The following is a 111835-nucleotide window of genomic DNA, read 5'->3' on the forward strand; positions in this document are numbered from 1 at the left end:
CACCTGCGCCGGCCCCGGTGCAGGCGGCGACGGCCGAGACCCAGCCCGCGCCGCCGCCCGAGCCCGCTCCGGTGGCGGCGCCACCCCCGCCGGCCCCGGCGCCGGCCGCGCCGGCGGCCTCGATCGCGGTGTCGGCCGAGCCGCCCAAGCCGCTCGGCCCCGAGGCCAGTTGCAGCGAGAAGAAGCTGCTCGCCTACTTCGTGTGCATGGAGCGCGCCTGCCTCAAGCGCGATCTGCAATCCCATCCCGACTGCCTCAAGTGGCGCAAGGAAGCCAAGCGCGACTGATGCCGGCCGGTCCACCGCTGTCAAGCCGGGCTTGGGCTAGCTGACGGCACCGGCGAATGCCGCTACACCCGGGGCTGGCTCCAGGAGCACCCCATGAGCAGCGAAGCGGCAAGCACGCCCACCCCGCCGTCCACCCCGGCACCCACCGCCTACTGGCCCGCGCGCCTGCCGCGCCAGCTGGTGGTGCCCGAGACCACGCTGTGGTTCAACCTCGAGGCCAGCGCGCGGCGCTACCCGCGCAAGGCGGCCTACCGCTTCTTCGGCCGCGCGCTGAGCTACGCCGAACTGCATCGCCAGGCCGAGGCCCTGGCCGGCTGGCTGCAGGCGCGCGGCCTGCAGCGCGGCGACCGCGTGCTGCTCTTCATGCAGAACAGCCCGCAGTTCGTGGTTGCCTTCTACGGCGTGCTGCGCGCCGACGCGGTGGTGGTGCCGGTGAACGCGATGAACCGCGCCGACGAGTTCGGCCACTGCATCGCCGACTCAGGTGCCCGCGTCGCCATCACCAGCGCCGACCTTGCCGCCATCGTGGCCGAGGCCGATGCCCGCCTGCCGGCCGGCAAACGCCTGCAGCACCTGCTTGTCACCCGCCTGGCCGAGGCCTTGCCCGACGAAATCGCGCCCGAGGAGATGCCCGCGCCGGCGCTGCTGGACTGGCTGCGCGCCGATCCGCCGCTGCCTTCGGCATCGGCCTTGGCAGGCGCGGTGACGCTGACGCGCTGGCGCGATGCCCTGGACAGCGGCCATGCGCCCGGCCCGGCGCGGGCCGAACCCGATGACCTGGCCCTGCTGCCCTACACCTCGGGCACCACCGGAGCGCCAAAGGGCTGCATGCACAGCCACCGCACGCTGATGAGCAATGCCGTGGGCGGCGGCCTCTGGGGCCAGGCCAGCGCCGAATCGGTGAGCCTGGGCGTCGTGCCCATGTTTCACATCACCGGCCTGATGTACGGCGTGCTGGGCTCGGTCTACCTGGGCAGCACCGTGGTGGTGCTGCCGCGCTGGGACCGCGAACTCGCCGGGCGCCTGATCTCGCGCCACCGTGTGACGCACTGGACCTGCATCCCGACCATGATCATCGACCTCTTCGCCAGCCCCAACTACAAGCGCTTCGACCTGTCCAGCCTGCGCTACCTCTCGGGCGGCGGTGCGGCCATGCCGCAAGCGGTGGCCGAGCGCCTGCGCGCCGAGTTCGGCCTTTCCTTTGCCGAGGGCTATGGCCTCACCGAGACCGCCGCGCCCAGCCACGGCAACCCGCCCGAGCGCGCCAAGCTGCAATGCCTGGGCATCCCCATCTTCGGCGTCGACAGCCGCGTCATCGACCCCGACACGTTGGCCGAGCTGCCACCGGGCGAGACCGGCGAAATCGTCACCCACGGGCCCATGGTCTTCAAGGGCTACTGGGGCCATGAGGCCGCCACCGCGGCGGCCTTCATCGAGATGGACGGCAAGCGCTTCTTCCGCACCGGCGACCTTGGCCGCCGCGACGAGGAAGGCTACTTCTTCATCACCGACCGCCTGAAGCGCATGATCAACGCCAGCGGCTTCAAGGTCTGGCCCAGCGAGGTCGAGCTGCTGCTCTTCAAGTGCCCGCTGGTGCAGGAGGCCTGCGTCATCGCCACCCGCGACGCCTACCGAGGCGAGAGCGTGAAGGCGGTGGTCGTGCTGCGCCCCGAGGCGCGAGGCCACACCGGCGCCGAAGACATCATGGCCTGGGCGCGGGCTCACATGGCGGCCTACAAGGTGCCGCGCCAGGTGGTCTTCGTCGATGCGCTGCCCAAGAGCGGCGCCGGCAAGGTGATGTGGCGCGCGCTGCAGGACAGCCAGGGCAGCAGCTGAGCGCGCCGACAATGGCCGCATGTCCGAAGACAGCCAGATCGTCGTTCCGCCTTCCTTCATTGCGCTTTACGTCGACCCCGGCCGCAGCCGGCCGCGCCTGCCGCGCGAGGAGATAGCGGCCCGCCACGAGCATTGCGATGACCTCGCCAACCTGCTCACCGAACACGCGCGCACCAGGCAGTGGGAGCTGGGCGTGACCGAGGCCGATGTGCTGGAGCGCATTCACCGCGGTCTACTTTCCGGCGACGGCGCGCTGCCGGCGCCCGAGGCGTGCTGGGTGCTGTGCCGCCTGGCCGAGTTGCTGGACTGGCCCCAGCCGCAGTTCGAGGACGAGCCCGGCGGCCAAGATGGCCTGCGCTGAAGCGCGGGCCGCCAAGCCCGCTGCTTGACCCAGGTCAGCCCGGTGCTGGCCGCCTGCGCCTAGGATGAGTTTGCCGGGCTTTGCGCTTGCAGGCGAGCGCTGCCGGCGTCAAGCGAGCAGGCATTGAAAGGCGTCCCCAGGCCAATCGGCGAGGTGGCCACCCCCGAGGGGGCGGCAGCCGGGGGCTTCCGCCTGATGCGCTACTTCATGCTCACCACCCTGGTGGCCTTCATCGGTGCCTGGGTGGCGCTGCTGGTGCTGCAGCGCAATGAGTCCATCTTCTTCGCCCAGGTGCAGGCCGAGCAGCGCGCCTTCTTCGCGCGTGCCCAGGCCATCCTGGCACGCCAGAACGAGGCCGCGGCGCGCGACAGCCTGCTCGCCGTACACGAAGCCAGCCATGTCAACCTGACGCGGCTGGTGGCCAACACGCTGTGGGCCTCGGACATCGCGCCGTTGCTGGCCCAGGCCCAGAAGCTGCCGGCCGACGACTGCCGCGCCGTCGCCGGCGAGGCCCGGCGCGCCTGCCAGGCCGAGATCGGCGCCCGCATCCGTGCGCTGCCCGGCTTCAAGGCGCTGGACACCAAGGCCTATGCCGCCATGCAGTCGACCACGGTGTTCAAGATCAAGGTCTGGGACCGCCGCGGCATCACCGTCTACTCGTCGGAGCAACGCCAGATTGGCGACGACGGCTCGTCCAACCAGGGCTGGCGCCAGGCCATGGCTGGCCAGCCGGCCAGCGAGCTGACCCACCGCGACCGCTTCAGCGCCTTCGAGGGCATGGTCGAGAACCGCGACGTCATCTCCACCTATGTGCCGGTGCGCCTGAACGGCGGCGCCGAGGTGGCCGGGGTGGTGGAGCTGTATTCCGACGTGACGCCCTTCCTGGGCCAGATGCGCGAGGCCTCGAGCCGCTTTGCCCACATCACGGCAGCCAACGAGATCACGCTGGAACGTGCCGCAAGCGAGAACCAGGACAAGGTCGACAGCAGTTCCGACCGCCTGCTGTTCATCGTCGGCGGCCTGCTGGTGGCGCTCTATGGCGTCTCGCTGCTGGTGGTGCATGTCGGCCAGCGCATCATCGACCGCCAGACCCTGGCTCAGCAGGATGCGGCGCGGCGCGAGCGCCTATGGCATGGCGAGAAGATGGCCGCGCTGGCGGCGATGGCGGCCAATGTGGCGCACGAGGTCGGCAATCCGCTGGCCGTGATTGCCGGCCTGGCCCAGGAACTGCCGGGCCATGCGGCCACGCCCGAGGCCGGGGCCACGGCGGCGCGCGCCATCCTCGAGCAGACCCGGCGCGTCTCGGCCCTGGTGCGCCAGATCTCCGATTTCGCCGCCAGCCGGGGCGACGCCGCCGAGTGGGTGGATGTGAACACCATGGTCGAGGCCGTGTGCCAGTTCCACCGCTTCGACCGGCGCTTTCGCGGTGCCAGGATCGCCTTCGTCGGCGCCGCCGGCCTGCCGGCCTGCCGCCTGGTGCCCGACCGGCTCAATGAGCTGATGATGGGCTTGCTGCAGGCCTTCATCGAGGATGCCGGCGCGCGCCCGCATTGCCCCGGCCTGCACGTCGAGACACTGACCGAGGCAGGCCTGGTGCTGGTGCGCTGCCGCAGCGAAGCGGCTTCCGAGGCCCCGCTGCGCGGCCCTTCCGGTGCGCGCGCCGAGGCCTTGCAGCGCCTGGCCGAGGGCATGGGCGGCAGGCTGAGCTTTGCCGAGGGTCGCGTGCAGCTGGCGCTGCCGCCGGAGGTCGACATGGAGGCGGCCCGCAAAGAGGCCGAACCGGCCGCCGCCTGATCAACCGAAGAGCGTGCGCAGGGGAATGCTGGTCTGTCGGCCCACGTCCTGCAGATGCCGCTCCAGCCAGGCCCGGCCGCGCTCGCGACCCTGGTCGCGCAGGCGCTCCAGAAACGGCCCGTAGGCCAGCAACTGGGTGTCGGTGCGTTCCAGGCTGGGCAGCTGGGTGTTGTCGATCATGTGCAGGCGCAGGCCGCGCAGCCGGCGCTCCAGCGGGCTGCCGCCCAGCAGGCCCGGGCCGGCCTTGTCCAGGGTCTGCACCAGCAGGCGCATCTCGCGCATGAAGTGGGCGCTGAAGGCCAGCTCGACAAGGCGGGTCTCGATCTCGGCCACCGTGCGCGGCGTGCCTTCGCGCTTCAGCGGGCTCAGCAGCACCAGCAGCACGTCGGCCGCGGCGCAGTCGAAGACGAGTGGAAACACGGCCGGGTTGGCCGAGTAGCCGCCGTCCCAATAGGGCTCGCCTTCGATCTGCACCGCGTGGTGGATCCTGGGTAGGCAGGCCGAGGCCAGCACCATCTCGGCCGTCAGCTCGCGCTCACGGAAGACGCGCAGGCGGCCGCTCGCGGCCTGGGTGGCGCCGATGAAGAGCTTGAAGGGCGCGGCGCGGCGCAGGGCCTCGAAATCGACCTGGGTGCGGATGAGGTCGCGCAGCGGGTTGTGGTCCAGTGGGTTGAGCTGTGAAGGCGAGAAGCAGGCCGCCCATTGCGCCAGCAGGCGCGTCACCGGGGCCAGGGCGATGTCGTCGCCCTCACGCTGGCTCACCATGCTGGCCGGCAACTGGCGGCCCACGGCGGCCCAGAAATCGGCCAGCCCTTGGCGTGCGCCGTCGCGCCCACCCTTGGCCCAGCCGTCGGCCATCACGACCGCGTTCATGGCGCCGGCGCTGCTGCCGCTCAGTCCCTCGAACTGCAGGCGGCCGTCCTCGAGCAGTGCATCGAGCACGCCCCAGGTGAAGGCACCGTGGGCGCCGCCGCCCTGCAAGGCCAGGTTGATGCGCCGCGCCGGATCGCGCAGGCCTCGCCACCAGCGCGCAACGGTGGTCAGCGGCGCCATGGCTTCGGAGGCAGGGCGGGGCGCCGCGGGCGGGGCAGGGCGGGGTGCGATGTCGGGGGTGGGGTTCAACCGGCTCCTGAACGCGGAAGAGGTCCGCTGGGTGGCGATAGTCTAGGGATAACCCGCACCTTTGCTTGTGACGGGACGTCCAGCCCTCGGGCGGCCCCTGGGGGAGGCAGGCCCTGGTGCCACTGATAATGGCCGCATGGAAGTCGCGGCCACACCTTTGGAGCAACGCCTGGCCCGCCTGGTGGTCAAGAACGAGGTCGGCCTCGGCGGGCTGGCGTCCGCTGACCAGGCCCTGGCCTTCGCACTGGTCTGGCGTGTGCTGCCCGCGGGCACCACGCACAGCGAGCCCGGCATCAATGCCCAGCTCAAGGCGGCACTGTCCGGCGCCGCGGCCTGGCTGGACGTCGACCATGTGGAACTGCGCCGCTGGCTGGTCGACAGCGGCTGGCTGTGGCGTGACGGCTGGGGGCGCGAATACCGCCGCGTCGAGCCCGAAGGACTGACGGCGGAGCAGGGCGAACTGGCCGCGGCGCTGCAGGCGCTGGATGCCGAGGCCTGGGTGGCCGGCCAGCGCCGCCGGCATCAGGCAGCGCGCGAGCAGCGCCGCCGCCTTCATGCCCATGGCGGCCAGGCCGCATGAGCATCGCGCCGCTTGATGAATGGGGCATGCGCCTGGCGCTGGACCAGGCGCAGAACGCGCTGCTGGTGGGCGAGGTGCCGGTGGGCGCGGTCATCGTGCGGCCCTCGGCCGACGGGCCCAAGATCATCGCCACCGGCTACAACCGCCCCATCACCACCCATGACCCCACGGCCCACGCCGAGATCGTGGCGCTGCGCCACGCCGCCACGCTGCTGGAAAACTACCGCCTGCCCGAGTGCGAGCTGTACGTGACGCTGGAGCCTTGCGCGATGTGCGCGATGGCGCTGATGCATGCCCGCTTCAGGCGCGTCGTCTTCGGCGCCCCCGACCCCAAGACAGGCGCCGCCGGCTCGGTGATCAACCTCTTTGGCGAGAGCCGTCTCAACCACCACACCGAGGTGCTGGGCGGCGTGCTGGCCGAGCCCTGCGGTGCGCTGCTGCGCGAGTTCTTCGCCGAGCGCCGCCGTGCGCGGCGGCCGGTGGCCGATGCACAGGCCGCCGCCATCCCCACCGGCGAGGCGCTGGAAATCGGGCTCACCGAATTTGGAAAGCTGAAATGAGCGCGCTGACCCTCTTCTCGCCCTCGGGCGTGGTGGCCCGGCCGGCCGATCTGCGCCGCGCCGCCAAACGCCTGCAGGGCCTGGGCTTCGCGGCTGCCATCGACGAGGCGGCGCTGGCGCGCGCCCAGCGCTTTGCCGGCACTGACGAGCAGCGGCTGGAGGCCCTTCACCGCGTTGCCCGCGCGGCGCCCGCGGTGGCCATGGCCACGCGCGGCGGCTACGGCCTCACGCCGCTGCTGCCGCGCATCGATTGGAAGCTGCTGGCGCGCGCCGTCGAAAAGGGCACGCGCTGGGTTGGCCACAGCGACTTCACGGCGTTGCAGCTGGGCCTGCTGGCCTGCCACGGCGCCCAGAGCTGGGCCGGGCCGATGGCGCTGGACGACTTCGGCCGCACCGACGACAACGGCGGGGTCGACGAGGTCACCCGCGACTGCTTCACCGAGGCCATGGGCGGCGAACTCGAGGCCGTGGGCTTTCGCACCGAGGCCGGCTTCGACGGCCTGGGCCTGCGCGGCACGCTGTGGGGCGGCAATCTCAGCATGCTGTGCGCGCTGCTCGGCACGCCCTGGATGCCTGCGCCCAAGGCCGGCATCCTGTTCTTCGAGGATGTGAACGAGCACCCCTACCGCGTCGAGCGCATGCTGCTGCAGTTGCTGCAGGCCGGCATTCTGGGGCGGCAGAAGGCGGTGCTGGTGGGCGCGGTAAGCGCCTGGAAGCCGTCGCCGCTGGACCGCGGCTACACGATGAAGACGGTGGTGGCGCGCCTGCGCGCGCTCACCAAGGTACCCATCCTCACCGGCCTGCCCTTCGGCCATGTGCAGCCCAAGCTCACGCTGCCGGTGGGGCGGCGGGTGCAGTTGCTGGTGGACGGGCGCAATGTGCTGCTGGGGTGGTGAGCGTGGAATTTCGATGGAGAGACCGCATGCGCGGATCAACTGAATCCTGGCGTAAGGCCTTGCGCTTGCTGACCCTGGCCGCGGCCGGCTGGCTGGCCGCCGGCTGCAACAACAACCCCTGGCCCGACCGCTCGGCTGCGTCCAACACGCTGCACAGCGCGGTGATCGAGAACTCGCCGCGCCACCTCGACCCGACGGCGTCCTACTGGAACAACGACACCGCCTACACCTACCAGATCTACGAGCCGCCCTACGGCTACCACTACCTCAAGCGGCCCTTCCAGCTCATCCCCAAGACCGCGGCCGCGGTGGCCAAGCCACGCTATGTCGACAAGAACGGCCAGAGCCTGCCCGACGACGCGCCCGGCGAGCAGGTGGCCGAGAGCATCTACGACGTGCCCATCAAGACCGGCGTGATGTTCCAGCCCCACCCGGCCTTCGCGAAAGATGCCCAGGGCCGCTACGCCTACCACGCCATGAAGCCGGGTGAGCTGGGCGAGCGCCGCACGCCGCTGGACTTTGAACTGCAGGGCACGCGCGAACTGGTGGCCGAGGACTTTGTCTACGCGCTCAAGCGCCATGCCACCACGCGCATCACCGCGCCCATCTTCAGTACCTTCGCCGAGTACGTGGTGGGCCTGAAGGAATACGGCGTGCTGATCCGGCAGGAAGACAAGCTGCTGCGCCAGGGCCTGGACCCGTCCAGCCAGGACAAGCCCTTCCTCGACTTCCGCCGCTGGCCGCTGGCCGGCGCCAGCGCGCCCGAGAAGCACCTGCTGCGCATCCGCATCAAGGGCAAGTACCCGCAGTGGAGCTACTGGATGCAGATGACCTTCATGGCCCCCATTCCCTGGGAGGCCGATGCCTTCTACGCCCAGCCCGGCCTGGCCGAGCGCGGCCTGACGCTGGACATGTGGCCGGTGGGCACGGGGCCCTACATGATGGTGGAGTACATCAAGGACCGCCGCCATGTGATGAAGCGCAACCCCAATTACCGCGTCGAAACCTACCCCTGCGAAGGCATGCCGGGCGACAAGGAGGCCGGCCTGCTCGACGACTGCGGCAAACCCATGCCCTTCATCGACACCCTGGTCTCCACCATCGAGCGCGAGGCCGTGCCGCAGAAGGGCAAGTTCCGCCAGGGCTTCTACGACGTCGAGGTGTTCGAGCGCACCGACACCGGCATGGACTACCTGGTGGCGATGCAGGACAGCGAGGACGTGCGCCGCGAATACCTGGACAAGGGCTTCCGCCTCAACCGCGGCTCCGACGTCAACAGCTACTTCATCGCCTTCAACATGCTCGACCCGGTGATCGGCGACGGCGACGCCGGCGTCAACACGCCCGAGCAGAAGGCGCGCAACCGCAAGCTGCGCCAGGCCATCAGCATCGCCATCGACTGGGAAGAGTATTCCAAGGTCTTTCCCAAGAAGGCCGGCGACACCGCGATGAGCCCGCTGCCGCCCGGCATCTTCGGCTCGCGCCAGGGCACGGCCGAGGGCGTGAACCCGGTCACCCACGTCTGGCAGGACGGCAAGGCGGTGCGCCGCCCCATCGCCGAAGCGAAGAAGCTGATGGCCGAGGCCGGCTACCCCAATGGCCGCGACGAGAAGACCGGCCGCCCGCTGGTGGTGAACTACGACTACTACGCGCCGGCCACGCCCGAGCGCAAGCCCGAGATCGACTGGGTGGTGCGCCAGTTTGCCAAGATCGACATCCAGCTCGAGGTGCGCGCCACCGACAACAACCAGTTCCAGGACAAGGTGCGCAAGGGCAAGTACCAGGTCTTCTGGCTGGGCTGGCTGGCCGATTACCCCGATGCCGAGAACTTCCTCTTCCTGCTCTATGGCCCCACCGGCAAGACCAAGTTCGACGGCGAGAACACCGCCAACTACGCCAGCGCCGAGTACGACCGCCTCTTCGCCACCATGAAGACCATGGATGACGGCCCCGAGAAGCAGAAGCTCATCGACGACATGATCAAGCTGGTGCGCGAGGACGCGCCCTGGACCATGGGCTTCTTCCCCTACACCTCGGGTGCCGCCCAGCAATGGGTGCGCAACTACAAGCCGGCCATCCTGATCCGCGACCATGGCCGCTACCTGCGCGTCGACGTACAAGATCGCCTGGCCCGCCTGGCAACCTGGAACCGCCCCATCTGGTGGCCGCTGGGCCTGGTGCTGGCGGCGGTGGCGGCCCTGGTGTGGATCGCGCGCCGCCACCTGCGCCGGCGCGAGCGCACCAATGCCCGCGGCGAAGTGCTGGCCTGACGGAGCCCCGGACACCATGATCAACTTCCTCTTCCGCCGCAGCCTCTATGCGGTGCTGGTGCTGCTGGGCGTCAACCTGGCCACCTTCATCCTCTTCTTCACCGTCAACACGCCCGACGACATGGCCCGCCTCAACCTGGGTGGCAAGCGCGTCACCCAGGAGGCGATAGAGAAGTGGAAATCCGAGCGCGGCTATGACAAGCCGCTGTACCTGAACGCGCAGAAGGCTGGCGGCGAGCAACTCACGGAGACCATCTTCTGGGAGCGCTCGGTGTCGCTGTTCGCGCTCAAGTTCGGCCGCGCCGACAGCGAGAGCGCGGGCGACATCTCGCACGAGGTCAGCTCGCGCATGTGGGTGAGCCTGCAGATGGCGCTGCCACTGTTCGTGTTGCAGGTCATCGCCAGCACGGCGTTTGCGCTGCTGCTGGTGATGTTCAGGCACTCGCCGCTCGACTTCTGGGGCGTGGTCAGCTGCGTCGTGATGCTGTCGATCAGCAGCCTCTTCTACATCATCGTCGGTCAGTACATGTTCTCGCGCGTGCTGATGCTGGCGCCGATCTCGGGCTATGCCAGCGGGCTCGACGCAGCCAAGTTCCTGGCCCTGCCCATAGGCCTGTCGCTGATCGCGCGGCTGGGCGGCGAGGCGCGGCTGTACCGGGCCATGTTCCTCGAGGAGATCGGCAAGGACTATGTGCGCACCGCGCGGGCCAAGGGCCTGGCCGAAAGCGTGGTGCTCTACCGCCATGTGCTGCGCAATGCGCTCATTCCCATCATCACCAGCGCCGGTGCCTACCTGCCCTATGTCTTCCTGGGCAGCCTGGTGTTCGAGAGCTTCTTCGGCCTGCCGGGCCTGGGTGCCTACGTCATCGAGGCCATCAGCAAGCAGGACTTCGCCATCGTGCGCACCATGGTCTTCCTGGGCTCGCTGCTCTACATCGCCACCTATGTGCTGATCGACATCGCCTACACCTGGGTCGACCCCCGGGTTCGCCTGAGCTGACGGGGCCCGACCACCATGCCGAAGTTCGTACTGCTCTGGACCGATGCCGCCATCTGGCTGCTGCTGCTGGCCCTGGTGGCCTATGCCGCGGCCGTGGTGCGCAAGCCCGACCTCGCCGCCAACTGGCGCAAGGTCTTCCGCGACGGGCCGGCGCTGGCCTCGTCGCTGATCCTGCTGCTTTGCCTGGGCGTGACCCTGCTCGACAGCGTGCATTACCGCGCCCGGCTCGCAGCGGCCGGTTCGGCCCCCAATGCCGCGGTGGCCTACGACACGCGCACGCGCTCGCTGCTCGACGCGCTGCTGGCCGACCTGGTGGCCTCGCGCGAGGCCACCTATTCACGGCCGCTGTCCTACCTGGGCTTCACCAAGGAGTCGATGCTCGTCAATGGCGAGGTGAAGCGCGTGGCGCCGCGCCTGGTGTTCGGCGGCAAGCACCTCAAGAACCCCGAGGCCGACTGGGCCGGCGACGTGCTGGTGCGCGCCGGGGGCGGCCTGGTGATGGGCGCCCTGCTGGCCCTGGCGGCCAGCGTGGCGCTGCTGGCGGCGCTGGCGCGGGCGCGGCGCGAAAGCCTGGCGGCGGCCTGGCAGCATGTGCGCGGGCGGCAGGGCCAGGTGCCCTGGCATGTGGCGCTGGCCACGCTGTGGGCGCTGGGCCTGTTGGTGGGGCCGGCGGCGGCGCTGTCCGGGCCCTACCATCTGCTGGGCACCGACCTCACGGGCAACGATGTGCTCTACCAGTCGCTCAAGAGCATACGCACGGCCTTCGTCATCGGCACCCTGGCCACGGTGGCGACGCTGCCGCTGGCGGTGAGCCTGGGCCTGCTGGCCGGCTACTTCAAGGGCTGGGTCGACGAGCTCATCCAGTACATCTACACCGTGCTGTCCTCGGTGCCCAATGTGCTGCTCATCGCCGCCTGCGTGCTGATGGTGCAGGTCTTCCTCGACAAGAACCCCGATCTCTTCGAGACCGGCGCCGAGCGCGCCGACCTCAAGCTCTTCCTGCTGTGTACCGTGCTGGGCCTCACCGGCTGGGCCGGCCTGTGCCGGCTACTGCGCGGCGAGACGATGAAGCTGCGCGAGCTCGAGTACGTGCAGGCCGCGGCGGCCTTCGGTGTCGGCCACGGCCGCATCCTGGCGCGGCATGTGTTCCCCAATGTCGCCCACCTGATGCTCATCGTCACCGTGCTTGAGTTCAGTTCGCTGATCCTGTACGAGGCCGTGCTGTCCTATGTCGGCGTCGGCGTCGATCCTTCGATGAACAGCTTCGGCGGCATGATCAACCTGGCCCGCAACGAGATGAGCCGCGACCCCCTGGTGTGGTGGAGCTTCGCCTCGGCCTTCGGCTTCATGGTCACGCTGGTGCTGGCGGCCAACCTCTTTGCCGACGGCGTGCGCGACGCCTTCGACCCGCGGGCGCGCAGCTTCCGCAGCAAGCGCGTCATCGCAACCCGCAAGGCGAGCTAAGAGCATGCTGAACATCCATGACCTGCGGGTCGAACTCGAATCTGAATCCGGCCTGGTGCGCGCCATCGACGGCATGCGGCTCTCCATTGAACGCGGCGAGACCTTCGCGCTGGTGGGCGAATCGGGCTGCGGCAAGAGCATGACGGCGCTGGCCCTGCTGCGCCTGCTGCCCGAGAACGGCTATGTGGCCGGCGGTGACATCCGCATCGGCGCCGGCCGCGACGAGGTTGACGTGCTCGGCCTGCCCGAGGCGCAGATGCGCTCGGTGCGCGGGGGCCGCATCGGCATGATCTTCCAGGAGCCGGGCACCAGCCTCAACCCGGTGATGAAGGTGGGCGCGCAGATCGTCGAGGCCATCGAGACCCACACCGCGCTGCGCGGCGAGGCGGCGCGCGCCAAGGCCATCGAATGGCTCACGCGCGTCGGCATCCCCGAGCCCGAGCGCCGCATCGACGACTACCCCTTCCGCATGAGCGGCGGCCAGAAGCAGCGCGTGATGATCGCCGTGGCGTTGGCGGCCGAGCCCGATTTCCTGGTGGCCGACGAGCCGACCACGGCGCTGGACGTCACCATCCAGGCCCAGATCCTCGACCTGCTGAAAGATCTGCAGCGCGAGCGCCGCATGGGCCTGCTGCTCATCACCCACGATCTGGCCGTGGTCTCGGGCATGGCCCATCGCGTGGCCCTGATGTATGCCGGCCAGATCATCGAGGTGGCGCCGGCGGCCGAGTTCTTTGCCGCGCCCAGGCACCCCTATGCCGCCGCGCTGCTGCGCGCGCTGCCCGGCGGCGACCGCCGCAGCGCGCCGCTCGAGGCCATCGCCGGCACCGTGCCGCCGCTGACGCTGCAGTTCAGCGGCTGCCGCTTCGCGCCGCGCTGCGAGCGCGCGATGCCGCATTGCGCCGGCACCCTGCCCGAACTGGCCGAGGTGGCGCCGCGCCACCAGGTGCGCTGCCTGCTCTACACGCCGGGCGCGGTGGTGGTGCCCGCCGCGCCGCGCGAGGCCGCGGCTGCGGCGGCACCCGCGCAAGCCAAGGCCGGCGCCGGCCTGCTCGAGGTGCAGGACCTGCGCGTGCGCTTTCCCATCCGCGGTGGCGTGCTGCAGCGCGTGAAGGGGCATTTCGACGCCGTCGGCGGCGTCTCCTTCAAGGTGGGCGCCGGCGAGACGCTGGCCCTGGTGGGCGAGTCGGGCTGCGGCAAGACCACCACCGGCAAGGCCATCGTGCAGCTGCTGCGCCATGTCTCGGTCACCGAGGGGCGCGTGCTGCTGGAAGGGCGCGACCTGCTCGCGATGCAGGGCGACGAACTGCACGCGGCGCGGCGCCAGATCCAGATCATCTTCCAGGATCCGTTTGCCAGCCTCAACCCGCGCATGCGCGTGTTCGACATCCTCGAAGAAGGCCTGGCCGCGCTGCAGCCCGACCTCACGGCCGCCGACCGCCGCGCCCGCATCGAGAAGCTCACCGACCAGGTGGGCCTGCGGCACGACGCCCTGGGCCGCTACCCGCACGAGTTCTCGGGCGGCCAGCGCCAGCGCATCGCCATCGCTCGCGCCCTGGCGGTGCAGCCACGCCTCATCGTCTGCGACGAGCCGACATCGGCCCTCGATGTCTCGGTGCAGGCGCAGATCCTCAACCTGCTGCGCGAGCTGCAGCGCGAGCTGGGCGTGAGCTATCTTTTCATCACCCACAACATCGGCGTCGTCGAGTACATCGCCGACCGCGTGGCCGTGATGCAGGCCGGCCGCATCGTCGAGCAGGGCCCCTGCGCCGAGGTGCTGGAGCGCCCGGCACAGGACTACACGCGCACCCTGCTGGCGGCGGTGCCGCGGCTGCAGACGGCGGCCTGAGCGTTCGGCCGGGGCGGGTGTTGCTCTGCCCCAACGAAGGCCTCGTCGTTGCGCTAGGGAGATGCCCTAGACAGGCCCCCTTGAACGCAGGGGGGTATTGCTCCTGGACCTCGCGCCAAGTGCTTGATTCGTAAGGTAACCGGCGTGTAACCACGGTGCTGTTGCCGATGCGGCGCCGCCTATGCCCATGAATGGCGCGCCGGCCTTGCTGCCGTGTGAACAAGTGTTGCTGTTAGAATTCCTGCGCACGCCGTTCGCACGCTGGCGGCGGCCAGGCAGACCTGGCCGCTGCGGCGGTGGCGGCGAGTGAGCTCATAAGGCAATCCACACTCAGGAGTCGGATCACATGTTGTTCAAGCGTACCCAGGTCTGTTCAGGCGTTCTCGTGGCGTTGGGCGCAATGCTCGCGTTGCCGGCGCTGGCCCAATCCGGCCAACTCGTTGAAATCACCGGCTCGCGCATCAAGCGCATTGCTGCCGAAGGTCCGTTGCCGGTGGAGGTCATCACCCGTCTCGACATCGAGAAGAAGGGCGTCACCTCGACCAACGATCTGCTGCGTTCGCTGTCGTACATGTCGAGCTTCAACGACGAGCTGATCTCCAACAGCCCCAACGCCACGGGCTCGGCCTCGGCCGGCTTCCGCGGCCTGGGCGGCGACCAGACGGTCGTGCTGCTCAACGGCCGGCGCCTGGCCAACTATGGCTTTGACGGCGCCTTCGTCAACCTCAACACCATCCCGCTGGGCGCCATCGAGCGCGTGGAGGTGCTCAAGGACGGCGCCTCGGCCATCTACGGCGCCGATGCCATCGGCGGCGTCATCAACTTCATCACGCGCAAGGACTACCGCGGCGCCGAGATCACCGGCGGCTACGGCGTCTCCAACCGCGGCGACGTGAAGCAGACCGATGTCGGCGGCACGCTGGGTTTCGGCAACATCGACACCGACCGCTTCAACGTGATGGTCAACCTGAGCTACATGAAGCGTGACCCGCTGATGAACCTCGACCGCGAGCGCACGCGCACGGCCGACTTCCGGCGCTTCAAGGGCGGCGGCAACCAGCTCTCCACCTTTGCACCCACCGGCAACTTCGTCAACCCGGTGACCGGCAAGCAGTCGCCCTTCCAGCCCTGCCCGGACCCCAGCCTGGTGGTCTCGCCCTCGCCGCTGACCCCGGGTGACGCCGCCAGCTCGAGCTGCCTGTTCGACTTCGCGCCCTATCGCAGCACGCTGTTCGGCACCGAGCGCCTGGGCGGCATCGTCACCGGCCGCATCCGCGCCAGCGACAACACCTCGATCTTCGGTGAAGTGCTGTTCGCGCGCAGCGAGAGCTTCGCCAGCGCCGCGCCGACGCCGGGCAACTTTGCGCTCGCGGGCACCGGCAGTGCCATACCGCACCCCGCCAATCCGTTTGTGCAAGACATCACGGTGCGAGGCCGTCCGCTGCAGGCCGGCCCGCGCACCACTGAGAACACCTCGGACGCGACGCGCTTCGTCGTCGGGGTCGACACCGTGATCGCCGGCCAGGACGTCAACATCGCCGTCGGCCAGGCCAAGAACAAGGCCGAGAACGTCGACGGCGGCTACTTCCTGTTCGACAAGATGACGGCGGCCATCAATGCCGGCACCTTCAACCCCTTCTCGCTGACCAACCCGCAGTCGGTGCTCGACTCGATCAAGTCCAGCGACACGCGCCAGGGCGAGACCACCAACACCTTCGTCGAAGGCCGTGTCTCGGGCGACCTGTTCAAGCTGGCCGGTGGCGCTGCCGGCTACTCGGTGGGCGTGACCTTCGGCAAGGAAGAGATCGCCGACATCCCCGGCCTCAATTCGCAGGCCGGCAACGTCTTCGGCAGCATCCAGCAGGGCCCGGTCACCGGCAGCCGCAACCTGACGGCGGCCTACGCCGAACTGGCGCTGCCCTTCACCAACTGGATCGAGATGCAGCTCGCGCTGCGCACCGACCGCTACGAGGGCGGCACCAGCTCGACCACGCCCAAGATCGCGATCCGCGTCCAGCCCATCAAGGAAGTGCTGCTGCGCGCCTCGTACTCCGAGGGCTTCAAGATGCCCTCGCTGCGCGACCTCTTCGGCGGCACCAACGAGAGCGCCGATTCGGTGCAGGACTTCCAGGGTTGTGCCAATGCGGTGCCCACGCCCGTGCCTGCCGCCAACTGCCCGCGCCTGCAGTACACGCGCCAGTCGGGCGGCAACGCGCTGCTCAAGCCCGAGAAGTCCAAGAGCATGAACTTCGGCGTGCTGCTCGAGCCGGTCAAGGACATCACGCTGGGCCTGGACTACTTCATCATCGAGAAGACCGACGAAGTGGGTGACGTGCCGACCCAGTACGCCATCGACAACGTGCCCTATGTGAAGAACGCCACCACGGCGCTGCCCGGCAACCCGGGCGTGACCGTCACGCGCGACACCAACGGCACCATCACCCTCATCAAGCGACCCTCGGGCAACCTGGGCAAGCGCGAGATCCAGGGCTTCGACCTGAGCGGCGGCATTCGCGTGGCCACGCCGCTGGGCCGGGCACGCTTCGACGCCAGCGGCACCTACTACGAGAAGTACAAGTACGCCGACCTGCCCGACGCGCCGCTGTTCAGCCGTACCAACCTGCTGAACCTGCCGCGCTGGCGCACCCAGGCCACCGTGGGCCTGGCCACGGACGGGTGGGACTTCAGCCTCACCGCCAACAGCCGCTCGAAGTTCTTCGACAAGCCGCAGGCCACGGCCTCGACCCCGGCCAACCGGACCACGCCGGTGGTGGGCAACTTCGACACCTTCGACGCGGCCGTCGTCTACTCCGGCTTCAAGGGCCTGCGCCTGTCGATGACGGTGCAGAACCTGGCCGACAAGCAGCCGCCGTTCTCCAACAACGACCCGCGCACGCTGGGCTTTGCCCAGACCGACGACCTGCGCGGCCGCTACATCCGGTTCGGAGCCGCCTACACCTTCTGATCCGGATCAGGCACCCCTGCGCCGCGGGCTTCCCAGCCCGTGGCGCACCAGCATGGCGGGCCCTGGCCCGCCATGGCCTTTTCCGGAGCCGGTGTGCAGGCAGGCCGGTAGGCCGTCTCAACCGATGTGCAACCCCGCCGCAACGGTCGTGGGTTTCTCCCGAGTGGCCTCGTAACGGCTCCGTGACAATCTCCGACCACCCGCTTTCCGTCGACGCGGTTGCCCGAAGCCCAGCCGGCTTGGTTGGTACGGAGCATGCTTCGTTACGGAGGTGACGTAATTACCTTCTACAGGAGTGAGGTTCATGTTCAAGAAAACCAAGGTTTGCACCGGCGTGCTGATGGCGCTGGGCAGCATGGCGGCGATGGTCTCGATGCCGGCTGCGGCACAGGCCGTCGACCGCGTCGAGATCACCGGCTCGGCCATCAAGCGCATCGATGCCGAGAGCGCCGTGCCGGTCACGATCATCAAGATGCAAGAGCTGAAGTCGCAGGGCGTGACCAGCGTCGAGCAGATCATGAACTCGCTCAGCGCGGTGCAACTGACCCAGGGCTCCAGCCAGCAGGTGGGTGCGGGCACCGGCGGCGCGGCGTTTGCCGACCTGCGCGGCATCGGCGCCAGCAAGACGCTGGTGCTGCTCAATGGCCGCCGCATCGCAAACAACGCCATCGATGGCTCCGCGGTCGACCTGAACATGATCCCGTTCGCCTCGCTTGATCGCGTGGAAGTGCTGCGTGACGGCGCCTCGTCGCTGTACGGTACCGACGCCATCGGCGGCGTGATCAACTTCATCACCCGCAACAACTACCAGGGCGGCAGCATCACGCTGGGCGCCGACGCGCCTTCGGGCAAGGGCGGCAAGTCCGAGTCTGCGAACGTCGGCTTCGGCTTCGGCGATCTGGACAAGCAGGGCTTCAACATATTCGGCTTCCTGGACCTCAACCGCCAGCACCGCATCGACGGCCTGCAGCGCCCGTTCAACGCCCGCTTCCCCGGCGGCCTGTCGCCCACGCCTTTCCCGGCCAATTATTTGCAGGACGGCGCAGTCACTGCCAACCCGTCGGCTCCCGATTGCACCTCCCCATCATTTCTGACGCCGGATGATGATGCCCTCACTTCCTGCCTCATCAAGACAGCGAGCTTCGTCGACTACACGCCCGAATCCGAGCGCACCTCGGCCATGCTGCGCGGCGCGCTGCGCCTGGGCGATCACACCCTGGCCCTCGAATACTTCAAGACCCGCAACGAGTCCACCACCGAGATCGCGCCCGTTCCCTACGGCACGCTGTGGATGAACAAGAACCGCCCTGACGGCTCGCTCAATCCCTACTTCCCCGGCAACCCGGGCGCCATCACCCCGGGCTTCGTGATCAACCCCGCCTTCACGCAGACCAACATGAGCCCGCGGCCCGGCGTCACGCTGCAGCCCGGCTTCATCATCGTGAAGTGGCGCGCCATGGACGGCGGCTCGCGCAGCAACACCTCCATCAATGACCAGCAGCGACTGCTGGCCAGCGCGGACGGCGTGCTGGCGGGCTGGGATTACCAGCTCGGCGTCAGCTACAACGAGAACAAGATCAAGGAAATTGTTGCCGGCTATTCCGACGGCAACAAGATCGCGGTGGCCATGGCCAACGGCCTGATCAATCCGTTCAGCCGCGCTCAGGACGCCGCCGGTGCCGCCGCCATTCAGGATGCGCTGCTGGGTGGCAACCTGCAGAACCACCGTGGCAAGGTCACCGCGGTCGACGGCAAGGTCAGCCGCGAGCTGGGTGACTGGTTCGGCAGCGGCCGCGCCGCCGCCCTGGCCGTCGGCGCCGAGTTGCGCAAGGAAGACTTCATCTCCCAGGCCAACAAGCCGGTGGCCGAACTGCTGGTGGCCAGCACCGGTGTCGACCCCGATTCCCTGTCCAAGGGCAATCGCAAGGTCTCGGCGCTCTACACCGAGCTGAGTGTGCCCATCACCAAGCAGTTCGAAGCCACGGCCGCGGTGCGCTACGACAAGTACAGCGACTTCGGCGACACCATCAACCCGAAGTTCACGCTGCGCTACCAGCCGTCCAAGGCAGTGCTGCTGCGCGGCAGCTACTCCACCGGCTTCCGTGCGCCGTCGCTGTATGAGCTGAACGCTGCGCCGGCCTTCACCAACACCGGCACGGTGAATGATCCGGTCAACTGCCCCGGCGACCCTGGTGCGCCGATTGCCGGCAAGTCCAAGGCCCTGGTCTGCAGCGTGCAGTTCCAGCGCCTGACCGGTGGCAACACCGACCTGCAGCCCGAGAAGGCCAAGAACCTGACCTTCGGCCTGGTGCTCGAGCCGACTGCCAACGTGTCGCTGGGGCTGGATTTCTGGTGGGTGCGGGTGAAGGGTTCCATCGCCGCGCTGTCCGAGAACACCGTGCTGGGTGATGCCGTCACCTTCGGCCGCTACATCAAGCGCAATGCCAGCGGCGACCTGTCCATCGACGGCTTCTCCTGCCCGGGCTCGGATTGCGGCTACCTCGATCTGCGCCAGCAAAACCTGGGCAACACCAACACCCACGGCATCGACCTCTCGGCCACCTTCCGCCAGAGCCTGGGCGACATGGGCCGCCTGACGCTGGGCCTGAACGGCACCTACGTCAGCAAGTACGAGTACCAGGACTTCATTGGCGGCCCTTACAACCAGAACGTCAGCGTCTACGTCGGCGCGGGCCCGATCTTCCGCTGGCAGCACGCCGCCACGGCGCAGTGGAACGTCGGCTCCTGGACCCTGGGTGGCGTCGGCCACTTCAAGAGCGCCTACCTCGACCAGGATCCGAGCAACACGGTCGGCGCCTACGAGACCTACGATGCCTACGTCACCTGGGCCGGCATCAAGAACCTCAGCCTGACGCTGGGCATCAACAACCTGACCGACCGCGATCCGCCTTATTCCAACCAGGGCGAGGTGTTCCAGGCCAACTACGATCCGCGCTTCGCTGATCCGACCGGCCGCAAGTACTACGTGCGCGCCTCCTACCAGTTCTGACCATCGGCCCCGGCTGCCGGCGCCCGCAAGGTGCGCCGGCAGATCAGGCAGGTTTGAACGTGACGCCCTCGGCTTGCCGAGGGCGTTCTTGCTTGAGGGCCACAGGATGACGCAACCGCACCACTGCGGCGCGGGCGACTAAGGAGGGTGTTCGGCTAGCGCCCGGTGCGCGCCAGCCAGCAGCCACCCCCCAGCGCCGGGGCCATGGCGCCACGCGCCAAGCCGCCGCTCAGGACGGGCGGGCCAGGCTCACTTCGGCGCCAGCCGAATCGCGCCGTCGAGGCGGATGACCTCGCCGTTGAGCATCTCGTTCTCGAGGATGTGCTTCACCAGCTTGGCGTAGTCCTGGGGCGTGCCCAGGCGGCTGGGAAAGGGCACGCCGGCGGCCAGGGCGTCCTGCACCGCCTGCGGCATGGTGAACAACATGGGCGTGCCGAAGATGCCCGGCGCGATGGTCATGTTGCGGATGCCGTTGCGCGCCAGATCACGCGCGATGGGCAGGGTCATGCCCACCACGCCGCCCTTGCTGGCCGCATAGGCGGCCTGGCCGATCTGGCCATCGTAGGCGGCCACGCTGGCGGTGCTGATCAGCACGCCGCGCTCGCCGGTGGCCTCGGGCTCGTTCTTGCACATGGCCTCGGCGGCGAGGCGGATCATGTTGAAGCTGCCGACCAGGTTGACCGTGATCACCTTGCCGAAGGCGGCCAGCGGGTGGGCACCGTCCTTGCCCACGGTCTTGACGGCCGGCGCGATGCCGGCGCAGTTGATCAGGCCCATCAGCTTGCCCAGGCCCGTGGCCGCAGCCACCGCGGCCTGGCCGTCGGCCTCCTGGCTGACATCGCACTTGACGAAGACGCCGCCAATCGACGCCGCCACGGCCTGGCCGGCCTCGACCTGCAGATCGGCGACGACCACCTTGCCGCCAGCCGCGGTCAGCATGCGCGCCGTGCCTTCACCCAGGCCCGAGGCGCCGCCGGTGACGATGAAGACCTTGCCTGCGATGTCCATGCGCGGCGCTCCCGGCCTCGAATCAGGCGCCGACGGCGACCATCACGCGGGCGGTGATGGCCTCGACCGTGCCGGTGCCGTCGATGCACACATGGCGCGGGGCCTGCGCGTCGCCGGCAGCCGCCCACTTCGAGTAGTACTCGACCAGCGGCCGGGTCTGGCTCTGGTAGACCTGCAGGCGCTTTTGAACGGTCTCTTCCTTGTCGTCGTCGCGCTGGATCAGCGGCTCGCCGGTGACGTCGTCCTTGCCCTCGACCTTGGGCGGATTGAACTTGACGTGGTAGGTGCGGCCCGAGGGCAGGTGGGCACGGCGTCCGCTCATGCGTTCGACGATGGCGCTGTCGGGCACGTCGATCTCGAGCACGAGGTCGATCTTGACGCCGGCCAGCTTCATGGCCTCGGCCTGCGGGATGGTGCGAGGGAAGCCGTCGAAGAGGAAGCCCTTGGCACAGTCGGGCTGGGTGATGCGTTCCTTGACGAGGCCGATGATGATGTCGTCGCCCACCAGGCCGCCAGCGTCCATCACCTTCTTGGCCTCCACGCCCAGCGGCGTGCCGGCCTTGACGGCGGCGCGCAGCATGTCGCCGGTGGAAATCTGCGGAATGCCGAAATGCCGGCAGATGAAGGTGGCTTGCGTGCCCTTGCCGGCGCCCGGTGCGCCCAGGAGGATGAGTCTCATCGGGTTCCTCGTGTTGTCGTGGTTCTTCGCGCAGCCGTGCGGGGGCGCGGCCGCCTGTCTCGAATCGAGAATATCACGCGCTTCCCGGCGTCAAGCTGACGCGAGGCGCCCTAGGCAAACAGGGCTCTCACACGCGCCAGATCGGCCGGCGTGTCGACGCCCGGGCCGGGCCCGACGGCGGCCACATGCACCGCGATGCGCTCGCCGTGCCACAGCACGCGCAGCTGCTCCAGCGCTTCGCAGGCCTCGAGCGGTGCGGCCGGCAGCGCCGGAAAGCGGCGCAGAAAGCCGGCGCGGTAGCCGTAGAGGCCGACGTGGCGCAGCGGCTGCGGGCTGACGGGAATGGTGGTGACGCCGCCGCCATCGGAGGCTGGGCCGTCGCGCCGCCAGGGGATGGGCGCGCGGCTGAAGTAGAGCGCGCGGCCGGCGGCGTCGAGCACGACCTTCACGACATTCGGGTTCAGGTATTCGGCGACATCGGCAAGTGCGTGGGCGGCCGTGCTCATCACGCAGTCGGGCCGCTCCACCAGCAGTTCGGCGCAGCGCCGCACCAGCGCGGGTTCGATCAGGGGTTCGTCGCCCTGCACATTGACGACGATGTCGTCGCCATCCAGTTGCAGCAGGCCGCAGGCCTCGGCCAGGCGGTCGCTGCCGCTGGCGTGGTCGGCGCGCGTCAGCACGGCCTGTACGCCGTGGGCGGCGCAGGCCGCGGCGATGCGCTCGTCATCGCAGGCCACGACGACGCGCTCGGCGCCGCTCAGCGCCGCGCGCTCGGCCACGCGCACCACCATGGGCTTGCCGGCGATGTCGGCCAGCGGCTTGTCGGGCAGGCGCGTCGACGCCAGCCGCGCCGGCACCAGCACGCTGAACTTCATCAAGCGCGGGCGGCCTCGGCCGCGCTGTCGAAGGGCAGGGCCTCGCTCTCGAGCATCACCGGAATGCCGTCGCGGATGGGGAAGGCCAGGCGGTCGGCGCGGCAGCTCAGGGCCACCGGGCGCTGCTCGGCGTCGCGCTGCATCTCGAGCGCGCCCTTGCACAGGGGGCATACCAGCAGGTCGATCAGGCGGTGGTCCAGGCTCATGATGGGCGGCGTTTCAGCAGGGTCAGCAACTCGGCGACAAGCGAGTCGGGCAGGCGCAAGTCTAGCGGCAGCACCCACAGCCGCGTCGTGCCCAGCAGTTCGGGATTGATCTTGACCGCGTCCTTCTCGGTGACGACGACCTCGGGGGTGTCGGTGCGCCAGGGCAGGGTGGCGAAGTCGTAGTGGTCGGGCAGGGGCAGGCGGCGTATCAGCAGGCCCACGTCCTCGAGCATGGCGAAGAACTTCTCCGGCGCCGCCAGCCCTGCCGCGGCGAGCAGGCGGCGGCCGCGCAGTGCGGCCAGCGGCTGGGCCTGGCTGATGTCGCCGGCGCGCCAGGCATCCAGCGGCCAGGCGGCGGCGATCTGCCGCGTGGCCAGTGCGCCGGGCAGGGTGGTGCTGGGCCAGCCGCCGGTGTAGAGCACGCGCATGCGCGGTCCCAGTGCGGTGGGCATGGGCTCGCGCAGCGGGCCCGCGGGCAGCAGCTGGCCATTGCCGATGCCGCGCTGGTCGAACACCAGCAGCTCGGCGTCGCGCGCCAGCGCGTGGTGCTGCAGGCCGTCGTCAGCGATCAGCACGTCGATCTCGGGATGGCGCGTACACAGAACCAGGGCCGCGAGGTGACGGGCACGGCCCACGCAGACCGGCACGCCGGTGCGGCGGTGGATGAGCAGGGGCTCGTCGCCGACCTCGCTGGGGGAGCTTTCGCCGCTGACCACCGTGACGGCGCGGCTCTTGCGGCCGAAGCCGCGCGAGATCACGCCCGGGCGCCGGCCTGCGTCCTGGAAGGCCTTGACCAGGGCGATCACGGCCGGCGTCTTGCCGGCACCGCCGGCCACCACATTGCCCACCACCAGCAGCGGCACCGGCGCGCGCTGGGCCACGGTGTGGCGCCGCCGGCTCGCCGCCAGCACGCCGTACAGCCGCGCCAGCGGGCCCAGCAGCAGGCGCATTGCCGTCGGTTGCGACTGCGACTGCCACCAGTGGCGGGTGAGATGCCTCTCGAAATGTCCCGCCAGGCTCATGTGGCGCGGCGAAAAGGCATCAGCGGCCGTTGCCGCCCTGGGCGGCGAAGGTCAACCGCGACAGGCCGGCCCGGCGCGCCGCGTCGAGCACGTTGATCACCGCCTGATGGGCCGCCAGCGCGTCGGCGGAGATGATGACCACGGTCTCGGGGCGGCCACCGGCGGCGGCTGAGAGCTCGGCCGTGAGGGCCTCGACGCTGCGGCCGTCGACCGCCTTGCGGTTGATCGAGTAGCGGCCGTCGCCGGCCACCGCGACGATGACCTCGGAAGGCCGGTCGCGCAGCTTCTCGGCATCGGCCGCCGGCAGGTTGATCTGCAGCTCGGTGAAGCGCGAATAGGTGGTCGACAGCATCAGGAAGATCAGCACCACCAGCAGCACGTCGATGAAGGGGATCAGGTTGATCTCCGGTTCCTCGATGCGGCGGCGGCTGAACTTCATCGTCAGCCCTTGACCGCGAAGCGCAGCAGATGCGGCACCATGCGCTCTGCAGCCAGTTCCATGGCGAGCTGGAATTCGTCGACGCAGCCGCGGAAGTAGCGGTAGAACATCAGCGAGGGGATGGCGATCATGAGGCCGAAGGCGGTGTTGTAGAGCGCCACCGAGATGCCGTGGGCCAGCTGCTGCGGGTTGCTGCCCCCCGCGGCGCCCGGCGCCTGCGAGCCGAAGATCTCGATCATGCCAACCACGGTGCCGAACAGGCCCAGCAGCGGCGCCGCCGCGGCGATGGTGCCCAGGGTGTTGAGGTAGCGCTCCAGGCCGTGTACGGCGCTGCGGCCGGCGTTCTCGAAGGCCTGGCGCAGCGCGGGCTCCTGGATGCGGGGCTCGGCGATGATGGCGCGCAGGCCGGAGGCGAGCACGCCGCCGAGCACCGAGTTGTCGTTGAGCTTGTTCACCACGTCGGCGGTGGGCAGGCTGGAGCGCGTGACACCTATGACCTCATCGACCAGCTTGAGCGGCGCCACCACGGTGCGGCGCAGGTGGTAGAGGCGCTCGATGACCAGGGCCATGGCGACCACCGAGCACAGCATCAGGGGCCAGATCGGCCAACCGGCCGCTTGTATGATCGAAAGCAAGGCTTGTCTCGTGCTGCTCGTAAGTGGCGGTGCGCGTGGCGCCGGATTATGGGGCAAGCCCGGCCGCCTTCAGCCCTCGCAAAGGCAACGTCTGGTGTAGCCGCTTTCGCGCCTGCTGCCGCAAGCCTCAATCTGTGGATAACGTTGTGGGCAAACGCGCGGCTTTTGCGCTTGTGCCGTCACTTTGGCAGGTCGCCGACGTGATGCACAGTCACAGTGCATTCATTTTTTTCATGCAAATCAATTACTTGCATCATCGTGTCGGGGCTGTGACCGCAAGCATGCGCGGGCGAGGACCTGATGGTGCGGCTGTGGAGTTCCAATGCCGCGCCAACCGGGGCTTATCGCGTGACTGAGCCCGCAATGCCTTTGGCGGCGCGCGTGCCCTGGGGTGTGGCCGCGCTGTTGCTGGCCACGGGCGATGCACTTGCTGCGCGCTTTGGCTCTGTGGCCGTGCGCGGCGAGATCTCAGGCTGGACGCGCGCTTCCAGCGGCCACTGCTACTTTTCGCTCAAGGATGCCGACGGCGCCCAGGCCCTCCTGCGCTGCGCGATGTTCCGCCGCGCCGCGGCCCTGCTCGACTTCGCGCCCGCCGATGGCCAGCAGGTCGAGCTGCGCGGGCGGCTGGGTGTCTATGAATCGCGCGGCGAACTGCAGCTCATCGTCGAGGCGCTGCAGCGCGTGGGCGTGGGCTCGCTCTACGAGGAGTTCCTGCGCCGGCGCAACCGCCTCGCCGCCGAGGGCCTGTTCGATGCCGCGCGCAAGCGGCCACTGCCGGCTTTTCCGCGTCTGCTGGGCGTGGTGACCTCGCCCGGCGCAGCGGCGCTGCGCGATGTGCTGACGGCGTTGCAAAGGCGGGCGCCCCAGGTGGGCGTGGTGATCTATCCGACCCTGGTGCAGGGTGCCGAGGCGCCAGCGCAGATCGAGGCCGCGCTGCGCCTGGCCGGCCAGCGGGGCGAGGTCGACGCGCTGCTGCTGGTGCGCGGCGGCGGCTCGCTCGAAGACCTGTGGTCCTTCAACGATGAGCGCGTCGTGCGCGCCATCGCCGCCTGCCCGCTGCCGGTGGTCTGCGGGGTGGGCCATGAGACCGACTTGACGCTGGCCGACCTGGCGGCCGATCTGCGAGCCGCCACGCCCACCGCGGCGGCCGAGCTGGCGGCGCCGGCCCTGGCCGAGCTGCTGGCCCAGCTGCAGGCGCGCCAGGCCGCGCTGCAGGTGGCGGCCGAACGCATGCTTCAAGCGCGCGCCCAGCGCCTGGACACGCTGGCGCTGCGCCTGGGCCAGCCGGCGCGGTCGCTGGCCGGCCAGGGCCAGCGCCTGATTGACACCGCGGCGCGGCTGTCGCGGGCGCTGCGCCAGCAGCAGCAGGCCGAGCTGGAGGCCTGCCGGGCTCTCGCCCAGCGTCTGGGGCGCGGCGCGGCGCGCCAGCTGGAAAGTCAGGCGCACGGTCTGGAAGCGGCGGCGCTGCGCCTGCAGGCCCACGATCCGCACCGCGTGCTGCAGCGCGGCTATGCCTGGATCGAGGCGGCCGACGGCCGGCCGGTGGTCTCGGCTCTAGCGCTGCGGCCGGGCCAGGCGGTGCGCGCGGTGTGGGCCGACGGCCATGCCCAGGCCCAGGTGCTGAGCGTCCAAGCCCTCACGCCCTCGCTCTGAGGCCTGCCTGCCTACAATGCCTGCCAGCCATTCCAACAGGAGGATCTGGACCATGGAACACACCCTGCCCGCACTGCCCTTTGCCATCGACGCCCTGGCGCCGCACTACAGCAAGGAGACGCTCGAGTTTCACCACGGCAAGCACCACAACGCCTATGTCGTGAACCTCAACAACCTGCAGAAGGGCACCGAGTTCGAAGCCCTGACGCTGGAAGAAATCATCAAGAAGGCCAGCGGCGGCATCTACAACAACGCCGCCCAGATCTGGAACCACAGCTTCTTCTGGAACTGCATGAAGCCGGCCGGCGGTGGCGAGCCCACCGGCGCGCTGGCGGCGGCCATCACGGCCAAGTGGGGCAGCTACGCAGCCTTCAAGGAAGCCTTCGTGAAGTCGGCCGTGGGCAATTTCGGCTCGGGCTGGACCTGGCTGGTGAAGAAGGCCGACGGCAGCGTCGACATCGTCAACACCGGCGCCGCCGGCACGCCCCTGACCACTGCCGACAAGGCGCTGCTCACCGTGGACGTGTGGGAACACGCCTACTACATCGACTACCGCAACCTGCGCCAGAAGTTCGTCGAGACCTTCCTCGACAAGCTGGTGAACTGGGGCTTCGCCGAGAGCAATTACGCCTGATGCGAGGCCGGCGCGGCCGCCTTCAGCCCTTGAAGGGCCGGCCGCGCAGCCTGAAGCCGGCTTTCAGCCCGCGCTTGGCAAACCAGCCCTGATGCATCTCGAGCGCGTAGCGCACGGGCTTGGCCGAACAGTGCGACTGCTCAGATTGCGGCTGCATGTCGGCCAGGTTGACGATGCTGCCGTCGTCGTCGATGAAGGCGATGGTGATGGGGACCAGCGTGTTCTTCATCCAGAAGCAACGCATGCCCGCCTCGTCGTTGACGAAGAGCATGCCCTCGTTGCCGGGCATCGCGCGCCGGAACATCATGCCCGTGGCCTGCTCCTGTGACGAGATCGCGAGCTCGGCCTGGATCACATGCATGCCGGCGGTGATGGCAATGGTCTGCAGCTTGGGTTGCGGCGCCGTTTGCGCCCGGGCCTGCGGTGGCATCAGGGCCAGCGCGGCCAGCATGCCGAGAAGCAGTGGCCCGAGGCGGGTGAGGGCAGGGCTTGCGTTGACGGTGGTCATGGGTCTCTTGCAGGGTCGGTCCTAGATTATCTCTTTCACTGAATCCGTCCCGATGACTGCCGCCAAGGCCGAAGAACTTGCTCAACCGGCCGCGGCAGTCTCAGCAGCCGCGGCTCTCGAGGTCGTCGACGACCCGCTCGAGCAGGGCCAGTTCACGCGCATGGTGGCCGGGGCCGGTGGTGTGCGCCTGGCGGAATCGTCGCTGCAGCTTTCGGGCATGCATTGCGCCGCCTGCAGCGGCATCATCGAGCGCGCCCTGATGGGCGTGCCCGGCGTGCGCGGCGCACGCGTCAGCGCCGCCGCCGAGCGCGCCACCGTGACCTGGGATCCGGCGGCCACCAAGCCCTCGCTCCTGATCGCCGCCGTGCGCGGCGCCGGCTACGACGCCGTGCCCGATGCCGCCGCGCCGGCGCGGGCTCTGCGCCAGGCCGAGCATCGCCAGGCCCTGTGGCGGCTCTTCGTGGCCTCGTTCTGCGCCATGCAGGTGATGATGTTCGCCACGCCCAGCTATGTGGCCGACGCCGGCACGCTGGCGCCCGATCTGCGCCAGCTGCTCAACTGGGGCAGTTGGCTGCTCTCGCTGCCGGTGCTGCTTTTTTCCGCCGGGCCTTTCTTCAGCGGTGCCTGGCGTTCACTGCGCCAACGCCGCATCGGCATGGACGTGCCAGTGGCGCTGGGCGTGGCCATCACCTTCGTCGCCAGCAGCGGTGCCGCATTCGACCCCGGCGGCGCCTTCGGCGACGAGGTCTGGTTCGATTCGCTGACCATGTTCGTGAGCTTCCTGCTTGCGGCGCGCTATCTTGAATTGCGTGCGCGCCAACGTGCCGCGGCGGCACTCGAGGGCGCTTTGGCCCGCCTGCCCGAGACCGCCTGGCGCGTGGCCGCCGACGGCAGCACCGAAGCCGTGAGCCCGCAGCGGCTGCAGCCCGGTGATCTGGTGCGCGTGCCGGTGGGCCAGGCCTTCGCGGCCGATGGCTTGCTGGAGCAGGGCGCCACGCGGGCCGATGAGGCCTTGCTCAGCGGCGAGTCCGCGCCGGTCGAGAAGGCCGTCGGCGACGAACTCGTGGCCGGCAGCCTGAACCTCGGGGCGCCGGTACTGCTGCGCGTCAAACGCGTCGGCGGCGACACGCGTGTGCAGGCCATCGTCGAGATGATGCGCGGCGCGCTCAGCCAGCGGCCGGCCGCGGCCCGCCTGGCCGACCGCTGGGCCGGGCCCTTCCTCTGGGGCGTGCTGCTGCTGGCGGGCCTGGCGGCGCTGTACTGGCACTTCGTCGATCCCTCGCGTGCGCTGCCGGTGGCGGTGGCGGTGCTCATCGTCACCTGTCCCTGCGCGCTTTCGCTGGCAGCACCGGCCGCCCTGGTGGCGGCGGCGCGCGGCCTGGCGCGGCGCGGCGTGCTGGTGCAGCGCCTTGACGCCATCGAGACCCTGGCCGGCGCGACGCAGTTCTTCTTCGACAAGACCGGCACGCTGACCGAGGACCGCCCGCAGTGGCGCCAGACGCGGCTGACCGAGGCCGGCAGCCCTGGCTGGGAGGCCGCTGGCGAGCGCGACGCGCTGGCGACGGCGGCGCTGCTGGCGGCATGGTCAACGCATCCGCTGTCGCGTGCGCTGGTCGCGGCGGCCGCGGTCAAGACCCCAGGCCAAGGCTGGTCGGCCCCGGCCGAGCGCTCGGGTCTCGGCTGGTCAGGCTTCGAGGAGGTTGCAGGGCAAGGCGTGCAGGCGCTCGACGGCGAGGGTTGCCGCTGGCGACTGGGTTCCGCGGCCTGGGTCGATGCCGCGGCCACGGGCGAGGGCCAGGTCTGGCTGGGCTGCAACGGCCGCGCCCGCGCCGCCTTCGTCTTCGACGAGACGCTGCGTCCCGGCACCATTGCGGCCTTGCAGGCCTTGCGCGCCGAAGGCCTGCGCGTGACGCTGCTGACCGGCGATGCCCTGCCGCGTGCCCAGGCCCTGGCTGCGCGCGTGGGCTTCGACGAGATCGTCGCCGCGGCCACGCCCGAGACCAAGCTGGCCGCGGTGGCCGCCGCGCAGGCTGCCGGCGAGCGCGTCGTGATGGTCGGCGACGGCATCAACGATGCCCCGGTGCTGGCGCGAGCCGATGCCTCGCTGGCAATGGGGCAGGGCGCCCTGGTGGCGCGCAGCCAGGCCGATGCGGTGGTCACCTCCAATGACCTTGCCGATGTTGTGCGTGCCCGGCGCAGCGCGCGCAAGGCCGTGGCCATCGTGCGCCAGAACATCGCCTGGGCCCTGGTCTACAACGCGCTGGCCATTCCCATGGCCGTGGCCGGCTGGCTGCCGCCCTGGGCCGCCGGCCTGGGCATGGCACTCAGCTCGCTGGCCGTGGTCTTCAACGCCCTGCGCGCGGCCCGCTAGGAAACGCCATGGAGAGTCTTTACCTGCTGATCCCGCTGTCCGCGGGCCTGGTGCTCGTCATCATCGCTGTCTTCGGCTGGGCCCTGCACCGGGGCCAGTTCGACGACCTCGAACAGGAAGGCGAGCGCATCCTGGAAGACGACCCACCGCCGCTTGATGGCGATCAAGGGTCTTGTAAGGGCGGCACAGAAGAATCGCGCGTGAGGCGAGATCCGCCGAATAGAGGAGATTTTTGATGGCAAACAATGCCGTGGCACCGGGAGGCGGTGTCTACAGCGATACGGTGGTCAGGTTTTTCTCCGTGGCCGCCGTGGTGTGGGGCGTGGTGGGCATGCTGGTGGGCGTGATCATTGCCGCACAGCTGACATGGCCCGAGCTGAACTTCGGTATCTCGTTTCTGAGCTACGGCCGCCTGCGCCCGCTGCACACCAATGCGGTGATCTTCGCCTTCGGCGGCTGCACGCTGTTTGCCACCTCCTACCATGTGGTGCAGCGCACCTGCCAGACGCGCTTGTTCGCGCCCGGCCTGGCGATGTTCACCTTCGTCGGCTGGCAGCTCGTGATCCTGGCCGCGGCCGTCACGCTGCCCCTGGGCATGACCAGCGGCAAGGAGTACGCCGAGCTCGAGTGGCCCATCGACATCCTGATCGCCGTGATCTGGGTGAGCTATGCCATCGTCTTCTTCGGCACCGTCGGCATCCGCAAGGTGCGCCACATCTACGTGGCCAACTGGTTCTTCGGCGCCTTCATCCTCGCCGTGGCGCTGCTGCACATTGTCAACAGCGCGGCCATTCCGGTGAGCCTGTTCAAGAGCTACTCGGCCTATGCCGGCGTGCAGGACGCGATGATCCAGTGGTGGTATGGCCACAATGCGGTGGGCTTCTTCCTCACCGCCGGCTTCCTGGGGATGATGTACTACTTCATCCCCAAGCAGGCCGGCCGTCCGGTCTACAGCTACCGCCTGTCCATCGTCCACTTCTGGGCGCTGATCTTCACCTACATGTGGGCGGGCCCCCACCACCTGCACTACACCGCGCTGCCCGACTGGGCGCAGAGCATCGGCATGATCTTCAGCCTGGTGCTGCTGGCCCCGAGCTGGGGCGGCATGATCAACGGCATCATGACGCTCAGCGGTGCCTGGCACAAGTTGCGTGACGACCCCATCCTGAAGTTCCTGATCGTGAGCCTGTCGTTCTACGGCATGAGCACCTTCGAGGGCCCGATGATGTCGATCAAGACCGTCAACGCCCTCAGCCACTACACCGACTGGACCGTCGGCCACGTTCACAGCGGCGCGCTGGGCTGGGTCGGCCTCATCAGCATGGGCAGCCTGTACTACCTGATCCCGCGCCTGTTCGGCCGCAGCCAGATGTACAGCGTCAAGGCCATCGAGACCCACTTCTGGCTGGCCACCATCGGCATCGTGCTGTACATCGCCGCGATGTGGATCGCCGGCGTGATGCAAGGCCTGATGTGGCGCGCGGTCAACCCCGACGGCACCCTGGTCTACACCTTCGTCGAGAGCGTGAAGGCCACCTTCCCGTACTACGTGGTGCGCCTGCTGGGCGGCCTGCTCTACCTGAGCGGCATGGTCATCATGCTGTGGAACACGGTGATGACGGCCAAGAGCGGCCACGCCGTCGAAGTGGCGGTGCCGGCGGTTGCGCCGGCCCATGCCTGACGCGGCCCACAAGGAGAAACAGAACATGGCCAATGCACATGTGCCGGTCGGTCACGAGAAGATCGAGACCAACAACTTCCTGATGATCGTGCTGATCCTGCTGTCGGTGGCAGTGGGCGGCATGGTCGAGATCCTGCCGCTGTTCTTCCAGCGCTCAACCACGCAGGCGGCGCCGGGCCTCAAGCCCTACACGCCGCTGCAACTGGCCGGGCGCGATGTCTACATTCGCGAGGGCTGCTACAACTGCCACTCGCAGATGGTGCGCCCCTTCCGCGCCGAGGCGCTGCGCTACGGCGCGGTGTCGACGGCCGGCGAGTTCGTCTATGACCACCCCTTCCAGTGGGGCAGCAAGCGCACCGGGCCCGACCTGCACCGCGTCGGTGGCAAGTACAGCGACGAGTGGCACCGCACCCACCTGAACAACCCGCGTGACCTCGTGCCCGAGTCCAATATGCCAGCCTATCCCTGGCTGATGACCGCGGCCGTCGACCCCGCCAGCATGGCGCCGCGCATGGCCGCGCTGCGCAAGGTGGGCGTGCCCTACAGCGACGCCGAGATCGCCAAGGCCGCCGAGGATGTGAAGGGCCGCACCGAGATGGATGCCGTGATCGCCTTCCTGCAGGTGCTGGGCACCGCCGGGGCCGCCAAGTAGGAGGGCAGCCCATGGACGTCAATGACCTTCGCGTCGCTGTCACGGTGGCCAGCCTGGCCCTCTTCGTGGCGCTGATGCTGCATACCTGGAGCCGCCGCCGGCGCGCCGACCACGAAGAGGCGGCGCAGCTGCCCTTCGCCGGCGAAAAGCCCGAGCCGGCCGTCAACGCATCCCGAGGAGAGAACCCGTGAGTGATTTCGTATCCAGTGGCTGGGCCCTGTTCGTCGCCGCGGTGACGGTCCTGAGCCTGGTCTTCTGCCTCGTGCTGCTCGTCATCGCGAGCCGCCGCAAGGTGATGGCCAACGACAACACGACGGGCCACGTCTGGGACGTCGACCTGCAGGAGCTCAACAACCCGCTGCCGCGCTGGTGGATGTGGCTGTTTGTGGCCACCGTGGTCTTTGCCGCTGTCTACCTGGCCTTCTACCCGGGCCTGGGCACCAATGCCGGCAGCCTGGGCTGGACCAGCCGGGGCCAGTTCGAGGCCGAGCAGGAAAAGGCGCGCGCCGCGCTGGAGCCGGTCTATGCCAAGTTCACGGCCATGTCGGCCGAGCAACTGGGCAAGGACGCGCAGGCCATGGGCATAGGCCAGCGCCTCTTCCTCAACAACTGCGCGCAGTGCCATGGCTCCGACGCACGCGGCAGCAAGGGCTTCCCCAACCTGGCCGACAGCGACTGGCTGGGCGCGGGCACGCCCGAATACATCGGCAAGGTCATCGCCGAAGGCCGCACCGGCATGATGCCGCCCATGGCGGCCGCGGTGGGCACCAGCGAGGACGTGAAGAACGTCGCCCACTATGTGCTGAGCCTGTCGGGCAGCGCGCACAACGACGTCGCGGCCCAGCTCGGCAAGGCCAAGTTCGGCGCCTGCGCCGCCTGCCACGGACCCGACGGCAAGGGCATGGCGGCGATCGGCGCGCCCAACCTGACCGACAAGACCTGGCTGCACGGCTGGGGCGAGCCGGCCATCGTCGCCATGGTCACGGGCGGCAAGACCAACGTCATGCCGGCCCAGGGCCGCCTGCTCACGCCGGCGCAGATCCATGTGCTGTCGGCCTACGTCTGGAACCTGTCGCAGGGCACCCGCGTCGCGGGCAACTGAAGACCGGTGATCCTTTGACGGAGCCCAAAACCATCGCCGCCACCCCTGCCGCATCGGAAGACGATGCGCGCACGGTGGTGGTGTCGATGTACCAGGCGCAGAAGAAGATCTATGCCCGCGCCGTGAGCGGCTGGTTCGCCCGCTGGCGCTGGGCCCTGGTGTGGGCGACGCAGATCATCTTCTACGGCCTGCCCTGGTTGCAGTGGGCCGGGCGCCCGGCGGTGCTGTTCGACCTGCCGTCGCGGCGCTTCTATGTCTTCAACTTGGTGCTCTACCCGCAGGATTTCATCTACCTGACGGGCCTGCTCATCATCTCGGCCTATGCGCTCTTCCTCTTCACCACGGTGGCGGGGCGGCTGTGGTGCGGCTATGCCTGCCCGCAGACGGTCTACACCGAGATCTTCATGTGGGTGGAGCGTCACATCGAGGGCGACCGCCCGCGCCGCCAGAAGCTCGATGCCGCGCCCTGGAGCCTGAACAAGCTGTGGCGCAAGACCGCCAAGCAGGCGGCCTGGATCGCCATCGGCCTGTGGACCGGCTTCACCTTCGTCGGCTACTTCACGCCCATACGCAGCCTGGGCGGCGCTGTGCTCGCCTTCGGCCTCGGGCCCTGGGAGCTGTTCTGGATCCTGTTCTACGGCCTGGCCACCTACGGCAACGCGGGCTGGCTGCGCGAGCAGGTGTGCAAGTACATGTGTCCCTATGCACGCTTCCAGAGCGTGATGTTCGACCGCGACACGCTGATCATCAGCTACGACGCCGAACGCGGCGATCCGCGCGGCACGCGCGGACGCAAGACCGATCTCAAGGCCGCCAATCTGGGCCACTGCATCGACTGCGGCCTGTGCGTCGAGGTCTGCCCCACCGGCATCGACATCCGCAACGGCCTGCAGTACGAATGCATAGGCTGCGCCGCCTGCATCGACGTCTGCAACGGCGTGATGGACAAGATGCAATACCCGCGCGGCCTCATCCGCTACGACACGCTCGAGGGCATGGACAAGCACCTCGGCCGCGCCCAGGAGATCAAGCGCATTTTCCGCCCGCGCGTCATCGGCTATGGCCTGGTGCTGCTGCTGATCTGCGGCGCGCTGCTGGTCAGCTTGCTGATGCGCTCGCCCTTCCGGGTCGATGTCGTTCGTGACCGCGGCGTGCTGTCACGCGTGGTCGACGATGGCTGGGTCGAGAACGTCTACCGCCTGCAACTGATGAACGCCAGCGAGAGCGAGCAGCGCTACCGCATCACGGCACGCGGCCTGCCGGGCCTGGCCACCGATCTCAAGACCGACATCGAGATCGGCTCGGCCCAGGCGCGCTGGGTTCCGCTGGCGCTGCGCGTGCCGCCCGAAGCCGCGGCCTCCGTCGGCCCCGGCAGCCATGGCGTCGAATTCGTCGTCGAGCGCATCGCCGCCAGCGCCGACGAGGCGAGCCGAACCCAGGTCGAGAAATCGACATTCATGGTGCCCCGCTGAGGCGGCCACCGCAGGAGCATTGCAATGAGCGACCCGCGCACGTCCGAACAGAAGCCGACCGCCTGGTGGCGCCTGCCCATCGTCTGGCTGGTCATCGGCGGCCCGGCCCTGGTGGTGGTGGCCAGCTTCGTCACGCTGGGCCTGGCCATACGCCATCCCGACCCGGTGCTGGTCGCACCCTCGGTGGCCAATGGTGCCGACGCGCCGGCGATGCAGGCGCGCAACCACGCCGCGACGCCGTCGCGCTGAGGGCGGGGGCCACGCGATGCGAGCTTCGATGCGCCGTATGGCCAGCATCGCCTGGCCGGCCTTCATGGGTGCCGCCGTGCTCGAGATCGTCGTCTTCTCGTTCGTCGATCCCGGCACGCTGCACCTGATCACGGGCCAGGCGCTGGATCTGTCGGACACCGCCGTCTACTCGCTCGCCTTCTTCGTCTTCTGGGCGGCGATGGCGATGAGTTGCTGGCTTTCGGCCGCGTTGGCGCGCAGCGCCGAAGAGGTCAATACCGAATCGAAGCTCTGGCGGCGCTAGGCCACCGGCACGCGCAAACGGCCTAGCTGCCGCTGCCGTTGACCAGCGCCTGCAGCGCGGCCACGTCGAGCACGCGGATCTGGCGCTGCTTCACTTCGAGCAGCCCGTCTTCCTGGAACTTGGAAAACGCCCGGCTCACGGTCTCGAGCTTGAGACCGAGGTAGCTGCCGATTTCTTCGCGCGTCATGCGCAGCACCAGCGAACTGGCCGAGAAGCCACGCTTGCGCAGCCGCTGCGTCAGGTTCAGCAGGAAGGCGGCCAGTCGCTCCTCGGCGCGCATGCTGCCCAGCAGCAGCATCACACCATGGTCGCGCACGATCTCGCGGCTCATGATCTTGTGGAAATGGCGCTGCAGGTCGGACAGCTCGCGCGACAGGTCTTCCAGCAGGTTGAAGGGGATGACGCAGACCTGCGAGTCCTCGAGCGCGATGGCGTCGCAGGTGTGGCGCTCGGTGCCTATGCCGTCCAGGCCCAGCAACTCGCCCGCCATCTGGAAGCCGGTGACCTGGTCGCGCCCGTCTTCCGAAGTGACATTGGTCTTGAAGAAGCCGGTGCGTACCGCGTAAAGAGAGGTGAAGGGTGAACCGGTGCGAAACAGCGCGTCGCCACGGGCGAGCGAGCGCCGTGTCGAGACCAACTCGTCCAGGCGCAGCATCTGGTCGTTGGACATGCCCACGGGCAGGCACAACTCGCGCAGATTGCAGCTGGAACAGGCAACTTTGAAGGGCTCGAGGCGGATGGGCGACTGGGACGCCTGCATGGATTTCCTCGGGTGGCGAAGACCGCAAGTATCGCCCATGCGGATGAGCCGTTCTTAATCTTGCGAAGCGCGGGGCCATGGCCCTGGCCGACACCCGGCATAGACTTCGCTTGAGAATTGTCAAGCGGCCCGACGCCGCATTTGTCAGAGTCGCCGCCATGAACAATCCCACCCTCGTCCGCACGCCACCGCTCACCGAGGAGCAGCTGCGCAAGCTGGACGTGCAAGGCCCGCGCTACACCTCCTACCCCACGGCTGACCGCTTCGTCGAGGCCTTCGGCCCCAATGAGTACCGCTGTGCGCTGCGCCAGCGCGCCGAGGGCGCCATCGCGGGCGGTGCGCTGCCGCTGTCGCTGTACATCCACATCCCGTTCTGCGAGTCGCTCTGCTACTACTGCGCCTGCAACAAGATCATCACCAAGCACAAGAGCCGTGGCGCCGGCTACCTCGAACTGCTGGCCAAGGAAGTCGATCTGCACACGGCCCAGCTCGGGCGCGGCCAGCCGGTGTCGCAGCTGCACCTGGGTGGTGGCTCGCCCACCTTCCTGTCCGACGACGAACTCGGCCAGCTGATGGAGATGCTGCGCAAGAGTTTCAAGCTGATACCGCAGGCCGAGGTTTCCATCGAGGTCGACCCGCGCACCGCCTCGCGCGAGCGCATGCGCAACCTGGCCGCCATGGGCTTCAACCGCATCAGCTTCGGCGTGCAGGATTTCGACGCTGACGTGCAGGCCGCGGTACACCGCATCCAGCCCTACCAGAGCGTGGCCGACCTGGTGGGCGAGGCGAGGGCGCTGAAGTTCGAGTCGATCAACGTCGACCTCATCTACGGCCTGCCCAAGCAGACCCCGACCTCGTTCGCGCGCACCATCGCCCAGGTGTCGGAACTGCGCCCCAGCCGCATCGCGCTCTATGCCTATGCCCACCTGCCGACGCGCTTCAAGCCGCAGCGCCGCATCGACGGCGCCGCGCTGCCCACGGCCGAGCAGCGCGTGCAGATGCTGGGCGACGCGCTTGCAGGCTTTGCCGACAACGGCTACGACTACATCGGCATGGACCACTTCGCGCTGCCCGACGACGCGCTCTCGGTGGCCAAGCGCCAGGGTCGGCTGCACCGCAATTTCCAGGGCTACACCACCCAGCCCGACTGCGACCTCATCGCGCTGGGCGTCTCGTCCATCGGCCGCGTCGGCGCCACCTACAGCCAGAACGCCAAGACGCTGGCCGAGTACGAGGATGCGCTGCAGCACGATGAGTTCCCCATCGTGCGCGGCCTGGCGCTCACGCGCGACGACATCGTGCGCCGCGCCATCATCATGTCGCTGATGTGCCAGGGCCGGCTCGAGTTCGAGTCCATCGAACTGGCCTACCTGGTCGACATGAAGCGCGATTTCGCCACCGAGCTCGAGCGCCTCAAGCCGCTGGCCGAGATGGGCCTGGTCGGCATCGGCGAGCGCGAGATCCAGGTCACGGCCACCGGCTGGTACTTCGTGCGCGGCGTGGCCATGGTCTTCGACAAGCACCTGCAGGCCGACAAGGTCCGCGAACGCTTCTCCCGCATCATCTAGGGGTGGACGCCGCCCTCATCGCCAGTGCTGGCCTGCTCGGGCTGGCCGGCACGCCGCATTGCGCGGCCATGTGTGCCGCGCCCTGCGCCGCCGTGGTGGGGCGCGGGCCGCGGTCGGCGCTGTGGGCCTTCCATCTGGCGCGCATTGCCAGCTATGCGCTTGGCGGCGCGGTGGCAGCGGCCAGCGTGGGTGCGCTGGCCTGGCTCTCGGGCCTGAGCCCGGCGCTGAGGCCGCTCTGGGCCCTGCTGCATGCGGCGGCACTGGCGCTGGGACTGTGGCTGCTCTTCACCGGCCGGCAGCCGGCCTGGCTGGGCCGCATCGGCCGCGCACCGGCCTCGGCCGATGCCAACGGCTGGCAGCCGTTGAACGGCCCGCGTCGCGGCCCCATGAAGGCCGCTGCAGGCGGCGGGCTCTGGGTGCTCTGGCCCTGCGGCCTGCTGCAATCGGCCCTGCTGGTGGCCTCGATGGCCAACCACGCGGCCGCGGGTGCCGCAGCGATGGCTGTGTTTGCCGTGGCCTCATCGGCCGGTTTGCTGGCTGCGCCCTGGGCCTGGCAGCGCATGCTGGCCGGGGGGGGTGCCGCGGCACGCGAGAAACTGGCCGTGCGGGCCGCCGGTGCGCTGCTGCTGGCCGGATCGGGCTGGGCGCTGGGCCGCGGGCTGTGGCATCAGGTGGCCGCCTACTGCGCCACGCTCTGAACGGTCAGGCGAGCCGGGCCGTACAAACGAGAACGCCCGGCGAGCCGGGCGTGTCGATCCGGGTGCCGTGCGCGGCACCCGCGGCACAAGAAGATTACTTCTTGGCTTCTTCTTTCTTCTCGGCCTTCTTCTCGGCCTTTTCAGCCTTGTCGGCCTTCTTGGCGCCAGACGCGGCAGCGGCGGCGGGCTTGGCTTCGGCGGCGGGCTTGGCGTCGGCAGCGAAGGCGCCAGTGGTGGCGAAGGCGGCGACGATCAGGGCGGCCAGGAGCTTGTTCATCTCGGAATACCTTTCGAAAGTTTCTGAATTGCCCCCCCATCGTTGGCGGGGAAGCACCGCTTCAACGTGGTCGCCGAGGGCCTGGTTGACAAGGCCCGTGAACTAGAATGGCCGCCATCTAAACACGAGCCGCGGCCCTGATGCCCGGCCACGCGGAGACCGCGCATGTACAAGCACATCTTGGTGCCCACCCAGGGCGAGAAGATCACCGTCAACGCCGACTACTCGCTCAATGTGCCCGACCAGCCGGTCATCCCCTACATCGAGGGCGACGGCACCGGCTTCGACATCACGCCGGTGATGCTCAAGGTGGTCGATGCCGCGGTGGCCAAGAGCTACGGCGGCAAGCGCAAGATCCACTGGATGGAGGTCTACGCCGGCGAAAAGTCGACCCGGATCTACGGCCCCGACGTCTGGCTGCCCGAGGAAACGCTGCACGCGGTGCGCGACTACGTGGTCTCGATCAAGGGCCCGCTGACGACGCCGGTGGGCGGCGGCATACGCTCGCTCAATGTGGCGCTGCGCCAGGAACTCGACCTCTACGTCTGCCTGCGCCCCATCCAGTACTTCAAGGGCGTGCCCAGCCCGGTGAAGGAGCCCGAGAAGACCAATATGGTGATCTTCCGCGAGAACTCGGAAGACATCTACGCCGGCATCGAGTTCGAGGCCGAAAGCGAGAAGGCCAAGAAGCTCATCAAGTTCCTGCAGGACGAGATGGGCGTGCGCAAGATTCGGTTCCCCAATACCTCGGGCATCGGCGTCAAGCCGGTCAGCCGCGAAGGCACGGAACGCCTGGTGCGCAAGGCCATCCAGTACGCCATCGACAACGACAAGCCCAGCGTGACCATCGTCCACAAGGGCAACATCATGAAGTTCACCGAAGGGGGCTTCCGCGACTGGGCCTATGCCCTGGCGCAGAAGGAATTCGGTGCCCTGCCCATCGACGGTGGCCCCTGGTGCAAGCTGAAGAATCCGAGGACGGGCAAGGACATCGTCATCAAGGACAGCATCGCCGATGCCTTCCTGCAGCAGATCCTGCTGCGCCCGGCCGAGTACTCGGTGATCGCCACGCTCAACCTCAACGGCGACTATGTCTCCGACGCGCTGGCGGCCCAGGTGGGCGGCATCGGCATCGCCCCGGGCGCCAACCTGAGCGACAGCGTCGCCATGTTCGAGGCCACCCACGGCACGGCGCCCAAGTACGCCGGCAAGGACTATGTCAACCCGGGCTCGGAGATCCTCTCGGCCGAGATGATGCTGCGCCACATGGGTTGGACCGAAGCGGCCGATCTGATCATTGCCGCCATGGAGCGCTCCATCGCCAGCAAGAAGGTCACCTACGATTTCGCGCGCCTGATGGAAGGCGCTACCCAGGTCTCTTGCTCGGGCTTCGGGCAGGTGATGATCGACCACATGTGAGGCTGTCCCGGGGCGTCTCCGGACGTCCCATGCCGTCCTGCACAAGACCCCAGATCGATCATTCGACTGGGGTTTTCTGTTTCATGGCATCCCGAATCGTTCGTTGACTTCCCGCTATGGCGGGGCCATCTTCGGGACCGTCATGGGGCCCTGGCTGCGGCCAGGTGACAGCAATGCGCCACGTCAACGGCATACCGGGGCCGAAAAGCAGGGCCGCGATGACGATGAACATGGGGCCGGCCTGCAGGCGCTGGCCGCGCGACTCGTCCATCGCGGGTTTCCCTCGTCTTCACCGCAAGCGCTCGGCGGTGGCCGGGACTTGCATCCCGGCCACGCCTGGCGCGACCGCCGCGCCTATTTTCTGTGGGGCGTCTTGGCCAGCGGCGCAATGGCCGGCAGGCTCAGGCCGGTGACGGGCGGCTTGGCCGCAGGCGCTTCGCGCTTGGGCTTCTTGGCTTCCTTGTTGCCGTGATTCTTCTTGACCATCTGCTTGTGCTCCGTCGGGCTCAGCGCGTGCCCGCTTGGGTGCCCGCGACTTCGACCTCGACGCGGCGGTCGGCCTGCAGGCAGGCGATCAACTTGGCGTTGGCCTTGTTGCCCTTGCATTCGTCGGGCTTGGACACCGGCTCGGCCTCGCCCTTGGCGGCGACCGTGATCTTGCTGGCTTCGAGCCCGCCCGTGCCCACCAGATAGGCCTTGACGGTGTCGGCACGCCGGCCCGACAGCGCCTCGTTGTAGGCCGTGCTACCCAGCCGGTCGGTGTGGCCCTCGACCGTGATGACGTCGTAGCGCGTGCCCTTCATCTCGCTGACGAACACGTCGAGCGCCGCGCGGCCCTCGGGGCGGATCTCCGAGTGGTCGAAGCCGAACAGCGAATCGGCCGAGAAACTGACGCGGCGGCGGGGCGGCGGCACCACCACCGGCGGTGCCGGCGGCGGCGCGGCCACGATCATGGGCGGCGGCGGCGGCACTTCGCGCGGCGCCATCACCACCGGCGGCGGCGGTGCGGGCGCCGGTGCCGGCGGCGGCACATAGGCCGGCGCCATGCTCGTGCGCTGCGGTGCCGCTTCCGGCGCGCGGCCGAAGGGGATCACCAGGCCCACCGAGATCAGGTTGACGTCGCCCTTGTTGCCCACGGCGTCGTTGACGCGGTAGCGCTCGATCTCGCCGCGCACCAGGAAGTTGCGCGTCACCTCGTACTGCAGGCCGAGGCCGAACTTGGGTTGGGTGCTGCGCTTGCTCGGGTTGGGGTCGAGCACGGTGACGGCCCCGGTGCCGCTGAAGCGGTCGGTGGCCTTGGCGGTCTGCACGCCGACACGGCCTATGGCCGAGAGATAGGTGGTCAGCGGCAGCGTGCCCACGAGGTCGAGGTTGAAGCCCTTGAGGCTGATCTCGCCGGCCAGCGTGCCGGCCGGCGTCGTGGTGGACTCGAAGCCGAACTTGCCGAGCTTGAAGTAGCCGGCCTCGAGCCCGAACCAGCGATTGAACTGGTAGCCGCCGAAGAGCTTGAAGCCGGTGTCGCGCTCGTCGCGCGACATCGAGGTGGTGGTGAGACCGCTGCCGAGCAGGCTGGCCGTGATGCGCGCCTCGTCGATGCGGGCCCGCGACTGGCCGACCGAGAGGCCGCCATAGGCATAGCCTTCGTCCTGCGCCAGTGCCGGCGCGGCGCCGCCACCCAGCAGCAGGCCGAGTGCGGCCAGGCCGAAGCGGCTCAGGGCATGGGTGTTGTTCATCGCATTCTTCCTGGGGGATGGGGGGCGGCGGGCCGTCAGGCCCTGGAGGTGGAGGGGCGCGCTCACGGTGCGGTCACCGTGGTGTTGACCAGCGTCACCGAGGCGGTGAGGCCGATGGCGCGCCCGACCAGGGTGGTCTGGGCGGTCTGGCCGGCGGTCGAGATGGTCACGCCGGCCGGGGCGATGATGGTGCCCACCATGGCGCTGCCGTCCTCGATGCGGGCCGCACTGCCAACCTGCCAGAACACATTGCGGGCCTGGGCACCGTTGACCAGCAGCACACGGCGCGGCGTGGCGAGCAGGCCCACGGTCAGCGCCGAGGCGCTCTGGAACACGAAGACGGCATTGCTGTCGCCCTGCGCATCCAGCGTCAGGTCACCCGCGGTCACGGCAAAGGTGCCGCCGGCCGAGGTGTAGGTGCCGGCGGTCAGCACCAGTCCGCCCAGCTGGCCGGCGCCGGGGTCGCCACCGGGGGGCAGCGCGGCGAGTTCGTTGTAGGCCGTCTGCGCATCGGCGCGCGCCTGGGTGGCGATGGCCAGCGTGGTGGTGGTGCCCGGGGCCGGCGGCGCGCAGTAGATGCTGCCGTTGACGGCGCCGATGTTCAGCGGGCTCTGGGTGTAGACGTTGGCCGCGTCGTGCAGGCCGGTGATCAGCGTGCAGGCCGCGGTGCTGCCCAGGTTGCCGCCGACCACGGTGTTGATGCCCTGGTTGGTGACGCCGGCGGCGCCGCCAAAGGCGCCGAAGGCTGCTGCACTGCGCAGATTGACGCCCGCCGCGCAGGCCGAGGTGCCGGTGGTGAAGGTCCAGCTGCGGTCGGCGGCCAGCGCATTGCCGGCCAGATCGGTGACGCCGGTGGCGCCCGACTTGATGGTGGCGACCATGGGCTTGCTGGCCGCGAAGCCGGCGGCTGCCGTGGGCACGAAGCTGGCCAGGCGGCCGGCGGCGTCGTAGCTGACGTTGCCCGGCACGGCGACGCCGTTGTCGGTGACGGTGAAGCTGCTTGTCGTGATCGTGGCGGCATCCATCGCCTCGCTGAAGCCGGCGGTGACGCTGCGCGTGAGGCAGATGCCGGTGCTGGCGTCGATCGGGCTGATGGTGGCCACGGTGGGCGCCAGCGCATCGGCGGTGGCGCCGGTGGTAAAGGTCCAGACATGGTTGCCGGCGCCGGGGGCGACGGCGGCATTGCCGGCCAGCGCGTTGCCGGCGCTGTCGGTGGCGGCCGTGGTGACGGTGGCCGTGAACAGGCTGTTGGCGGCCAGCGCCGCGGTGGGCGTGAAGGTGGCGGTGCGGGCGGCCGGGGCATAGCTCACGGTGCCGGGCACGGCCGCGGCCAGGGTGGAATTGGTCAGCGTGAAGCTGGTGCCCGTGAGCGTGGCCGCGTTCATGGCTTCACTGAAGGTGGCCGTGACCTTGCCGTTGGTGGCGACGCCGACCGCGGCCGTGGCCGGGGTGTTGAGCGTGACCGCGGGGCGCGTGGTGTCGGCCAGCGGCGCAGTCTGGAAGCTCCACACCTTGCTGGCGGCCAGGGCCATGCCGCTGCTGTCCTGCACCGCGGTGCTGATGGTGGCGGTACACAGCGTGTTGGGCGGCAGCGCCACGGTGGGGGTCAGCGTCGCCACCTGGGTGGCGGCGGCATAGGCCACGCTGGCGGCGGTGGGCGTGCCGGCCGGGCAGGCCAGGCTGAAGCTGGTGGCCGTGAGGCTGGCCGCAGCCATGGGCTTGCTGAAGCTGGCGGTGACGGTGCTGCCCGCGGCCACGCCGGTGACCACGGGGCTGCTGGCCACGGGGGTGGTGGCGGTCACGCTGGGGGCGACACCGAAGGCGGGCGTGCCCAGCACCGGGTCGAGCTTGCTGCCGCCGCAGGCGGCGAGCAGCGCCGAGAGCAGCACGGCTGCAAGGGCCGCCCGGGGGTTGGAATTACGGTCTGGCGCGTTCATGTTGTCTCCTGGCGGGGTTGCCGCGGTGTCGGTGTCTGGGGTGAAGGCTGGCGGCAACTGCCCGACAGTGAGGGGGTGTTTGTAGGTGGACTACCAGCGCCGGTCTGTGCGCTGGCGAACCCATCGATTCAGCGGCGCGGGCGCACCGTCCGGCGGCCCAGGGGCAGCGCAAGCAGGCCGGCCAGCATCAGCGCCAGCGTGCCGGGCTCGGGCACGGGAAACGGTGTCGTCGGCGTGCCGCCGCCGGTGTCGCCGCTGCCGGTGCCGGCCACGCCGCCACCCAGGCCGTTGCTGTCGTCGAGCAGACCCACGCAGTCGCCCGACAGGCTGTTGTGGTCCAGCGTGACGGCGCCATTGCGGGCCAGCGCGCGGCCGCACACATCGGTGGCGCCGGTGTTCATGCTGATGCTGGTGAGTGCCAGGATGTTGCCCAGGAAGGCGGTGTTGGTGTCCAGCGTGGCCGAACTGCGCACGTTCCAGAACACGGCGGCGCCCGAGCCGGTGTTGATGACGTTGACGGCCGAATTCGGCGAGGTGATCAGCGTGCTGTCCATCTGGAACACCCAGAAGGCGTCGAGGTCGCCGCCGCCGTCCAGCGTGAGCGCGCCCGACAGGTTGGTGATGCCTGCCGGCACGCGGTAGACACCGGGCAGCAGGATGCCCGACAGGGTCAGGTCCGATTGCAGCAGCGAGCCGGCGCCCAGCGCATCCAGGTCGCTGACGGCGGTGATCAGCTGCGCCTGGGCCAGCGCGGCAAAGGGGTCGGTGGCGTGTACGGTGCCGGTGAGGCTGATGGTGCCGCCGCCGGTGATCGCGGTGCCGGGCGAGACGCCGAGGTTGCCGACGATGGTGGTGGCGCCGGTGTTGGTGACGGTCTGCGCGCCCAGCACCGTGAAGCTGGCCAGGTTGGAGCCCAGCACGATGGGGGCGCCCGCGGCCGGCGCGGCGGTCAGCGTGGCGCTGGCGGCCAGCGCCAGGAGGGAGAGTCGCTTCTTGAACTGCATGGCTTGCCTCGGTATTGGGTTCGTGGTCGGGCGGGTGAAACGCCGCGCCCGGCAGCCGCTGTCTTGGCGGCGCCGGGCGCTGTCGCATCTCGGGCACCAATCTGCGGCAAGCCGGCGACGCGGTCTGTGTGCCAGCGCACAAAGCCGGCCACTCGGGATGTGTGCCGCCGAACAGACCCGCCGGCACGGCGCCGTCAACCATGGGCCTGGCCCCGCATCCGCCGGGTCGCAGCTCCGAAAAGGCCATCCCCATGTCAATCAACCGGCTCGCGCTGTTGTCCCTTCTCGCGTGTACCGCCGCGGCCGGCCCGGCCCATGCCGATGCCCGCATCGAGGTCGTGTTCGATGACCCAGGGTCAAGCTGGACGGCGTACTACGCTGACATCCAGCGCATCACCGTCGCCGCCGGCAACGCCTGGGTCGACAGCTTTCAGAGCACCGCCAGTGGCGCGGCCCTGACGGTGAAGATAGGCTTCGACAACATCGCCACCGCCAACGGCCGCAGCGCCACGTCGGCCTGGACCGGCCACAGCAGCGGCGGCATTGCGCTCTACCAGCAGGGCGCTGCGCACGAGCTGTTGACGGGCCTGGACCCCAACGGCGCCGCCGCGGACATCGAGGTCAATCTGGGCATTGCCGGTTATCTGCAGGGCGAGCTGTGGTTCGATCCGGCACCGGCGCTGCGCCTGGCCGACGTGCCGCTGGACCGCACCGATGCGATGTCGGTGCTGCTGCACGAGTTCGGCCACGCGCTGGGCTTCAACGGCTGGCGCAACGGCGTCACCGGCGCGCTGCCCGGCGCCTACCAGTCGACCTTCGACGCGCTGGTGTACCCGGCGCCTTCAGGCCCGGGGCTGGTCTTCAACGGCAGCCGGGCCCTGGGCCTGTATGGCCAGGCGCTGCCGCTGACCTGGGGCAACTACGGCCACCTGGGCAATGCGCAAGAGAGTGACGATCTGCTGCCCGATCTGATGAACGGCGTGGCGTTCTACCGCGGCACGCGCTACGCGATCTCGACGCTGGACCTGGCCATCCTGTCCGACCTGGGGCTGCCCATGTTGGCCGCGGCGCAGCCGCTGCTGCTGAGCGCCGTGCCCGAGCCCGCCGCCGCGGCGCTGTGGCTGGGCGGCCTGGCTTTGCTGGCGCTGCGGCGCCGGCGCCCTGGCCCGACAGCCTTGAAGGGAGCTTCGACATGCGCGCGCTGATCCTGAGCCTGGCCCTGGCGGCGGGCCTCATGGTGCCGGCCACGGCCCAGCAACTGAGCTTGTCCTTCGCGATACCCGGGGTCAGCATTGGCATCAACGTGCCGCGCTACCCCGAGCTGGTGCGGGTGCCCGGCTATCCGGTCTACTACGCGCCGCAGCTGCGTTCCAACTACTTCTTCTACGACGGCCTCTACTGGGTCTTCCAGGGCGACAACTGGTATGCCAGCAACTGGTACGACGGCCCCTGGGGCAGCGTGGGGCCGGCGCAGGTGCCGGCCTATGTGCTGCGCCTGCCGGTGCGTTATTACCGCAGCCCGCCCCAATACTTCCGCGGCTGGCGACGCGACGCGCCGCCGCGCTGGGGCGAGCATTGGGGGCCGGGCTGGCAGCAGCAGCGCCAGGGCTGGGACCGCTGGGACCGCCGCGCGATGCCGGCACCGGCACCGCGCCCCGTCTACCAGCGCCCCTATTCCGGCAGCCGCTATCCGCCGGCCGAGCAGCAACGCTTTCTGCAGGAGCGCAACTACCGCCACCAGCCGCGCGACGAGTTCGTGCGCCAGCCGCAGACCTTGCCACCGCAGCGGGTGCAGGATCAGCGGCTGCCGGAGCAACGGGCGCCGGATCAGCGTGTTCCCCGCCAGGCGCCGCAGCCTCAGCCGCGGCAGCCACCACAGCCCCCGCACCAGGATCGCGGCGACGCGCACCGTGTACCCGAAGCAGACCGCAACTCCGGCCGCGGCCCGCCCAATCACCAGGAGCTTCGCCAGGAGCGCGGCAAGGACGACGCCCGGCGCGATGAGCGCCGCGACGACCGCCGCGATGACCGCGGCAACCGCTGAGCCCGCGGCCTGCTCCGGGACGCCGCTAGACCGTGTCCTGGCGGTAGCGCTCGTCGCACAGCAGCCGCGCCAGTTCCTTCTTGACCACGCCATAGCACTCGCAGGCGCGCGTCTGCAGGCCTTGCGGGTCGAGCACGGTGATGTGGCCGCGGCGGTAGCGGATATAGCCCAGCTGCTGCAGGTGGCCGGCGGCCTCGGTCACGCTCTCGCGGCGCACGCCCAGCATGCTGGCCACCAGTTCCTGCGTCATCACCAGCTCGCGCTTGGGGCCGCGGTCTTGCGTCAGCAACAGCCAGCGGCTGAGCTGCTGCTGCACCGCGTGGTGGCGGTTGCAGGCCGCGGTCTGCGACATCTGGGTCAGCAGGGCCTGGGTATAGCGCAGCAGCAGGGCCTGCATCAGGCCGGCACGCGCAAAGGCCAGCTGCAGGCGCTGGCGTTCCAGCCGCCAGGCGTGGCCGGCGGTCTGCACCACGGCCGAACTGGGCATGGAGCCGCCGCCCATGATGAGGGCGATGCCCACCATGCCCTCGTTGCCCACGCCGGCCGATTCGGCCGCCGCGCCGCTTTCGGTGACGTAGTACAGCGACACCACGGCGCTGGTGGGAAAGTAGGCGTGCTGCAGCTGCTGGCCGGGCTCGTAGATCATGGCGCCCAGCGGCAGCGACACCAGTTCCAGCTGCGGTGCCAGCAGCTCGAACTCGGCCTGGGGCAGCGCGGCCAGCAGGTGGTTCTGGTTCGGGCTGTGACGGGTGAAGGGCATCGCAGTGCGGGCCTAGGGCCGGTGCGAAGGCCGCGGCGTGGTCTCGACGCCGATGCCGCGGTAGCCGATGAAACGACAGGCCTGGGTGAACATGGGCTCGCCGCTGACGCGGTAGCTCTGGGTCGAGCCGTCGGCATTGACGCGGCTGAAGGGAAAGTCCAGGAAGGGCCGGCGCGCGGCGATGGCGGCGCGCAGGGCGCTGCGTTCCTCCTCGTTCCAGCCCGCCGAGTCTTCCGCCGGCAGCGGCTCGGCGGCCCCGGGCAGGGCGTCGACGCGCAGGCCCAGCATCTCCAGCACCGGGCCTGAGACGCGGGTGAAGGCGCCGCTCTCGTCTTGCTCCCAGTACCAGTCGGAGGCCAGCTCGGTGAGGCTGCGGTAGCGCGCCTCGCTCTCGCGCAGCTCGGCCGTGCGTTCGCGCACCAGCAGCTCGAGCTGCTGGTTGTGGGCCTCGAGCCGGCGGTACAGCAGCCTCACCTCGAGCATGTTGCGGATGCGCGTCTTCACCTCCACCAGGTCGAAGGGCTTGCTGATGAAATCCTTGGCACCGCATTGCAGCGCGCGCAGCTTGTGGCCGGGCTGGGCCGTCAGCACGATCACCGGCAGATAGGCGTCGCCGGCACCGGCCCGCAGTGCTGCCATCACCTGGAAGCCGTCCATGCGCGGCAGCTGCAGGTCGAGCAGGATGAGGTCGTAGTCGTCGCGGCGGTGCAGGGCGCAGACCTGCAGCGGGTCGGTGGTCGAACTCACCGCGGTGTAGCCGGCCTCGGCCAGCAGCCGCTCGAGCAGGTGTACGTTGGCCGCCTGGTCGTCGACGACCAGGATGCGGGCGGCCAGGATGTCCGATTCAGGCAGCGTCATGGGCTTGTCTCTGTTGTTGTTGTGAAAGCGGGGAGGTGGCCTGGGCGTGTTCGAAGGCCAGGTCCAGCGTGGCCATGAACTCGTCCACCTTGATGGGCTTGGTGAGGTAGCGGAAGAAGCCGGCCTGAAGGCCCTTCTCGATGTCGCGCGGCATCGCGTTGGCGCTCAGCGCGATGACCGGGATGTGGGCCGTGGCCGGGTCCTGGGCCAGGATGCGCAGCGCGGTCAGGCCGCCGATGCCGGGCAGGTTGATGTCCATCAGGATCAGGTCAGGCACGAGGGCGCGCGCCATCTCCACGCCACTGCGGCCGTCGCGGGCGCTGATGAGCTGGATGTCGGGCCGGCGGGCGATCAGCCGCTCCACCAGCAGCAGGTTGGCCGGGTTGTCCTCCACGCACAGCAGCGTACGCTGGACCATGCCGGGCGGCGGCGTCGTCGGGGTGTCCGGCAGCGGCCGCGGGGCTTCGGCCGGCAACTGCAGCGCGGCGCTGGCGGCCAGCTCGATCCAGAAGATGCTGCCCACGCCCACCGTGCTCTCGACGCCGATCACGCCGCCCATCAGCTCGACCAGGCGTTTGCTCACCACCAGGCCTATGCCCGTGCCTTCCTGGGCGCCGCCTTCCTGGCCCAGGCGGTTGAAGGGCTGGAACAGCTGCGCCAGCTTGTCGGGGCTCAGGCCCTCGCCGGTGTCCTGCAGGCTGATGCGGATGCGGCCTTCGGCCGGCACGCTGCAGCGCAGGTCCACGCGGCCGCCGACGCGGTTGTACTTGATGGCGTTGGACAGCAGGTTCACCAGCACCTGTTTGACGCGCGTGCGGTCGGCGCGCACCAGCCAGGGGCCGTCCAGCAGCGGGAAGACGAGGCGGATGCCGCTGGTCTGCGCCTGCGGCTCGATCATGGCCTGGCAGTCGGCCAGCACCTCGGCCAGCGACACCGGCTCGGGTGACAGCGAGAGCTTGCCCGATTCGATCAGCGCCAGATCCAGGATCTCGTTGATCAGCGCCAGCAGGTACCAGCCGGCCTGCAGGATCTGCTCGATGCTGTCGCGCTGGCCGAGGGTGGGCGGCGGCGTGCCGCTTTCCATCAGCTGGGCAAAGCCGAGGATGGCGTTGAGCGGCGAGCGCAGCTCGTGGCTCATGGACGAGAGGAAGTCCGACTTCGCCTCGTTGGCCTGCTCGGCCGCCACCTTGGCCCGCTTGAGCTCGAGGTGGCTGTCCTTCAGCACGTCGTCCAGGCGCTTGCGCTCGGCCTCGACCTGCAGCCGCGCGGTGTTGTCGGTGCCGATCAGCAGGTAGCCGATGATGGCGTCGGCCGCGTCCTGCAGCGCCGTCACCGACACCACCGCGGGCTGGCGGCTGCCGTCCTTGCGCAGATAGGTCAGCTCGTAGACGTCCTCGATGCCGCGCCGCGCCTTGAACACCAGGGCCTCGAAGCCGGGCGCGATGGGGGTGGCGAGTTCGGCGCTCAGCGCCTGCGCGCGCAGCAGCAGCTCCAGCGGGTCGGAGATGTCGGCCGGTGTGACGCGGTTGATCACCTCGGCGGCGGCATAGCCCAGCATGCGCTCGGCGCCGACATTGAAGATCTGGATCACGCCGCGCTCGTCGGTGGCGATGCTGGAGAAGTTGGCGCTGTTCAGGATGGCGGTCTGCAGCGCGCCGGCCTTGAACAGCGTCTGTTGGCGCCGGTCCTCGGCGTCGGTGCCGGGCGCAGCCTTGTCTCGCATGGGGTTCCTTGGTTCGGCGGTTCACGCGTGGGGGGCGGCATGGGCGGTGCCGCCATGCGCAGGGTTGCGGAGATTGACGGCCGCCGCGGCCGCCGTCTGTGCGGCGCCGCACAGACGGCACCGTTCGCGGCGTAGGACAGCGCCGACAGGCGATGCCGCGAGCCGCCGATGGCGCTGCGGCGGAGCGGCGCCGATACTGCCGCCAGGCCCGCGGTCCGCGCCGGCCGCCACGGCCTGTTCTGCCCCTCCATGCCAGCGCTCGCGACCTATATCGTCGAAGACAGTCCGGTGATCCGCGAAAGCCTGATCGCCACGCTGGAAGAACTGGCGCCGGTGCGCGTGGTCGGCTGGGCCGCCGACGAGGCCGCCGCGCTGCTGTGGCTGGGCCAGCCGGGAGACGCCGGCCAGCCGGCGGCGCTGGTCATCGTCGACCTCTTTCTGCAGGGCGGCTCGGGCCTGGGCGTGCTGCGCGCTGCTGCCCGCCTGCCGCGCCCGGCCCACCTGGTGGTGCTGAGCAACTACGCCACGCCCGACATGCGCCGGCGCTGCCTGGAACTGGGTGCCGAGCGCGTGTTCGACAAGTCGGGCGCCATCGACGACCTGCTGGCTTATTGCAGCGAGCTGGCGGCCACCCAGGCCGCCGCTATTGGATGAGCCCGTTCTTCAGCGCGTAATAGGTGAGGTCGCTGTTGGAGCCCAGCAGCAGCTTGCCCATCACGCGGCTGCGGTAGGTGCTGACGGTCTTGACGCTGAGCGACAGGCTGGTGGCCAGCTGGCCTATGGTCTCGCCGCCGGCCAGGCGCAGAAACACCTGCAGCTCGCGCTCGGACAGCTGCTCGTGCAGCGGCTTGTCGTCGCCGCGGCCCAGGCCCTCGGCCAGGCGCTCGGCCATTGCGGCGGTGATGAACTTGCGCCCGCGCGCCACCGTGCGCACCGCCTTCACCAGCTCGTCGGGGTCGCAGTCCTTGTTGAGGTAGCCGCTGGCGCCCAGGCGCAGCAGCGTGGCCGCGTAATGGGCCTCGGCATGGCCGCTGAGCATCAGCACCGGCAGCGCGGGCGAGCGTGCGCGGATGGCGGCCAGCACGTCGACGCCGCTCTGGCCCGGCATCGTGATGTCGAGCAGCACCACGTCGACCTCGCCGCGGCGCACGATGTCCATCGCGGCGCGGCCGTCGGCGGCCTCGGCCACCACGGCCAGGTCGGGCTGTTCGGCCAGGAACTGGCGCAGCCCGGCGCGCAGCATGGCGTGGTCGTCGACGATGGCGATGCGGATCATGGTTCAGCGCATGATCCCACCTTTGGAGGCCGGCCTTGAAGATGAATGCCAGAAGGGGCCGCTTCGCGCAGGCCGTGCGCCTGGACAGGCAGCGCCTGGAGGCCGAGGTGGCGCTGCGCACCGCTCAGCTCACCGAGCTGACCCACCACCTGCAGACCGCCCGCGAGGACGAGCGCGCCCGCCTGGCGCGCGACCTGCACGACGAGCTGGGTGCGCTGCTCACCTCGGCCAAGCTCGACGCGGCGCGCATGCGCGCTCGCCTGGCCGGTGCCGCGCCCGAGGCGCTGGAGCGCCTGGCCCACCTGACGCAGACGCTGGACCAGGTGATCGCGCTCAAGCGCCGCATCACCGAAGACCTGCACCCGTCATCGCTGGACCACCTGGGCCTGGTGGTGACGCTGGAGATCCTGGCGCGCGAGTTTGCCGAGCGTTCGGGCGTGGCCGTGCACCTGGCGCTGGCCGCCGTGCCGCTGGCCGCGGCGGCCGAGCTGGTGGCCTACCGCCTGGTGCAGGAGGCGGTGACCAACATCAGCAAGTACGCGCAGGCGCGGCAGCTGTGGATCACGCTGGGCCAGCATGGCGGCCGCGTCGAGCTGACGGTGCGCGACGACGGCGTCGGCTTCGACGCCCGCCTGCCGCTGCGCTCGCGCTACGGCCTGGTGGGCATGCGCTTTCGCGTCGAGGCCGAAGGCGGCAGCCTGGCCGTGCGGTCGGCGCCGGGCCAGGGCACGCGCATCGTGATGCGGCTGCCGCCAGCTCCTGCGGCCTGATGTCCTACGCCGGCGCGGCGGGCGGGCCGATGGCGGCCGCACTTGCCAGGGCCGACAGTGTGGGCTGACCCGCCGCCGGCGGGCTGCAGTCCACCGAAAGCCCCCCCATGTCCATCGAAACCAGCAACCAACTGATAGACCGCGCCGCCATCGCCACCGACCAGGCCGCGGCCCAGGCCATAGGTGCGGCCCAGCGCGGCGTCGCCGCCGTGCGCGACGGCTCGCACCGGGCGCTGGACCGCGCCGTCCAGGCCTCCGACAGCACCGTGGGCTACATCCGCGACGAGCCGGTCAAGGCCATGCTCATCGCCGCCGCCACCGGTGCCGCGCTGATGGCCTTGCTGGGGCTGTTCACGCGCTCGCGCGACCGCGGCTGAACCGGCGTTGCCGCGCTGTACACCGTGCTGCACCCGGTGCTCCACCTGCTGGCCACGCGGCCGGCCTGGCTGGCCGAACACGCCGAGGCCTATGCCGACCTGGGCGCGGCCGAGCTGGCCGACGCCAGCGCCCAATGCACACGCGTGCTGCTGCTGGGCGCGTTGAGCCTGTGTGCGCTGGGCGTGGCCGCCACCCTGGCCGGCGTGGCGCTGATGTTGTGGGCGCTGGCGCCGGCCATGGCCGAGCGCGCCGCCTGGCTGCTGCTGGCCACGCCGGCGCTGCCGCTGGCCCTGGCGCTGGCCGGCCTGGTGGCCCAGCGGCGCGCGCAACGCGGCCCGCTCTTCCTGCTGCTGCGCCAGCAGCTGCAGGCCGACCTGATGCTGCTGCGTGAAGCGGGCGCGCCATGAACCGCAAGCTGGCCGCCGTGGCCCGCCTGACCGCGTCACGCAGCCACCTGCGCGCGGCCCTGGTCGGGGGGGCGGGCGTGGGCGGCGTGCAGGCCCTGCTCGGCGCCCTGGTGCGCGACCATCCCCTGGGGGCGGCCGCGTTGGCGCTGCTGCTGGGCGGCCTGGCGGCGCGGCTGCGCCCCTGGCGCTGGCTGCTCGAGCCCGAACTGTGGAAGGCGCTGCTGCCGCAGCTGATGGCCGCGCTGGCCCAGGCGCCGCTGGGCAGCTGGGCCGAAGTGATGGCGGCGCTGCTGCGCCGGGCCGGACCGGCTGAACCCGGGGCCGAAGTGGCGGGTGGAGCGGCGGGTGAAGCTGCATCTGACAGCGCGCAGGTGCAGGCGCAGGCGCCAAGCCCGGCGCCGCCCTGATGGGCTCAGCTGTCGGCGCGCCGGTCGAAGAAGGCAAAGCCCAGCTGGCGGCGCTTGGCGCGGTACATCGCCAGGTCGGCGCGCTTGAGCAGGGTGGCCGCGTTGTCGCCGTCGCCGGGGCAGACCGCAATGCCGATGCTGGGGCGCACGCTGAGGTTGACGTCGCCCAGCTGCAGCGGCGCCGCGACGGCGTTGAACAGCTTGGCCGCGATCTGGCTGATCTGCTCGCGGCCCGCGGGCTCGGCCACGATGCAGGCGAACTCGTCGCCGCCCACCCGGCACACCAGATCCTGCTGGCGCACCGAGCGGCTCATGCGCTGGGCCACCACGCGCAGCAACTCGTCGCCGGCATCGTGGCCGTGGCGGTCGTTGATGGGCTTGAAGCCGTCCAGGTCGAGGTAGAGCACCGCCAGCGCGGGCGCCGCGTGGTCGTCGCGATGCAGGGCATGGTCGAGCCGCTCGCGAAAGCCGCTGCGGTTGGGCAGCGAGGTCAGGCTGTCGTGCCCGGCCAGGTGCCGGGCCTGCTGTTCGCCCAGGCGGGCGGCCAGCAGCTCGGCGCGGGTTGTGGTCAGGGCGCGGTCGGCACGGCGCAACTCGCCTTCGATGTCGCGGCCGCGCTGGCTGGCGCGCAGCGCCTGCAGCCCGTCCAGCGCCTGCAGGCATTCGGACAGCGCCGCATGGTGTGCGGCCGACGGCGCGGCGGCCAGGTTGTCATGGAAGCGGGCCAGCACGGCGGCGAACAGCAGATCCCAGTCGGCCGCGGCCTCGTGCAGCAGGATGTCGGCGGCGCGGCGACCGGCGGGATGGGTCGCATCGTCGCGCTCGGCGGGCGTGGGGTCAGGGCGGGTCATGGCAGGCTCCGGGGCGGCTGCGGCCGCCGTCTGCCCCACGGCAGGCGCGGCTGCGTCCTGACTTCTAGCGGCCAAGCTGACCGGCGTCTGTGCGTGAACGAACATAGGCGCCGGTCGGTGCAGGGACATGAAGTCGGTGGACGCTTGCATCGTGCTTTCCTGCGCCCATCGAGGCCAGAGCGCCATGCCTGCAGCTTAGGTGCGCCCGGTTCGTGCATCGGTCTGCCAACGCACGCAGTGGCCACTTTCCCGTGCCGCCGCGGCGCCGTGCGGCAACGCACAGATTGCGCCGCGCCGGCGGCGCATCCTGCGTCACCATGAATGCACCCGCCACCACCCACAAGCCCCTGGTCTGCCCGCTGTGCCAGGCCGCTGTCCAGCGCGTGCCCAGGCGCCCGGCCGACCGCCTGCTGAGCCTGTTCCACCCGGTGTGGCGCTTCCGCTGCGCGGCACCCGCCTGCGGCTGGGAAGACAGGGTGAGGCGCGATGCCGAGGGCAGCACCCGCGGCCGGCTGGGCAGCTACTACTCGGACCGCCCGGTGCTGGAAGCCTCGCGCGGCGCCAGCGCTGCGGCGCGGTTGAAAGGCGCCTAGGCCGCGGCCGGCGGCTCGCCGATCTGCTGCGCATAGACCCGGCGGTCGGCGTCGTAGCAGCTGCAGGCCGAGGCCTCGAGGCCAGGCCGGTCCAGCACCGACAGCTCGCCGCGGTGGTAGGTGATCAGCCCCTGGCGCTGCAGTTCGCCGGCCGCCACCGTCACCCCCACGCGGCGCACACCCAGCATGTAGGCCAGGAATTCGTGCGTGACGTGGAAGCTGTCCTGGCGGGCGCGGTCCTGGGTCATCAGCAGCCAGCGCGCCAGGCGCGGGCCTATCAGGTGGAAGCGCAGGCAGCCGGCCGAACTGACCAGCTGCGCCATCAGCACATAGAGGTAGCGGTCGAGCTGGCGCTTGAGCGCCGGGCTGCGTGCCAGCTCACGCCGGAACGGTGCCACGCCGATGCGCCAGGCCTGGCCCTCGCCCTGCACCAGCGCGCGCATCGGCGAGGTCGCCACGCCCACCGCCAGCGGCGCCCCCACCATGCCTTCGCGGCCCACCATACCCACTTCCAGGCCTGGATGTTCGTCGACCCGGGCCACCAGCGAGATGAAGCCTTCGGTGGGAAAGAAGACATGGCGCACCGGCGCGCCGGCCTCGCACAGCACCTCGCTCAGCACCAGGGGGACGGATTCGCACAGGGCGAGCAGGCGCTCGCGGTCGCGGCGGGGCAGCAATTCGATCAGGCAGTTCTGGGGGGGGCTCAACAGGGTCTCCGATGCACAGGCCCGCCCGGGCGCGGCGCCGGGCGCCGGCCTCGGGGCCGTGCCGAAACCAGGCGCCTGCGGGCCCTGGTGCGAGCCTGCACCAGAGAGCGCGCGCCATCTGTGCGCCAGCACACACAGCCGCTGCCGCCCGGGCCTGCGGCGCTGGCCTTCAGCTGGCCAGGCGCGGCGGCAGCAGGCGGTCGTATTCGCGCTTGACGACCGCGTAGCACTCGCAGGTGCGCGCTTCCAGCCCCGGGCGGTCGAGCACGGAGATATGGCCGCGCACATAGCGGATCAGGCCTTCCTTCTGCAGCCGCAGCGCGCCCTCGGTCACGCCTTCTCGGCGCACGCCCAGCATGTTGGCGATCAGCTCCTGCGTCATCACGAGTTCGCTGCCCTGCAGCCGGTCCAGGCTCAGCAACAGCCAGCGGCACAGCTGCTGGTCCAGCGAATGGTGGCGGTTGCACACCGCGGTCTGCGCCATCTGCGTGATCAGGGCCTGGGTGTAGCGCAGCAGCAGGTGCATCACCGGGCCGGGGTGGTCGAACTCGTCCTTCACCGAGCGTGCGCGGATGCGCCAGCCCTCGCCGGCACTCTGCACCACGGCGCGGCTGGGCGTGGATTCGCCGCCCATGAAGAGCGAGATGCCGACCAGGCCCTCGTTGCCGACCACCGCGATCTCGGCCGAGGCGCCGTCTTGCATCACATAGAGCAGCGAGACGATGGCCGTGGTGGGGAAGTAGACGTGGCTGAGCACACGGCCGGATTCGTACATCACCTGGCCCAGCGGCATCTCCACCCTTTCGAGCAGGGGCAGCCAGCGCTCCCATTCGGCGTCGGGCAGGGCGGCAAGCAGGTGGTTCTGGCGCGGGTCGGAAGGAGGGGCCATGGACTGGGTTGAAGTGAGGAGGACGAGCCACGGCTCATGGATGAAGGCCCGCACTCTAGCCCTCGCGGAAGGGGGGTGTATGTACGGCAGCGCACATTGAAAGCCGGGCGGTCGCGCCCGGCGTCGCCTGCGCAGGTCTGGGGCAGCTTGGCGCCGCGTTCGGCAGCGCACCGACAGGCCAGCGGCAGCGCCGTAGAAGGGGGTCTGGCCGGCCCCGGCCACGCTCTGCCGCCGGGCCGGCGCCTACTTCCGGATGGCCCATGACCCCGATTCGATGCCGCAAGCCCTGCCGCATGCCCTGCCGCAAGACCGTCCGCCCCGGGCGCCGCCATGTCTGAGACCCCGCTCTGGACCACCTCGTCCTATGGCAAGACCGCCGAGACCACGCCGATGGAGCTGGACGAACTCAGCCGGCACCAGCGCCAATGCACGGCCGCCAGCGCGCGCCTGGTGGCGGTGCAGTGCGGGGCGCTGCGCCTGCACGGCCTGGTCTCGGGCCGGCTGGTGACGACCGGGGTGCTGCTGGCGGCCCTGGCCGGCGCCGGCCTGCTGCTGGTGCTCTAGCGCATGAGGGCTGAAACCTGGCGGCGCCTGATGCCGGATGCGCCGGCGGCCCTGCGCCGCCTGCTCGCCCCCGAGGCCGGGCCGCTGCTGGCGCCGGTGCGCTCGGAGATCTTCGGCGCCCAGCGCTTTGGCCAGCATGGTCGCAGCCTGGGCATCACCCACGCCGCCGAGCGCTCCGGCTGGGCCGGCGCCGGCTTCTTTCCACGCCTGCGCGGCAATATCCGCATGCTGCGCCTGGCCCAGCGCAGCATTGCCGACATGACGGCCGGCGGCTACGAGGCCAGCCCGGCGTCGATGTGGCTGCTGGACAATTTCCACCTCATCGAGGCCCAGCTGCTGGCCATCCACGAAGGCCTGCCGCGCAGCTACTTCCGCGCCCTGCCGGTGCTGCACGGTCCGCCGCTGGCCGGCCTGCCGCGGGTCTACGGCGTGGCCTGGGCCTTCGTCGCCCACACCGATAGCGCCTTCGACGAAGACCTGCTGGTGCATTACCTGTGCGCCTACCAGGAGACGCGCGAGCTGGTCCTCAGCGAGATGTGGGCCCTGCCCACCACCTTGCGCGTGGTGCTGGTGGAGAACCTGCGCCGCCTGGCCGAACGCCTGGCCACCCACAAGGCGGCGCGCGAGATGGCCAATCTGTGCTGTGACCGCATCGAGGCCGGCGTGACGCCGGCCCTGGAATCCCTGCTGGGCCTGGCGCGGCAGCGCGGCGTGGGCGATGTCTTCCTGGTGCAGCTGGTGCAGCGCCTGCAGGACCGCGCCAGCGGCAAAGGCGAGCGTGTGCCGGCGGCCGTGCGCGACTGGCTCCAGGGCGCCATGCCCAACCCGGCCGCGGCACTGCTGCGCCAGGGCGCCGAGCAGACAGCCGACAACCTGAGCGTCAGCAATGCGGTGAACGCCTTGCGCGCCATTGGCGACGCCGACTGGCCGCAGATCGTGGCCCGCAGCAGCCCACTGATGCAGCTGATGCTGGGCTCGCCGCTGTTCGCCGCCGAGCACCACGCCACCCGCGACGAGACGCTGCACGGCATCGAGCGCCTGGCGCGGCGCAGCGGCCGCAGCGAGATGCAGGTGGCGCGGGCACTGCTGGGCTTGATGGCGGGGCAGGGCAACGACGCCGGCGTCAGCGCACAGCCGGCCGCCGTCGACGACGGCGCTGTGGCCGGCCACTGGCTGCAAGGCCCGGGCCGCGCCACGCTGACCCGGGCCCTGGGCTTGAACGAGGCCTGGCGGCGGCGTGCGCGTGCCGCCTGGCGCCACCTGGTGCTGCCGCTGTACCTGGGCACCGTGGGCCTGGGCAGCGCGGCCCTGGTGGCCGCGCTGCTGCTGCCGGGCCGTGCCATGGCCGGCCTGGCCATGGCCCTGCTGGCCTGGCCGGCGTCCGAGGCGGTGATCGCGTTGCTGCACCGCCTGATCAGCGAATCGGCCCGGCCGCGCCACCTGCCGCGTCTGGCTCTGGCCGCGGGCATCCCGCCCGAGCACCGCGTGCTGGTGGTGATCCCGGGCATGCTCAGCGACGCCGCCGCCATCGCCGCGCTGGTACACCGGCTCGAGCTGCACTGGCTGGCCAACCCCGAGCCGCAGGCGCAGTTCGGCCTGCTCACCGACTGGTCCGATGCCCAGGCCCTGCGCGCCGAATCCGACGAGGCGCTGCTGGCCCACGCCAGCCGCGGCATCGCCGATCTCAATGCGCGCCGCGGCCCGGCGCCGGCCGAGGCGCTGGCGGCACCGCGCTTCGTGCTGCTGCACCGCCGGCGCAGCTACAGCCCCAGCGAGCGGCGCTGGATAGGCTGGGAGCGCAAGCGCGGCAAGCTCGAGCAGCTGGCGGCCGAGCTGGCCGAGGGCCCGGCCGGGGCCGACGGTCCGCCGCGCGCCTTCGTCGAGCTGGGGCCGCTGTCGACGCTGGCCCTGGGCACGCGCTACATCGTCACGCTGGACAGTGACACCCAGCTGCCACCGGGCCGGCTGCGCGAGCTGGTGGGCGTGGCCGCCCACCCGGCCAACCGGCCGCGCCTGAGCGCCGACGGCCGCCGCGTCGTCGCCGGCTGGGGCATCCTGCAGCCGCGCCTCACGGCGCCGCTGCCGCTGCCGCGCGAGGACACGCTGTTCCACCGCATGTTTGCCGGCCAGACCGGCGTCGACCCCTACAGCGCCGCCTCGTCCGAGGTCTACCAGGATCTGTTCGAGGAAGGCAGCTTCACCGGCAAGGGCCTGCTGCATGTGCAGGCCATGCACGCGGTGCTGGGCGGCAACCTGCCCGAGGGCCAGGTGCTGAGCCACGACCTGCTCGAAGGCGCGCTGGCGCGCTGCGCCGCGGTGACCGACATCGCGCTGATCGAGGACGCGCCCTTCCACGCCGAGGTGGCGGCCTCGCGCGTGCACCGCTGGACGCGCGGCGACTGGCAGCTGCTGCCCATCCTGCTGCAATCGCTGCTGCAGCCGCGGCGCTACCCGCTGGGCGCCGTCAACCGCTGGAAGATGGCCGACAACCTGCGCCGCTCGCTGCTGGCGCCGATGTCGCTGGCGCTGCTGCTGCTGGCCCTGGCCGGCGGTGCGGTGGCCCCGCTGCCGGCGCTGGCCCTGGTGCTGGCGGCCTTTGCCGCCGGGCCTCTGATGGGTGCGCTGGCCGGCTTCGTGGCCAGCCGTCCCGAGGTGGCGCGCCAGCACTTCTACCGCCTGGCCGTGCGTGAACTGGCGCGCGCCCTGGGCGGCGGGCTCTGGCACCTGGCCATGCTGCTGCAGCATGCACTGGTGGCGGTGGACGCCATCGTGCGGGCGCTGTGGCGGGTGCTGTTCAGCCAGCGCCTGCTGCTGCAATGGACCACCGCCGCCGCGGCGCAGGCGGCGGCGCGCGGCGACCTGCTCTCGGCGCTGCGCCGCCATTGGGCGGTGCCGCTGGTGGCCGCCGCCCTGGCTGGCACGCTGTGGGCGCTGGATTCGGGCCATCTGGCGCTGGGTGGCGCGCTCTGCCTGGCCTGGGGCGCGGCGCCGCTGTGGAGCTGGGCCGGCAGCCGCACCGGCCTGACGCGCCAGCCGCGCCGCTGCCCGCCGCAGGACGAGGCCTACCTGCGCGGCATTGCGCGCGACACCTGGCGCTATTTCGAGCGCTGCATAGGCCCTGCCGACCACCACCTGCCGCCCGACAACCTGCAGACCGCGCCGCACGAGATGCTGGCCCACCGCACCTCGCCCACCAACATGGGCCTGTACCTGCTGAGCGTGGCCTGTGCGCGCCAGTTCGGCTGGATCGATACCGCCGCGCTGCTGCAGCGCCTGCAGGCCACGCTGGACACCATGGAGCGGCTGCCGCGCCGGCGTGGCCACTTCCTCAACTGGTACGACACCCAGAGCTGCGCCGCGCTGCTGCCGCTGTATGTGTCCACCGTGGACAGCGGCAACCTCAGCGGCCATTTGCTGGCGGTGGCCCAGGCCTGCCTGGAGCTGGCCAACGGGGGGCCGGGCGGCCCGCAGGGGCCGGGGCCGGCCGACGAGGCGCCCGGCGAGGCCACCGCGCTGCGCCTGCGCGAACTGGCCCGGCGTTGCGAGACCCTGGCCTGGGAACCCGACTTCTCCTTCCTCTACCACCCGCGGCGCCATCTGCTGCACATCGGCTGGCGCGTGGCCGAGCAGCAGCTCGATGCCGGCTTCTACGACCTGCTGGCCTCGGAGTCGCGCCTGACCAGCCTGCTGGCCATCGCCAAGGGCGATGTGCCGGTGCGCCACTGGGCGGCGCTGGGCCGGCCCTTCCACGCCGTCGGCAGCGCGGCGGCGCTGCGCTCCTGGTCGGGCTCGATGTTCGAGTACCTGATGCCCACCCTGGTGCTGGCCGAGCCGCACGGCAGCGTGCTGCACGAGGCCGGCCTGGCGGCGCTGGTGGAGCAGCGCGCCTTTGCCGCGGCCCTGGGGGTGCCCTGGGGCATCTCGGAATCGGCCTATGCCGGCTGCGACCACACCCTGGCCTACCAGTACGCGCCCCAGGGCGTGCCGCGGCTGGCGCTGCGCCGCACGCCGCCCGACGAACTGGTGATCGCGCCCTATGCCACGGCGCTGGCGGCCCAGCTCGAACCCCACCGCGCCGGGCTCAACTACGCCGCGCTGCAGGCGCTGGGGGCGCGTGGCGACCTCGGCTTCATCGAGGCGCTGGATTTCACGCTGCTGCGCCAGACCGGCAGCTCGGGCATGACGCCGGTGCTGACCTTCATGGCCCATCACCAGGGCATGAGCATCGTGGCGCTGGCCAATGTGCTGCTCGACGGCGCGCCGCAGCGCTGGGGCATGGCCAACGCGCACATCGAGGCCGTGGCCTCGCTGCTGCACGAACGCGCGCCGCGCGAGGTGTCGCGCCTGCTCGCGCCGCCGGCCAGCCCGCTGCCCCAGACGCAGCGCCGCCGCACGCCGACCCTGCTGCGCGAGGTGCGCCCTGGCCACCACGCCATAGAACCCACCCACTTGCTGGCCAACGGCCGCTACAGCGTGGCCTTGCGCGCCAACGGCGCCGGGCGCAGCCGCCTGGGCGGCAGCGATCTCACGCGCTGGCGCGACGACGCACTGCGCGACGATGGCGGCAGCTTCTTCTGGCTGCGCCGCGAAGGCGGCGATGCCGCCGCCGCGCCGGTCTCGCTGACCCAGCACCCGGCGCCCGACCAAGAGGCCGAGTACCGCAGCGTCTTCCACGCCGACCGCGTGGCCTTCGAGACCACCTGGGCCGACCTGCAGGCCCGCATCACGGTCTGGGTCAGCCCCGAGGACGACATCGAGTTCCGCCAGGTCGAACTGTCAAACACCGGCAGCGAGACGCTGCAGCTGGAGCTGATCTCGGCCTTCGAGGTGGTGCTGGCCGACCCGCGCGCCGACGAGGCCCACCCGGCCTTCGGCAATCTTTTCGTGCGGGCGCATTGCCAGCCGGCGCAGCAGGCGCTGCTGTTCGAGCGCCGGCCGCGCCTGGCCGGCGAAAGCGCGCTGCACCTGGCGCATTTCCTGGCCGAAAGCACGCCGCCGGCCACCGCGCTGTCCTACCAGGTCGACCGTCAGCTCTGGCGCGGGCGCAGCCGCGCCGCCCACGCGCCGCGCGCCGCGCTCCAGCCCTGGCCGACCGGCGGCGCGGGGCGCACGGCGCTGGACACCGGCCTCGACCCGGTGTGCGCGCTGGCCGTGCGCTTGTTCATCGCGCCCGGCGCGCAGGCGCGGCTGACCTTCGCCACCGCGGCCTCGGCCCACGAGCCCACGCTGCAGGCGGTGCTGGACAAGTACCGCCAGGCCAGCCATGTGGCGCGCGCCTCGCTGATGTCGGCCACGCTGGCCGGCATCCGGCTGCGCGGGCTGGGCATGGACGCCGAGACATTCACCACGCTGCAGTCGCTGACCACGGCGCTGATGCTGAGCCTGACACGGCCCCAGCCCGCGCCGGCGCCGCTGTGCGACCGCCGCCTGCTGTGGCGCTTCGGCCTCTCGGGCGAGCGCCCGCTGGTGCTGGTGTCGGCGGCGGCGCTGCAGGGCCTGGGCCTGGTGCGCGCGCTGAGCCAGGCGCTGAGTCTGTGGGCCTGGGGCGGCGTGGCCTGCGACCTGGTGGTGATCAATGCCGAGCCGGCCTCGTACCTGATGCCGCTGCAGCGCGAACTGGCGGCGTTGCGCGACCGCCATGACCTCGAGGCGGGCGGCGGCGTCGGCACCGGGGGCACCGGCAGTGTGTCCAGCGGCTGGCACCTGCTGCGCGCCGACGACTTGTCGGCCGACGAACTGTGTACGCTGCAGGCTCTGGCCCGCGTGCGCCTGCAGGCCGACGGGCGCCCGCTCGCCCACCATCTGAACGAATGGGCCGGGACGCACGAGCTCGCGCTGCAATGGCGCCAGGCCGCGTCGCAGGCGGTGCTGGCCAGCGCGCCCCACCTGGCCCACGAGGTGGCCGCACCCCAGGGCCGCTTTGCCGACGACGTGGCGGGGGAGTTCCGCTTCGACACGTCCACCACGCTGCGGCCGCCGCGGCCCTGGATCAATGTGCTGGCCAACCCCGGCTTCGGCTGCCATGTCTCTGAGACCGGCGCCGGCACGGTCTGGGCGCTGAACAGCCGCTTGAACCAGCTCACCGCCTGGTCCAACGACGCCGTGGCCGACCCGGCCTCGCAATGGCTGCTGGTGCAGGACAGCCGCACGCGCGAGGTCTGGAACGTGGCGCCGGCGGCCTGGGGCGCGGTGGGTGGGCCCGGCGAGGCGCCGCCGCTGTTCCATGTGCGCCACGGCCAGGGCTACACCCGCATCAGCCACCAGCGCGACGAGCTGGAGATCAGCGTCTGCTGGTGCGTGGACGCCGACGCGGCGGTGCGCCAGCTGCAGCTGCGCATCGTCAACCACGGCGCGCGCAGCCGTTCGCTGCGCCTGGTGGGCCTGTGCGAATGGATGATGGGCGCGCAGCGCGGCGACCGCGCCACCGTGGAGACGGCGCACCACCGCCTGCGCGGCGCCCACGAGCGGCGGGCGCTGCTGCTGGCCACCCAGCGCGAGCGCGCGGCCGGCTTCGGCGGCGGCACGGCTTTCCTGGCCTGGGTGGCGCCGCCGTTGCCGGTGGCCGAGGGCGAAGGCCACCCTGACCCCGAAGCCGAGGATTGGACCTGCGACCGGCGCGAGTTCTTCGATGCCCGCGGCCGCCCGGTGCTGCCCGACCACCTGGGCCGCCAGCAGGGCGCGGGCCTCGACCCCTGCGCCGCGCTGGCCCTTCAGCTGGAGCTGCCCGCCGGCACCGCCGCCGAGCGCGTGCTGCTGCTGGGCTGGGCCGCCAGCCCCGAGCAGGCGCAGCAACTCGCCGCCCAGGCCCTGGCCGTGCCGGCCCACCAGCGGCTGCAGCGTGCGCGCCTGGGCTGGGATCAGCTGCTCTCGGCCACCACCGTGAAGACGCCCGACCCGCTGTTCGACGCCCTCGTCAACCGCTGGCTGCTCTACCAGACCGTGGCCTGCCGGCTGTGGGCCAAGGCCGGCTTCTACCAGGCCGGCGGCGCCACCGGCTTTCGTGACCAGCTGCAGGACAGCATGGCCCTGGCCTGGGCCGCACCGGCCCAGCTGCGCGAGCAGATCCTGCGCTGCGCCGCGCGCCAGTTTGCCGAGGGTGACGTGCAGCACTGGTGGCATGCGCCCCAGGGCGCCGGCGTGCGCACGCATTTCTCCGACGACCTGCTGTGGCTGCCGCATGCGCTGTCGCACTACCTGCGCCGCAGTGGCGATGCCGGCGTGCTCGACGAGCAACTGCCTTTCATCGAAAGCCCGCCCATCCCGGCCGGCGCCGAAGACCTGTACGGCACGCCGACGGTTGGCAGCGAGCCGGCCAGCGTCTACGAACACGCCGCGCGCACGCTGGACCGCAGCCTGGGCGTCGGCGTCCACGGCCTGCCGCTGATGGGCAGCGGCGACTGGAACGACGGCATGAACCGCGTCGGCCACCAGGGCCGCGGCGAATCGGTCTGGCTGGCCTGGTTTCTTTGCCGCGTGGTGGCCGATTTCGGCCCCGTGGCGCGCCAGCGCGGCGAGGTCGGAAGGGCGCAGCGCTGGGACGATGCGGCGGCCGGCTGGCGCACCGCGCTGGCCGGCCCGGCCTGGGACGGCCAGTGGTATGCGCGCGCCTTCTTCGACGACGGCCAGCCGCTGGGCGCCCAGGCCAATGCCGAGGCCCGCATCGACCTCATCGCCCAGGCCTGGTCGGTGCTGGGCACCGATGAACAGCCCGAGAACCGGCCCGAACGCCAGGCACTGGCGCTGGAGGCCGCGCATGCGCTGCTGGTGGACGAGGAGGCCGGCTTGATTCGCTTGCTGCACCCGCCGCTGGTGGCGGCTCAGCCCAGCGCCGGCTACATCCAGGCCTACCCAAGCGGCGTGCGCGAGAACGGCGGCCAGTACTCGCATGCCGGCGTCTGGGCGCTGATGGCGCTCTCGGCCTGGGCCCAGCGGAATGCCGATCAAGCCGACCCGGCGCCAGCGCTCGACCGCGCCTGGCAGTACTGGAAGTACCTGAGCCCGGCCCACCGCGCCGCCCACCCGACGCAGGCCGCGGCCTACGGCATCGAGCCCTATGTGATGGCCGGCGACGTCTACAGCGCGCCGCCCTATGTGGGGCGCGGTGGCTGGAGCTGGTACACCGGCAGCGCGGCCTGGATGCACCGTGCGGCCATCGAATCGGTGTTCGGGCTGGACATCGACGCGCAGGCGCTGCGCTTCAAGCCCGGCCTGCCCAGCCACTGGCCGCGCGCCGAATTGACACTCCGGCGCGCCGGGCTGGAGCTGAACTTCCTGCTGCTGCGCGCCGGCCCCGTGGAGGCGGCGCGAGCCGCCGCGCCCTGGACGGGCGGGCGACGGGTGAAGCTGCTGATGCCGGGCCAGGAACTGGCGTGGCCGGGCCTGGAATCGCCGGCCTGGTTTGTCGTGCCCCTGCTGCCGGCCGCCGCTGCGTGAGGCCGCAGCGGCGGCCGGGCGGGCGCGATCAGCGCGGCGCGATGGCGCCGGTTTCGTCGGACAGCACGATCTCGACGCGGCGGTTCATCTGGCGCCCGCCCGAGCTGTCGTTGCCGGCCACCGGGTACGACTCGCCATAGCCTGCCGCGGCGAGCTGGCCGCGGTTGACGCCCATGCCGATGAGCGCCGCGAGCACGGCATCGGCACGGCGGCCCGAGAGCGCCATGTTCGTGCTGTCGCTGCCGGTGCTGTCGGTATAGCCCTCGATGGCGGCCTTGCGCTGCGGGTACTCCTTGAGGAAGCCGCTCAGGCGCTCGATGCCGCGCATGCCGCCCGACTTGAGCTGGGCCTGGTTGGTGTCGAAGAGCACGTCGCCGATGGTGATGACCATGCCGCGCTCGGTCTTCTTGGCGTTCAGCTCGCGCAGCTGCGCTTCCAGCGCAGCGTTGCGGCGCTGGCTGTCGTCGGCCTGCTGCTGGGCGCTGGCCGCAGCCTGCATCGAGGTCGCGGCCTGCTGCTGCGAGGCGTCGGCGCGCTGCTGCGAGGCATTGGCCTGCTGCTGGGCCGAACGGGCCTGCTGCTGCGAGGCCGCCGACTGACGCTGCGAGTCGGCCGCGTCCTGGGTGGCGACGGCGGCGGTGCGGGTGGCGGCGTCGGCCTCGCGCGTGCGGGCGTCCAGGCGCAGGCGGTCGCGCGCCGCGCCGGCCTCGGCCACGGTGGCCTCGGCATCCTTGCGGCCGGCGGCCTCGGTGGCCAGGGCCACGCGCTGGCGTGCCAGGTAGGCGAGCTGGGTGACCTTGCTGCTGTCGTCATCGCGGGCAAAGGCCTCGTTGGCGCGCGCCAGCGCATCGGCAGCCTGTCGCATCTCGGCCGGGGCCAGGGTCTGGGTCTGGCTGCTGGCCTGGGCGTCGCGGTATTCGCTGCGCGCCTGGTCGAGCATGGTGTTGTGGGCCGGCATCGAGCCGCAGGCGGCCAGGGTGGCGGCGGCGAGCAGGGTGAGGGTGTAGAGGCGAAGGGGGTTCATGGGAGCTTTCGTTGGGGGGAAGGAGGCGGGCTGAGGGGTGAGGGCGGCCGGGCCGGCTCAGGGCTTTTTGCGCGACATTTCCTCGCTCAGCGCGCGGTCGGCCTGCTGCATCGCGTCGGAGGCCTTGCGCGCCTTGGCCGATTCGGCCTTGGCCTCGGCCAGCTGGGCGTCGACCTGGACCTGCTGCGCCAGCGCCAGCGCGGTGTCGTGGTCCTTGGCGGCGAGGGCCGAGTTGGCGCGGCCGAGCTTCTCGCGCGCCTTGGCCATGTCGGCCGGGGCGAACTCCACCGCGCCGGCGCTCACGGCATGGGCCATGGCGGCATTCGCCACCGCCATCTGCGAGGTCGGCGGCGGGGTGGAGGCGCAGGCGGCGAGGGCCAGGGCGGCGGCGAGCAGGCTGGCGCTCAGCGCGGCGCGGCGGGTGGCACGGTGCGGCGTGGGGTGGCGGTCGTGGTTCATCGGGTGTCCTGTCTTGAAGGCGGGGGCGCGTTCGGTGTGCGTGCCATCACGGCATCACCCACGAGCCCTGCGGCAGAGGGTGGCGCGCACGGCGCGGCGGGGTCGGTGCGCTGCCACACGCTGGCGCCAAAAGGGATGGCGACCTACAGCGCGTGGCGCGCTTGGCCTATCGGCAGGCCGACGGCCGCTGCCTAGAGTGGCTCACCACCACGGAGAACCACCATGAACAAGCGCCCCCTCCTGTCCACCCTGCTCGCCACGCTGGTGCTCGTCACCGCCTCCGGTTGCGCCGTCACGCGCGGCCAGGAATCGGTGGGCGCCTATGTCGACGACACCGCCATCACCACCTCGGTGAAGGCGCGCTTCCTCGACAACAAGTCGGTCGACGGCACCTCGATCAGCGTGGAGACGCTCAACGGCACCGTGATGCTCTCGGGCTTTGCCAAGAGCGGCAACGAGAAGGCCATGGCCGAGACGCTGGCCTGGAAGGCCAATGGCGTGAAGGCCGTGAGGAACGAGATCGCCATCCGGCCCTGAGCCCGGCCGCCTTCCCTTCAACCCAACACAAGGAGCCGCTATGAACTGGGACCGTATCCAGGGCAACTGGAAGCAGACCGTCGGCCATGCCAAGGAGCAGTGGGGCAAGCTCACCGACGACGACCTCGAGGTCGTGGCCGGCCGCCGCGACCAGCTGGCAGGCAAGCTGCAGGAACGCTACGGCATTGCCGTACACGAGGCCGAAAAGCAGATCGCCGAATGGCAGCGCAAGGTCAGCGACGCCTGGTTCAAGACCGACAAGGCCAAGAGCTAGGTCATGTCACCCGCCCGGCGCTGGGCGACCCTGCTGGCCCTGTTGGCCATGCTCGGCCTGCTGCTGAGCTTTGACCGCGTCGTGCGCCAGGCGGTGGTTGACGGCGCCTTGCGCCGGGCGGCCGTGATCGAACGCGCGAACGCGGTCTGGCGCTGCAACGGCCTGCCGGGCCGCCAGGCCCGTGCCGACTGCCACGGCGCCCTGTCCTGAGGGCAGGCGCCCTCCACGGATGCCGGCCCGTCGCTCGGCAGGTCTGTCATCGAAGGAATCCACCATGAAGCCTGTGCAAACGAATACCCTGCCCGTGATCGCCCTGGCCGCCTTGGCGATCGTGGCCTTCGTGGGCAGCGTGGCGGCCACCGCCGCACTGGCCGCCCCGGCCACCCCCGCAAGGGCCAGTGCGGCAGCCGATGCCCAGGCGCTGTACCGCGACGAGCTGGCGGTGTGCCGCAGCGGTGCTTCGCTGCAGGGCCGCGAGACCTGCGCCTACGAGGCCAAGTCGGCCTACGAGCAGAACCGTCGCGGCGCGCTGCAGGACCGCGACCCGAGCTACCTGCGCAACACCAGCCAGCGCTGCGATGCGCTCGCCGGCGCCGAACGCCTGGCGTGTACGCGGCGCATGAAGGGTCAGGGCAGCACCAGCGGCAGCGCCGCCACCGGCGGCATCTACCGCGAGCTGGTGACGCGCAGCAACGAAGATCCTGCGGCCGAGTGAGGCGGGCCGCCGCGCCGCGCTCTCGTCAGCGCGCCGCGTCCAGCCCGCGCACCCACAGCGCGTTCGCGGTTTCGAAGATGGCCGGTCCGGCCCAGCGCTCTCCCTGGGTGGCCAGGCGCGCCCAGGCCAGGGTGTCGTGGGCGCCGCCGGGGTCTTGCAGCAGCGTGCGTTCGGCCACCAGCCAGGCGTGCAGCCGCGCGTACAGCGGGCGGTGGTGCTGGTAGGTCCAGGCCAGGCCCACCAGGTCGGCATAGGCCTCCTCGCGCCGCACCGCCTGGCGGTCCTCTTGTTCTGCCTGGGCGTTCATCGCCGTGGACCTGGTCTGGGCGTGGCCGTCCGGCAGCGCATGCCAGGCCCCGCCGACATGGCGGCGGCAGTGGCCCAGCTCGTGCGCGGCCATCAGCTCCAGCGTGGCGTCCAGCAACTCGGGCGCGATGCGCGAGAGCGTGGCCTGCACCTCGGGGTTGCCGCGCATCGAGAACACGAATTTGCAGCGGCCATCGATGTAGGCCAGCGCAATGGGCGGCAGGCCCGGTGAGGGCTGGGGCTGCACCACCACGTCCAGCGGCAGCCCCTCGTCGCGGGCGTAGAGCAGCACGGGCCAGGTGCCGGCCAGCCAGCGCTCTTCGTCGGGGGTCAGCCGGGCGGTGGGCTGGGACTGGGCCATGGCCGAGCTGGCGCACAGCAGCAGCCCGGCGATGCCCATGCAGATGTTCTTCTGCCCCTTCATGGGGGCAGTGTCGTCCAAATGTCCGCCGAACCTGAGCCCGGCGCGCCCACGCGGGCGCGCAGTGTGTGTTGCTGCGCTGAATCAGGGGCCTGGCCGGACCGGGCTGCCGGCTGGCGGTGGTGCGGTCAGGCGCGCGGTTCTCCCAGACGGTTGACGGTGATGGTCGGGCCCGGCGCCGCCATCAGCTGGACCTGGTGCTCCTGGCCGCGGAAGCGGTAGGTCACGTCCCAGTAGGCCGGTGTCGCCGGGCGCGGGCCGTCGGCGCAGCGCTGGACATCGCGCGTGACCTGGCGCGAGCCGTCCTGGTTGCGGCCGATGTTGGAGCCCACGGCCGCACCGGCCACCACGCCGCCGACGGTGGCGATGTCGCGGCCGCTGCCGGCGCCGACCTGGTGGCCCAGGATGCCGCCGATCACGGCGCCGAGGATGGCGCCCGGCACGCGTGCGTCGCCGCGGCTCTCGCTCACCTGTTCGCGTTCCATCCAGCAGCGCTGGGCGGGGGCGCCGAAGACGGCGCGCGCCGAGCTGACCGGCGCCTCGAACAGGCGCTCGCTGTCGCGGCGGCGGAAGTCGCCCACCACCTCGGGGTGGGGCGCGTACCGATCATCGTCGACCTGGGCGCGTCGGCCTATGCTGCGCACCGAGGACACGCGGTCGTTCAGCCCCATCGCCGCCAGCGAAGGGTATTGCCCCGGCCTCAGCACGGTGCAGCGGCCCTCGAAGCGCGAGTCCTCGCAGATCAGCCAGCGGTCGCTGGTGACCACGGCCGAAGACGCGCGGTCATTGAAGCCGCGGCGCTGCAGGTCGGGCACCGGGATGGTGGTGGTGTAGCTGCGGCCGCGGAAGCCGTCGTGCTCATAGAAGGTGACCTGGGCCTGGCTGCCCGAGGCCGCCGTGAGGCCGGCGAGGCCGAGGGCCAGGGCCCGCCATTGCGGGCTTGGGGTGCGGGGTGTGCGCATGATGATCTCCAGAAGTGGTTTCGGCGACCGGACAACTTCGGGTCACGTCGGCAGCCCTAGGCTAGGGCTGCCGACCTGGCGGGTCGGTGCGTTGGCGAACGCTGGGCGCGCCCCTTTGCTCATTCATGGCGCAGTGCCTCGATGGGGTCCATCTGCGCCGCGCGCCGCGCCGGGAAGTAGCCGAACAGCACGCCGATTCCAGCCGAGAACAGCAGCGACAGCAGGTTGATGGCGGGGTCGAAGGCATAGGGCACCTCCATCACCAGCGACAGCCCCCACGAGGCTGCGGTGGCGATGGCGATGCCGATCACCCCGCCCAGCGCCGACAGCACCACGGCCTCGATCAGGAACTGCAGCAGCACCTCGCCCTCGAGCGCGCCCACCGCCAGGCGCAGGCCGATCTCGCGCGTGCGCTCGGTGACGCTGACCAGCATGATGTTCATGATGCCGATGCCGCCCACCAGCAGGCTCACCGCGGCCACCGCGCCCAGCAGCGTGGTCAGCACGCTCATGGTGCTGGACAGGGTCTCGGCCAGCTGCTGGGTGTCGAAGATGTTGAAGTTGTCGGCGTCGTCGTCGCCCAGCTTGCGGCGTTCGCGCAGCAGCTGGCGCAGGCTGGCTTTCAGGCGCGCGCCGTCGCTGCCGTCCTCCATCGCCACCGCCAGCGTGCCGACCTTGCGGTTGCCGGTGACGCGGCGCTGCAGCGTCACCAGCGGCAGCAGCACGGTGTCGTCCTGGTCGCCCATGCCGCTTTGGCCCTTGGCAGCCAGGATGCCGATGACCTCGCACGAGAACTGGCGCATGCGCAGCTGCTCGCCCAGGCCCAGGCTGCCGGCGGCGCCGCCGAAAATCTCGCGCCGCACGGTCTCGCCGACGATGCAGACGGCGGCGCCGGCCTCCTGCTCGTCGGGCGCAAAGCGGCGCCCCTGCTGCAGCTTCCAGTTGCCGGTCTCGAACCAGGCATTGGTGCTGCCGGTCACATTGGTGACCCAGTTGCGGCCGTTGCCCACCACGGTGGCGCCGGCGCGGCCCTGCGGCGCCACCGCGGCCACGCCACCGATCTGGGCCGCAATGGCCTCGGCGTCGGCCTCGGTGAACTGCGGCACGCCGCCACCGCCACCCCCGCTGCCGCCGGGGCCGCGCTGGCCCGGCATCACCAGCAGCAGGTTGCTGCCCAGGCTGGCGATCTGGTTGCGGATGGCCAGGCTCGCGCCATTGCCCAGCGTCACCATGGTGATGACGGCGCTGACGCCGATGACGATGCCCAGGATGGTGAGGAATGAGCGCAGGGCATTGCGCTGCACCGAGTGCAGGGCCAGCAGGAAGACGCTGTACAGCATCAGGCGAGGGCTGCGTTGGCCGGCTCGGCGGGTGCCGACGTCGTGGGGTGGGCGTTGGCCACGTCGTGGGCCAGGCGGCCGTCGACGAAGGTCACCAGGCGGTGGGCGTAGGCCGCCATGTCGTTCTCGTGAGTGACCATCAGCACGGTGATGCCGTGGTCGCGGTTGAGCGCCAGCAGCAGGCCCATGATCTCGTGGCTGCGCCGGGTGTCGAGGTTGCCGGTGGGCTCGTCGGCCAGCACCACGGCCGGCTCGGTGACGATGGCGCGGGCAATGGCCACGCGCTGCTGCTGGCCGCCCGAGAGCTCGGCCGGCGTGTGCCGCTCCCACCCGCCCAGCCCGACCGAGGCCAGGGCGCGCGCCGCGGCCTTGCTTCGCGTGGCGGCAGCGTCGCCACGGTAGAGCAGGGGCAGCTCCACGTTTTCCTGCGCCGAGGTGCGCGCCAGCAGGTTGAAGCCCTGGAACACGAAGCCCAGGTAGCGCCGACGCAGCCGCGCCCGCTGGTCGCGCGTGAGTGCCTCGACGTGCGCGCCCTTGAACAGGTACTGGCCGCTGCTGGGCGTGTCCAGGCAGCCCAGGATGTTCATGGCCGTGCTCTTGCCCGAGCCGCTGGGCCCCATGATCGCGACGAACTCGCCGGCCGCGATGTCGAGAGCTATGTCTTTCAAGGCCATCAGCTCGGCCGCGCCGCTGCCGTAGCGCTTGCAGACGCCGCGCAGCTGGATCAGTGGATCACTCACTGGGCTGCGCTCTTCTGGTCGGTGATCACGCGCATGCCGGCTTGCAGCTCGCCGCCGGTGATCTCGGTCATGCGGCCGTCGCTGATGCCGGGCGTCACCGCCACCGCGGCGGGCTTGCCGTCATCGGCCAGCACCCAGACCTGACGCGCCGCGGCGGTGCTGGCGCCGGCACCCGACTGGCGGCGGGGCGGACGTTGCGAGCCGATCATCAGGCTGGACGCGATGCCCTTGGCCGCGGCCGCTGGCGCCGCGCTGCCGGGCACGAAGCGCAGTGCCGCATTGGGCACCAGCAGCACATCCTGGCGCTGGGTGGCGGTGATGGTGGCGGTGGCGGTCATGCCGGGGCGCAGGCTGAGGTCGGCATTGGCCACGTCCAGATAGGTGAGGTAGGTGACAACGTTGTCGGTGATGGTCGAGCCGAAGCCCACGCGCGTGACCTGCGCCGGAAACGGCCGCCCCGGGTAGGCGCTGACCGTGAAGCTGGCTTGCTGCCCCACCCGCACCGCGCTCACGTCGGCCTCGTCGACATAGACCCACAGGCGCAGCTGGCGCAGGTCGTCGGCCACGGTGAACAGCGTCACCGCCTGCAGTGACGCCGCCACCGCATTGCCGGGCTCGACCGTGCGCGTGAGCACCGTGCCGTCGGCCGGCGCGGTGATCGAGGCCTTGCCCAGGTTGATGCGCTCGGTGGACAGCGCGGCCTGGGCGTCGGCGACATTGGCGCCGGCGCTGGCGCGGTCGGCCAGTGCGCGCGCCAGCGTGGCGCGCCCGCCGTCGAGTTCGGCGCGCGAAGGCACCTGGCCGCCCGACAGCCGCGCCACTTCTTCCAGCCGAGCCAGTGCGGCCTGCGCTTCCTGCACCGTGGCCGCGGTCTGCGCCATGCGGCCCTGCGCCGCCGCCAGGCCGGCCAGGGCGCGCTGCACCTGGTCGCGCAGCTTGGCGGTGTCCAGCACCACCAGCACCTGGCCGCGGCGGATGCGGTCGTTGACGTCGACATTGACCTTGAGCACGGTGCCCGAGAGCTCGCTGCCGATGCCGGTGCTGCGCGTGGGCTGCAGCGTGCCGTTGGCCGTCACCTTGAGCGTCAGGTTGCCGCGCGTGGCCGGCTGCGTGGTGTAGACCGGCGCGGCGTGGGCGGCGCGGCTGCTCCACCACCACCAGGCCAGGCCGGCCAGCACCAGCAGCAGCAGCAGCGCGGCGACGGACCACCACAGCGGCCGGCGGTACCAGGGGCGCGCCGCGGGCTCGTCTAGCAGGGCAGACAAGCCGGAGGATGGCGTGGCGGCTGGCGTGGCGGCCGGCGCGGTGGCTGGTGCAGCGGGCGGCTTGGGCGCGGCAGCCGGCAACGCCGGCGGGGGAGGTGCGAGGCGTGTGGTGTCGTTCATCGCGCGGGCGGGCCGGGCAGGGTGGAAGGGGGCGCCGGGCGGGCGCCGTGGGTGGGCGAAGGGGGCCGGCTGTTGTCAGCAGGCGCGGGCCAGCCGCCGCCCAGAGCCTTGAACAGGCGCACCTGGTCGCTGGCCGCGTCGGCCTCGGCGCCGGCCAGGCTGTCCTGCGCGCCGAGCTGGCTGCGCTGGGTCTCGAGCACGGTCTGGAAATCCACCAGCCCGCCGGCATGGCGCTGGCGCGCCAGCGTGGCGGCGTTGACGGCGGCCGCGCTGGCCTGGCGCAGCTGGGTGACGCGTTCATGGTCGCCGCGCAGCGCCACCAGCGTGTCCTCGACCTCCTGCAGTGCCGCGAGCACGGTGCCGCGGTAGGCCGAGCTTGCCTGCGCCAGACCCGCCTGCTGGGCCTCGAGCTGGGCGCTGGCGGCGCCGCCGTCCCACAGCGGCCAGCTCACGCGGGCCAGCAGCGAGGTCACGAGGTTGGCGCCATTGCCCAGGGCACCCAGCGTGGCCGCATTGGAGCCCAGCGATCCGCCCAGGCTGAAGCCGGGGTAGCGCGCCGCATCGGCCTGCGCCACCTGGCCTTGCGCGGCCAGCACCTGCGCGGCGGCGGCGCGCACATCGGGGCGCTGGTTCAGGGTCTCGGCGGGCGGGTCGGGCAGCGGTTCGGCTGCCGCACGCGGCAGCCGGCCCGGTGCCGACAGTTCGGCCGCCAGCGCGGCCGGCGGGCGGCCCGTGATTACCGCCAGCGCGTGGGCCGACTGCGCGATGCGCGTCTGCAGCGCCGGCCGCGCTGCCGCCAGCTGCGCCACCGCGGCGTGCGCCTGTTCCGATTCCAGCATGCTCAGCAGGCCGGCCTGGACACGCCAGCCGGTGATCTGCAGCGTCTGCGACTGGCTGGCCAGATTGGCGTCGGCGATGGCCAGGCGGGCCTGGGCGCTGCGCAGCGTGATGTAGTTCAAGGCCACCTCGGCGGCCAGCGAGACCTGCACATCGGCCAGGCGCGCCGCGCTGGCGCTGGCCGTGGCCTCGCTGCTGGCGAGCCGGGCTCGCGCGCCGCCGAAGAGGTCCATCTCCCAGCTGGCATCAAGCCCGGCCTGAAAGCTGGTGCCGCTGCCGCGGCCGCCGCGCGTGCCGGTCTGGGCCGAGGCCGCGCTGCCGACCTGCGGCCACAGCCCGGCGCCAGACACCGCGCTCAGCGCACGCGCCTGGCGCAAGGCCGCCTGGGCGCCCTGCACGCCGGTATTGGCCTGCAGTGCATCGGCCACCAACTGCGTGAGCAGGGTGTCGTCGAAGCGCTGCCACCACTGCGCCAGGCCGGCCGCCACGCCGGGTGTCGATGCCTGCGACCAGGCGGCCGGCACATCGGCTGGAAGGGACACGGGATCCCCGGCCCGCAGCGCGGCGCAGCCGCCCAGACTCAGCAAGCCGGCCGCGAGGCCGGCCCGGATGGCACCGGCCTTCATGTCACCGCGTACCGCTGACCTCGATCTCGACGCGGCGGTCGGGCTGCAGGCAGGCGATCACCGGCGTGCTCATCGGGCCCTTGCAGTCGTCGGGCAGCGTCACCGGCTCGGATTCGCTGCGGCCTTCGGTCGTGATGCGCGCCGCGTCGAAGCGGCCCAGGCTCACCAGATAGGCCTTCACTGCGTCGGCGCGCGCCAGTGACAGCGTCTGGTTGTAGGTTGCGCCGCCGATGCGGTCGGCATGGCCCTGGACGCGGATGTTGTCGTAGCTGCTGCCTTCCAGCTGGCTGGCAAACACGTCCAGCGCCGACTTGCCGGCGGGCTGCAGTTCCGCGCGGTCGAAGGCGAAGAAGGACTCGGCGGCGTAGCTGACGCGGCGGCTCTGCGGCGGCGCGAAGGCCACCAGCGGCGTGGCCGGTTCCAGCGCGACCACGGCCACCGGCGGCGGCGCCGTCTCGGTGATGACCATGGGGGCCTGGGCCACGAAGGCCGGCGGCTCGTAGGCCGGGGCAGCGGCGGCGCGGCGCGCCGGTGCGGGACTGCGGCCGAAGGGGAACACCAGGCCCACCGTGTACATCGCCACCTGGGTGTGGTTGCCCATGGCGTCGCTGACGCGGAAGGTCTCGGCCTCGACGCGGCCCAGCACCGAGGGGTTGAACTCGTACTGCAGGCCCAGGCCGACCTTGGCATTGGCCTCGCGCTGCGACGGGCGGGTGTCGGACACGGTGACGCTGCCGGTGGGCGTGAGCGTGCCCAGCGTGGTGGCGCGCTGGATGCCCACACGGCCCAGGGCCGAGAACTTCTCGGTGATGGGCAGGGTGCCCACCACGCCGAGGTTGAAGCCCTTGACGCGGAAGCCGCCGTTCAAGGTGCCGGCCGGGCTGGCGTCGGCCGTGAAGCCGAAGGTGCCCAGCTTGAAGTAGCCCAGTTCGACACCGAGGTAGCGGTTGACCTGGTAGCCGCCGAAGATCTTGTAGGCCGACGAGCGCTCTTCGCGGGCGATGGAGTTCGTGGTGAAGCCCCGCTCCAGCAGTGCCTCGGAGATGCGTGCGTCGTCGATGCGGGCGCGCCCCTGGCCGATGCCGAAGCCGCCGTAGTAATAGCTTTCCTGCGCGTCGGCCGGGACGGCCATCAGGGTGGCCAGCACGGCCAGTGAAAGGAGGCTGAGTTTGTGGACCGAGGTCATGGTGGGCTTTCTTTCTGGGGTTGAGTGAACGGTGCGGCGGGCGGCGCGGTGGCCCTGGTCAGGTGCGGCGCGTGGCCCGCGAAAGCCGGTTGTAGGCCTGCACCGCGCTGTCTTCTGTGCGCTGGCGAACCACCGGCGCCAACCGTTGCTGCGGCGCACAGGCCGCCGTATGCCAGCGCACAGACCCTGGGGGAGCGGCGCCCTCAAATGCCGCTGTCGACGCATCGGCCGAACACCCAATCGGTGTGGCCGCCAGCCGACGCCGCCTTCCCACCCCCTTGAAAGCCCTCCGATGAAAAAGATCTCCCTGGCCTGCCTGATAGCCCTCGTTCCCCTGGCTTCGGGGGCCAACATCATCCCCACCGGCACCACCATCACGGGTGCGGGCCCGGGCCTCTACAGCTGGTCGTATGCGCTCACGCTGTCGGCTGACCAGGACGCGGTGGCCGGCCTGCCGCCGGTCAGCGAGACGGTGCCGCACGTCAACCTCAGCTTCGGCGCCTTCCTGACGATCTACGACTTCGCCGGTTATGTCGCCGGTAGCTGCAACGGCCCCGCCGGCTGGGAGTGCATGGTGCAGAACAGCGGCTTCACGCCCGATGACGTGCTGCCGAACGACAGCCCCGCCATCACCAACCTGACCTGGGTCTACACCAGCGGCCCGACACTGACCGGTCAGCCGGTCGGCCTGGAGCTGGGTGCCTTCAGCGCGCAGTCGATCTACAACCAGATCACCTCGGTCAGCTACACGGCGCGCGGGCTCAAGAACAATGGCAGCTCGGTCGGGACGATCGCCGACAACGTGGGCAATACACGCGGCCCCACCAGCGGCGTGCCCGAGCCGGAGTCGCTGGCCCTGGCCGGCCTGGCGCTGGCCCTGTTGAGCGGCGTGCGGACCGGCAATAAGCGCTGAAGCCGTGAGGCCGGCGCAGGCCGGCTGTCAAACCAGACGGGGCCCGGATTACCGGGCCCCGTTGACCGTTCGGCCCGCGGCCATCAGGAGGCGATCAGCTGCTCGACGGCTGCGGCGGCCGGGCCGCGGCGCTGCGGCGGATGCAGATGGTCGACCATGGCCTGGCGGCTGACGCGCAGGAAGGCGAACTGGGCGCTGAGGCGGTGGCCCGAGCGGGCGCTGCTGAGGAAGTTGAGGCCCAGCGCCGGCGCGGCGCCGTGCAACTCGTCGCCGACGACGGCCATGGCGCCGTTGGCGACGCGGGCCAGGTGGTGCTTGCCATAGCCGTCGCGCAGGCCCAGCCAGTGGGCGGTGGGATCGATGTCGAGGACGAGGTAGTGGCACATGGGATCTCGAGTCTTGGAGGCTGGCCCTGGCGGGGCGGCGAAGGACAGAAAGTCCGTGCCGGGGGCCTGGCGCAGACTAGGCCAGTCCGGTGGCTGCGGTCTGTGCGCTACGGCACCGAACAGGCTCGCGGCCGGCCGGCGCGCTGGGCCCGGCCGTGGCGCTCAGATGCGCCCCATCAGCAGCAGCACCAGAACCACCGCCACCACCAGGCCCAGGCCGCCACTGGGCCCGTAGCCCCAGCCGCGGCTGTGCGGCCAGGTCGGCACGGCGCCCAGCAGCATCAGCACCAGCAGGATCAACAGAATCATTCCCAGGGACATGGCTTGCTCCTCGTTGTCATGGCCGATTGCCATGCGGGCCAGCGTAGACATCGGCCCGCCGGCATTCGGTGCGCTGGCGCACGGACCGGGCCCGGTGGCGGCGCCAAAGTGGCTGCTGCGACGGCTGCCGTCGGAGGAGCCCGCCATGAATGCCGACAGCCAGCTGCAGCAAGACGTACTCGGTGAACTCGGGCGCGAACCCGGCCTGGAGGTGGCGGACATCGGCGTCGAGGTGGACGGCGGCGTGGTCACCTTGCGGGGCCGGGTCGGCAGCCCGCAGCAGCGCTGGAACGCCGAGGGCGCGGCGCTGCGCGTGGTGGGCATGGTGGCGCTGGTGATCAACATCCGGGTGCTGCGGCCGCCGGCGCTGCCACGCGCCGACGCCGACATTGCACTGGCGGCGGCCAGGCTGCTGCAGTGGCTGGCGCGCCTGTCACCCGATGACGTGAGCGTGCGCGTCCACAGCGGCTGGGTCACGCTGCTGGGGGAACTCGAATGGAACTACCAGCGCCAGGCGGCGGCCGAGGCCGTGCGGAACGTGCGGGGCGTGGCCGGCGTCCACAACCGCATCGCGCTGCGACCGCGGCTGAGCCCGGCGTCGGTCAGGGTCGACATCGAGGCCGCGCTCACGCGCCAGGTCGCGCTTTCCGTACACCGGCTCAGGGTGTGCATCGACGGCGGCGACATCACGCTCGGGGGCCGGATGGCCAGCGCGGGCGAGCATGAGCAGGCACTGGCGGCGGCCCGGGCCATGCCCGGCGTGCGGCGGGTGCTGGATCACCTCGTCGTACCCAACCCCGCCGGTGTGGCCGGCCTGCAGCGGATTGCAGGGCCTGGCCGCGCTGCCCTACCGCATGTGCAAGCCGCCAACGCCGAACAGGCCGACGAGGCCGATCACGATCAGGTAGATGGCCACGATGAAATTCAGCAGCCTGGGCATCGCGAGGATGAGGATGCCGGCCAGCAGCGAGATCAGGGGTGTCAACGCGAGGTTCAGGTTCATGGGGTGTCCCGGTGGATGCTGGGGGGGGCCCGCGCCTGGGGCCGCAGCAAGCATGCGGGGCGCGGGGCCGGCTTGCCATAGGCCGTGGTCGCGGGCGGCCGTAGGCGCAGTCCCACCACCGGCGCCGCGTGGCTGCGCCGGCGCCGGCGCTGTGTCGGCTGGCGCACAGAAAGCGGGCGCCAGCCGACCTATGGTGCGCGGGCATCGAGGGGTCACATGGCATCGCCGGATCCCGTTCGCTGCACCTGTCCGATTCGAGAGGAAAGCCAGATGAATCCGCTGATCATGTTGCTCGCTGTCAGTTCACTTGCCCTGGGGCTGGGAGGCTGCGAACGGGCCACCGTCGTGACCGTGCCGGTGCCCGGGCCGCCCGGTCCGCAGGGCGCGGCCGGCAACCAGGGCAATCAGGGCAACGATGGCAACGCTGGCGCCAAGGGCAGCACCGGCATGACCGGCATGACCGGCATGACCGGCATGACGGGCAGCACCGGCGATACCGGCAACACCGGCAATACGGGGGATACCGGCGCCACCGGCGCGGCGGGCGAAGGCACGACGGTGATCGTCAATCCACCGGCGGCGTCGGCACCCCACTGAGCGTGTTCCGGCCCTCCCAACCTCCTGCCGCTCGGCCCGACGAGGGTTGAGCTGTGCTTGAAAGCCGCCTGCCATGCAAACCTATCGGCACCACATCCTGGGCCTCTACGACAGCTGGAACGCCGCCGAGGCCACGCGCGATGCCTTGCGGCGCTGCGGCCTGCCGGCTGTCAATCTGCGCCTGCTGAAACCCGACCGGCGCCTCATGGCCATGGCCGGTCCACAGGAGGCCAGCGACACGGCCCTGCTTGCCGGCGGCGCCGGCGCGGCGAACGGCGTGAGCATCGAGCAGGCCCTCGCCGGCGTGAGCCTCTTCGTCGCCAGCCCGGTGCTGGGCGCCCTCATGGCCCAGGGCTGGCAAGCCAGCCTGGGCCGGCTGGTGGGCGTGCTGGCAGCCGGCACGGACGACGCCGATGCGGCCGACGAGGCCCCGCCGGCCAGGGGCGCTTCGGCCGACACGGCCGTGCTCGTGGTGCAGGCCGACGACGAGCGACAGGCCGTGCTGGCGCGCCAGATCGTCGCCACCTCGATGGGCGGCTCCAATCTGTCGACCTTGCGCGACGACCGCGCCGAGACCCGCACCGGCACGCCGATACCGCAGGAACTGGCCGGCGCCGACCCGGTGCTGCGCTCGCTGCTGAACCGGCGCCACGGGCCCGAGCGGCGCGCCGCGACACCGTTCGATTGACCGCAGCGCTCCGGCCACTAGGGGCGGCGTGCTTCGGCCCTGGGCGGGGCCGGCGCCGGGTGCGGCCGGTCGCAACCGCCGGCCACGCCCGGCCCGGTCTCGATCAGCGGCAGCAGTGCCAGCAGCGGATTCAGCAGGCCCAGCGCCAATGCGCCCAGGCCGCGTGCCGCGATGCGGCCACGGTCCACGTCCAGCACCGGGCTGGCAAAGCTGCCGCCAATGCGGATCGGGCTGCGCAGCGCCACGATGCTGGCGACCTTGGTGCGGGGTATGAGGGTGAGGTCGAACTGCTCGTGCGCGAGGTCGATCACGCCGCTGCCCACCAGGGTGTTGACCTCGGTGTCCAGCACCAGCGTGCGGACCTGCATCACGCCCTGCGCCACCTTGAATTCGGCCACCGCGCAGTGCAGCGCGATGGCCTGGTCGCCGCTGAGGTTCAGGCGCAGGATTTCGAGCAGGTGCAGGCCGGTCTGCTCCATCAGCAGGCGGCTGATCTGGCCGCTGTGCGCCGCCAGGCGCAGATGGCCGCTGGAGCTGGCCAGCAGGGCCGCCACCGTTGCCCCTTGCCCTTGCAGTTCGAGGTCGCCGTCGACCCGGCCCAGGGCGTCCAGGCGGCGGTCGGCGGTGGGCAGCAGGCGGCCCGGCTGCAGCCCGTTCAGCCTGGCCGCCAGCCGGCCGCGCAGCGGTGGCTGGCGCGCGTCCAGGCCCAGGCTGGCCTGCACCCGCCCGCCGGCAATGTCGAAGTGCAGCGGGTCCAGCCGCAACTGGCGGCCCTGCAACTGCAAGCGCAGATCCAGCGCGGCAACGGGCAAGGCGTGCTCGCGCACCAGGTCATCGGCGTGGACCTGGACGTCGGCATCCATTTGGGCCCAGGCCGTGGTGTTCAATTCGGCATCGGGCAGCACGCGCCCTGGGGTTGCCGTGCCGGTGCCCACCGCCGGGCCGAGGTCGGCCAGTTCGAGCCGGCGCGAACGCAAGCTGCCTGTGAGCAGCGGCCTTGACCCGCCGCCGTCGACCTGCAGCGTGCCGGCGATGTCGCTGCGGCCGATCTGGCCGGCAAAGCCTTCATAGCGCCAGCGGCTGCCGCCGTGCAGCAGGCGGCCGCTGCTGCGGTAGGCCGGCGTGGGCGGCAGGGCGACGCCGATCAGCGGCTGGAGGGTGGCCAGGCTGTCGCCGCTCAGGCTCAGTTGCAGATCGACGGCGCTGAGCGCGAACAGCCCGGTCACGCTGCCGGCGGCCTGCACCCGGGTGCGGCCCAGCGTGGCCTGCAACTGCAGCGGGTAGGGCACGGTGGTGTCGCGCCAGGCGAGCACGGCGCCGCCGCTGCCGCTGGCCGACAAGGCTTGGCCGTGGAACTGGCCCTCGGCCTTGAACACGAGCGTGCCGGCTTCGGCCATGGCCTCGGCATTCGGGGCGCTCACGGTCGAGAGGTCCAGCACGACGGCGGTCTGGCGCGCCGGCTCGAGGTAGTGGATGCGGGCCTGGTCGAGCAGCAGGCGGGCTATGGGGATGCGCACCGATTCGTCGCTCTGCAGGCGGTCGAGCAACCAGTTCTTGCGGCCGTCGGCAGCGTGTTCCAGGAACAGTTGCGGGCGCAGCAGGCTCACGCCGGGAAAGGCCAGCCGGCCCTGCAGCAACTGGCGCAGGTCGATGCTGATGTCGGCTGCCTCGGCCACCAGCATCTGCGGCGTGGCGGCCCAGGGCGGGTTGGCAAAGCTCAGCGCCTGCAGGCGCACGCGCGGCAGCGACCAGGCCCACACCAGGTCCAGGTCGCCGGCGATGGTCAGCACCCGGCCGCTGCGTTGCAGGGCCCAGTCCTGCAGCGGCGCGCGGGCCCAGTTCCAGCCGAAGGCGAGGCTCCACAGCAGCAACAGCAAGGGCGGTAGCAACAGCAGCCCGGCCAGCGCGGCGGCCAGCCTCCACAGGGCAGGGCTGGACTTGGCGAGTGTGGCGATGGATCGGATGCAGGCGGTGTAGCCCCGGGGAGGGTAGCGCGTCTGTGCGCCATGCCACCCTGGCCCGTCGATGGCCAGCATGGACGTGGCGGGAGCCTGGGCTTCCACGGTGTCCTAGCCCTTCTGTACGCCGGCGCACAGACGGCCGTCGCCCCAGCAGAGAAGCTGCCAAGTCGCCCGCACAGCCCGTGCCGGCAGGGGTAGCCAGAGGCCACGATGAGCGCAAGAGTGCAGGGCAATACCGATGCAGGCCAGGACGCCCGGGCGCCTGCCCTTGGGGGCGGCCAGGCAGGCGCTGAGGCGGGCCAGGAGGCCGCCACCCCATCCGACGCGGCTGTGCTGCCGCCGCCGGCCTTCGATGCCGTGGCCGATGCCGTGAGGTTCCGCGTGCAGTTGCCGGATGGCCTCAGCGTGGGCGCCCGCATCTCCAGGCTGGTGTTGCACTACCGCTTCAAGGGCCAGGCCGACGGCAGCGATGCGGTCGCTGTCTTTCAGGCAAACCGCCATGAAATCGACGCCGCCGTCGTGCGGCGCGTTGTTGCCGGATCGTGGGATCCCGTGATGCTGCGCGAGCATGACCTGCCCGCGCCGCCCCGGGCTTGATGGCGCCGGGCGCGTGGTGGGCGGCGGCGGCCGATGTTGGACAGCGCACCGACAGCCCGCAGGTCCGCGCCTAAAACGGCGCATCCGTCACCGACCCCCGAAAGGAGCCTCCATGCTCGAGACCCTCGCCATCATCCTGCTCGTCCTCTGGCTCCTGGGCCTGGTCACTTCAACCACGCTGGGGGGCTTGATCCATGTGCTGCTGGTCATTGCCGTCGTCGTGGTGTTGTTCCGCGTGATCGGCGGGCGCCGCGTCTGACGGCACCATGATTGCCTTCCTGGTCAGCGACATGACAAGCAGCCGTTGCGCCAACGCCGTCAGCAGGGCCTTGATGGCGGTGGACCGGACGGCGCAGGTGCGGGTGGACCTGGCCACCTTCACGGTCGAGATCGAGGCCGGCAGGGCCAGCGCCCGCCAACTCGGCGACGCGATCAGGCGCGCCGGCTATTCGCCGGTGGCGGCCTGAGCGGTCTGTCCTGGCTGTCGCCTGCGACGGTGCGCAGGCCGCTGATACTTCGGCATTCCAAAGGCCAGACGGCCGTGGCAGCACGGGCTGCAGCCGTCAGCCGACCCGTCAACCCTCATGCAGGAACTCCAACATGGCCCTGAGGCCCACATCACGCCGCCCGGTCGGCAAGCAGGCGGTGCCGCCCCGCCGCAAGGCGAGGGCACCGACGCCGACGACGCCGACGCCGCCAGAAAAGCCGGCCGACACCTCGGCGGCCGAGGCCCAAGCCCAGGCCGCAGCGCAACCCGCCGCGCTGGCCTAGCCGCACGGCGACAGCCTGCCCTTCGTGCGGCGGCCATCGCGGGCGGCCTGAGCGGCAGGCCGCCCGGCCCCTGGCGGGCCCAGCCGCAACGCCCGGGCTCAGCGACCGCGGCCGCGGCCGCCGTCGTCACGGCCGCGGTTGCCGTCACCGCGGTCGCGCCCCTCGCCACGCTCCCGGTACCGGATCTCGCGCGGGTAGTGGCTGCGTGGCAGATCCACCCAGGGCCCATTGCGCGATTGCCCATAGCGCCAGCGGTCGCGGTCGTAGAAATAGGTGTAGCCGCCCTGGTGGTAGTAGGGATCGCTGCCCAGTTCGACCACCAGGGGCAGCGCGGGCACGGCAATGCCGATGCCGATGGTCGCGCCCGGGCCGTGGCGGTCGGGCACCACGACGCAGGCGCTGAGCAGCCATGCGGCAAGGGGTAGCAAGGCAAGGCCTGACTTGTTCATGAGCTTCCTTCGCTGCCGGCCGCGGGCGGGCCGGTGGGGCCCAGCATGAGCGCTGGCGCGGGCGAGATCGGTTCGATGACGAACATAGGGCACTGCGCCCTGCCGGGCGGCGCCCAGGCCGGGCTATTTGGTCTTGTCCGGTGCGTCGGCGGAACTCGGGACCGGGCGCTCCAAGGCCGGCGCCGTCTTGGGCGCCGGGTCCACACGCGCGACGCGAACCTCGACGTCCATGCCCAGGTAGGCCGTCTTGTTGCCGTACCAGCTGCCCGATACCGGCGCGGCCTGTGCCGGATGGCGGGCGACGCCGACACGGATGTGCTGCGTGCCACCCAGCAGGTTGTTGGTGGGGTCGAAGGGCACCCAGCCCGCCCCCGGCAGATAGGCCTGCAGCCAGGCGTGGGTCGAACCCGATCCCACCATCGCAGGCCCCGCACCCTCGAGCGAGGCGTCGTACAGATAGCCCGAGACAAAGCGCGCCGCGATGCCCAGGCGGCGTATCGCTTCCATCATCAGCAGCGAGAAGTCGCGGCAGGTGCCGCTGCCCAGCGCCAGCGTGGCCAGGGGTTCCTGTGTGCCTTCCTCGTTCCTTGTTTCGTAGCGCAGCGTGTCGCCGATGTGCCGGTTCATGCGCACCAGGATGTCGCGCGTATCGCTCGCGCCCGTGCTGTGTACGAACTGGCGCGCCCAGGCGGTGAGCACGCCCTGGGGGTCTTCGTGGTGCGGCCTGAGGAAGGGCTCGAGATCGAGCCTGTCGTCGACGCCATAGACCAGCGGGAAGAGCCGCGCCGAGTCCGACACCGGCAACTCGAGGTTGTTGGTGTGGGCGTGCTCGATGCTGAAGGTGCTGATGATCTCCAGCCGCGCCGCGGGCGCCAGCGGCTGCACCAGGGCCACCGAATTGGAATTCGGATCCTGGATCAGGAGGATGGCGGCCGGTGGATCGGTGCGCAGGTCGGTTGCCAGCACATGCAGGTCGTGGCTGTCGCGCGGGCGGAACAGCACGCGGTGTTCGCCGAAGCGCACCGGTTCGCTGTAGCGGTAGACCGTGCGGTGGGTTATTTCGTAGAGGACGGACATGATCTTTCTGCAGCTGCGGGTAGCCGGGGCCGCGAAGCCTCAATCTCGCACCGCCAGCAAGGGGAGTATGGGCGGCCCCGCACGCAAGTGTCGGACCCGGATGCCGCGATTCATTGCAATCCAGGCTCCAACCCGGGCTATACCCATCCGGCCTTGCGCAGGCGACGGTAGACGAGGACGCAACCCAGCACGGTGAGGGCCACGGCCGAGGGATAGCCGGCCTTCCATTTCAGCTCCGGCATCCATTCGAAGTTCATACCATAGAGGCTGAAGATGACGGTGGGTATGGCCAGGATCGCGCCCCAGCCGGCCAGGCGCTTGACGACCTCGTTCTGGTTGTTGGCCACCAGCGCCAGGTTCACCTGCATGGCGGTGGTCAGCATGTCACGCATGCCGTCGATCAGACCCACCAGGCGCGAGACGTGGTCCTGGATGTCCCGGAAGTAGGCGCGCAGTTCCTTCGGGATCAGGTCTTCGTGCAAGCGCATCAGTTCGGAGCTGATCTCCGCCAGGGGCAGGGCGGCATTGCGCAACTCGAGCAGATGGCGCTTCAGCGTGTACAGCCGCTCGATCACGAGCCGGTCGAACTGGTCATTGAAGATGTCGGCCTCGATGGCATCGAAGTCCTTCTCGAACTGGGCCACGACGGGCTGGTAGTTGTCGGCCACGAAATCCAGCACCGCGTAGAGGGCGAAGCCCGGCCCCTTGGGCAGGCCCTTCGTGCCTTCGTCGCCGCGCTGCAGCACATGCTCGTAGCTTGACGAGGCGCCGTGGCGAACCGACACCAGGAAGTTCGGGCCGACGAAGAGATGGGTCTCGCCATAGACCGCCTGGCCCTTGTCCAGCTGCACGGTCTTCAGCACGATGAAGAGCGAGTTGCTGTAGGCCTCGATCTTGGGCCGCTGGTGGGCGTGGTGGGCGTCCTCGATGGCCAGTTCATGGAGGCCGAACGCTTGCTGGATCCGGCGCAACTGCACTTCGTCCGGCTCGTGCAAGCCCAGCCAGACGAAGGTGCCGGCCTGCTGGATGAACGCGCCGATCTCGTCGACGGCCATGTCGTCCAGGCGCTGCCCGTCCCGGTAGGCCACGCTGTTCACGATGGATGTCATCGCCTTGGCCTCTTCGTCAAGTCCTGCGCTCCCCCCCTCGACCGGAGCTGCAATTGGGTCACCAAGGGCCCTCGCGGTCGGTGCGATGGCGAACGGTGCGGCTTCCTGGCGGGCGCACCCTCGGCGAGGGTCGGCATACCGGGGCCGCTGAAGCGGGCGCCAGCCATCGACCGCGCGATGCACACCCCCATGCGGGCCAGCGCACAGAACCTGCCGAATGCCAGGAATAGGCTGTGCCGCGTGGGGTCAGTGCCGCCCTTCCTCAAAGGGGTGTGCCGTGAAACTGCTCTTGGCCGAATTGAAGCCGCTGCTGGCCCACCAGGCCGCGTTCTCCTTCGTCATCAATCTATTGTTCCTGGTCCCGGCGATCTTCACCCTGCAGGTGTTTGATCGCGTCATTCCCAGCAACAGCGTCGAGACGCTTGCCGTGCTGCTGATGGGCGTGGGCATCGCGCTCGCGATCCTGCTGATGCTGGACTATGCGCGGCTGCGGCTGCAGCACCTGACCGGCAACCTCATCGACGAACGGCTGTCACCGCCCGTCATCCACACCCTCGTCAAGGCCACCGCGCTGGCGCCGCAGGCGGTCCGTGCCGATGCGGTTCGCGATGTCGGGTTGCTGCGCAACCTGTTTTCGGCCAACGGCGTCACCGCACTGTTCGATGCGCCCTGGGTCATCGTCTACGTCGGTGTCATCTGGCTGTTCCACCCGCTGCTGGGCATGGGCGCCGCCGCCTGCGTCGCCCTCATGCTGGTGCTCGCCTGGCTCAACGACAGGTTCAGCCGCGCCGCCCTCGACACCTTGCAGACCGAGGGGCTGCGGGCCTCGCGCTATGTGGAAGGCTCGTTGCGCAACGCCGAAGTGCTGCAAGCGATGGGCATGACGGAAAGGCTGCTCGGCCGTTGGCGCCAGCAGCAGGATGCCATCCTCGCCCTGCAGACGCGCGCCACGCGGACCAGCGTGGCCTTCATCGCCGTCACCAAGTTCGTGCGCCAGGCCATCCAGGTGCTGATGATGGCGCTGGGGGCCTACCTGGTGCTCACGCAGCGCGCCTCGGCCGGCGTGATGATCGCCACCACCATCCTGCTCGGCCGCGCGGTGCAGCCGGTGGAACAGCTGGTGGGCAGCTGGCGCACGCTGAGCGATGCGCGCGCCGCCTACCGGCGCCTGCTCGAGCTTTCGAAGTACTTCGACGCCGGATTGAAGCGCGTCGCCCTGCCACGCCCCGAAGGCCGGGTCACCGTCGACGCAGTCTCGTTCCGCCCGCCGCACGCCGACAAGATGCTGCTCGCCGGTGTTTCGCTGCAGTTGGAGCCCGGCGAGGCCCTCGCCATCATCGGCCCCAGCGCCGCCGGCAAGTCCACCCTGGTGCGGCTGATGACCGGGATCTGGCAGCCCAGCGCGGGCAAGGTGCGGCTGGACGGCGTGGATGTCGCCGACTGGCCGCGTGAGGCGCTCGGGCCCTGGATCGGCTATGTGCCGCAGGACGTGGAGCTTTTCGACGGCACCGTGGCCGAGAACATCGGCCGCCTGAACGAGCTGGATTCCGAAGCGGTGATCAAGGCCGCCAGGCGCGCCAACGCGCACGAGCTGATCGTGCAGCTGCCGCAGGGCTATGACACGCCGGTCGGCGACCAGGGCCTGCGCCTGTCGCCCGGCCAGCGCCAGCGCATTGCGCTGGCGCGGGCGATGTACGGCGACGTCCGCCTGCTGATCCTGGACGAACCCAATTCCAGCCTCGACTCGGAAGGCGAGATGGCGCTGGCGCGGGCGCTGAGCGACATCCGCGCCCAGGGCGTGACCTCGATCGTGGTCACGCACCGCCCGTCGTTGATCGCCCACGTCGACAAGATCCTCATCCTCGAAGCGGGGCGCGTGACGCGCTTCGGCCCGGCGGCCGAGGTGATGAAGGGCATGCAGAAGCTGGCCCAGGCCACGCTGCAGGCCCAGGCCGCCTGAACCGAACCCCCATGAGAAGGCTGCTGCCATGAAGCTTGTACGCATAGCCCCGGCCGCGGCCGACCTTGCCGCGCCCGGCCCCGCGAGCACGCATTGCAGCCGGCAGAACGCTGACCGCTTTGCACGCGCCGGCTGGTGGCTGATCCTGGCCGCCGTGCTGCCCATCGGTCTGTGGCTGGCCTTCGCGGCGCTCTCGATGGCGGTGGTGGCGCAGGCCTTCGTGAAGGTCGACCTCAACCGCCGTCCGGTGCAGCACCTCGAGGGCGGCATTGTCAGCGCGGTGCTGGTGCGCGACGGCCAGACCGTGAAGGCGGGCGATCCCATTCTGGTGCTGGGCGACGTGGGTGTCGAGGCCGACCGCAACCGCATCGCCTACCGCGTCAGCACCGAACGGGCCGCCATCGCCCGCCTGGAAGCGGAAGAGAACCTGCGCGGCGCGCTGGTCTTTCCGGCCGACCTGCTGGCCGCGGCGCTGCAGGACGAGCGCATCAGGGAGGCCCTGGCCACCGAGACCCGCCTGTTCCGCACCCGCCGCGATGCACTGTCCAGCGAAGTGGCCCTGCTGCGGCAGCAGCGCGAACGGGTGAACCAGGAGATCGAGGCGCTCGTCGCGCAGATCGGCCACGCGCGCCAATCGACGGCGGCGCACGCGCTGGAACTCGAGGCGCATCGGCGCCTGCGCGACGAGGGCTTCATTTCCTCGACCAAGGTGGTTCAGCTCGAAGCGCTGCAATCCGACTACGCACTCAGGATGGAAGAGCATCGTTCGGAACTGGCCCGGGCCCAGCAACGTCAGCTCGACAATGATTTGAAGATCAAGTCGATCACCAATGCCTACGCCAAGGCGGCCAGCGACCAGATCAGGGCGACCGCCGCCCGCTTGACCGAAATCGAGCAGGAGCGGCGCAAATACGATGACGCCGCGCTGCGCCAGGTGGTGCGTGCGCCGACGGCCGGCACCGTCATCGATCTGCGCTTCACCTCGCCCGGCGCGGTGGTGCGTGCGGGCGAGCCGATTGCCGAGATCGTGCCCAGCGACGCCCGCCTGATGATCGAGGCGCAGGTGCGCCCCGAGGAAATCAACAACGTGCTGCGCGACCAGCCGGCGCGCATCCGCTTCACCGCGTTCAAGTTCCGCAACGCGGCCATCGTGACCGGCAAGGTCAGCTACATCTCGGCCGACCGCCTGATCGACAAGGCGAGCAACACGCCCTATTACAGCGTGATGATCGTCGCCGACCCGCATTCGGTCGCGGCGGCCGGCAGCGACTTGAGCCTGCAGGCGGGCATGCCGGCCGAGGTCTACATCGACGGCTCGACCCAGACGCCGCTGCAATACGTCACCGCGTCCATTACCTCCGCGGTGCGCCGGGCGGGAAGGCAGATGTGATGAAGCCCCTCCATTCGGCAAACGCCCTCAAGCGGCCGTGCAACTGCATTTGCCACTGTGCGCACCAGCAGACAGATCGCCAAGGCTGTCGCGCATAAGTTCCGGGTCGGGTCGGTGCCTCCCCCTCAGCTGTCAACTCAGGCACCACATCGTCAACGTTCATAGGAATCCATGTCCAACTTCACCTTCGGTACCCCGCCCTTCACTTCGACGACCTTCACGGCCCCGGTGGCGGGCAGCAGTGACGTCATCGTCGCCAATGCCCCGGCCAATTTCACGATCAACGGCAATGGCGGCAACGACAGCATCACCACCTCCAGCGGCAACGACACCGTCACCACCGGCAACGGCAATGACGTGATCCGCGCCGGCGACGGCAACAACACCGTGAGCGCCGGCGACGGCACCAACAGCGTCACCAGCGGCAGCGGCGACGACACCGTCACCAGCGGCAGCGGCAACGACACGATCGCGGCCGGCAACGGCAACAACACCGTGAACGCCGGCAGCGGCACCAACAGCGTCACCACCGGCGGCGGCGCCGACACCATCACCACCGGCAGCGGCGTCGACACCATCAATTCCGGTGCCGGCAACGACATCATCAACAGCGGGGCCGGCAACGACCGCATCGTCGCAGGGGCCGGCAACGACAGCGTCAATGCGGGCGCAGGCGACGACACCATCACCGCCGGCGCTGGCATCGACTCACTCATCGGCGGCGGCGGCCACGACACTTTCGTCTATGGCAGCCTTGCCGACGCCGCGCTCGGCGCCGACACCCTTTCCGACTTCATCACATCCAGCCCGAGGCAGGCCGGTGAAGGCGACCGCCTCGACCTGAACGGCCTGGTCAACGACTTCACGCGCGTGCGGGGCGAAAGCCTGGCCCAGCTCGTGGCCAGCGGCCATCTCGACTTCAGCGCCGGCGGTGGCGGCACGGTCATCAGCTTCGACAGCAATGGCAGTGCTTCCGGCGGCACCGCCGGCGTGCTCGCGACGCTGGTCGGCGTCGCCTTCGTCTCCGAGGCGGCGGCGGTGACCACGTTCGCTGACAACATCCTCGTCTGAGAACGCGCGACCAGGCCTGAGCGGTTGATCCGGCCGCAAGCCGCAGCGATGCGGCTTGCGGCCTTTTTCGTGGCATCGCACTCTCGCCGGCGCCGGCGCCGGCGCCGGCTCGCACGGATCGCCGTCGCCCCAGGTCGGCGTCGCGCCACCGTGGCCGCTGCAGGGTGCGGCAGCGGACAGACGCAGCCACGGCGCCGGTGCAGTCTGCGTCGACATGCCCGACCTCACCACCCCCGACCCGGCCGCTTCCGCGCCGCGCGACCGCGCCGGGCTTACGGCTGCGCTCGCGCTGCAGTTGCCGGCCGCCGGCGGCCCGGCCCTGGCACAGCCGGCACGCCACGGTTTCGTGGCCGGTTGCGGCCATGCCGCGGTGGCCGCTTTGCGGCAGGGTGAGGCCTATCTGCACTTCATCGGCGAGCTGGCCTGGGAGGGCGCGGGCCCGTTGCGCCGACCGCGCAGCTGGCGCTGGCGTGGCGTGCTGCACGAGATCGAGATCGCTGGCTTCGATGCCCTGCCCATCGTCGGCCTCACCGCCTTCCTGCTCGGCGTCGTCGTGGCCTACCAGGGCGCCGACCAGCTGCGCCACTACGGCGCCAATGTCTTCGTCGTCGAGCTGGTGGGCTACGCCATGCTGCGCGAGTTCGCGCCGCTGATCGCCGCCATCATCATCGCCGGCCGTTCGGGCTCGGCCTTCGCGGCACAGCTGGGCAGCATGGCCGTGGCCGAGGAAATCGACGCCCTGCGCACCATGGGCATCGAACCCTTGCAGCGCCTGGTGCTGCCCAAGCTGCTGGCCCTGCTGCTGGCACTGCCGCTGCTGACGGTGTTTGCCGACCTTGCCGGCGTCTTCGGCGGCATGGTCATGGCGCGTTCGCAGCTGGGCATAGGCTTTGCCGAATTCGCCGACCGCTTCGGCCGCGTGATGCAGGGCTCGGCTTTGCTGGTGGGCGTGGGCAAGTCGCTGGTCTTCGCGCTCATCATCGCCAGCGTCGGCTGCTTCCAGGGCCTGCGCACGCAGGGCAGCGCCGACAGCGTGGGCCGCCAGACCACGCTCAGCGTGGTGCAGGCCATCTTCGCGGTGATCGTCGCTGATGCGCTGTTCTCGGTGGCCTTCAACCTGCTGGACCTGTGAGATGGCCACGGCTGGTGACTTCGCCATCGAGCTGCAGCAGATCGGCACCCGCTTCGGCAGCCAGGTCGTGCATGACGGGCTTGACCTGGCGGTGCGGCGTGGCGAAATCCTGGGCCTGGCCGGTGGCAGCGGCTCGGGCAAATCGGTGTTGCTGCGCGAGATGATCGGCCTGCAGCGGCCCACCACCGGGCGTGTGATGATCTTCGGTGCCGACCTGGCCACGCTGACGCCGCCGCAGGCGCTGGAACTGCGCCGGCGCTGGGGCGTGATGTTCCAGCGCGGCGGGCTTTTCGGCGCGCTGAACGTGCGCCGCAACGTGGGCCTGCCGCTGCGCGAGCACAGCGACCTGGGCGGGGCGCAGATCGGCCGCCTGGCCGAGTTCAGGATCGCCCAGACCGGCCTGCCGCCTGATGCCGGCCTCAAGTTGCCCGACGAACTGAGCGGCGGCATGCTCAAGCGCGCCGCGCTGGCGCGCGCCATCGCGCTCAGCCCCGAACTGCTGTTCCTGGACGAGCCGACTTCGGGCCTGGACCCGGCCAGCGCCGCCGGCGTACACGAGCTGATCCTGCGCACCCACGCGCTCACCCGGCCCAGCATCGTCATCGTCAGCCACGACCTCGACCTGCTGTGGCAGGTCTGCGACCGCGTGGCGGTGCTCGGCGAGGGCCGGGTGCTGGCGCTGGACGCCATGGCGGCGCTGGCGCGGCATGAGCATCCCACCGTGCGCGCCTACTTCAGCGACCAAAGGCGCGCCCGTGCGTCCGCGGCAGCCTTGGATGGCGTGGCGGCCTGAGCCATGGACGACAAGGTCAACTACACCGCGGTCGGCGCCTTCGTGCTGGTGCTGGGCGCCGCGCTGGTGGCCGCCGTGCTGTGGCTGGCCGCAGGCCTGGGCGGCAAGCAGGCCATGGACGCCTACCAGGCGGTGATTCAGGAATCGGTGGCCGGGCTCAATGTCGACGCGCCGGTCAAGGTGCTGGGCGTGGACGTGGGCAAGGTCAGCCGCATCGAGCTTGACCCGCAGAACTCGCAGCAGGTGCGCCTGCACTTCCTGATCGCCCGCGGCACGCCGATCAAGCGCGACAGCCTGGCGGTGCTCAAGACCCAGGGCCTGACCGGCATCGCCTACATCGAGCTGAGCGGCGGCAGCGCCGCATCCAAGCCCCTGCGGCCCGGCCCCGATGGCGTGGCGCCGACCATTCCCTTCAAGCTCTCGCTGGGCGCGCGGCTCGAGAACGTGCTGACCAATGTGCTGGCCAATGTCGACCGCGTGTCCAACAACCTCAATGCCGTCTTCGACGCCGACAACCGCGCCGCGCTCAAGGCGACGCTGGCCGATCTGGCGACGGTGGCGCATGCGCTGGCCGGCCAGCAGCGCAGTATTTCCAACGGCCTGGCCGACGCCGCGCGCACCGCGCAGCTGACGGCGCGCGCCGGCGAAAGGATGGCGCCCACGCTGGACCGCATTGCCAGCAGCGCGCAGTCCGTCGAGACCATGGCCGACGTGGCGCGGGCGGCCGGCGGACGTGCCGGGGTGGCCGCCGATGCCGCCGCCAGCGCCGTGCAGCAATTGCGCAGCCAGACCCTGCCCGATCTGGCGCAGCTGATGGCGGAGTTGGCGGCGCTGTCGGCCAGCCTGCGGCAGCTGAGCGAACAGACAGCCGGCAGCCCCAGCAGCCTGCTGCTGGGCCGCCCCGAGCCCCGACCCGGCCCCGGAGAAAGGGCAGCACCATGAACGTCAAGACCTCGTGCGGAGGTCGCCTGCCAAGGGACACCGCAGCAGTGGCTTGCAGCCTTGCGCTGCTGGGCCTGGTGGCCGCCTGCTCCGGCACGCTGCTGCCCAAGCCGGCGCCGCCGCCGGCCCGCTTCACGCTGGACGACGGCGCCGCCGCTGTGGCGGCGACCACCCCCAGCCCCGGCGCGCCGGATCTGGTGGTGGCGCTGCTGCGTGCCGCGGCGGGCCTGGACAGCCGGCGCATGCTCTACCAGCGCCGGCCGCTGGAGATCGAAGCCTTCGCCTTCCACGAATGGGCCGAGCCGCCGGCGCAGTTGCTGGCGCCGCTGCTGCTGCGCGCCCTGCAGGCGGGCGGTGGCTTTCGCGCCGTGTTGCCGGCGGCGTCGGCGGGCTCGTCCGCGCCGGGCAGCTGGCGGCTCGAGACCGAGTTGCTGCGCCTGCAGCAGGATTTCGCCACCCGGCCCAGCCAGGTGCGCATCAGCCTGCGCGCCGTGGTGCTGGATGGCGGCACGCGACGTGCCATCGCCTGGCGCGAGTTTGATGTGCGGGTCGACGCGGCCTCCGATGACCCGGTGGCCGGTGTGCAGGCTGCAAACGAAGCCGTGCGCCGCCTGCTGGCCGAACTGGCAGCCTTCTGCGCCGAACAGGGGCGCGCCGCGCCGCGCTGAGCGGCGCGGGTTCAGTCGTCCAGAGCAGGCGCCACGGGCAGTGCCAGCGGCACGCGCAGCGAGCCATGGCGGCGCGCGAACTCGCAGGTGAACTCCGCCCCGAGCAGGAAGACCTGGGCCGAGTAGTACAGCCACAGCAGCAGCACCACCAGCGCAGCCGCGGCGCCGAAGACCGAGGCCACGCCGCTGCGGCCTATGTACTGCCCGATCAGCGCCTTGCCCACGGTGAACAGCAGCGCGGTGATGACGGCACCTATCCAGACGTCGCGCCAGGCCACGGGCACGCGCGGCATCCACTTGTAGATCATCGCGAACACCGCGGTCACGAAGGCCAGGCTGAGCGCGAAGTTCACGCTGTCGGCCACCAGGGCCAGCTCGCCGAACCAGGGCGCCCACCACTTGCCGAGTGCAGCCATGGCGGCGCTGAAGACCAGCGACACCGTAAGCAGAAAGCCCACGCCCAGCACCATGCCCAGCGACAGCATGCGCGTGCGCAGCAGCCGCCACAGGCTGTTGCCATCGGTGCGTGCCGGTGCGCGCCAGATGCGGTCCATCGCGTCTTGCAACTCGGCAAACACGGTGGTGGCGCCCACCAGCAGTGCCAGCAGGCCGAACAGCGTGCCCAGCACGCCAGCGCGCGGCTGGTTCAGGCTCTCCAGCACCAGGCTGATCATCTGCGCGCTGTCGCTGCCTATGGTCTGCGAGAGCTGGGCAAAGATCTCGCCGCGCGCCGCGGCTTCGCCGAACAGCAGCCCGGCCACCGAGATCACGATCAGCAGCAGCGGCGCGATGGAGAACAGCGTGTAGAAGGCCAGCGCGGCGCCCATGCTGGGGGCGTAGTCGGCCAGCCAGGACGAGCCGGTGGCCGCAAGCAGCCGCCCCAGGGCCCGCGCCAGGCCGGGCTCGGGCCCGCCCGCGGGGGCGGCCGGGCCGACGCCCGCAACGGTCATTCGCCGCTGTAGCTGGTGCCGTAGAACTTGTGTACGCCGGCGGCCCAGGTCTTGTCCGACATGGCCGGCCAGCGGTCCTTGTCGAAGCCCGGTGCGTCCTTCAGCACCGCCAGGGGCACGGCGAGCGTGAAGCGCTTGTTCGTGGTGTCCAGCTTCAGCGCGGCCCAGGGCACCGCGAACAGCTTGTCGCCCATGCCGAGCAGGCCGCCGAAGGACAGAACGGCATAGGCCACCTTGCCCGTGGCCATGTCGATCATGAACTCCTTGATGTCGCCGAGGTCCTCGCCATCGCGGTTGTAGACATCGTTGCCGAGCAGCGTGTGGGCGCCCATCAGCGCCGGGCCGGGGCCCGTGGCGGAGAGAGCGTACTGGCCGAAGTTGTCGCGCGTGACGTCATTGGTTTCCATGCATTTCCTTCAGGGCGGTGGGCAGGGCGGGCCGCGGTTGCGGCCCGCCCGTCGACGGCGGCGGCATCCGGGCCGCGCCATCGACCCCGGCAAGTTAACGGCCCCTGCGGGCGGGGTCTGTGCGTTGGCATACGCCCCCCCGGGCGCAGGGCTAGCGAGCGCCGCGGCGGCGGCGCCGGTAGCGCGCCATCAGCGGCGTCACCGAGATGCCGTGCAACACGATGGAACTCACCACCACGGCCAGAGTCAGCGCCACCACGGTGTCCACATGGGCGGCCGGCAGGCCGTGGTTGATGGCATAGCTCAGGTAGTACAGGGAGCCGATGCCGCGGATGCCGAACCAGGCGATCAGCCGCCGCTGAGAAGGTGAGATGCGCGAGCCGGCCAGCGCCGCGGCCACCGACAGCGGGCGCACCACCAGCAGCATCAGCGGCACGAACCACAGCGCAGCGGGCATCCAGGGCACGGCCCACAGCAGCAGGCCCACCACCACCACGCCGGCCATCTCGCCGATGCGGTCGAGCTGCTCGTTGAAGCTCAGCACCGCGTGCGCCATGTAGGCCGAGGCGTGGCGCGGGTCGGTGGCCATCTGCTCGGCCCGCGCCGACAGCGGGCTGTGGTGGGCATGCTCCACGCTGAGGGCCGCCGCCGCCTCGGCGTGTGCGCTGGGCGCGATGCCCAGCGCAGCCACCGCGGCATCGCTGTCGAGCTTGGCCGAGTGGCGCAGCGCCAGGCCGGCGGCAAACACCGCCAGAAAGCCGTAGGCCTGGGCCAGCACCGCCAGGCCATAGGCCAGGGCGATGAGGCCCAGGGCGAGGAAGTTCTCGTAGCCCGTGGCCTCGTGGTGGCGGTGGCGCAGGTAGAGCACCAGGCGGCCCAGGCCGGTGCCCAGCGCGGCACCGATGGCGAGGCCGGCGCCGGTGGCCCACAGCACATCTACCGCCAGCCAGCGCCAGCCCAGCGTGCCCAGCTCGTGCGCGCCCAGCAGGCCCAGGCCCAGCATCACCACCGGGAACGCGGTGCCGTCATTGAGCCCGCCCTCGCCGGTGAGGGCAAAGCGCAGCTGGTCGCGGTCCGCCGGGTCGTCCACCTGCACCTCGGTGGCCAGCACCGGGTCGGTGGGCGCCAGGATGCCGCCCAGCAGCACCGCCGCGCCCACTGGCAGGCCGAGCAGCGCCACGCCGGCCACGCTGATCAGCACCACGGTGGCCACCATCGAGCCCAGGGCCAGCCGCAGCGGCGGAAACCAGCGCTGGTCGTTCAGTCCCAGGCTCATCTTCATGCCCGAGGTGAACAGCGACAGCAGCACGATGACCTCGGTCAGGTGCTCCAGCAGCACCACATGGTCGGCCAGCCTGGGCGAGGCCAGCGCCAGCCCCAGAGGCCCGATCACCAACCCGGCCAGCAGGTAGAGCATCGAGGTGCTGACGGGCAGGCGCGACAGCATCGAGCCGCTGATCACCATGATCAGCAGCAGCGCGCCGCCCACGGTGAGCCAGAGTGCGAAGGTCATCGAACAGCATACGCGTGCGACAACGCTTTCTCGGTGGGCTGGCGCGCGCCTAGGCCGGGCAGGGCGTGCGGGCGGCAGAGCCCAATGGCGCGCCGGTGCATCGTGCCCACCCGCGCCTGCGAGGGTGCAGGGTCTTGGACGAGGCCAAGAAGGGGGCCATGAAGCGGCCCAAGGACGAATCCCGATGGGCGAGAAGCCGCATGAATGCTGCCGCGGTAGCCGATTGGCCATGGATGACCGGACAGGAAGGCCCGTCGCGAGATCTCGCACAACCGCGCCGCAAGGCCCCGATGTCATCGAAGCGATCGGGGCCTTGTCGTTTCAGAGGCGATCAGGCCTGACCGCCAACTCCTCGCGGTAGAAGGTCAATGGCCATCGCGGGGGCTGGCTTCATGGGCCAGGCGGGGCGGTCGATGCGTCCGCGCCGTCCGTCGGCGCCTGCGCCAAATCCGAGGCCAGCGCGGCCACCGCCTTGAACCAGTCGGCGGCACCCGCGCCTTGCGGGTGCAGCAGCAGGCGGCCCCCCGATGCGTCGTCGAACTGCAGGCCGCTGACGCCGTCGCGGTCGACCACGCGGGCCACTGCGGTGGCCTGCCGGGCTTGCAGGCTCAAGCTGCATTGCGGCCCCGTCGCATGGTAGCCGTCGCTCACCGCCAAGGCCGCGCCCAGCGTGCCTGTGTAGTGAACGGCGGCCCCGACGCTGCCCAGGTCCAGCCGCAGCTCGGCGGCCCGGTCGAGGTGGCGCATGGCTGCGTTCGCCCAGGCCGCGGCCGCCGGCCCGCGGGCCAACGTGTCCACCCGGGTGAAGCCCGGATGCGGTACCAGCATCAAGGGCATGGGGGCCGTGGCCAGCCGCCGCCGGCAGGCATCGGCGCGTGCATGGCCATGCTGGCGCAGCCACAGCAGGCCCTGGTCGCGGCCGAGGGGGCAGGGCAGCATGAGCCTGCCGATGCGCCGTCCCAGGCGGTCATGCCAGCTGAGGTGTACCGCCGCGGCATCGCCCTCGGCATTGCCGGCGGCCGGTTCGACCAATTCGATGCGCGCAATGCCTCGTTCGGACAGCCAGGCGGCGTGGCGCTCGCCCCTCAGGTGCCACACGTCGATGCCGTCGGCCACGCCACGGGCGCACTCGAGCGTGCTCTGGAGTTCGGCCAGGCCATTGGCCACGGTCAGCACCACACGGCCCCAGTCGGCCACGGGCGCCATCAGGTCGGCCAGCAGGGCGTGCAGGGCCTGGGGTGGGAGTGGCGCCGGTGCGCGCGGCGGGCCGGTGCGCGTGCGGGGTGGCGGCGGGCACGGCCGGCCCGGGTTGAAGGGGCCGTGACGGGGGAAGAGCGGGAACGGAGCGGGTGCGCCCATGGCGGTCGCCTCCTGGCATTGGGTGGCTCGGCGGGTGTGCGGCCCGGCAGGGTGGCACACGCGGGGTGTACGCAGGCAGGGTCGTCGCCGTGCGGCGGTCGCCGGCCCGGCCTGGCGCAAGCGGCGCGCCGGGCTGGGGGTGGGGTGTACCGCGGCTGCAGCGACCCCGTGGGGCGGACGGGCGCAGGACGGCACCTGCGGGCGTGGCCAACGGGCCAGGACCGACGCTCGCGACAGCGGCGTCGTACCTTGGCCGCGGCGGCGGGTCAGGCTCTCAGGGGAGGTGCGCGAGACGGCGGGCCGCGCCACGCGAACAGCGTGCGCGGCGCCTGCAGGAACAGCGGCGCCAGGTAGTCGGCGCCACTGGCCAACACCAGCGACGAAAGCGTTGGCGGCGGCGCCAACTCGTGATGGGCCAGCGAACAGTCGGGGCAGTGTTCCAGATCGCCCGAGGCCTGCACCATCGCGCCATCGACATCGCCATCCACATCGTCGGCCGCGCCGCCGGTGGCGGCGCCTTGCAAGGCCACGAGCTTCATGCCTTGCAGGGAGCAGACTTCGACCCAGAGGCCGACGTCGCCACGGGTGCGGTCAAGTGCGCGCGCCAGCGTGGGCGTCAGCGCCAGCATGAGCATGGCCACAAGGGCTAGCCAGGCTATCGGCTGTAGGCGCAGGCGCTGGGCGTTCACAGCTTTGAGTCTAGTCAGCCCTGGTGCCCAGCCCCTGCGGCGCAGTGTCGCAGCCGCCACCCTGAAATCGGGGGCCGATGGACATCGTTTCGGGCTGCGCTTGTCTGCGGCCCATGCCCCCCAGCCTGGATGCGACAGCATGTCGCAGGACGAGGGGCCGCGGCCATTGAACCAATCGGCGCGGCGTCGGTCCATCGGTTTGCACCCGCCCGGCGCTGCCGCGCCGGCCTGGCACGACGGCTTCATCAGCCACGCAAGTCCCTGATTCGACTGCCAGTTTCGCGCCCATCCGGCGCTCGAATCCGCCGCCATTGCACCTCGGCCCGCCCCTGGTGCCTGCTGCAAGGCCTGCGGCAGATTGCCACAGCAGCCTGGCCTGGCTGCGACAAGTTGCCTCAGGGCAGTCTGACGCATGTGACTATCGGACGCGGCCTTACCGATAGTCACACGCCTAGCATCCCTGTGGTCTGTGGTGACATTTGCAAACACGGTGGGGCTCGTGCCTTTTCCCCTCCTTCTGCAAGCAAGTACCGCAAAGACATGGGTCGCTTCGATGGCGCTGGGCAGTTGCTGCCTGCTGCGCCGATTCCGACAGGAATCGGCCCGGCGGGTGGCCGGCGATCACCAACGCAGCGGTGGGTACTTCTCGTGATCGGAGGGCTTCTCGATGAAGCATCTGGATATACCGATAGAAAGGCGCGGCCGGCGTCAGGCCGGAATCACGCGCCCGGGCGCCTCGGCGTTCGCACTGATGATGGCCGCCAGCGGCATCATGCTGGCGTCAGGCGGGGCTTCGGCGGCCATCACCTGCACGCGCACGATCACGGCCAACGTGGTCGCGCTCGACATGCCGATCCTCAACAACCGGCTTGGCGCCTCCAATGTCAACGGCATGATGTTCGCCCTGCGCGAAGATCTGGTCGACATCGGCAGCAACAAGAGCGAGAAGTCCGGCGGCCTGCTGACCGCCGGCAACGTCAAGCTGCGTGACGACAAGCGGCCGCGTCCGCTGGTGCTGCGCGTGGCTGCGGGCGACTGCCTGACGGTCAATTTCGCGAACCTCTTGAAGGTGGCGCCGAACGCGCGCAACTTCCTGATCGACCGCGACGGCATCGGCAACGATCCCAACCCGGTTACCGCCGACGGCGCGCCGCAAATTCCGGTGCCGGTGGACGAGCAGGTGGCCGACCGCCGCGCCAGCTTCCATGCCAATGGCATGCAGCTGCGCACGCTGGGTGGCATCGCCAACGACGGTTCCTTCGTCGGCGCCAACCCGTCCAGCCTGGTCGCCCCCGGTGGCACCGCGGTCTACAACCTGTACGCCGAGCGCGAGCAGGTGTACCAGCTGATCAGCGCCGGCGCGCTGGTGGGCTCGGACGCCAACCAGGGCAACATTGCCAACGGCCTGTTCGGCCAGGTCATCGTCGAGCCCAAGGGCGCGAAGATGTACCGCAACACTGTGACCGAGGAAGAGATGCGCCTGGCGACGCGCACCGCGTCGATCACCAGCACCACCTGCCCCAAGCTCGGCGCCGCCGTGCCGGGGTCGACGACGCTGAAGTACTGCACCACGCTGGGCGGGCACCCGGTCCTCAACTACGAGGCCACCTACCCGAACAGCCTGCCCTGGAGCACTGAAGGCAAGGCCGGCCGCACCATCCTGAACATGGTTCAGGCGAACCGGATCGTACACACCGAGGTCGACGCCGTGGTCACCGGCCCCAACGCCGACGGCAGCTTTCCGGCCAGCACCTATCCGCTGGAAGCCGCGGGCAAGCGCAACCCGGCCTATCCCAACCGGCTGGAGCCGTTCCGCGACTTCGCCTCGATCTTCCACGACGAAGTGGCCAACGCCCAGGCCTACCCGGGCTTCTACAACGTCGCCGGCTTCCAGCCCCCCGCGGGCCAGGCCATCGACCCGTTGACCACGGTCTTCGCCTACCTGCTCAAGGGTGTGCGCGACAAGTTCATGATCAACTACACCTCGGGTGGCATCGGCACCGAGATCCTGTCCAACCGCATGGGCGTCGGTCCCATGTACGACTGCCTGGACTGCGCCTACGAAGAGTTCTTCCTGACCTTCCCCGCGGTGGGTGAGTTCGGGCAGCTGGTCGACATCCCGGCGAATGCCGGCCTCGAGACCATCACGCCGCAGAACGTGCTCAACATCCTGCTGTTCCTGAAGAACGGCACGCCCGCGCTGAGCCCGGCCGAACAGCAGTTCGTCGCCGCCATGGGCCCCAAGGCCACCAAGCCCTTCTACCCGGCCGACACCGGCAACATCAACCACAGCTACATCGGCGACTTCGTCAAGATTCGCAACACGCACAACGGCTTCGAGCAGCACGTCTTCCACCTGCACAACCACCAGTGGCTGTTCAACCCGAACGACGACAACTCGAACTACCTCGACGCCCAGGGCATCGGCCCCGGCATGGGCTACACCTACGAGATCGCCAACGGCGGCTCCGGCAACCGCAACAAGTCGGCCGGTGACGCCATCTACCACTGCCACTTCTACCCGCACTTCGCGCAGGGCATGTGGTACATGTGGCGCATCCATGACGTGCTGGAAACCGGCACCAAGCTGCAGGTTTCGGGCAACGGCTTCCATACCGCGGCCTATGCGCTGAAGGACGGCACGCCCGCCGCCGGCGCGCGCGCGCTGCCCGATGGTGAACTGACCGTCGGCGCACCCATCCCGGCCATCGTGCCGCTGCCCGGCAAGGCGCTGCCGCCCATGCCCGCCGCCGGCGTCACCGTGCTGGCCGTCGACCGCAATGGCGCTGCCCCCGGGGGCACCTCCAGCCAGGCCAAGCTCAACTACCCGGCCATCGCCGGCCCGGACGGCAAGTTCGGCACCGCCGACGACGTGAACCCTGGCTACCCGTTCTGGATTGCCGGCGTCGCCTGCGAGAACGGCCCCAACTGCGACCAGGGCATCAACGGCCAGCGCGCCGTGAGCCCGCCGATGGACATGCTGACCAAGGCCGAGGCACAAGCCCTGGTCGACCCGGTCACCGGCACCGAGCCCTTCAAGAGCTACTCCGCCGCGATGAAGGCCAACTTCATCGCCCTGGCCGGTGACTACAGCCAGATGAATGGCGGTCTGCCCCGCCATGCGCTGCACGGCGTCGCTGCCGGTGGCCAGGCCGCACCCACCATCGCCGGTGTCGTGAGCCCGGTGGACATGACCAAGGTCATCGTCAAGGCCAAGGCCGCCTTCTATCCCGAAGGTGGTACCGACGTCGAACGTACCGCGATGCAGTTCCATTCGCGTGGCGACATCCCGTCCTACAAGGTGCTGCCCGCCGGCACCGTGCAGGCCGCGAGCTTCCGCGTCGACAGCCAGCCGGCCGTTCCGGGCTCGGCCTTCAGCGACCCCTGCAAGGACGACAACCTGGCCGTGCTCACCACCAACGGCAGCAACCAGTGGTTCAGCGGCAACCCCGCCGCTCCGCTGGTGACCCTGCCTTCCGGTGCCTTCGGCTCCTACACGCCGCGCATCTACAAGGGCGCCAACGTCCAGTACGACGCGGTCATCAACAAGGTGGGCAACCATTACCCGCAGCAGCGCATCGTCTCGCTGTGGGAAGACGTGCTGCCGGTGATCGAGAAGACCAAGCCGGGTGAGCCGCTCGTGATGCGGATGAACACCTTCGACTGCACGATGTACCACCACACCAATCTCGTGCCGGAAACGTTCGAGATGGACGACTACCAGCTGCGCACGCCGACCGACATCATCGGCCAGCACATCCACCTGCCGAAGTGGGATCTGTCCACCACCGACGGTTCTGCCAACGGCTGGAACTACGAAGACGGCACGCATTCGGCCGGCACCATCCGCGAGCGCATCGAGGCCATCAACTGCTTCAACGGCGACGCCGCGGCCTGCAAGTTCGGCGCACTGCCCGGCCCGGGCACCGACGCGCTGCTGCACCCTGCAAAGCATCCCTACTTCCCGGCCACCGGCCCGGGCGGCGTGGATTGGCTGGGCGCGCGCATCACGCTGCAACGCTGGTTTGCCGACCCGCTGCTGAACGTCCAGAACGTTGATCGCGGTCTGGGCATCATCTTCACCCACGACCACTACGGTCCGTCCACCTTCCAGCAGATCGGCCTGTATTCCACGGTGCTGATCGAGCCGTCCAACTCGACCTGGAAGCACAGCGAAACCGGCAACCTGCTGGGCTGCGCCTCGCCGGCCGGCGTGGCACCGTTCTCGCCCACCGACGTGGGCCAGCCCGTGCGTGACCAACTGCCCGGCGGTTGCCGCAACGACGGCGGCCCGACCTCCTGGCAAGCCGCCATCGTCACGGGTGACCTCGACGGCGACAGCAAGAACGACAGCTTCCGCGAGTTCTACTTCGAGTACAGCGACTTCCAGCACGCGTACGAAGCCGGCGTCTACGTCGGTGCCGGTACCCTCGGCGAGTACAACGGCTCCTACGACGAGAAGGCCTATCTGGGCTTCTCGCCGGCGCTGCAGGACCTGTTCTACCCCGAGCTTCACCATGCTCCGGCCGACGGCCTGTTCCCGGCGTTCGCGCCTGGTGCGGTGCAATCGGACACCTTCCGCTTCGCGATCGCCCCGCCGCTGATCAAGCCGGTGATGCCGATCTTCCCCGACCTCACGGTCGAGAAGTTCGTCAACTTCGCCAATGGCGCCCTGTCGTTCACTCCGGTGGTCGGCCAGGAAGTCGCGGGCAAGGTGCGTGAGTGCATCCAGCGTCCGTGCCCGACCTCGATCTCCTTCCTCGAGCCCGGCATGTTCGTCGTCAACTACCGCAACGAGCCCGGCTCGCTGCGCATCTATGACCCGTCCAAGATCGGCCCCGATGGCAAGCGCGGTGCGCAAGCCGACGGCCAGGCCGGTGACCTGTCCTATGTGTTCTCGTCCAACGTCGTTCGCGCGATCCCCGACCTGAATCGCATGCCGGCCATGGGCACCGTCGCCAGCACGCCGGCCGACGCCAGCATCCTGCCGCCGGCCAACCTCGCCGTGACGGTGTTCCCGCCGCACATCAACAGTGCCGGCTTCGAACAGAAGGATCCGTTCACGCCGATGCTTCGCACCTACTCGGGTGACCGCGTGCGCGTCAAGGCGCAGGCCGGTGGCTTCGAGGAAGAGCACAGCGTGTCCATCCACGGCATCAAGTGGCTCAAGACCGGCTCCGGCCATGGTCGCGGCCCGAATTCCGGCTGGGTCAACCAGTCGTCGGGTGGCATTTCCGAGCAGTTCACGATGGCCTCGCCGGTCTTCATGGACTTCAGCCAGAAGGCTGGCACTGCCGACTACCTGTACCAGATGGACGCCTACCAAGACGGCGTCTGGGGTGGCAACTGGGGCCTGATGCGCAACTACAACACGCTGCAACCGACGCTGTTTGCCCTGCCGAACAACGTGCGTCCGGTGCAGCCGTTCAACCGCGCGCTGTTCCAGTCCGGCGACAAGGCGGTCTGCCCGCTGAACGCGCCGGTCAAGGCCTTCAACATCACGGCCATCGCCGCCAACCTGGCATTGCCTGCCGTCCCTGGCGTGACCCTCACGCCGACGGGCGACCAGGTGCTGCGCGCCGGCACGCCCAACCTCGAGGTGGGCAATCTGCCGGTGGGTGTCAACATCGCCTCCCTGCATGCAGGCGGCCCGCTCACGGGCACCGGCACGCTGGTCTACAACAGCCGCACCACCCCGGTGACCGGCACGGCCCAGGGCATCACGGTCAACGAGACCGGCCCGCTGCATGACCCGACCGGCATGATGTACGTCCTGTCTTCGGATCTGGACGCTGCCGGCAAGCTCAAGGCCGGTGTCAAGGTCGAGCCGCTGGCCCTGCGTGTCAACGCCGGTGATTGCGTGCAAGTGACGTTGAACAACAGGCTGCCGGCCGTGGCCAGCGACCTGCCCAACTACAACGACTTCCGCCACGCCAACAAGCGTGAGCGTCTGCACCCCGAGGGCTCCACGGTCTTCGGTGTCAACCATGTCCGCGCCTCCAGCGAAGTGGGCTTCCACACCCAGCTGCTCGAGTACGACGTGACCAAGTCGGACGGCATGAACGTCGGTGTCAACCCGGTGCAAACCGTGGCCCCCGGCGCCCCTGCGCGTACCTACACGTTCTATGCCGGCGACCTGCGCCTGGCCGAACTGCCGCAGATCGGCAATGCCGCCCAGTTCAATCTCGACGCCATCCTGGCGACCGCGATCGAATTCGGTCCGGTCAATGCGCTGGCCTCGGACAAGATCAAGCAAGCCGAAAAGGGCCTGTCCGGTCTGGTCGTCGTGCATCCGCGCGGCGCCACCACGGCCTTCCCGGTCGCGGGCTCCAAGCTCACCGCCGACGTCACCGCCCCGGCGCTGGCCCAGCAAGTGACCAACCTGCTGACCAACACGCTGCCGGCAACAGCGGCGCAGACCTACCGCGACTTCGGCCTCGTGTGGCAGAAGATGCTCAACTACCGCTACGCCTCGGGCAATGCGGTGCAGAACGAATCGGAGGAAGGCCCCGGCATTCCCGAGAACGCGCCGCACACCATGATCGGTGCTGCCAACTACGGTGCCGAGCCCACCTTCTTCCGCTTCGGCATCCCGCCGCTGTCGGCAGCAGGCAACGCCAACTGCGGTGGCGTGGGTGGCCAGTTCACGGCTCCCAAGCCCGCGAACCCGGCCGACCTGACCTGCTTCGGTGGCATCCTCAACGCCGGCTCGCTGTTCAGCAACAGCATCACCGGGGGTGTCGATCCGCAGACGCCGATCTTCCTGGCCAGCGCGGGTCAGCAGTTCCGCATCGGCCTCGTGGCGCCCAACTCGAGCAGCCGTGCGACGACCTTCACGCTGCACGGTCACGTGTGGCCGAGGGATCCGTTCCTGGCCCTCAAGCGCGATGCAGCCGGCTTCCCGACCAACGCCAACATCGACAACGTCGGTTCGGTGGTGATCGGCAACAACCCGATGCAGATGTACTTCGGCGCCCAGGAAAGCGTCATCGGCTCTGCCCACTACGTCATCAAGCCGACCACCGGCGCCGGTGGTGGCGATGCGGTCAAGGGCGACTACCTGATGCGCGACACCGCGGGTGCCGGCTTCGGTGGCGGTGCGTGGGGCATCCTGCGCGTCGGTCCGTAATCGCCTGAACTTCCCCCGGGGGGCAACCCCCGGCCCCGAATGGGTGCAGCCTGAACGGCTGCACCCATTTTTCTTTGTGCGCCCTGCGTGGTGACCCCCCCGTTGGAGGCTCCAGGCCGGCTGGGCCGGTCGCGGCCCGTGGCTCAGCGCGCCTGCATCACATCGAGCGTGCTCACGGCGCCGGCGCGGTTGCCCCAGGACCGGCGGATGTGGCTCAGCACATCGGCCATCTCGGCATCGCCCATGAACTGCGGCGGCATGCTGTAGGGCCGCGGCTGGGCCGCGGTGGCGGGCGCGAAGCCGCCGTGCAGCAGCACCTGCACCAGGTTGGCCACGCCGGTCTGCAGCACCGTGGGGTTGGCGGCCAGCGGCGGGTAGATGCCGGCCACGCCTTCGCCTTGGGTGCCGTGGCAATCGGCACAGCGGTCGTCGTAGAGCCTGGCGCCGCGAACAAGGGCCGCTGCCGTGGCTGGATCGGTTGGCTCGTCCGCTGCGGGCTGGGTGGTGGCCTGCGGCGGCAACGATTGCAGATACACGGCCACGGCCTCCAGGTCGGCGTCGCGCCAGTGCTGGGTGCTGCGCACCACGACCTCGGCCATGGGCCCGAGCGCGCTGCCCTGGTCGGTCTGGCCGGTCTTCAGCAGTTCGACCAGGCGCCGCGCCTCGTCGGCACCCGGCTGCGCCGGATGCAGGCTGGGCGCGTACCAGGGCTGGCCGGGGAGGGTGCCGCCGCCCAGGCCATCGCCGCTGCCGCCCAGCGCATTGCGTGGCGCATGGCAGGCGCCGCAATGGCCCAGGCCTTGCACGAGGTAGGCGCCGCGGTTCCAGGCCGCCGGCCGCGCCGGGTCGTCCACATGCACAGCCGGCCGGAAGAAGAGCCAGCGCCAGGCCCTCTGCGCCCAGGCGCTGCCATAGGGAAAGCGCAGCTCGTGGGGCCGCTGGGCCTGCGCCACGGCGGGCAGGCTTTTCAGATAGGCCCAGAGCGCGTCGCTGTCGGCGCGGCTGATCCGCGTCGTGCTGGTGAAGGGGAAGGCCGGCAAGAGCAGGCGGCCGTCGCGCGAGCGGCCCAGGTGCAGGGCCTGCCAGAAGTCGTCGGCCGACCAGCGGCCCAGGCCGGTGGCGTCGTCGGGCGTCAGGTTGCCGCTGTAGACGGTGCCGAAGGGCGTGACGATGGCACGGGCGCCGGCATAGGCCGCGCCGCTGCGCGCCGTGTGGCATCCGGCGCAATTGCCCAGCAGCGCCAGGTAGGCGCCGTGGGCGACCGTGGCGGGATCGGTGGCCGCGGGGCCCGGGGTTGGCGCCTCGACGTCGGCGGCCTCCTTGCTGCAGGCGGCGAGACCCAGGGCCATCGTGGCACAGGCCGAAGCCAGCACCCCGACCCACCCGCTTGCGCGCGGCGATGGGTGCCGGCTTCTCACGGTGCGGCCACGCTGCCGCAGCGCAAGGGCAGGGAGGTGGATGCGGCCGCCGGCTTGCCTCTTGGCTCAGCCGGCGGCGGCAGGTTCGCGATCCAGTCGGCAATGGCGGCGATCTCCACCTCCTCCAGCCGCCGTGCCACCTGGGCCATGCAATCCGGCGCCGTTGCCTGGCGCAGGCCGGCGCGCCAGGCGCCGAGCTGGGCCACGAGGTAGCCGCGCGGCAGGCCCGGCAGGCCGGGGATATCGGCGCCGTCGCCGGCCAGTTCAGCACCGTGGCAGGCGGTGCAGGCCGGCAGGCTGCGCGCCTTGTCGCCGGCCGTGGCCAGGGCCTGGCCACGCCGCGAGGCCTCGGCCGCAATCAGCTTTGCAGGCGGTTGCGGCACGCGGCGCGCCGGCAGCGTGGCAAAGTGGTCGGCCAGGGCCGCGAGGTAGTCGTCGGAGAGGAATTCCATCAGCCCGGCCATGATCGCGTGGCGGCGCCGGCCGTCGCGAAAGGCCAGCATCTGGCGCTTCAGGTAGATGGCGGGCTTGCCGGCCAGGGCGGGCACGAAGCCCTGGGGCATCTCGCGGTCCTGCGGCGCATGGCAGGCGGTGCAGGCGGCGGCGCGCTGGGCCAGGGTGTCGGGAACGGCCGGCGCAGCCATGGCGGTGCCGGTCAAGCCCAGCAGGGCGACGACGGCGCTACGGAGTGACTTCAGGCCACCATGCATCGATCAATAAGTCTCCAGGTGCAGCCGCCCATCGTGCTTGAGTGTGGCGGCCGTCTCGTCCCAGTCCAGCCCGGCCTGCTGCGCGATGTCGCGCAGTGCCAGCAGCACGCCTTCCTCCATGGCCTGCAGGCCGCACACGAAGAAGCAGGCGTCGGGGTCGGCCAGCAGGCGGGCGAGGTCGGCGGCGCGCTCGCGCATCGCGTCCTGCACATGGCGCTTGGGCTGGCCGGGCGTGCGGCTGAAGGCGAAGTTGATGTCGATGAAATCCTTGGGCAGCTTCTGCAGCGGGCCGAAATAAGGCAGTTCCTGCTGCGTGCGCGCGCCGAAGAAGAGCATCAGCTTGCCGCCCTCGAACTTGCCCGTTTGCCGCAGGCGCCGCCGCCATTCCGTCATCGCCCGCATTGGCGCGCTGCCGGTGCCGGTGCAGATCATCACGATATGGCTCTTCGGATGGTTGGGCATCAGGAAGCTGGTGCCGAAGGGGCCCATCACCTGCACCGTGTCGCCCACCAACAGGTCGCAGAGGTAGTTGCTGGCCACGCCGCGCACCGGCCGACCCTGGTGGTCCTCGAGCACGCGCTTGATGGTCAGCGAGAGGTTGTTGTAGCCCGGCCGCTCGCCGTTGCGGGGGCTGGCTACCGAGTACTGGCGCGCGTGGTGGGGCCGGCCTTGTTCGTCCAGCCCCGGCGGCAGGATGGCGATGGACTGGCCTTCGAGCAGCGGGAAAGGCGTGTGGCCGAAGTCCAGCACCAGGTGGTGGGTGTCGTAATCGGTGCCGGCCTCGGTGACGCGCACATTGCCGGTGACGGTGGCGGCCAGGCTCTTGCGCGCGGCCTTGGGCCCGTAGAGCTGCACATAGGGGTGGGCGGCCGACCACGGTGGCAGATGTGCGCCGTAGTGCGCCGCCTTGAAGGGCTGCTCGGCCGTTGCCGATGCAGTGGGCGGTATCGGCGTGGCCACCGCTGCAAGTCCTGCGGCCTCGGCCAGCGCCTGTTCACCCAGCTCGGCCGGCAGCTCGTCCCAGCCCAGCTGCTCCTGCAACCCCCAGGCGCGCGAGCGCGGCACCTGGCGCCAGCTGTCGATGGCGCCGGTGGGGCAGGGCGAGATGCAGGCCATGCACAGGTCGCAGCGGGTGGCGTCGACCACGTAGTTGCGCTCGTCGTGGCTGATGGCCTGCACCGGGCAGACCGACTCGCAGGTGTTGCAGCGTATGCAGATCTCGGGGTCGATCAGGTGCTGCCTGATGACGGCGGCTGCGGTGTCCGGTGCGTCCATCCTCTTCTCAGTCATCAGCCGAAGCGCACGTACTCGAAGTCGACTGGCTGGCGGTTGATGCCCATGAGCGGCGGTGCAATCCAGTTGGCGAACCGGCCCGGCTCGACCACGCGGCCCATCAGGCTGGCGACATAGGCGCGGTCCTCCGCGCTGGGCAGCCATCCGTCCACCTTCGCATTCCATTCAGCCTCGCTCACGACGCGGCCCTCGGGCGAGACCTTCACGCCCTTCAGGCTGCCGATGTTGCGGTGGAAGGCCTTGTGCGGGGTCTGCAGCCGAAAAGGGATGCCGGCCTTCTCGATGACCTTGTTCCAGCGCCCGACGCCGCCCACGCTGTCCTTGATGTAGTCGTCGCGCAGCACCTCGTTGAGGGCATTGAGCATGGGCACTTCCTTCTCGACCAGCTGCCCGCCCTGCAGCTGCAGCACGCGGTAGCTCTGGCCGTGCAGGCGGTGGTCATCGGCGCGCTTGCCTTCCTCGAAGCGGCCCTTGAGCCCGCTGCTGTAGAAAGTGGCGGCATTGCTGCTTTCATCGGCGCCGAAGAGGTCGATGGTGACGCTGAAGTGGAAGTTCAGGTAGCGCTGCAGCGTCGACAGGTCGATCACGCCGGCCGCGCGCAGGCGCTTGGCGTCGTCGGTCTTCAACTCGTTCATCGCGGCGCAGGTGCGCGCGATGATGCGGCTGATGCCCGATTCGCCCACGAACATGTGGTGGGCCTCTTCGGTGAGCATGAACCGGGTGGTGCGCGCCAGCGGGTCGAAGGCGCTCTCGGCCAGTGCGCAGAGCTGGAACTTGCCGTCGCGGTCGGTGAAGTAGGTGAACATGAAGAAGGACAGCCAGTCGGGCGTCTCTTCGTTGAAGGCCTGCAGGATGCGCGGGTTGTCCTGCTGACCGCTGCGGCGTTCGAGCAAGGCCTCGCCTTCCTCGCGGCCGTCGCGGCCGAAGTACTTGTGCAGCAGGTAGACCATGGCCCAGAGGTGGCGGCCCTCTTCGACATTGACCTGGAAGAGGTTGCGCAGGTCGTACTGGCTGGGCGCGGTGAGGCCCAGGTGGCGCTGCTGCTCGACGCTGGCCGGCTCGGTGTCGCCTTGCGTGACGATGATGCGGCGCAGGTTGGCGCGGTGTTCGCCGGGCACGTCCTGCCAGGCCGGTTCGCCCAGGTGATCTCCGAAATGGATCTTGCGATTGGCGTCGCCCGGGTTGAGGAAGATGCCCCAGCGGTAGTCGGGCATCTTCACATGGCCGAACTGGGCCCAGCCCTCGGGGTCGACGCTGACGGCGGTGCGCAGGTAGACCTCGAAATCCTGCGAGCCGTCCGGGCCCATGTCCTGCCACCAGCTCAGGTAGCCGGGCTGCCACTGCTCGAGCGCACGTTGCAGCGTGCGGTCTCCGGCCAGGTTGACGTTGTTGGGGATCTTCTGGCTGTAGTCGATGCTGCTCATGGGGTGTTCCTGCGGTGTGTGCCTAGACACGGTTCCAGTCGAAGGCGGCCTTCTCGCCCTTGCCATAGACCTTGAGCGCGCCCTTGTCGCCGACGGCATTGGGGCGCTGGAAGATCCAGTTCTGCCAGGCCGTGAGGCGGCCGAAGACGCGCGTGGCCATCGTCTCGGGGCCGTTGAATCGCAGATTGGCCTCCAGGCCGGTAAGGGCGTCGGGGCTCATCGCCACGCGTTCCTCGATGGCGATGCGGATCTCGTCATTCCAGTCGATGTCGTCGGGCGCGGCCGTCACCAGGCCCAGGGCCTGGGCCGCATCGCCATCGAGCTCACGGCCCAGCGCGCTGCGCAAAGCGCTCATCGCCGCCGGCTCGCCATAGAAGCGGCGCTGCAGCCGGCTCCGGCCGGTGGCCATGGCGTAGCAGGCGAAATTGGCCTCGCTGAGCGCGATCTTGGGTGCCTTTTCGGCGTCATCGGGCAGGGCCAGCTGGTAGCTGCGGTCGCAGGCCAGGGCCAGCTCCAGCAGGCTGCCGGCAAAGCAGGAGCCGGGCTCGATAAGGGCGAACAGACTGCGCGAAGACACATCCAGGCGGCTGAAAGTTCGGCGCAGCAGGGCAATGGTCTCGCGCACCAGCCAGTGGCCCTGATGCGCGTCCAGCATGGCGTCCAGCGCCAGCACGGCGGCGGGATCACCCTCGGTGCGAATCAGCCAGGTGCCGATCTCGGGCTCGTTGGCGCGCAACTCCAGGATGGCATCTTCCATCTCGCGGCCCAGTTGCAGCGGGTACCA

105 protein-coding genes and 2 pseudogenes (1 of these 107 cut by a window edge) are annotated in these 111835 nt (G+C 70.4%); 57 read left to right on the forward strand and 50 right to left on the reverse strand.

Annotation, left to right across the window (positions count from 1 at the left end; translation table 11 throughout):
* The 4 genes and pseudogenes from JMV16_RS00005 to JMV16_RS00020 form a co-directional block, all read left to right on the forward strand.
* Positions 1-287: pseudogene (locus JMV16_RS00005) on the forward strand (hypothetical protein); the annotation flags it as partial.
* A gap of 93 nt (positions 288-380) precedes the next feature.
* Positions 381-2123, forward strand: coding sequence for a long-chain fatty acid--CoA ligase (locus JMV16_RS00010; RefSeq protein ID WP_201492106.1), 1743 nt, complete (start codon positions 381-383; stop codon positions 2121-2123).
* A 19-nt stretch (positions 2124-2142) separates the two neighbouring features.
* Entirely contained in the window at positions 2143-2484 is a 342-nt protein-coding gene (locus tag JMV16_RS00015) for an ATPase with chaperone activity (RefSeq protein ID WP_201492107.1), read from the forward strand.
* 153 nt (positions 2485-2637) lie between these two features.
* Positions 2638-4278: a histidine kinase dimerization/phospho-acceptor domain-containing protein gene (locus JMV16_RS00020; RefSeq protein WP_201492108.1), complete on the forward strand. Its 1641-nt coding sequence runs from the start codon at positions 2638-2640 to the stop codon at positions 4276-4278.
* Here the strand turns inward: JMV16_RS00020 and JMV16_RS00025 are convergent, their stop codons facing one another.
* A complete protein-coding gene (locus JMV16_RS00025; RefSeq protein WP_201492109.1) occupies positions 4279-5331 on the reverse strand; it encodes a patatin-like phospholipase family protein in 1053 nt (350 codons plus the stop codon). It abuts the gene before it with no gap.
* A 205-nt stretch (positions 5332-5536) separates the two neighbouring features.
* Between JMV16_RS00025 and JMV16_RS00030 the strand changes: the two genes are divergently transcribed.
* From JMV16_RS00030 to JMV16_RS00070, 9 genes are all read left to right on the forward strand, one after another.
* Entirely contained in the window at positions 5537-5980 is a 444-nt protein-coding gene (locus tag JMV16_RS00030) for a DUF2087 domain-containing protein (RefSeq protein WP_201492110.1), read from the forward strand.
* Positions 5977-6540 carry a tRNA adenosine(34) deaminase TadA gene (gene tadA, locus JMV16_RS00035; RefSeq protein ID WP_201492111.1) on the forward strand — a complete coding sequence of 188 codons (564 nt, stop codon included), beginning with the start codon at positions 5977-5979 and terminating at the stop codon, positions 6538-6540. The genes JMV16_RS00030 and tadA overlap by 4 nt, the downstream gene beginning before the upstream one ends.
* The gene (locus JMV16_RS00040; protein WP_201492112.1) at positions 6537-7436 is read left to right on the forward strand and encodes an LD-carboxypeptidase; all 900 of its coding nucleotides are present in this window, start codon (positions 6537-6539) and stop codon (positions 7434-7436) included. Before tadA ends, JMV16_RS00040 begins: the two co-directional genes overlap by 4 nt.
* A 26-nt stretch (positions 7437-7462) precedes the next feature.
* Positions 7463-9706 (forward strand): ABC transporter substrate-binding protein, encoded by a 2244-nt coding sequence (locus JMV16_RS00045; RefSeq protein ID WP_201492113.1) that lies wholly within the window; start codon positions 7463-7465, stop codon positions 9704-9706.
* Positions 9707-9722: 16 nt separating this feature from the next.
* Entirely contained in the window at positions 9723-10706 is a 984-nt protein-coding gene (locus JMV16_RS00050; RefSeq protein ID WP_201492114.1) for an ABC transporter permease, read from the forward strand.
* Positions 10707-10721: 15 nt separating this feature from the next.
* A complete protein-coding gene (locus tag JMV16_RS00055) occupies positions 10722-12170 on the forward strand; it encodes an ABC transporter permease (protein WP_201492115.1) in 1449 nt (482 codons plus the stop codon).
* 4 nt (positions 12171-12174) lie between these two features.
* Entirely contained in the window at positions 12175-14019 is a 1845-nt protein-coding gene (locus JMV16_RS00060) for an ABC transporter ATP-binding protein (RefSeq protein WP_201492116.1), read from the forward strand.
* 346 nt (positions 14020-14365) lie between these two features.
* Positions 14366-16984: a TonB-dependent receptor gene (locus JMV16_RS00065; RefSeq protein WP_201492117.1), complete on the forward strand. Its 2619-nt coding sequence runs from the start codon at positions 14366-14368 to the stop codon at positions 16982-16984.
* 304 nt (positions 16985-17288) lie between these two features.
* On the forward strand, positions 17289-19994 hold the full coding sequence (locus tag JMV16_RS00070) for a TonB-dependent receptor (protein ID WP_201492118.1): 2706 nt from the start codon (positions 17289-17291) through the stop codon (positions 19992-19994).
* Positions 19995-20243: 249 nt separating this feature from the next.
* Here the strand turns inward: JMV16_RS00070 and JMV16_RS00075 are convergent, their stop codons facing one another.
* The 7 genes from JMV16_RS00075 to JMV16_RS00105 all read right to left on the reverse strand — a co-directional run bounded on the left by JMV16_RS00075 (position 20244) and on the right by JMV16_RS00105 (position 24858).
* On the reverse strand, positions 20244-21002 hold the full coding sequence (locus JMV16_RS00075) for a 3-hydroxyacyl-CoA dehydrogenase (protein WP_201492119.1): 759 nt from the start codon (positions 21000-21002) through the stop codon (positions 20244-20246).
* A gap of 22 nt (positions 21003-21024) precedes the next feature.
* Entirely contained in the window at positions 21025-21681 is a 657-nt protein-coding gene (adk, locus tag JMV16_RS00080) for an adenylate kinase (RefSeq protein WP_201492120.1), read from the reverse strand.
* Between the two features lie 110 nt (positions 21682-21791).
* The gene (gene kdsB, locus JMV16_RS00085; protein ID WP_201492121.1) at positions 21792-22556 is read right to left on the reverse strand and encodes a 3-deoxy-manno-octulosonate cytidylyltransferase; all 765 of its coding nucleotides are present in this window, start codon (positions 22554-22556) and stop codon (positions 21792-21794) included.
* Positions 22556-22762 carry a Trm112 family protein gene (locus JMV16_RS00090; protein ID WP_201492122.1) on the reverse strand — a complete coding sequence of 69 codons (207 nt, stop codon included), beginning with the start codon at positions 22760-22762 and terminating at the stop codon, positions 22556-22558. Before JMV16_RS00090 ends, kdsB begins: the two co-directional genes overlap by 1 nt.
* On the reverse strand, positions 22759-23784 hold the full coding sequence (gene lpxK, locus JMV16_RS00095; protein ID WP_201492123.1) for a tetraacyldisaccharide 4'-kinase: 1026 nt from the start codon (positions 23782-23784) through the stop codon (positions 22759-22761). The genes JMV16_RS00090 and lpxK overlap by 4 nt, the downstream gene beginning before the upstream one ends.
* Positions 23785-23803: 19 nt before the next feature.
* Positions 23804-24223 (reverse strand): ExbD/TolR family protein, encoded by a 420-nt coding sequence (locus JMV16_RS00100; protein WP_201492124.1) that lies wholly within the window; start codon positions 24221-24223, stop codon positions 23804-23806.
* Positions 24224-24225: 2 nt separating this feature from the next.
* A complete protein-coding gene (locus tag JMV16_RS00105) occupies positions 24226-24858 on the reverse strand; it encodes a MotA/TolQ/ExbB proton channel family protein (RefSeq protein ID WP_201492125.1) in 633 nt (210 codons plus the stop codon).
* Between the two features lie 300 nt (positions 24859-25158).
* Between JMV16_RS00105 and xseA the strand changes: the two genes are divergently transcribed.
* Together xseA and JMV16_RS00115 are read left to right on the forward strand one after the other, a co-directional pair.
* A complete protein-coding gene (xseA, locus tag JMV16_RS00110) occupies positions 25159-26511 on the forward strand; it encodes an exodeoxyribonuclease VII large subunit (RefSeq protein WP_411565002.1) in 1353 nt (450 codons plus the stop codon).
* A gap of 52 nt (positions 26512-26563) precedes the next feature.
* Positions 26564-27145: a superoxide dismutase gene (locus JMV16_RS00115; RefSeq protein WP_201492126.1), complete on the forward strand. Its 582-nt coding sequence runs from the start codon at positions 26564-26566 to the stop codon at positions 27143-27145.
* Positions 27146-27167: 22 nt separating this feature from the next.
* On the opposite strand, the gene JMV16_RS00120 is transcribed toward JMV16_RS00115, so the two are convergent.
* Positions 27168-27653, reverse strand: coding sequence for a DUF192 domain-containing protein (locus JMV16_RS00120; protein ID WP_201492127.1), 486 nt, complete (start codon positions 27651-27653; stop codon positions 27168-27170).
* Positions 27654-27705: 52 nt separating this feature from the next.
* Here JMV16_RS00120 and JMV16_RS00125 point away from each other — a divergent pair, with 52 nt between their 5' ends.
* From JMV16_RS00125 to JMV16_RS00165, 9 genes are read left to right on the forward strand one after another with little or no spacing between them, the layout of a single operon-like run.
* Entirely contained in the window at positions 27706-30024 is a 2319-nt protein-coding gene (locus JMV16_RS00125) for a heavy metal translocating P-type ATPase (RefSeq protein ID WP_201492128.1), read from the forward strand.
* 8 nt (positions 30025-30032) lie between these two features.
* Positions 30033-30260 (forward strand): cbb3-type cytochrome oxidase assembly protein CcoS, encoded by a 228-nt coding sequence (gene ccoS / locus JMV16_RS00130; RefSeq protein WP_201492129.1) that lies wholly within the window; start codon positions 30033-30035, stop codon positions 30258-30260.
* On the forward strand, positions 30260-31705 hold the full coding sequence (gene ccoN / locus JMV16_RS00135) for a cytochrome-c oxidase, cbb3-type subunit I (RefSeq protein ID WP_201492130.1): 1446 nt from the start codon (positions 30260-30262) through the stop codon (positions 31703-31705). The genes ccoS and ccoN overlap by 1 nt, the downstream gene beginning before the upstream one ends.
* Positions 31706-31730: 25 nt before the next feature.
* Positions 31731-32357: a cytochrome-c oxidase, cbb3-type subunit II gene (ccoO, locus tag JMV16_RS00140; RefSeq protein WP_201492131.1), complete on the forward strand. Its 627-nt coding sequence runs from the start codon at positions 31731-31733 to the stop codon at positions 32355-32357.
* 11 nt (positions 32358-32368) lie between these two features.
* On the forward strand, positions 32369-32548 hold the full coding sequence (locus JMV16_RS00145; protein ID WP_201492132.1) for a cbb3-type cytochrome oxidase subunit 3: 180 nt from the start codon (positions 32369-32371) through the stop codon (positions 32546-32548).
* Entirely contained in the window at positions 32545-33459 is a 915-nt protein-coding gene (ccoP, locus tag JMV16_RS00150) for a cytochrome-c oxidase, cbb3-type subunit III (RefSeq protein WP_201492133.1), read from the forward strand. The genes JMV16_RS00145 and ccoP overlap by 4 nt, the downstream gene beginning before the upstream one ends.
* A complete protein-coding gene (ccoG, locus tag JMV16_RS00155) occupies positions 33420-34931 on the forward strand; it encodes a cytochrome c oxidase accessory protein CcoG (RefSeq protein ID WP_411565007.1) in 1512 nt (503 codons plus the stop codon). Before ccoP ends, ccoG begins: the two co-directional genes overlap by 40 nt.
* A 24-nt stretch (positions 34932-34955) precedes the next feature.
* Positions 34956-35180 carry a nitrogen fixation protein FixH gene (locus JMV16_RS00160; RefSeq protein ID WP_201492134.1) on the forward strand — a complete coding sequence of 75 codons (225 nt, stop codon included), beginning with the start codon at positions 34956-34958 and terminating at the stop codon, positions 35178-35180.
* 28 nt (positions 35181-35208) lie between these two features.
* The gene (locus JMV16_RS00165; protein WP_201492135.1) at positions 35209-35463 is read left to right on the forward strand and encodes a hypothetical protein; all 255 of its coding nucleotides are present in this window, start codon (positions 35209-35211) and stop codon (positions 35461-35463) included.
* Positions 35464-35485: 22 nt separating this feature from the next.
* Here the strand turns inward: JMV16_RS00165 and fnr are convergent, their stop codons facing one another.
* The gene (fnr, locus tag JMV16_RS00170) at positions 35486-36223 is read right to left on the reverse strand and encodes a fumarate/nitrate reduction transcriptional regulator Fnr (protein WP_201492136.1); all 738 of its coding nucleotides are present in this window, start codon (positions 36221-36223) and stop codon (positions 35486-35488) included.
* Positions 36224-36381: 158 nt separating this feature from the next.
* Between fnr and hemN the strand changes: the two genes are divergently transcribed.
* Both hemN and JMV16_RS00180 read left to right on the forward strand, forming a co-directional pair.
* Positions 36382-37791, forward strand: coding sequence for an oxygen-independent coproporphyrinogen III oxidase (hemN, locus tag JMV16_RS00175; RefSeq protein WP_201492137.1), 1410 nt, complete (start codon positions 36382-36384; stop codon positions 37789-37791).
* 2 nt (positions 37792-37793) lie between these two features.
* Entirely contained in the window at positions 37794-38489 is a 696-nt protein-coding gene (locus JMV16_RS00180) for a sulfite exporter TauE/SafE family protein (RefSeq protein WP_201492138.1), read from the forward strand.
* A gap of 94 nt (positions 38490-38583) precedes the next feature.
* Here the strand turns inward: JMV16_RS00180 and JMV16_RS00185 are convergent, their stop codons facing one another.
* Positions 38584-38766, reverse strand: a complete 183-nt coding sequence (locus JMV16_RS00185) for a hypothetical protein (RefSeq protein WP_201492139.1) — start codon at positions 38764-38766, stop codon at positions 38584-38586.
* 165 nt (positions 38767-38931) lie between these two features.
* Between JMV16_RS00185 and icd the strand changes: the two genes are divergently transcribed.
* Positions 38932-40185 (forward strand): NADP-dependent isocitrate dehydrogenase, encoded by a 1254-nt coding sequence (gene icd / locus JMV16_RS00190; RefSeq protein WP_201492140.1) that lies wholly within the window; start codon positions 38932-38934, stop codon positions 40183-40185.
* A gap of 58 nt (positions 40186-40243) precedes the next feature.
* Here the strand turns inward: icd and JMV16_RS00195 are convergent, their stop codons facing one another.
* From JMV16_RS00195 to JMV16_RS00210, 5 genes are all read right to left on the reverse strand, one after another.
* On the reverse strand, positions 40244-40456 hold the full coding sequence (locus JMV16_RS00195; protein WP_201492141.1) for a hypothetical protein: 213 nt from the start codon (positions 40454-40456) through the stop codon (positions 40244-40246).
* 83 nt (positions 40457-40539) lie between these two features.
* Positions 40540-40671: a hypothetical protein gene (locus JMV16_RS24400; protein WP_255511399.1), complete on the reverse strand. Its 132-nt coding sequence runs from the start codon at positions 40669-40671 to the stop codon at positions 40540-40542.
* 20 nt (positions 40672-40691) lie between these two features.
* Entirely contained in the window at positions 40692-41918 is a 1227-nt protein-coding gene (locus JMV16_RS00200; RefSeq protein ID WP_201492142.1) for an OmpA family protein, read from the reverse strand.
* A 62-nt stretch (positions 41919-41980) separates the two neighbouring features.
* Positions 41981-43855, reverse strand: coding sequence for an Ig-like domain-containing protein (locus tag JMV16_RS00205; RefSeq protein WP_201492143.1), 1875 nt, complete (start codon positions 43853-43855; stop codon positions 41981-41983).
* 128 nt (positions 43856-43983) lie between these two features.
* Positions 43984-44859, reverse strand: coding sequence for an ice-binding family protein (locus tag JMV16_RS00210; protein ID WP_201492144.1), 876 nt, complete (start codon positions 44857-44859; stop codon positions 43984-43986).
* Positions 44860-45110: 251 nt separating this feature from the next.
* Between JMV16_RS00210 and JMV16_RS00215 the strand changes: the two genes are divergently transcribed.
* Both JMV16_RS00215 and JMV16_RS00220 read left to right on the forward strand, forming a co-directional pair.
* Positions 45111-46064 (forward strand): hypothetical protein, encoded by a 954-nt coding sequence (locus JMV16_RS00215; RefSeq protein ID WP_201492145.1) that lies wholly within the window; start codon positions 45111-45113, stop codon positions 46062-46064.
* A complete protein-coding gene (locus JMV16_RS00220; protein ID WP_201492146.1) occupies positions 46052-46903 on the forward strand; it encodes a hypothetical protein in 852 nt (283 codons plus the stop codon). The genes JMV16_RS00215 and JMV16_RS00220 overlap by 13 nt, the downstream gene beginning before the upstream one ends.
* Before the next feature lie 25 nt (positions 46904-46928).
* On the opposite strand, the gene JMV16_RS00225 is transcribed toward JMV16_RS00220, so the two are convergent.
* From JMV16_RS00225 to JMV16_RS00235, 3 genes are read right to left on the reverse strand one after another with little or no spacing between them, the layout of a single operon-like run.
* Entirely contained in the window at positions 46929-47663 is a 735-nt protein-coding gene (locus JMV16_RS00225; RefSeq protein ID WP_201492147.1) for a Crp/Fnr family transcriptional regulator, read from the reverse strand.
* A 12-nt stretch (positions 47664-47675) separates the two neighbouring features.
* Complete coding sequence (locus JMV16_RS00230; RefSeq protein WP_201492148.1) at positions 47676-48521, reverse strand: response regulator; 846 nt, start codon at positions 48519-48521, stop codon at positions 47676-47678.
* Positions 48508-50244 carry an ATP-binding protein gene (locus tag JMV16_RS00235; protein WP_201492149.1) on the reverse strand — a complete coding sequence of 579 codons (1737 nt, stop codon included), beginning with the start codon at positions 50242-50244 and terminating at the stop codon, positions 48508-48510. Before JMV16_RS00235 ends, JMV16_RS00230 begins: the two co-directional genes overlap by 14 nt.
* A gap of 249 nt (positions 50245-50493) precedes the next feature.
* Between JMV16_RS00235 and JMV16_RS00240 the strand changes: the two genes are divergently transcribed.
* Positions 50494-50898, forward strand: coding sequence for a response regulator transcription factor (locus JMV16_RS00240; RefSeq protein ID WP_201492150.1), 405 nt, complete (start codon positions 50494-50496; stop codon positions 50896-50898).
* Here the strand turns inward: JMV16_RS00240 and JMV16_RS00245 are convergent.
* Entirely contained in the window at positions 50888-51520 is a 633-nt protein-coding gene (locus JMV16_RS00245; protein WP_201492151.1) for a response regulator transcription factor, read from the reverse strand. The two genes, JMV16_RS00240 and JMV16_RS00245, sit on opposite strands and share 11 nt — an antisense overlap.
* Positions 51521-51561: 41 nt before the next feature.
* On the opposite strand from JMV16_RS00245, the gene JMV16_RS00250 reads away from it, so the two are divergent.
* The 4 genes from JMV16_RS00250 (at position 51562) to JMV16_RS00265 (ending at position 53482) form a co-directional block, all read left to right on the forward strand.
* A complete protein-coding gene (locus JMV16_RS00250; protein WP_236580333.1) occupies positions 51562-52290 on the forward strand; it encodes a sensor histidine kinase in 729 nt (242 codons plus the stop codon).
* 107 nt (positions 52291-52397) lie between these two features.
* Positions 52398-52667: a hypothetical protein gene (locus tag JMV16_RS00255; protein ID WP_201492153.1), complete on the forward strand. Its 270-nt coding sequence runs from the start codon at positions 52398-52400 to the stop codon at positions 52665-52667.
* Positions 52668-52691: 24 nt separating this feature from the next.
* Complete coding sequence (locus tag JMV16_RS00260) at positions 52692-53075, forward strand: hypothetical protein (protein ID WP_201492154.1); 384 nt, start codon at positions 52692-52694, stop codon at positions 53073-53075.
* Positions 53072-53482: a hypothetical protein gene (locus JMV16_RS00265; protein WP_201492155.1), complete on the forward strand. Its 411-nt coding sequence runs from the start codon at positions 53072-53074 to the stop codon at positions 53480-53482. The genes JMV16_RS00260 and JMV16_RS00265 overlap by 4 nt, the downstream gene beginning before the upstream one ends.
* Before the next feature lie 5 nt (positions 53483-53487).
* Here JMV16_RS00265 and JMV16_RS00270 read toward each other — a convergent pair whose 3' ends face one another.
* Entirely contained in the window at positions 53488-54333 is an 846-nt protein-coding gene (locus tag JMV16_RS00270; protein ID WP_201492156.1) for a GGDEF domain-containing protein, read from the reverse strand.
* Positions 54334-54650: 317 nt separating this feature from the next.
* On the opposite strand from JMV16_RS00270, the gene JMV16_RS00275 reads away from it, so the two are divergent.
* Positions 54651-54926, forward strand: coding sequence for a hypothetical protein (locus JMV16_RS00275; RefSeq protein ID WP_201492157.1), 276 nt, complete (start codon positions 54651-54653; stop codon positions 54924-54926).
* Here the strand turns inward: JMV16_RS00275 and JMV16_RS00280 are convergent.
* Both JMV16_RS00280 and JMV16_RS00285 read right to left on the reverse strand, forming a co-directional pair.
* Positions 54923-55633, reverse strand: a complete 711-nt coding sequence (locus tag JMV16_RS00280) for a Crp/Fnr family transcriptional regulator (protein ID WP_201492158.1) — start codon at positions 55631-55633, stop codon at positions 54923-54925. The two genes, JMV16_RS00275 and JMV16_RS00280, sit on opposite strands and share 4 nt — an antisense overlap.
* Positions 55634-55802: 169 nt before the next feature.
* The gene (locus tag JMV16_RS00285; RefSeq protein ID WP_201492159.1) at positions 55803-56522 is read right to left on the reverse strand and encodes a Crp/Fnr family transcriptional regulator; all 720 of its coding nucleotides are present in this window, start codon (positions 56520-56522) and stop codon (positions 55803-55805) included.
* A 330-nt stretch (positions 56523-56852) separates the two neighbouring features.
* Between JMV16_RS00285 and JMV16_RS00290 the strand changes: the two genes are divergently transcribed.
* Positions 56853-57086 (forward strand): hypothetical protein, encoded by a 234-nt coding sequence (locus JMV16_RS00290; protein WP_201492160.1) that lies wholly within the window; start codon positions 56853-56855, stop codon positions 57084-57086.
* A 3-nt stretch (positions 57087-57089) separates the two neighbouring features.
* Complete coding sequence (locus tag JMV16_RS00295) at positions 57090-65519, forward strand: GH36-type glycosyl hydrolase domain-containing protein (RefSeq protein WP_236580285.1); 8430 nt, start codon at positions 57090-57092, stop codon at positions 65517-65519.
* 28 nt (positions 65520-65547) lie between these two features.
* Here the strand turns inward: JMV16_RS00295 and JMV16_RS00300 are convergent, their stop codons facing one another.
* On the reverse strand, positions 65548-66543 hold the full coding sequence (locus tag JMV16_RS00300; protein ID WP_201492161.1) for an OmpA family protein: 996 nt from the start codon (positions 66541-66543) through the stop codon (positions 65548-65550).
* A 57-nt stretch (positions 66544-66600) separates the two neighbouring features.
* The gene (locus JMV16_RS00305; RefSeq protein ID WP_201492162.1) at positions 66601-67002 is read right to left on the reverse strand and encodes a DUF4398 domain-containing protein; all 402 of its coding nucleotides are present in this window, start codon (positions 67000-67002) and stop codon (positions 66601-66603) included.
* Positions 67003-67224: 222 nt separating this feature from the next.
* On the opposite strand from JMV16_RS00305, the gene JMV16_RS00310 reads away from it, so the two are divergent.
* The 4 genes from JMV16_RS00310 (at position 67225) to JMV16_RS00325 (ending at position 68528) form a co-directional block, all read left to right on the forward strand.
* On the forward strand, positions 67225-67539 hold the full coding sequence (locus tag JMV16_RS00310; RefSeq protein ID WP_201492163.1) for a BON domain-containing protein: 315 nt from the start codon (positions 67225-67227) through the stop codon (positions 67537-67539).
* 40 nt (positions 67540-67579) lie between these two features.
* Positions 67580-67813, forward strand: coding sequence for a CsbD family protein (locus tag JMV16_RS00315; protein WP_201492164.1), 234 nt, complete (start codon positions 67580-67582; stop codon positions 67811-67813).
* A 3-nt stretch (positions 67814-67816) separates the two neighbouring features.
* The gene (locus tag JMV16_RS00320; protein ID WP_201492165.1) at positions 67817-68023 is read left to right on the forward strand and encodes a hypothetical protein; all 207 of its coding nucleotides are present in this window, start codon (positions 67817-67819) and stop codon (positions 68021-68023) included.
* A gap of 64 nt (positions 68024-68087) precedes the next feature.
* A complete protein-coding gene (locus JMV16_RS00325; protein WP_201492166.1) occupies positions 68088-68528 on the forward strand; it encodes a hypothetical protein in 441 nt (146 codons plus the stop codon).
* Positions 68529-68553: 25 nt separating this feature from the next.
* On the opposite strand, the gene JMV16_RS00330 is transcribed toward JMV16_RS00325, so the two are convergent.
* From JMV16_RS00330 to JMV16_RS00360, 7 genes are all read right to left on the reverse strand, one after another.
* Positions 68554-69258 (reverse strand): hypothetical protein, encoded by a 705-nt coding sequence (locus tag JMV16_RS00330; protein WP_201492167.1) that lies wholly within the window; start codon positions 69256-69258, stop codon positions 68554-68556.
* A 125-nt stretch (positions 69259-69383) separates the two neighbouring features.
* A complete protein-coding gene (locus JMV16_RS00335) occupies positions 69384-70217 on the reverse strand; it encodes a beta/gamma crystallin-related protein (protein WP_201492168.1) in 834 nt (277 codons plus the stop codon).
* Between the two features lie 119 nt (positions 70218-70336).
* A complete protein-coding gene (locus JMV16_RS00340; RefSeq protein WP_201492169.1) occupies positions 70337-71557 on the reverse strand; it encodes an ABC transporter permease in 1221 nt (406 codons plus the stop codon).
* On the reverse strand, positions 71557-72297 hold the full coding sequence (locus JMV16_RS00345; RefSeq protein ID WP_201492170.1) for an ABC transporter ATP-binding protein: 741 nt from the start codon (positions 72295-72297) through the stop codon (positions 71557-71559). The genes JMV16_RS00340 and JMV16_RS00345 overlap by 1 nt, the downstream gene beginning before the upstream one ends.
* Positions 72294-73682: an efflux RND transporter periplasmic adaptor subunit gene (locus JMV16_RS00350; protein WP_201492171.1), complete on the reverse strand. Its 1389-nt coding sequence runs from the start codon at positions 73680-73682 to the stop codon at positions 72294-72296. The genes JMV16_RS00345 and JMV16_RS00350 overlap by 4 nt, the downstream gene beginning before the upstream one ends.
* Positions 73679-75145: an efflux transporter outer membrane subunit gene (locus JMV16_RS00355; protein WP_255511402.1), complete on the reverse strand. Its 1467-nt coding sequence runs from the start codon at positions 75143-75145 to the stop codon at positions 73679-73681. The genes JMV16_RS00350 and JMV16_RS00355 overlap by 4 nt, the downstream gene beginning before the upstream one ends.
* Position 75146: 1 nt before the next feature.
* Entirely contained in the window at positions 75147-76331 is a 1185-nt protein-coding gene (locus JMV16_RS00360) for an OmpA family protein (RefSeq protein WP_201492172.1), read from the reverse strand.
* Positions 76332-76623: 292 nt separating this feature from the next.
* On the opposite strand from JMV16_RS00360, the gene JMV16_RS00365 reads away from it, so the two are divergent.
* Positions 76624-77244, forward strand: coding sequence for a PEP-CTERM sorting domain-containing protein (locus JMV16_RS00365; RefSeq protein WP_201492173.1), 621 nt, complete (start codon positions 76624-76626; stop codon positions 77242-77244).
* An 83-nt stretch (positions 77245-77327) separates the two neighbouring features.
* Here the strand turns inward: JMV16_RS00365 and JMV16_RS00370 are convergent, their stop codons facing one another.
* Together JMV16_RS00370 and JMV16_RS00375 are read right to left on the reverse strand one after the other, a co-directional pair.
* Positions 77328-77630, reverse strand: coding sequence for a hypothetical protein (locus JMV16_RS00370; protein WP_201492174.1), 303 nt, complete (start codon positions 77628-77630; stop codon positions 77328-77330).
* Positions 77631-77792: 162 nt separating this feature from the next.
* Complete coding sequence (locus tag JMV16_RS00375) at positions 77793-77951, reverse strand: DUF3309 family protein (protein WP_201492175.1); 159 nt, start codon at positions 77949-77951, stop codon at positions 77793-77795.
* 145 nt (positions 77952-78096) lie between these two features.
* On the opposite strand from JMV16_RS00375, the pseudogene JMV16_RS24040 reads away from it, so the two are divergent.
* Positions 78097-78729, forward strand: a pseudogene (locus JMV16_RS24040) (BON domain-containing protein); the annotation flags it as partial.
* 69 nt (positions 78730-78798) lie between these two features.
* Here JMV16_RS24040 and JMV16_RS24045 read toward each other — a convergent pair.
* Positions 78799-78954, reverse strand: a complete 156-nt coding sequence (locus JMV16_RS24045) for a DUF3096 domain-containing protein (protein ID WP_236580334.1) — start codon at positions 78952-78954, stop codon at positions 78799-78801.
* 270 nt (positions 78955-79224) lie between these two features.
* On the opposite strand from JMV16_RS24045, the gene JMV16_RS24470 reads away from it, so the two are divergent.
* Positions 79225-79551, forward strand: a complete 327-nt coding sequence (locus tag JMV16_RS24470; RefSeq protein ID WP_236580287.1) for a collagen-like protein — start codon at positions 79225-79227, stop codon at positions 79549-79551.
* Positions 79552-79624: 73 nt separating this feature from the next.
* Positions 79625-80239 carry a hypothetical protein gene (locus JMV16_RS00390; protein WP_201492177.1) on the forward strand — a complete coding sequence of 205 codons (615 nt, stop codon included), beginning with the start codon at positions 79625-79627 and terminating at the stop codon, positions 80237-80239.
* Between the two features lie 17 nt (positions 80240-80256).
* On the opposite strand, the gene JMV16_RS00395 is transcribed toward JMV16_RS00390, so the two are convergent.
* Positions 80257-82302 carry an AsmA family protein gene (locus JMV16_RS00395; RefSeq protein WP_201492178.1) on the reverse strand — a complete coding sequence of 682 codons (2046 nt, stop codon included), beginning with the start codon at positions 82300-82302 and terminating at the stop codon, positions 80257-80259.
* Between the two features lie 120 nt (positions 82303-82422).
* Between JMV16_RS00395 and JMV16_RS00400 the strand changes: the two genes are divergently transcribed.
* From JMV16_RS00400 to JMV16_RS00415, 4 genes are all read left to right on the forward strand, one after another.
* Complete coding sequence (locus JMV16_RS00400) at positions 82423-82797, forward strand: DUF1488 family protein (protein ID WP_201492179.1); 375 nt, start codon at positions 82423-82425, stop codon at positions 82795-82797.
* Positions 82798-82909: 112 nt separating this feature from the next.
* Positions 82910-83056, forward strand: coding sequence for a lmo0937 family membrane protein (locus JMV16_RS00405; protein WP_201492180.1), 147 nt, complete (start codon positions 82910-82912; stop codon positions 83054-83056).
* A gap of 7 nt (positions 83057-83063) precedes the next feature.
* Positions 83064-83264 (forward strand): heavy-metal-associated domain-containing protein, encoded by a 201-nt coding sequence (locus tag JMV16_RS00410; RefSeq protein WP_201492181.1) that lies wholly within the window; start codon positions 83064-83066, stop codon positions 83262-83264.
* Between the two features lie 133 nt (positions 83265-83397).
* Positions 83398-83568, forward strand: a complete 171-nt coding sequence (locus JMV16_RS00415) for a hypothetical protein (RefSeq protein WP_201492182.1) — start codon at positions 83398-83400, stop codon at positions 83566-83568.
* A 98-nt stretch (positions 83569-83666) separates the two neighbouring features.
* Here the strand turns inward: JMV16_RS00415 and JMV16_RS00420 are convergent, their stop codons facing one another.
* The 3 genes from JMV16_RS00420 to JMV16_RS00430 all read right to left on the reverse strand — a co-directional run bounded on the left by JMV16_RS00420 (position 83667) and on the right by JMV16_RS00430 (position 86203).
* Entirely contained in the window at positions 83667-84017 is a 351-nt protein-coding gene (locus JMV16_RS00420; RefSeq protein WP_201492183.1) for a hypothetical protein, read from the reverse strand.
* Between the two features lie 123 nt (positions 84018-84140).
* A complete protein-coding gene (locus JMV16_RS00425) occupies positions 84141-85094 on the reverse strand; it encodes a transglutaminase domain-containing protein (RefSeq protein WP_201492184.1) in 954 nt (317 codons plus the stop codon).
* Positions 85095-85231: 137 nt separating this feature from the next.
* Positions 85232-86203 carry a magnesium and cobalt transport protein CorA gene (locus JMV16_RS00430; protein WP_201492185.1) on the reverse strand — a complete coding sequence of 324 codons (972 nt, stop codon included), beginning with the start codon at positions 86201-86203 and terminating at the stop codon, positions 85232-85234.
* Positions 86204-86480: 277 nt separating this feature from the next.
* Between JMV16_RS00430 and JMV16_RS00435 the strand changes: the two genes are divergently transcribed.
* The 7 genes from JMV16_RS00435 (at position 86481) to JMV16_RS00465 (ending at position 94159) form a co-directional block, all read left to right on the forward strand.
* On the forward strand, positions 86481-88163 hold the full coding sequence (locus JMV16_RS00435) for a type I secretion system permease/ATPase (protein ID WP_201492186.1): 1683 nt from the start codon (positions 86481-86483) through the stop codon (positions 88161-88163).
* Positions 88164-88191: 28 nt separating this feature from the next.
* Positions 88192-89553 carry an HlyD family type I secretion periplasmic adaptor subunit gene (locus JMV16_RS00440; RefSeq protein WP_201492187.1) on the forward strand — a complete coding sequence of 454 codons (1362 nt, stop codon included), beginning with the start codon at positions 88192-88194 and terminating at the stop codon, positions 89551-89553.
* A 171-nt stretch (positions 89554-89724) separates the two neighbouring features.
* Positions 89725-90624, forward strand: coding sequence for a calcium-binding protein (locus JMV16_RS00445; protein ID WP_201492188.1), 900 nt, complete (start codon positions 89725-89727; stop codon positions 90622-90624).
* 214 nt (positions 90625-90838) lie between these two features.
* Complete coding sequence (locus JMV16_RS00450; protein WP_201492189.1) at positions 90839-91756, forward strand: MlaE family ABC transporter permease; 918 nt, start codon at positions 90839-90841, stop codon at positions 91754-91756.
* 1 nt (position 91757) lies between these two features.
* Positions 91758-92549 carry an ABC transporter ATP-binding protein gene (locus JMV16_RS00455; protein ID WP_201492190.1) on the forward strand — a complete coding sequence of 264 codons (792 nt, stop codon included), beginning with the start codon at positions 91758-91760 and terminating at the stop codon, positions 92547-92549.
* A 3-nt stretch (positions 92550-92552) separates the two neighbouring features.
* Positions 92553-93491 carry an MlaD family protein gene (locus JMV16_RS00460; RefSeq protein ID WP_201492191.1) on the forward strand — a complete coding sequence of 313 codons (939 nt, stop codon included), beginning with the start codon at positions 92553-92555 and terminating at the stop codon, positions 93489-93491.
* Positions 93492-93538: 47 nt separating this feature from the next.
* Positions 93539-94159, forward strand: coding sequence for an ABC-type transport auxiliary lipoprotein family protein (locus JMV16_RS00465; protein WP_201492192.1), 621 nt, complete (start codon positions 93539-93541; stop codon positions 94157-94159).
* Between the two features lie 11 nt (positions 94160-94170).
* Here the strand turns inward: JMV16_RS00465 and JMV16_RS00470 are convergent, their stop codons facing one another.
* The 6 genes from JMV16_RS00470 to JMV16_RS24050 form a co-directional block, all read right to left on the reverse strand.
* Positions 94171-95109, reverse strand: coding sequence for a YihY/virulence factor BrkB family protein (locus JMV16_RS00470; protein ID WP_201492193.1), 939 nt, complete (start codon positions 95107-95109; stop codon positions 94171-94173).
* Positions 95106-95516, reverse strand: coding sequence for a PRC-barrel domain-containing protein (locus JMV16_RS00475; protein ID WP_201492194.1), 411 nt, complete (start codon positions 95514-95516; stop codon positions 95106-95108). Before JMV16_RS00475 ends, JMV16_RS00470 begins: the two co-directional genes overlap by 4 nt.
* 151 nt (positions 95517-95667) lie before the next feature.
* On the reverse strand, positions 95668-97029 hold the full coding sequence (locus JMV16_RS00480) for a cation:proton antiporter (RefSeq protein ID WP_201492195.1): 1362 nt from the start codon (positions 97027-97029) through the stop codon (positions 95668-95670).
* 390 nt (positions 97030-97419) lie between these two features.
* Entirely contained in the window at positions 97420-98388 is a 969-nt protein-coding gene (locus tag JMV16_RS00485) for a hypothetical protein (RefSeq protein WP_201492196.1), read from the reverse strand.
* Positions 98389-98654: 266 nt separating this feature from the next.
* Positions 98655-99077: a DUF2946 family protein gene (locus JMV16_RS00490; RefSeq protein ID WP_201492197.1), complete on the reverse strand. Its 423-nt coding sequence runs from the start codon at positions 99075-99077 to the stop codon at positions 98655-98657.
* Between the two features lie 708 nt (positions 99078-99785).
* Complete coding sequence (locus tag JMV16_RS24050) at positions 99786-99926, reverse strand: hypothetical protein (RefSeq protein ID WP_236580288.1); 141 nt, start codon at positions 99924-99926, stop codon at positions 99786-99788.
* Here JMV16_RS24050 and JMV16_RS00495 point away from each other — a divergent pair.
* Positions 99925-106206, forward strand: a complete 6282-nt coding sequence (locus JMV16_RS00495; protein WP_236580289.1) for a hypothetical protein — start codon at positions 99925-99927, stop codon at positions 106204-106206. The two genes, JMV16_RS24050 and JMV16_RS00495, sit on opposite strands and share 2 nt — an antisense overlap.
* A 143-nt stretch (positions 106207-106349) precedes the next feature.
* Here the strand turns inward: JMV16_RS00495 and JMV16_RS00500 are convergent, their stop codons facing one another.
* From JMV16_RS00500 to boxC, 5 genes are all read right to left on the reverse strand, one after another.
* Positions 106350-107555 carry a c-type cytochrome gene (locus JMV16_RS00500; RefSeq protein ID WP_201492198.1) on the reverse strand — a complete coding sequence of 402 codons (1206 nt, stop codon included), beginning with the start codon at positions 107553-107555 and terminating at the stop codon, positions 106350-106352.
* Positions 107556-107620: 65 nt separating this feature from the next.
* A complete protein-coding gene (locus tag JMV16_RS00505; protein ID WP_236580290.1) occupies positions 107621-108268 on the reverse strand; it encodes a c-type cytochrome in 648 nt (215 codons plus the stop codon).
* Between the two features lie 69 nt (positions 108269-108337).
* Positions 108338-109609 carry a benzoyl-CoA 2,3-epoxidase subunit BoxA gene (gene boxA, locus JMV16_RS00510; protein WP_201492200.1) on the reverse strand — a complete coding sequence of 424 codons (1272 nt, stop codon included), beginning with the start codon at positions 109607-109609 and terminating at the stop codon, positions 108338-108340.
* Between the two features lie 14 nt (positions 109610-109623).
* Positions 109624-111051: a benzoyl-CoA 2,3-epoxidase subunit BoxB gene (boxB, locus tag JMV16_RS00515; protein ID WP_201492201.1), complete on the reverse strand. Its 1428-nt coding sequence runs from the start codon at positions 111049-111051 to the stop codon at positions 109624-109626.
* A gap of 22 nt (positions 111052-111073) precedes the next feature.
* Positions 111074-111835 carry the 3' end of a 2,3-epoxybenzoyl-CoA dihydrolase gene (boxC, locus tag JMV16_RS00520; protein ID WP_201492202.1) on the reverse strand. It continues 897 nt past the right edge of the window, so 762 of the gene's 1659 nt are visible here — the last part of the coding sequence; the start codon falls outside the window, past its right edge; the stop codon is at positions 111074-111076.

Source organism: Rubrivivax sp. A210 (genome assembly GCF_904426505.1).
Taxonomy (GTDB): domain Bacteria; phylum Pseudomonadota; class Gammaproteobacteria; order Burkholderiales; family Burkholderiaceae_C; genus Rubrivivax.

Bases quoted from the DNA above. Each gene is read 5' to 3' on its own strand.
- JMV16_RS00010 (WP_201492106.1), top strand. From the start codon at position 381: ATGAGCAGCGAAGCGGCAAGCACGCCCACCCCGCCGTCCACCCCGGCA.
- JMV16_RS00015 (WP_201492107.1), top strand. From the start codon at position 2,143: ATGTCCGAAGACAGCCAGATCGTCGTTCCGCCTTCCTTCATTGCGCTT.
- JMV16_RS00025 (WP_201492109.1), bottom strand. From the start codon at position 5,331: ATGGCGCCGCTGACCACCGTTGCGCGCTGGTGGCGAGGCCTGCGCGAT.
- JMV16_RS00030 (WP_201492110.1), top strand. From the start codon at position 5,537: ATGGAAGTCGCGGCCACACCTTTGGAGCAACGCCTGGCCCGCCTGGTG.
- tadA (WP_201492111.1), top strand. From the start codon at position 5,977: ATGAGCATCGCGCCGCTTGATGAATGGGGCATGCGCCTGGCGCTGGAC.
- JMV16_RS00040 (WP_201492112.1), top strand. From the start codon at position 6,537: ATGAGCGCGCTGACCCTCTTCTCGCCCTCGGGCGTGGTGGCCCGGCCG.
- JMV16_RS00045 (WP_201492113.1), top strand. From the start codon at position 7,463: ATGCGCGGATCAACTGAATCCTGGCGTAAGGCCTTGCGCTTGCTGACC.
- JMV16_RS00050 (WP_201492114.1), top strand. From the start codon at position 9,723: ATGATCAACTTCCTCTTCCGCCGCAGCCTCTATGCGGTGCTGGTGCTG.
- JMV16_RS00055 (WP_201492115.1), top strand. From the start codon at position 10,722: ATGCCGAAGTTCGTACTGCTCTGGACCGATGCCGCCATCTGGCTGCTG.
- JMV16_RS00060 (WP_201492116.1), top strand. From the start codon at position 12,175: ATGCTGAACATCCATGACCTGCGGGTCGAACTCGAATCTGAATCCGGC.
- JMV16_RS00065 (WP_201492117.1), top strand. From the start codon at position 14,366: ATGTTGTTCAAGCGTACCCAGGTCTGTTCAGGCGTTCTCGTGGCGTTG.
- JMV16_RS00070 (WP_201492118.1), top strand. From the start codon at position 17,289: ATGTTCAAGAAAACCAAGGTTTGCACCGGCGTGCTGATGGCGCTGGGC.
- JMV16_RS00075 (WP_201492119.1), bottom strand. From the start codon at position 21,002: ATGGACATCGCAGGCAAGGTCTTCATCGTCACCGGCGGCGCCTCGGGC.
- adk (WP_201492120.1), bottom strand. From the start codon at position 21,681: ATGAGACTCATCCTCCTGGGCGCACCGGGCGCCGGCAAGGGCACGCAA.
- kdsB (WP_201492121.1), bottom strand. From the start codon at position 22,556: ATGAAGTTCAGCGTGCTGGTGCCGGCGCGGCTGGCGTCGACGCGCCTG.
- JMV16_RS00090 (WP_201492122.1), bottom strand. From the start codon at position 22,762: ATGAGCCTGGACCACCGCCTGATCGACCTGCTGGTATGCCCCCTGTGC.
- lpxK (WP_201492123.1), bottom strand. From the start codon at position 23,784: ATGAGCCTGGCGGGACATTTCGAGAGGCATCTCACCCGCCACTGGTGG.
- JMV16_RS00100 (WP_201492124.1), bottom strand. From the start codon at position 24,223: ATGAAGTTCAGCCGCCGCCGCATCGAGGAACCGGAGATCAACCTGATC.
- xseA (WP_411565002.1), top strand. From the start codon at position 25,159: ATGGTGCGGCTGTGGAGTTCCAATGCCGCGCCAACCGGGGCTTATCGC.
- JMV16_RS00115 (WP_201492126.1), top strand. From the start codon at position 26,564: ATGGAACACACCCTGCCCGCACTGCCCTTTGCCATCGACGCCCTGGCG.
- JMV16_RS00120 (WP_201492127.1), bottom strand. From the start codon at position 27,653: ATGACCACCGTCAACGCAAGCCCTGCCCTCACCCGCCTCGGGCCACTG.
- JMV16_RS00125 (WP_201492128.1), top strand. From the start codon at position 27,706: ATGACTGCCGCCAAGGCCGAAGAACTTGCTCAACCGGCCGCGGCAGTC.
- ccoS (WP_201492129.1), top strand. From the start codon at position 30,033: ATGGAGAGTCTTTACCTGCTGATCCCGCTGTCCGCGGGCCTGGTGCTC.
- ccoN (WP_201492130.1), top strand. From the start codon at position 30,260: ATGGCAAACAATGCCGTGGCACCGGGAGGCGGTGTCTACAGCGATACG.
- ccoO (WP_201492131.1), top strand. From the start codon at position 31,731: ATGGCCAATGCACATGTGCCGGTCGGTCACGAGAAGATCGAGACCAAC.
- JMV16_RS00145 (WP_201492132.1), top strand. From the start codon at position 32,369: ATGGACGTCAATGACCTTCGCGTCGCTGTCACGGTGGCCAGCCTGGCC.
- JMV16_RS00160 (WP_201492134.1), top strand. From the start codon at position 34,956: ATGAGCGACCCGCGCACGTCCGAACAGAAGCCGACCGCCTGGTGGCGC.
- JMV16_RS00165 (WP_201492135.1), top strand. From the start codon at position 35,209: ATGCGCCGTATGGCCAGCATCGCCTGGCCGGCCTTCATGGGTGCCGCC.
- fnr (WP_201492136.1), bottom strand. From the start codon at position 36,223: ATGCAGGCGTCCCAGTCGCCCATCCGCCTCGAGCCCTTCAAAGTTGCC.
- hemN (WP_201492137.1), top strand. From the start codon at position 36,382: ATGAACAATCCCACCCTCGTCCGCACGCCACCGCTCACCGAGGAGCAG.
- JMV16_RS00185 (WP_201492139.1), bottom strand. From the start codon at position 38,766: ATGAACAAGCTCCTGGCCGCCCTGATCGTCGCCGCCTTCGCCACCACT.
- icd (WP_201492140.1), top strand. From the start codon at position 38,932: ATGTACAAGCACATCTTGGTGCCCACCCAGGGCGAGAAGATCACCGTC.
- JMV16_RS00195 (WP_201492141.1), bottom strand. From the start codon at position 40,456: ATGGACGAGTCGCGCGGCCAGCGCCTGCAGGCCGGCCCCATGTTCATC.
- JMV16_RS24400 (WP_255511399.1), bottom strand. From the start codon at position 40,671: ATGGTCAAGAAGAATCACGGCAACAAGGAAGCCAAGAAGCCCAAGCGC.
- JMV16_RS00200 (WP_201492142.1), bottom strand. From the start codon at position 41,918: ATGAACAACACCCATGCCCTGAGCCGCTTCGGCCTGGCCGCACTCGGC.
- JMV16_RS00205 (WP_201492143.1), bottom strand. From the start codon at position 43,855: ATGAACGCGCCAGACCGTAATTCCAACCCCCGGGCGGCCCTTGCAGCC.
- JMV16_RS00210 (WP_201492144.1), bottom strand. From the start codon at position 44,859: ATGCAGTTCAAGAAGCGACTCTCCCTCCTGGCGCTGGCCGCCAGCGCC.
- JMV16_RS00215 (WP_201492145.1), top strand. From the start codon at position 45,111: ATGTCAATCAACCGGCTCGCGCTGTTGTCCCTTCTCGCGTGTACCGCC.
- JMV16_RS00220 (WP_201492146.1), top strand. From the start codon at position 46,052: ATGCGCGCGCTGATCCTGAGCCTGGCCCTGGCGGCGGGCCTCATGGTG.
- JMV16_RS00225 (WP_201492147.1), bottom strand. From the start codon at position 47,663: ATGCCCTTCACCCGTCACAGCCCGAACCAGAACCACCTGCTGGCCGCG.
- JMV16_RS00230 (WP_201492148.1), bottom strand. From the start codon at position 48,521: ATGACGCTGCCTGAATCGGACATCCTGGCCGCCCGCATCCTGGTCGTC.
- JMV16_RS00235 (WP_201492149.1), bottom strand. From the start codon at position 50,244: ATGCGAGACAAGGCTGCGCCCGGCACCGACGCCGAGGACCGGCGCCAA.
- JMV16_RS00240 (WP_201492150.1), top strand. From the start codon at position 50,494: ATGCCAGCGCTCGCGACCTATATCGTCGAAGACAGTCCGGTGATCCGC.
- JMV16_RS00245 (WP_201492151.1), bottom strand. From the start codon at position 51,520: ATGATCCGCATCGCCATCGTCGACGACCACGCCATGCTGCGCGCCGGG.
- JMV16_RS00250 (WP_236580333.1), top strand. From the start codon at position 51,562: ATGAATGCCAGAAGGGGCCGCTTCGCGCAGGCCGTGCGCCTGGACAGG.
- JMV16_RS00255 (WP_201492153.1), top strand. From the start codon at position 52,398: ATGTCCATCGAAACCAGCAACCAACTGATAGACCGCGCCGCCATCGCC.
- JMV16_RS00265 (WP_201492155.1), top strand. From the start codon at position 53,072: ATGAACCGCAAGCTGGCCGCCGTGGCCCGCCTGACCGCGTCACGCAGC.
- JMV16_RS00270 (WP_201492156.1), bottom strand. From the start codon at position 54,333: ATGACCCGCCCTGACCCCACGCCCGCCGAGCGCGACGATGCGACCCAT.
- JMV16_RS00275 (WP_201492157.1), top strand. From the start codon at position 54,651: ATGAATGCACCCGCCACCACCCACAAGCCCCTGGTCTGCCCGCTGTGC.
- JMV16_RS00285 (WP_201492159.1), bottom strand. From the start codon at position 56,522: ATGGCCCCTCCTTCCGACCCGCGCCAGAACCACCTGCTTGCCGCCCTG.
- JMV16_RS00290 (WP_201492160.1), top strand. From the start codon at position 56,853: ATGTCTGAGACCCCGCTCTGGACCACCTCGTCCTATGGCAAGACCGCC.
- JMV16_RS00295 (WP_236580285.1), top strand. From the start codon at position 57,090: ATGAGGGCTGAAACCTGGCGGCGCCTGATGCCGGATGCGCCGGCGGCC.
- JMV16_RS00300 (WP_201492161.1), bottom strand. From the start codon at position 66,543: ATGAACCCCCTTCGCCTCTACACCCTCACCCTGCTCGCCGCCGCCACC.
- JMV16_RS00305 (WP_201492162.1), bottom strand. From the start codon at position 67,002: ATGAACCACGACCGCCACCCCACGCCGCACCGTGCCACCCGCCGCGCC.
- JMV16_RS00310 (WP_201492163.1), top strand. From the start codon at position 67,225: ATGAACAAGCGCCCCCTCCTGTCCACCCTGCTCGCCACGCTGGTGCTC.
- JMV16_RS00315 (WP_201492164.1), top strand. From the start codon at position 67,580: ATGAACTGGGACCGTATCCAGGGCAACTGGAAGCAGACCGTCGGCCAT.
- JMV16_RS00320 (WP_201492165.1), top strand. From the start codon at position 67,817: ATGTCACCCGCCCGGCGCTGGGCGACCCTGCTGGCCCTGTTGGCCATG.
- JMV16_RS00325 (WP_201492166.1), top strand. From the start codon at position 68,088: ATGAAGCCTGTGCAAACGAATACCCTGCCCGTGATCGCCCTGGCCGCC.
- JMV16_RS00330 (WP_201492167.1), bottom strand. From the start codon at position 69,258: ATGAAGGGGCAGAAGAACATCTGCATGGGCATCGCCGGGCTGCTGCTG.
- JMV16_RS00335 (WP_201492168.1), bottom strand. From the start codon at position 70,217: ATGCGCACACCCCGCACCCCAAGCCCGCAATGGCGGGCCCTGGCCCTC.
- JMV16_RS00340 (WP_201492169.1), bottom strand. From the start codon at position 71,557: ATGCTGTACAGCGTCTTCCTGCTGGCCCTGCACTCGGTGCAGCGCAAT.
- JMV16_RS00350 (WP_201492171.1), bottom strand. From the start codon at position 73,682: ATGAACGACACCACACGCCTCGCACCTCCCCCGCCGGCGTTGCCGGCT.
- JMV16_RS00355 (WP_255511402.1), bottom strand. From the start codon at position 75,145: ATGAAGGCCGGTGCCATCCGGGCCGGCCTCGCGGCCGGCTTGCTGAGT.
- JMV16_RS00360 (WP_201492172.1), bottom strand. From the start codon at position 76,331: ATGACCTCGGTCCACAAACTCAGCCTCCTTTCACTGGCCGTGCTGGCC.
- JMV16_RS00365 (WP_201492173.1), top strand. From the start codon at position 76,624: ATGAAAAAGATCTCCCTGGCCTGCCTGATAGCCCTCGTTCCCCTGGCT.
- JMV16_RS00370 (WP_201492174.1), bottom strand. From the start codon at position 77,630: ATGTGCCACTACCTCGTCCTCGACATCGATCCCACCGCCCACTGGCTG.
- JMV16_RS00375 (WP_201492175.1), bottom strand. From the start codon at position 77,951: ATGTCCCTGGGAATGATTCTGTTGATCCTGCTGGTGCTGATGCTGCTG.
- JMV16_RS24045 (WP_236580334.1), bottom strand. From the start codon at position 78,954: ATGAACCTGAACCTCGCGTTGACACCCCTGATCTCGCTGCTGGCCGGC.
- JMV16_RS24470 (WP_236580287.1), top strand. From the start codon at position 79,225: ATGAATCCGCTGATCATGTTGCTCGCTGTCAGTTCACTTGCCCTGGGG.
- JMV16_RS00390 (WP_201492177.1), top strand. From the start codon at position 79,625: ATGCAAACCTATCGGCACCACATCCTGGGCCTCTACGACAGCTGGAAC.
- JMV16_RS00405 (WP_201492180.1), top strand. From the start codon at position 82,910: ATGCTCGAGACCCTCGCCATCATCCTGCTCGTCCTCTGGCTCCTGGGC.
- JMV16_RS00410 (WP_201492181.1), top strand. From the start codon at position 83,064: ATGATTGCCTTCCTGGTCAGCGACATGACAAGCAGCCGTTGCGCCAAC.
- JMV16_RS00415 (WP_201492182.1), top strand. From the start codon at position 83,398: ATGGCCCTGAGGCCCACATCACGCCGCCCGGTCGGCAAGCAGGCGGTG.
- JMV16_RS00420 (WP_201492183.1), bottom strand. From the start codon at position 84,017: ATGAACAAGTCAGGCCTTGCCTTGCTACCCCTTGCCGCATGGCTGCTC.
- JMV16_RS00425 (WP_201492184.1), bottom strand. From the start codon at position 85,094: ATGTCCGTCCTCTACGAAATAACCCACCGCACGGTCTACCGCTACAGC.
- JMV16_RS00430 (WP_201492185.1), bottom strand. From the start codon at position 86,203: ATGACATCCATCGTGAACAGCGTGGCCTACCGGGACGGGCAGCGCCTG.
- JMV16_RS00440 (WP_201492187.1), top strand. From the start codon at position 88,192: ATGAAGCTTGTACGCATAGCCCCGGCCGCGGCCGACCTTGCCGCGCCC.
- JMV16_RS00445 (WP_201492188.1), top strand. From the start codon at position 89,725: ATGTCCAACTTCACCTTCGGTACCCCGCCCTTCACTTCGACGACCTTC.
- JMV16_RS00450 (WP_201492189.1), top strand. From the start codon at position 90,839: ATGCCCGACCTCACCACCCCCGACCCGGCCGCTTCCGCGCCGCGCGAC.
- JMV16_RS00455 (WP_201492190.1), top strand. From the start codon at position 91,758: ATGGCCACGGCTGGTGACTTCGCCATCGAGCTGCAGCAGATCGGCACC.
- JMV16_RS00460 (WP_201492191.1), top strand. From the start codon at position 92,553: ATGGACGACAAGGTCAACTACACCGCGGTCGGCGCCTTCGTGCTGGTG.
- JMV16_RS00470 (WP_201492193.1), bottom strand. From the start codon at position 95,109: ATGACCGTTGCGGGCGTCGGCCCGGCCGCCCCCGCGGGCGGGCCCGAG.
- JMV16_RS00475 (WP_201492194.1), bottom strand. From the start codon at position 95,516: ATGGAAACCAATGACGTCACGCGCGACAACTTCGGCCAGTACGCTCTC.
- JMV16_RS00480 (WP_201492195.1), bottom strand. From the start codon at position 97,029: ATGACCTTCGCACTCTGGCTCACCGTGGGCGGCGCGCTGCTGCTGATC.
- JMV16_RS00485 (WP_201492196.1), bottom strand. From the start codon at position 98,388: ATGGGCGCACCCGCTCCGTTCCCGCTCTTCCCCCGTCACGGCCCCTTC.
- JMV16_RS00495 (WP_236580289.1), top strand. From the start codon at position 99,925: ATGCCGATCCTCAACAACCGGCTTGGCGCCTCCAATGTCAACGGCATG.
- JMV16_RS24050 (WP_236580288.1), bottom strand. From the start codon at position 99,926: ATGTCGAGCGCGACCACGTTGGCCGTGATCGTGCGCGTGCAGGTGATG.
- JMV16_RS00500 (WP_201492198.1), bottom strand. From the start codon at position 107,555: ATGGCCCTGGGTCTCGCCGCCTGCAGCAAGGAGGCCGCCGACGTCGAG.
- JMV16_RS00505 (WP_236580290.1), bottom strand. From the start codon at position 108,268: ATGGCTGCGCCGGCCGTTCCCGACACCCTGGCCCAGCGCGCCGCCGCC.
- boxA (WP_201492200.1), bottom strand. From the start codon at position 109,609: ATGGACGCACCGGACACCGCAGCCGCCGTCATCAGGCAGCACCTGATC.
- boxB (WP_201492201.1), bottom strand. From the start codon at position 111,051: ATGAGCAGCATCGACTACAGCCAGAAGATCCCCAACAACGTCAACCTG.